Here is a 111446-nt window from a genome sequence, read left to right on the forward strand (position 1 = left end):
TCATCGGCCTCGGGACGCACCAGCAGCGTGCGGATGAACAGGTTGTGCCACGCCAGTTCGTTGATGACGCGCACGCGCACGCGGTGCTCGGGCTGCGAGCCGCCGTACAGGTCCTGCACGAACAGCGTGTCGCGTTCGCCCAGCGCGGCCAGGAAATCGGCCTTCAGCGCGGCGAAATGCGCGGGCGCCATCGCCTTGTTGGTCTTGCCCCACCACACGCTGTTCTCGGTCTCGGCATCGCGGACGATGAACTTGTCCTGCGCCGAACGGCCGGTGTGCTTGCCCGTGGCCACCACCAGCGGCCCTTCCTTGGCCAGCCGGCCCTCACCACGGCGAACCGCATGCTCGACCAGCGGCGCGGTCAGCAGGTTCCAGTGGATTTCGGCCTTCGTCCCAATGCCTTGCGCATCAAGATTGTGGCGCGGTGTACGCTCCGTCACCCATGCCTCCATGATCCCGCCCGCAGGCGGTCTGAGTGTCCTCGCCACATTTGGCGTCAGGATTCTTGCGATTCGCGATAGGCAGGGCGTCGAAAGGGGGTCAATCCGAGTTAACGTTGTCAGCGGGCGACCGGACGGCGCGATGCGTTCGTTTACGCGCTTTGCCCACAAATGCGCCCTGCCGCACCAAAGCGTTTCGCAGCCGATTGAGCGCGGCGCCCCTTTGGTCTAACCCCTTGAGCGTGATGCTTCGCAACCAAGGCCGGGCGGCATGACCGCCACCATCGCGCTGGTCGACGACGACCGGAACATCCTCACCTCCGTGTCGATCGCGCTGCAGGCCGAGGGGTTTCTGACCCGCGTCTATTCGGACGGCGAAAGCGCGCTCAAGGCGCTGATCGAGAACCCCGCCGACCTGGCCGTGCTCGACATCAAGATGCCGCGCATGGACGGGCTCGAGCTGCTGCGACGGCTGCGCGAGAAGAGCGGCATCCCCGTCATCTTCCTCACCTCCAAGGACGATGAGCTCGACGAGGCGCTCGGCCTCGCGATGGGTGCCGACGACTATATCGCCAAGCCGTTCAGCCAGCGGCTGCTGATCGCGCGCATCCGCGCCATCCTCCGGCGCACCGAAACCGCGCAGCCGAGCAGCGACGGCAGCGGCGAGGAAACCGCCGAGGTGCTCGTGCGCGGGCGGCTGACGATGGACCCCGCGCGCCACCGCGTGACGTGGAACGGCGCCAACGTCACGCTCACCGTCACCGAATTCCTGATCCTCGAAACGCTCGCCCAGCGCCCGGGGATCGTCAAGACGCGCAACCAGCTCATGGATGCCGCCTATCAGGACGACATCTATGTCGACGACCGGACGATCGACAGCCACATCAAGCGCGTCCGCCGCAAGTTCCGCCAGGTCGACCCCCAGTTCGACGCGATCGAAACGCTCTATGGCGCCGGATACCGTTTCTCGGACGAATGAGGAGCGCGGGCTGGCGCTGCGCTGGTCGAACCGCGTCAGCCTCACGCCGCGGATCCTTGCGGTCAACGTCTTCGCGCTGGCGCTGCTCGGCAGCGGCTTCTTCTACCTCGATTCGTATCGCAGCCGCATCGTCGACAGCCGCGTCGCCCAGGCGCGGCGCGAGGTGCGGCTGGTCGCCCAGGCGCTCGCCTCGGCGACGCCCGACCGGCGCCCGCTGCTCGTGCTCAGCCTCGCGCGCGATACCGGCAGCCGCATCCGCCTTTATGACGAACATGGCCGCATCGTCGTCGACAGCCGCGACCTCGGGCTGCGCAACGTCGTGCTGCGCGATCCCGACAAGGATCCGTGGAACCAGACCGCCGCACGCTTCCTCGACGCGATGATCGATCGCGTCGCGGGTGCCGACCGCGCGCCGCTCTATCGCGAGCGCGAGGCGGGGCTCGACTGGCCCGATGTCCGCGTCGCGCGCGAGGCGCACGGCACCGCCGCCACCGTCTGGCGCGCGCCCGACCGCACGCCGGTCATCACCGCCGCCGCCCCGATCACGCAGCTCGGCGTGGTGATGACGATGGTGAACGCGCGCGACATCACCCAGACGGTACGCTCCGAACGCTATCGGCTCAGCATCGTGCTGCTGATCGTCTCGGCCAGTTCGATCCTGCTTTCGCTGTTCCTCGCGCGCACGATCGTCCAGCCGCTGCGCCGGCTCGCCCATGCCGCGATCCGCGTCCGCCTCGGCCGCGATCGCGAGGTGGTCGTCCCCCGCCTCCCCGATCGCAGCGACGAGATCGGCCAGCTCGCCCGCGCGCTGTCCGACATGTCGATCGCGCTCCGCGCCCGCATCGACGCGACCGAGGGTTTTGCCGCCGACGTCACGCACGAGCTCAAGAACCCGCTCGCCTCGCTGCGTTCGGCGGTCGAGGGGCTCAGCAACGTCCGCGATCCCGATCTTCAGCGCCAGTTGCTCGAAATCGTCCGCGACGACGTCCACCGGCTCGACCGGCTGATCACCGACATCTCCGAGGCCTCGCGGCTCGATGCCCAGCTCAGCCGCGCGACGTTCGAGCCGATCGACGTCGACGCGATGCTCGAGGGGCTGCTCAACCAGCGCGCGGCGCGCGGCACCGAACGCGGCGTGCGCATCCTGTTCGATCACCGCGCCGACCCGCCGCATCGCGTGCTCGGCGAAGGCGCGCGGCTCGAACGCGTGTTCGAGAACCTCATCGACAACGCGCTCTCCTTCTCGCCCGAAAACGGTCGCATCCGCATCGGCTCGCACCGCGACGGCGCGATGCTCGTCGTATCGGTCGAGGACGAGGGGCCGGGCGTTCCCGACGAGGCGCGCACCGCGATCTTCCGCCGCTTCCATTCGGTGCGCCCGCAAAGCGAGGCGTTCGGCCAGCACAGCGGGCTCGGCCTCGCGATCGCCCGCACGATCGTCGAGGCGCATCAGGGCAGCATCGCGGTCGAGGATCGGCCCGGCGGCGTCGGCGGCGCGCGCTTCGTCGTCCGGCTCCCGCTCGTTCCCGATGCGCGCTGAACGTTACGCATCCGTACCCGCCCCGATGGCGGGGCTTGACGCGCGCGCGCCCATCCGAAAGGAACCGGCGCGCACGCGCTGCGGCGCCCGCGCCGGGCGGTGGCAGCGCAGCCGTATCAAGGGCTTTCGCAAATGACCGAACTCCGTTCGCCCAAGCGCATCCTGCTCGTCACCGGCATGTCGGGCGCGGGCAAGTCGACGGTGTTGCGCACGCTTGAGGATCTCGGCTGGGAGGTGGTCGACAATCTCCCGCTGCTGCTCCTCAACCGCCTGCTCGCGACCGAGCCGGGGCATGTCGAAAGCGACGATCAGCGCCCGCTGGCGATCGGCATCGGCGTCCAGACGCGCGGCTTCGACGCCGAACGCATCGTTCAGCGCATCAAGAAGCTCAACGAGGATGACGAGGTCGAGATCAGCACGCTCTTCCTCGAATGCTCGGGCGCCGAACTGCGCCGCCGCTATGCCGAAACGCGCCGCCGCCACCCGCTGGCGCTCGATCGCCCGGCGACCGACGGGATCGCGCGCGAACGCGAACTGCTCACGCCGCTGCGCCACTGGGCCAACCGGCTGATCGACACGACGCGGCTGTCGTCGAACGAGCTGGTGCAACAGGTGCGCGCCGCCTTTTCGGGCGAGCGGCTGGGGCGGACCGTGCTCACCATCGCCTCGTTCGGCTATTCGCGCGGCGTCCCGCGCGACGTCGACATCGTCCTCGACATGCGCTTCCTGCGCAATCCGCACTGGGTGCCCGAACTGCGCCCCGGGACGGGCCAGGACGCCGGCGTATCCGCCTATATCGAGGCCGATCCGGCCTATGACGAGGCGATGGAGCGGATCGAATCGCTGCTCCTGCTGCTCATCCCCCGCTATCAGGCAGAGGGGAAGTCCTATGTCACGATCGCGTTCGGCTGCACCGGGGGGCGCCACCGCTCCGTGCATGTTGCGGAGCGGGTCGCCCGCAGGTTGCGCGAAGCGGGTTTTTCGCCCACGGTGACGCACCGCGATATGCAGACTGCGCCACAGGACTCGCTGGAGGGGGCGCCGGTGACGAAATGAAGGGGCGGAGTTGGGAATGATCGGTCTGGTACTCGTGACGCACGGACGGCTCGCCGAGGAGTTCGTCGTCGCGATGGAACATGTGGTGGGCAAGCAGGAACGGATCGAACCGATCTGCATCGGCCCCGATGACGACATGGAGGGGCGCCGCGCCGACATCGCCGCCGCGATCCGCGCCGTCGACGAGGGCGAGGGCGTGATCGTGCTCAGCGACCTGTTCGGCGGCACGCCGTCGAACCTCGCCATCTCGCTGATGGAGGCGGGCCGGATCGAGGTGATCGCCGGCATCAACCTGCCGATGCTGATCCGCCTGGGCAGCGCGCGCAAGACGATGAAGGTCACCGAAGCGGTCGCCGCCGCGCGCGATGCGGGCCGCAAATACATCACCATCGCCTCCGAAGTGCTCGGCGAGGCCGCCGCGTGACGCGCGTCAGCCGGACGGTCACGATCGTCAACCGCCGGGGGCTTCACGCGCGCGCCAGCATGGCCTTCGTCACGCTCGCGAGCAGCCAGCCGGTCGAGCTCGTCGTCGAAAAGGACGGCGCGACCGCAACGGGAACCTCGATCCTCGATCTGATGATGCTCGGCGCTGCCAAGGGCGACGCGATCACGATCAGCGCCGAGGGCGACGGCGCCGATGCCGCGGTCGCCGCGCTGGTCGAACTGGTCGAATCGCGCTTCGGCGAGGATTGAGCGCCGCCGTCGCGCGCCGCGCCGCGCGACCCGTGCGATCTGCCCGCCCTGCCCATCCTGCCAGGTACTGACCGGCCCTGCCGACACGCGCCGTTGCTGGTCGATGCTGGTCGATCACCGTTGCCGCCGGCACGCGCGGCCGGACGTATGCGACCCGGCGCTTCCGCCGCGCGCCGCGTGCCGCTAAGGACGCGCGATGCCTCGCGAGATCACAGCCTTTTCGAATCCCCTCATCAAGCGCATCCGCAGCCTGCGCGACAAGAAGCACCGTCGTGCCGAGGGACTCTTCCTTGCCGAGGGGCTGCGCATCCTCACCGAAGCGCGCGAGGCGGGGCGGATTCCCGAATATCTCTTCTATTCGGGCGACAGCGCGCGCCATCCGCTCGTCGTCGCGCTCGTCGCCGCGACCGAGGCGGCCGGCGGCGAGGCGGTCGAGACCAATGCCGACATCCTCTCCAAGCTGTCGGGCAAGGACAATCCGGGCGCGGTCGTCGGCGTCTATCGCGAATTCGCGGTGCCGCTCGATTCGCTCGATCGCACCGCCGCGCCGATCTGGCTCGTCGCCGAACGGCTGCGCGATCCGGGCAATCTCGGCACGATCCTGCGCACCGGCGATGCCGTCGGCGCGGGCGGGCTGATCCTGATCGACGATTGCGTCGATCCCTTTTCGGTCGAGGCGGTACGCGCCAGCATGGGCGCGCTCTTCACCGTCCCCGTCGCCCGCACCAACTGGGCCGAATTCGCGACCTGGCTGCGCAGCGGCCCCGGCCAGCTCGTCGGCCTCAGCCTCGATACCGATCACGACTATCAGGCGCCGCGCTACGCCGCCCCGACCTTCCTGCTCACCGGCAACGAAGCGCAGGGGATGCCCGATTTCATGGCCGCGGCGTGCGACCTGCTCGTCAAGATCCCGATGCTCGGCAAGGCCGACAGCCTCAACGCCGCGGTCGCAACGGCGGTGATGGCCTATGAGGTGCTCAACCAGCAGCGCCGCGCGCGCTGACGCCGCACGCGCCGCGCCCCGCTCACCCGCCGAGCAGCCACCGGATCAGGTCGACCGCGCTCGTGAGGCTGATCGGCGCGAGCATCGCCAGCACGGCATCGAACAGCAGCACGCCGATCATCACGCGTTCGCGCCGCGTCGGCGGCGGGGTTCGCCGCGGCGCGGCGGGCGGCTCGCGGGGCGGCCAGACGCGGTTCTCGTCAAGAAACATCCAAGGCGCAGCCTCGCGCACGACGCCGCGTTCCTGCAACTGCCCCTTGGGCCGTGCCCGGCGGCTCGCCGGTTACTCGGCCGCGCGCGCGCCGCTGTCCTCGGCGGCCTCGCCCTCGCCGTCCACCGCGCCCGCGTCGGCGTCCGCAGCCGGTGCCTGTGCCTGTGCCTGTGCCGATGCCGGTGCGGGCAGTTCGGCGGTCGGCGCGCGCGCCACGACGTCGACGCTCTCGATCGCCTCCAGCGACGCGGTGCCCGTCTCGATGTTGAGCGCCTGGAACCGGCGCGCCGAAACCATCACGCGGCCCTCGAAGCTCGCGACGAACTTGTTGTAATTCTCGACCGCGCTGTTCAGCCCGCCGCCGACGCGCTTCAGGTGGCCCGCCGCCGTCGCCAGCCGTTCGTACATTTCCTTGCCCAGCTTGCCGACCTCGCGCGCGTCCTCGGTCAGCTTCTGCTGGCGCCACATCGCCGCGACCGTGCGGGCGAGCGGCAGGAACGCAGACGGCCCGGCGATGATCACGCGGTTGCGCGCCGCGCGTTCCCATAGCTCCATGTCGATCTCGAGCGCGCTCGACAGGAAATTGTCGCCCGGAATGTACATGATGACGAAGTCGGGCGCCTTTTCGAACTGCGCCCAATAGGCCTTGCGCGACAGCGCCTCGGCATGGTTGCGCACCGCGCGCGCGTGCGCCACCAGCGCGGTCTGGCGATCCTCGGCATTGGTCGCCTCGGCCGCCTGAAGATAGGCATCGAGCACGCACTTCACGTCGACGATCAGTTGCTGGTCGCCCGGCAACCGGATGATGAAGTCGGGGCGCAGCGCCCCGTCCTCGGTCGCCACCGAAACCTCGGCGGCAAAGTCGACATGCCCCGAAAGCCCCGCCAGCTCGATCAGGTTGCGGAACTGCTGCTCGCCCCAGCGGCCGCGCGTCTTGGGCGCCGCGCGCAGCGCGTTGACCAGCTTGGCGGTCTCGGTCCGCGTCTCGCCCAGCCCCGCCTTGACGTCGGCGATCGCCTCCTTCAGCGCGCCATAGCTGTCGGCCCGGTCGCGCTCGACGCGCTGCAGGCCCTCCTCATAGCGCTTGAGCGTCGATTCGACCGGCTGGAGCAGCGCCTTCAGCTTGGCCTCGTTCTTCTCGCCCGCCTGGTTGAACCGCGCCTCGGCGCGTTCGAGGAACGTCTTCTGCGTCTCGCCCAGCATCGTCTGCGCCAGCTCGCGGAAATGCCCCGCCATCACCTCGCGCGCATTCTTGAACTCGGTCAGCCGGTCCTCGAACGCGTCGGCCTTGGCGCGCAGTTCGGTGAGCTGGAGCCGCGCCACGTCGCGCTCGTCGCGCAGCACCGCGATCTGCTCGCGCAGCCCCGGCACCTCGCTCGCGCGTTCCTCGGCCAGCACCAGATCGCCGATCGCCGCCTTGAACTCGGCCTCGCGCCGGTCGCGCTCGTCCCGCAACTCGGCCGTCCGCCGCGACGCGAGCACCCAGCCGAGCGCCAGCCCGACGAGCAGGGCAACCACCACCGAAACGATAACAGCCAGTTCCAAAACGCGAACTCCCAAGAACGAAGGGCGAACCTATCCGCCCGGCCCATCGCGCACAAGGCGCAACCGCCGCGCGCGCCGCCCGTCCGGGCGGATGTCCACAGCAAAATCGCAGACTCCCGCCGCCCCCTGTCCCGGCGATCGGGGTTGCAGCCCGCGCCCGCGCCGATATGGGATCGGGGCACCATGCTGTCCGACATCGAAATCGCCCGCGCCGCGACGCTCCGCCCGATCCAGGCCATCGCCGATCAGCTCGACATCCCCGAAAGCGCGGTCGAGCCCTATGGCCGCTACAAGGCGAAGGTCGATCATCGCTGGCTCGGCGGCCATGCGCCCACGCGCGGGCGGCTGATCCTCGTCACCGCGATCAACCCCACCCCGGCGGGCGAGGGCAAGACGACCACCTCGGTGGGCCTCGCCGACGCGCTGCGCCGCACCGGGCGCCGCACCGTGCTGTGCCTGCGCGAGCCCTCGCTCGGCCCCTGTTTCGGGGTCAAGGGCGGCGCCGCGGGCGGCGGCCATGCCCAGCTCGTGCCGATGGAGGACATCAACCTCCACTTCACCGGCGATTTCCACGCGATCACCAGCGCGCACAACCTGCTCGCCGCGATGATCGACAACCATATCCACTGGGGCAACACGCTCGACATCGACGTCCGCCGCATCCGCTGGCGCCGCGTGCTCGACATGAACGATCGTGCGCTGCGCGGCATCGTCCAGTCGCTCGGCGGCCCCGCCAACGGCTATCCGCGCGAATCGGGCTTCGACATCACCGTCGCGTCCGAAGTCATGGCGATCCTCTGCCTCGCGCGCGATCTCGAGGATCTCGAACAGCGCCTCGGCCGCATCGTCGTCGCGCGCACGCGCGGCGGCGGCTTCGTCACCGCGCGCGACCTCAAGGCCGACGGCGCGATGGCGGTGCTGCTCAAGGACGCGATCAACCCCAATCTGGTCCAGACGCTCGAAGGCACACCCGCCTTCGTCCATGGCGGCCCCTTCGCCAACATCGCGCATGGCTGCAACTCGGTGATCGCGACGCGCGCCGGTCTCTCGCTCGGCGACTATGTCGTGACCGAGGCGGGGTTCGGCGCCGATCTCGGCGCGGAAAAGTTCTTCGACATCAAGTGCCGCCAGGCGGGCCTCGCGCCGTCGGCGGCGGTCGTCGTCGCCACCGTCCGCGCGCTCAAGATGAACGGCGGCGTCGCGCGCGCCGATCTGGCCGCGCCCGATGTCGATGCGGTGACGCGCGGCGGCGTCAACCTCGCGCGCCATCTCGAAAACATCGCGGCGTTCGGCGTCCCCGCGGTCGTCGCGATCAACCGCTTCCCGACCGACAGCGACGCCGAGCTCGACGCGATCCGCGCGATCGCCGCCGAACGCGGCGTCACCGCGATCGTGTGCACGCACTGGGCCGATGGCGGCGCGGGGGCGCTCGCGCTCGCCGAGCATGTCGCCGCGCTCGCCGACGCCCCGTCGCGCTTCGCCCCGCTCTATGCCGACGACCTGCCGCTCCTCGCCAAGATCGAGGCGGTGGCGACGCGCATCTACCGCGCCGCCGCGGTCCGCGCCGAACCGGCGGTCGTGGCCCAGCTCGAACGCTGGCAGGCGGCGGGCTTCGGCGACCTCCCGGTGTGCATGGCCAAGACGCAATACAGCTTCTCGACCGACCCCGCCGCGCTCGGTGCGCCCGAGGGGCACATCGTCCCCGTGCGCGAGGTCCGGCTGGCCGCGGGCGCGGGCTTCGTCGTGGCGATCTGCGGCGACATCATGACGATGCCCGGCCTCCCCCGCACCCCCGCCGCCGAGGCAATCCACATCGACGCGCAAGGCCACATCCAGGGCCTCTTCTAACCTCCATTCCTCCCCGACCCCGCCGGAGAGCGGAACCACCGACCACCGACCTGCGGCAGACCCGCACGCCGCCAACCGCGGAAACCCCCACCCCCATTCCTCCCCGGCCCCGCCGGGGAGGGGGACCGCCGGCCAACGGCCGGTGGTGGAGGGGCCGCGCCGCCAGGCGCGGAAAACGCCAAGAGCCGTCCCCCAATCCTCCCCGGCCCCGCCGGGGAGGGGGACCGCCGGCCAGCGGCCGGTGGTGGAGGGGCCGCGCCGCAAGGCGCGGAAAACGCCCGCATTCCTCCCGCCCCACCCGAGCGCGGAAACCCCCGACCCCCACCCGTGACGAATGCCCACACCGCCCGGCGCGCGAAACCCGCTCCCGTTCAGCCCGCCTCGCCCGCCCCCGCGCGAATCCGGTCGGCCTGGGGCAACCGGTCGAGGTCGAAACGCTTCCACCAGCCATGCGACACGATCGCGCGGCACAGGGCGCGCCAGAACGCCGTCTCGCCCGGGACCGGCCGCTGCTCGCCGTCGCGCGGCCATGTCCGGTCGAGCAGCGCCCGCGCCGCATCGGCATGCCCCGCGAGCATCAGTTCGCCGAGCGCCTGCACCGCCAGCGGCGTGCCCATCCGCGCCTCGGGCGGAAACAGGCGCCCGTCCGCATAGGCGTCGTCGCGCCACCGCGCGAACTCCTCGGCAAGGGCCAGTTCCCGGAACGCCCGTTCCTCCTGCCCCAGCCGCCGCGCCGTCAGCACCGCGCGATCGACGGCGAAGTCGCCGTCCACCCACCGCACCGGCAACGGGATCATCGTCACGCCGGCGTGCGGGGCGCCGTTGAAATACTCGATGTCGAAGAAGATCCGGATCGCGGGCGCACCATGGACATCGCGGACGGTCGCGGCGTCGATCCGCTCGCCGCGCAACGTGCGGACCGTCAACCGCGGGCCGAAGCGCACCGCGATCAGCGCACCGTCGCCGCCCGATCCCCCGTTGTCGCCCATCACCAGCACATCGGGCGCATGCCGCCCCGCATGGCCGTGCCACAGCATCTTCACCGACATGAAGCCGTCGCCCAGCCGCACGACGCGCCCGCCGTCATGCGCCTCCACCGCGCGGCACCATTCGTCGACGTCGCCGCCCGGCGGACAGGGCACGACCACGATCGACGCCGCCCCCCGCTGCCAGATCACCCCCAGCGGCTGCGGCCCCGCCCAGGCGGGCGTCGCGAGCCCCAGCCACCCCAGCACCAACGCACCCGCCAACGCCAACCGCATCAACCATCCCCTCGAATCGCCGCCGCCAGCTTAGCGTTGGAAAAGCGCCCGAATCATGGCCCACCCCCAATCCTCCCCGGCCCCGCCGGGGAGGGGGACCGCCGGCCAGCGGCCGGTGGTGGAGGGGCCGCGCCGCCAGGCGCGGAAAACGCCCCCCAGTCCTCCCGACCCTACCAGAGCGGGGAAACCACCGCCCCCCACCTGCAGCGGCCCCGCACGCCGCCAACCGCGGAAAACCCACCCCATTCCTCCCCGGCCCCGCCGGGGAGGGGGACCACCGGCCAGCGGCCGGTGGTGGAGGGGCCGCGCCGCAAGGCGCGGAAAACGCCCCCAGTCCTCCCGACCCCGCCGGAGAGCGGAACCACCGCCCCCACCTGCGGCCGACCCGCAAACCGCCAACCGCGAAAACGTCCGACGAAAAAGCGGCGCCGGAGCCCCTGCCCCGACGCCGCCCGTCAAAACCGTCTCGAACCCCGCGCCCCCGCCATGCCGTCGCCCCCGCCATGGGGGCCAACCGGCCGACGGCGCGGCCGCGCTCAGGCCGCCTTGCGCGCCTTGGCGAGCTTCTTCAGGATCATCTCGCGCTTCAGCCGCGACAGATGGTCGATGAACACGATGCCCTCCAGATGGTCCATCTCGTGCTGGATGCACGTCGCCAGCAGCCCCTCGAACAGTTCCTCGTGGCGCTCGCCCTTCTCGTCGAGCCAGCGCACGCGGCAGCGCGCGGGCCGCTCGACATCGGCGAACTGGTCGGGAACCGACAGGCAGCCCTCGTTATAGACCGACAGCTCGTCGGACGGGTCGAGGATCTCGGGATTGATGAACACGCGCGGCTGGCGGATCGGCTTGCCGTCCTCGTCTTCCTCTTCCTGCAGGTCCATCACGACGATCCGCTTCGCCACGCCCACCTGGATCGCGGCCAGCCCGATGCCGGGGGCGTCGTACATCGTGTCGAACATGTCGGCGATCAGCGCGCGCACCGAATCGTCCACCGTCTCGACGGGGGCGGAAACGGCGCGCAGCCGGGGATCGGGAACCTCTACGATCGGAAGAATTGCCATGCCCGGGGATCTAGGGTGCGGGTCGGCAAGGGTCAATGCAGGGCGGTGCCGGATCGCCGTGCGCGCGTCACGCCACCGGCCGCCGCGCGCGCAGCGCCTGCGCCAGCGTGCCCTCGTCGAGATAATCGAGCTCGCCGCCCACCGGCAGCCCGTGCGCAAGCTGGGTGATCCGCACCGGATAACGCTCCAGCCGCTCGGCCAGGTAATGCGCGGTCGTCTGCCCCTCCAGCGTCGCGTTCATCGCCAGCACCACCTCGTCGACCCCGCCGTCGGCGACGCGCGCGATCAGCGAATCGATGCGCAGATCCTCGGGCCGCACGCCCTCCAGCGCCGAAAGCCGCCCGCCCAGCACATGGAAGCGCCCCGGAAACAGCCGCGCGCGATCGAGCGCCCACAGGTCGGCGACTTCCTCGACGACGCACAGCGACCGGGGATCGCGACGCGGATCGGCGCAGATCGAACACGGATCCGACGTGTCGACATTGCCGCAGCGCGAACAGGTCGCCAGCCGCGCGCTCACCGCCTCCAGCGCCGTCAGCAGCGGCTCGAGCGCGGTCTCGCGCTTCTTGAGCAGGTGCAGCACCGCGCGGCGCGCCGAACGCGGGCCAAGGCCGGGCAAGCGGGAGAGCGCCTGGGTCAGCGCGTCGATTTCGGGCGATGCCATGCCGCACGACATAGGGGCTTGCGCCCGGCCCTGCCAAGCGGTTGAGGGGGAAGCATGCGGATCATCTTCATGGGCACCCCCGATTTCGCCGTCCCCGTGCTCGATGCGCTTGCCGGCGCGGGGCATTCGGTCATCGCGGCGTACAGCCAGCCGCCGCGCCGCGCCGGTCGCGGCAAGGCGCTCACCCCTTCGCCCGTCCATGCGCGGGCCGAGGCGCTCGGCATTCCCGTCCACACGCCGCTCACGCTGCGCGACGCCGATGCCCAGGCCGCCTTCGCCGCGCTCGACGCCGATGTCGCGGTGGTCGCGGCCTATGGCCTCATCCTGCCGCGCGCGGTGCTCGACGCGCCGCGGCTCGGCTGCCTCAACGTCCATGCCTCGCTGCTCCCGCGCTGGCGCGGCGCGGCGCCGATCCAGCGGGCGATCCTCGCTGGCGATGCGACCACCGGCGTCGGGATCATGCAGATGGAGGCCGGGCTCGATACCGGCCCCGTCCGGCTCGAGGGGCGCACGCCGGTCGACGGCAAGACCGCGGGCGAGCTCACCGCCGAGCTGAGCGCGCTCGGCGCGGCGCTGATGCTGCGCGTGCTCGCCGATCCCGACGGCCATCCGCCGGTCGCCCAGCCCGAGGCGGGCGTGACCTATGCGCCCAAGATCGACAAGGCCGAGGCGCGGCTCGACTTCACCGCCGATGCCCCCGCGGTCGAGCGTCAGGTGCGCGCGTTCAACCCCGCGCCCGGCGCCTTTTTCGAACTGGGGGGCGAACGCATCCGCGTCCATCGCGCGCAGGTCGTCGCCGATGCGGCGACCGGCGGCGCGGCGCCCGGCACCGTGCTCGACGACGCGCTGACGATCGCGTGCGGCGACGGCGCGCTGCGCCCGCTGCTCGTCCAGCGCGCGGGGCGTGCGGCGATGGAAACCGGGGCGCTGCTGCGCGGCTTTGCGGTGCCGGCGGGGACGCGGCTTTGACCCGCTTCGCGCTGACGGTCGAGTTCGACGGCCGCCCCTTCATGGGGTGGCAGCGTCAGGATCACGGGCCGAGCGTCCAGCAGGCGATCGAGACCGCGGCGCATGCGATCACCGGCGAGCACGCCGTGGTCCATGCCGCCGGGCGTACCGATGCCGGGGTCCATGCGCTCGGGATGCGCGCGCATCTCGACATCGCGCGCGACATCACGCCCTTCCGGCTGATGGAGGCGCTCAACGCGCGGCTGCGGCCGGCGCCGGTGGCGATCCTCGATTGCGTCGTGGTGCCCGACGACTGGCATGCGCGCTTCTCGTGCCTCGCACGGCACTACGAATACCGCATCGTCAACCGCCGCGCGCCGCTCACGCACGAGGCGGGGCTGGCGTGGCGCGTGCCGACGCCGCTCGATGTCGATGCGATGCGCGCGGGCGCGGCGCGGCTGGTCGGGCGGCACGACTTCACCACCTTCCGCTCGGCGCATTGCCAGGCCGACAGCCCGGTGCGGACGCTCGACCGGCTCGACGTCGATCGCGTCGGCGACCGCGTGCTCGTTCGCGCGTCGGCGCGGTCGTTCCTGCACCATCAGGTGCGCTCGATGGTCGGCTGCCTCGCGCTGGTCGGCCAGGGGCGCTGGTCGGTCGACGCGCTGGCCGCGGCGCTCGCCGCGCGCGACCGCCAGGCGCTCGGGCTCAACGCGCCGTCGGACGGGCTGTTCTTCGTGCGGGCAGATTATCCGGGCCGTCATGACGCGCCTGCGAACGACACGATTTCGCCGCCGAACGACGCCTGACGCGCGATTTTTGCGGGGTTTCGCCCGGTTCGGCGCCTCAACGGCGGAACTTGGCAGCCAATTCGACATGGGTGGACCAGCGGAACTGGCCCACCGGCTGCACCCATTCCAGCCCGTATCCGCCCTTGCACAGCGTCTCAGCATCGCGGGCGAAGGTGCTGGGATTGCACGAAACATAGGCGATGACGGGCACCTTGCTCGCCGCCAGTTCGCCCACCTGTTCGCGCGCGCCCGCCCGCGGCGGGTCAAGCACCACCGCGGCAAAGCGATCCAGCTCCGCCCGCGCCACCGGCCGCCGAAAAAGGTCGCGATGTTCGACAGTTACCGAACGCATCGCCCGCCCGGCCCCCGCCTTCAGCGCCAGGATCGGGTCGCGCGCGCCCTCCGCCGCATAAACCCGCGCCCGCGGCAACGCGAGACTGAACGTCCCCAGCCCGGCAAACAGGTCCGCCACCGTCGCCGCCTCGCCGATCGCCTCGCGCACCGCCGCCACCAGCGCGCCTTCGCCCTCGGGCGTCGCCTGCAGGAAACTCCCCGCCGGAAAGGGCACCGGCACGCCGCCCAGCGTCACCGTCACCGGCGCCGGCTCCCACCGCGCCGATGCGCCCAGCCCCTCGTCGAGCGAAAAGCGCGCCAGCTTGTGGCGATACGAAAAGGCCGTGATCGCTTCCGCCGCGGCAAGCCCCTCGGCCTCCAGCCCGTCGATCAGCACGTCGACGCCCTGATCGGTCATCGTCAGGTGGACGTTGACGCGCCGCTTGCCGGGAATCATCGCCGCGAGCAGCCCACGCAGCGGCGCCACCAGCGCGAACAGTTCGGGCGCGAGCACATGGCATTCGGCCAGGTCGACCAGCTGATGGCTCGACTGCTCGGCAAAGCCCAGCAGCACCTGCCGCCCGCGCCGTTCGGCGTGAAGCGCCGCGCGCCGCCGCGTGCGCGGGGGCGACAGGTGCGGCGCGCGGATCGGCGCATTCAGCCCCTGTGCCGCCAGCGCGGTCGTGATCCGGTCCTCCAGAAACCGGCTCCATGCCGCATCGTCGAGATGCTGGAGCTGGCATCCGCCGCACGTCGGGAAATGCCGGCACGGCGGCTCGCGATGGTGCGGCCCGGGCAGCACCTCGCCCGCGGCGGTCACATGGTCCCCCGGCGCGGCGAGCGCGACATGGCGCCCGTCGGCGGCAACCCCGTCGCCACGCGCGGCGACGCGGAGGATCTCAATCGGATTTACAGGCATTCGGCGATCGCTTCCGGAATCAGGTCGGCGAGCCTATCGGCGATGAACGCCGGTCCTGCAAGCGCGGCAGCGCGTGCGTGCAGCCACGCCGCCGCCTCGGCCGCCGCGAGCGGCTTCGCTCCGCGTGCCACCTGGGCCGCGACCAGCCCTGCGAGCACGTCGCCCGTCCCCGCGGTCGACAGCCAGGGCGAGGCCCCCGCCAGCATCCGCACCATCCCGCGCGGCGATGCGATCACCGTGTCCGCGCCCTTGTGGACGATCGTCGCGCTCGCATCGGCCGCCGCCGCCACGGTACGCGCGATCTTGCCGCCCTCACCCGGAAACAGCCGGTCGAACTCGCCCGAATGCGGCGTCAGCCACACCGGCGCCGCGCGTTCGCGCAGCAATCCGACACCGTCGGGCATCGCCGCCAGCAGGCTGATCGCATCGCCGTCGAGGATCAGCGGTCGCTCGCTGTGCAGCGCGATTTCCAGCCAGTTGCGCGCGCGCACATCGCGCCCCAGCCCCGGCCCCAGCAACAGCGCGTCGATCCGGTCCCAGCCGACAAATTCGGCAAGGTCGGCCGAGGTTTCGACCGTGCGCCGCACCAGCGCGTCCGGCCCGCCGCTATCCGGCGCCGCCCCCGCCAGCACGACATAGCCGGCGCCGCCCGCCATCGCCGCCCGCGCCGCCAGCCGCGCGGCGCCGGGCATCGCGCCCTCGATCACCGCCACCAGCCCGCGCGTATATTTGTGATCGAACGGCCCCGGCACGGCCAGCCGCGGCCGCGCGACGCTCCGCCAGCTGCTCTCGATCGGGATTCCGATATCGGCGAGCAGCACATGGCCGCATCGCTCGAGCCCCGCCTCGAGCAGATGCGCGGGCTTGAGCGCGCCCAGCGCCAGCGTCGCCGCGATCCCGCGCGGCACGCCCAGATCGGCGCCGCTGTCGGTCTCGATTCCCGACGGCAGGTCGATCGCCAGCGTAAAGCTCGCCTTCGCGACCAGGTCGGCGAACACCGCCGCCAGCCCGCGTTCGAGCGGGCGCGACAATCCGGTGCCGAACAGCCCGTCGACCAGCACCGGTCGCGGCCGCGCGGCATAGAGCGCGCTTGTCGGGCCGTCCCAGCGCGCATGCATCCGTTCCGCCGCGCCGGGGCCCGGCGGTCCTGACGCGACGACCGCGACGTCATGCCCCTGTGCCTTCAGCAGCCGCGCGGCGACATAGGCATCGCCGCCATTGTTGCCCGGCCCGGCGAGCACCAGGATCGGGCGCCCGGCGGCAAAGCGCGCGGTCTCGCGCGCCACTGCGGCGCCCGCGCGCTCCATCAGCTCGTCCTGCGACACGCCGGTTGCAAAGACTCGCGCCTCGGCGTCGCGCATCGCCTGCGCCGTCAGGACGGGGGCGCCCGCGGGGATCACCGCGCGGCTCCCGGCGCACGCACCGTCGCGGGCAGTTGATAACGATCGTCGCCCAGCGCAACCACGATCCGGTCCGATCCGATCGGGGTGACGACTGCGCGCTCGGCGCCGTCGGCAGCGACCACGCCGCGCCCGTCCTGCGTGACGAGCAACCGACGAAAGCCGCCGTCCGCGCGCCGCAGCGTCAGCACCAGCCCGGCGGGCGTCGTCGCCCGTTCGACGGTGCAGCTTTCGGCAAGGCGCGTCTCCCCCGCCCGCCCGCAGGCCACGCGCGCGGCATCGGCAGTCGCGGCGTCGCGATCGGGCGCCGCACCGCCGCAGCCGGCGAGCGCCAGCAGCGCCGGCAATCCCGCCCCGGCGATGGCGAGCACGATCCTCGCCCGCCGGGGCACCCATGCTTTTGCGTTTGAAAGCGACCGATCAGATATCGGCGTAGACATGACGTTCGGCGCGCGCTCCCGGATGGGTGACCGCGCCCTTATAGGCGGGGCCGACCGTCTGGGAATAGCGCCACAACGCCCCCGACTGGTGGTCGTTGGTCCGCGGCTGCCACCGCGCCCGCCGTTCGGCGAGCACCGTCTCGGGCACGTCGAGGTCGATCGTCCCCGCTTCAGCGTCGATCCGGATGATGTCGCCGTCCTCCACCAGCGCGATCGGACCGCCGTCGGCCGCTTCGGGGCCGACATGGCCGATGCAGAAGCCGCGCGTCGCCCCCGAAAAGCGCCCGTCGGTGATAAGCGCGACCTTCTCGCCCATGCCCAGCCCGTACAGCGCCGCGGTGGTCGACAGCATCTCGCGCATGCCGGGGCCGCCCTTCGGCCCTTCATAGCGGATGATGATGACCTCGCCCTCGTTGATCCGGCGATGCTCGACCGCCTCGAACGCGTCCTCCTCGCGATCGAACACGCGCGCCGGCCCCTCGAACTGCAGGCGCTTCATCCCCGCGACCTTCACGATCGCCCCCTCGGGCGCCAGCGTGCCGCGCAGGCCGACGACGCCGCCGGTCGGGGTGATCGGCGTCCGGACGTCATAGATGACCTTCTGGTCGGGGTTCCACGTCACCGCGTCGATATTCTCGCCCAGCGTCTTGCCCGTGACGGTCATGCAATTGCCGTCGAGCAGCCCGCCCGCGAGCATCGTCTTCATCAGCATGTAGACGCCGCCGGCGTCGTACATGTCCTTGGCGACATATTTCCCACCGGGCTTCAAGTCCGCCATGTAAGGCGTTGATTTGAAAGCCTCAGCCACGTCATGCAGGTCGAATTCGATCCCGGCTTCGTTCGCCATCGCAGGCAGGTGGAGCGCGGCGTTGGTCGATCCGCCCGTCGCCGCGACGACGCGCGCCGCGTTGACGAAGGCCTCGCGCGTGCAGATGTCGCGCGGACGGATGTTGCGCGCGATCAGCTCCATCACCTGCTCGCCCGCCGCGATCGCGATTTCCTCGCGCGAGCGATAGGGCGCGGGCACCATGTTCGAATTGGGGAGCGACAGGCCGATCGCCTCGCCCACGCACGCCATGGTGTTCGCGGTGAACTGGCCGCCGCATGCGCCGTGGCCGGGGCACGCGACCTTTTCGAGCGCGATCAGCTCGTGCAGCGGACAATTGCCTGCGGCGTGCTGGCCCACCGCCTCGAACACATCGACGACGGTGACGTCCTTGTCGTGGAACCGGCCGGGCAGGATCGATCCGCCATAGACGAAGATCGACGGCACGTTGAGCCGCAGCATCGCCATCATCATCCCGGGCAGCGACTTGTCGCAACCGGCAAAGCCGACGAGCGCATCATAGCAATGGCCGCGCACGCTCAGCTCGATCGAATCGGCGATCACCTCGCGGCTCACCAGCGACGCCTTCATTCCCTGATGGCCCATCGCGATGCCGTCGGTGACGGTGATGGTGTTGAAGCGCCGCGGCGTGCCGCCGCCCGCGATCACGCCGCCGCGCGCGGCGTCGGCCTGCGCATCGAGCGCGGTGTTGCAGGGGGCGCTGTCGTTGCCCGCGCTCGCCACCGCCACAAAGGGCTTGGCGATGTCCGCCTCGGACATGCCCATGGCATAGTAATAGCTGCGGTGCGGCGCGCGCTCGGGGCCGACCGAGACGTGGCGGCTCGGCAGGCGGCTCTTGTCAAAGCTGTTGGTCATGGCGCGAAAGCCTATGTCGCCAAACCGTCCCTTTGCGCAAGACTATTACTCAAAAAATCTGCCAGACGCGCCACGCGCTCGCCCCAGACGCCCGCGCCCGCGGCATCGGCGATGCCGTCGTTGCGGATCTCCAGCGACAGCGAGGCAATGCCGTTGCCCTCGGCATGGCGGTTGAGCGTCGCGTTGAGCACGCGCCCCGAATAGGGTTCGTTGTCGCCCGTCGCGATTCCCTCGGCCCGCAGCCAGTCGATCGCCGGCCGCGCCGCGCGCGAGTCGCGGTTATAGAGCACGCCCGCCTGCCAGGGCCGGTCGCTCCCGCCATGCTCCAGCCGCGGGGTGAAACTGTGCACCGCGACGATCAGCCGCGGTCGCCGGGTGCGGATGCACGCCGCGATCGCGCTATGATAGGGCGCGTAAAAGCGCGCGATCCGCGCCCAGCGGTCGGCCTCGGCATTGCCCGGAATATCATGGCCGTCGCTGCGATGCGGGATCAGTCCGCGATTGTCGGGCTCGCGGTTCAGGTCGATCACCAGCCGCGAGACGGTGGCGAGCAGCGCCGGCGCGCCCAGCCGGGCGGCGACCGCGCGCGTTACCGCGGCCGCGCCGATGTCGACCGCGATATGCCGGTCGAGCAGGTCGGGCGCGATCCCCAGATCGATATCGTCGGGAACCGCGTTCGACGCGTGATCGCACAACAGCAGGATGTCGTGCCGCGCGCCCTCAATCCGTTCGCACACCATGTCGCGGGCCTAGGCGGTCGCGCCCGGCGGGGCAAGCCGCGCGGGCGGCGCGCTCAATAGGCCGGGCGCCGCCGTTCGCGAAACGCGGTCAGTCCTTCCAGGAATTCGGAGCCGCCATAGGCTGCCTCGAAATCGGGATCGGTCGCCTCGCCGCGCAGCGTCCGCTTGAGCAGCCGTACCGATCCGGGCGCGTTGGCGGCAATCGTCGCCGCCACCGCCGCCGCGGTCTCGTCGGCCTTGGCGCTTGCCAGGTCGACCAGCCCGATCCGCTTGGCCTCGTCGGCCGAAATCCGGTCGCCGGTGAACAGCAGCAGCGACGCGACGCCGCGCCCCACCTGCGCCGCCAGCCGGGCGACATCGGCTTCGGGATAACCGATCCCCAGCCGCGCGGGCGTGATCGCGAACGCGGCATCCTTGCCCGCCACGCGGACATCGGCGGCCAGCGTCAGCGCCACCGCCGCGCCGAAACAGCCCCCGTCGACCACCGCGATCACCGGCATCGGCAGGTCGGCGATCCCGTCGATCGCCCGCCGCATCGCCAGCCGGAAGCGCGAGCGCAGCGCCACGTCGGCACGCAGCGTCTCGAACTCATGGACGTCGGCCCCGGCCGAGAAGATCCCCGGCACGCCCGATTTCAGGATCACCACCCGCGCCTCGGCCAGCCGGGGCAAGGCGTCGGCAAGCGCGTCCCATGCGGCGATCGGCATGGCATTGCGCGCCTGCGGACGGTTGAGCGAGACGGTCGCGACCGCGCCGTCGAAGGAAAGGTCGATCATGGTGTTTCCCTGTGCCGCAAGCCGCGCCGGCTGTCAGCCCCGTCGCGTCAGACCAGCTCGGTCGCGACGCTCCACCATCCCCGCGCCGCCATCTGCGTCGCCGCGTCGGCGCATCGGGCGGCATCGGCAAAGGTGGCGAAACAGGTCGCGCCCGATCCCGACATCCGCACCAGCCCGGCGCCGGGCAGCGCCGCCAGCGCGTCGAGCACGGTCCCGATCACCGGCGCGATCGCGCGCGCCGGCGGCTCCAGGTCGTTACGCCCCGCCGCGGCAATCGCGAGCAGGTCGCCCTCGCCCAGCGGCCCGCGGTCCTGCCCGTCCCATCGGCCGAACACCGCCGCGGTCGAAACCGCCACTCCCGGATTGACGAGCAGCACCGGCAATCCCGGCGCGCCCGCAATCGGCGTCAGTTGCTCGCCGCGCCCGCGCCCGATCGCGACGCGCTGGTAAAGACAGGCGGGCACGTCCGATCCCAGCGTGTCGGCGATCACGAACAGATCGGGCGCGTCGAGCGCAATCCCCGCCGCCCGCGCCAGCGCGCGCAGCGTCGCTGCCGCATCGGCCGATCCGCCGCCGATCCCCGACGCGACCGGCAGGCGCTTGTCGAGCGTGATCGCATGCGCCCCGCCGCCGAAGCGCGCGCGAAACGCCCGCGCCGCGCGCAGCACCAGATTGTCGTCGGCCGGGCCTGCCGCGTCCAGCGCCGCCGCAAACGGCCCCGTCACGATCAGCCGGTCGGCCTCGGCCGGCGCGATCGTGATCGAATCGCCGTGCGCGACAAAGGCAAACAGCGTCTCCAGCGCGTGAAAGCCGTCGGGGCGGCGGTGGCGGACGTGCAGCGCCAGGTTGATCTTGGCGCAGGCGGTTTCGCGGATCATCAATCGCTCCGAACGGGGACGTCGCCGGCCAGCTTGGCGTCGATCCGCGCCGCGGCGTCGGCATCGGCGGTCAGCGCGGCGGCGCGCCAGGCATAGCGCGCCTCGTATCGCCGCCCTTGCTGCCAGTAAACGTCGCCCAGATGCTCGTTGGCGCGCGCCGCCAGCGGGTCGTCCTGCACCGCCTGTTCGAGCAGCGGCAGCGCACGGCCCGCATCGCCCTGGCGGAAATAGGCCCAGGCGAGCGCATCGGCGATCTCGGCGTTGCGCGGTTCGAGCTTGCGTGCGCGTTCGAGCAGCGCCTGCGCCTCGGCCAGTTCGGTGCCGCGCTCGATAAGCGCATAGCCCAGATAGCCCATCGCCTCGGAAGCATCGGGCGCCAGCGTGATCGCGCGGCGCAGCTCGGTCGCCGCCGCCGGCCATTCGCCCAGCGCGTCGAGCGCCATCCCGCGCAGATAGTGCAGCCGCCAGGCATCGGGTCCGGCACCGCGGCTCAGCCCGCGCGCATAGGCGCTCGCCGCCTCGCCCAGCCGCCCGCGCTCGGCCAGCATCCGGCCATAGGCCTCGCTGTCGGTCGCGGTGCCGCCGCGCGACCGCGCCAGCGAATGCGCCAGCCGCAGCGCCGCGTCCTCGGCGCCGCCCTCGGCCAGCACGTCGACGCGCAGCGCCGCCGCCTCGCGCGCATAGGCCGAACGGTCGCGCACCGTATCGAGCGCGACCAGCGCATCGTCGAGCGCGCCTTCGTCGGCGAGCGTCCGCGCGAGCACCAGCCGCGCCCGGTCGTCGCCGTCGTCGAGCAGCAACGTCGCCCGCGCGAGCAGCATCACCAGCGGCGCCACCTTGTCGTCCGAAAGGTCGTCGGCCACCATCAGGAACAGTCGCGCCGCGCCGAACGCCGCGTCGTTGGGTGCCGGGGCATCGAGCCGGTCGCGCAGCGCGCGCGCCTCGGCATCGTCGCTCTTCGCCAGCAACGCCCGCGCCGCGCGCCGGTCGCCCCCGCGCGCCAGCACACGTGCCATGTCGATGCGCAGCGCCGCGCCGTCGCGCTGCATCTCGGCGGCGGCAAGCCCCAGCGCCGCCTCGCCCTGCCGCCCCGCCGCGGCGAGCAGCAGCACGCGCGTCCGCGCGCTGTAGCGCCGTGCCAGCCCGCTGCCCGGTCCATCGGCGTCGAGCACCGCCAGTGCGTCCTGCCCGCGGTCGCGGGCCAGCCAGGCGCGCAGCGAGGGCACCAGAAAGTCGAGCGGCCCCGTCCCCAGCCGGTCGATCGCCCGCTCGGCCCCCGCCGCGTCATGTTCGTGAAGCGCGATCGCCACCGCAAGCAACGCGCTGTCGGGGGGCGCCTCGCCCGCGCGCACCAGCACCGCCGCCGCGCGCCCGGCGAGCAGATAATCGCCCGCGGCGATCGCCTGGCGATAGGCGCGCCGCGCGACCGTCGTGTCGTCGGGCGCCGCCGCAAGGATCTGGCGATAGGCCTGCGTGGCCGCCGCCACCGCGCCGGCCTCCTCCGCCGCACGCGCGCGCACGAACAGCCCGGACAGGTCGGGAACGACCGGGCCGGGCACCGTTTCCGCCGCCGACGCACCCGCACCCGCCGCCGCGGGCGGGTCGCGCTCCTGCGCCGCGGCTGGCAGCGGCGCCGTCGCCAGCGCCGCCGCGATCAGCAGCTTACATGTTGGGATAATTGGGGCCGCCGCCACCTTCGGGCACCACCCAGTTGATGTTCTGCGTGGGGTCCTTGATGTCGCAGGTCTTGCAGTGAACGCAATTCTGCGCGTTGATCTGGAACCGCAGATCATCGCCTTCCCCCACGACCTCGTACACACCCGCCGGACAGTAGCGTTGCGCCGGCTCGGCGTACATCGGCAGATTGTACGAAAGGGGGATGTCCGGATCCTTGAGCGTCAGGTGGATCGGCTGGTCCTCCTCGTGGTTGGTGTTCGACAGGAACACCGAGGAAAGCCGGTCGAACGTCAGCACCCCGTCGGGCTTGGGATAGTCGATCGGCTTGCACTGGTCGGCGCGCAGCAGCGTCTCGTTGTCGGGGTGGTGCTTCATCGTGAACGGCCAGCGCAGGCCCAGATGCTCGCTCCACATCGCGACGCCGGAAAGCAGCGTGCCCCAGGTCAGGCCGAACTTCTTGACGAGCGGCACCACGTTGCGGACGCCGCGCAGTTCCTTCTCGACCCAGCTGTCGGCATAGGCCTCGGGATAGGCGTTCAGCTCGTCGCCCTCACGGCCCGCGGCGATCGCGGCAAAGGCCGCCTCGGCCGCCATCATACCGCTCTTCATCGCGGTGTGCGTGCCCTTGATCCGCGGCACGTTCAGGAAACCGGCGCTGTCGCCGATCACCGCGGCGCCCGGCGCCACCAGCTTGGGCACCGACTGCCAGCCGCCGTCGCTGATCGCGCGCGCGCCATAGGAGACGCGCTTGGCGCCCTTCAGGATCTTGGCGATCTCGGGGTGCGTCTTCCAGCGCTGCATTTCCTGGAACGGCGAGAGCCAGGGGTTCTTGTAGTCGAGCCACACGACGAAGCCCAGCGCCACCTGGCCGTCGGCCTGGTGATACAGGAATCCGCCGCCATTGGCCTCGCGCTCGTCGAGCGGCCAGCCCTGCGTATGGATCACGCGGCCCGGCACATGGTTGGCGGGGTCGATGTCCCACAATTCCTTGATGCCGATGCCATAGACCTGCGGCTGCGCGTCGCGGCACAGGTCGAACTGGCGCTGCAGCTGCTTGGTCAGATGGCCGCGCACGCCCTCCGAAAAGAAGGTGTACTTGGCGTGGAGTTCCAGCCCGGGCTGGTAATCGGGCTTGTGCGTGCCGTCGCGCGCGACGCCCATGTCGCCGGTCGCGACGCCCTTCACGCGGCCGTCGTCGTGATAGAGGATCTCCGCCGCGGCAAAGCCGGGGAAGATCTCGACGCCCAGCTCGCCGGCCTTCTCGGCCAGCCAGCGGCACAGATTGCCCAGGCTGCCGGTGTAACAGCCCTTGTTGTGCATATAGGGCGGCGTGACGAATTCGGGGAATTGCGCCTTGCCCTTGGCGTTGAGCACCCAATGGTGGTTCTCGGTCACCGGCGTGCGCGCGAGCGGGCAGCCGTCCTCGCGCCAGTTGGGCAGCAGCTCGTCGAGCGAGCGCGGATCGATCACCGCACCCGACAGGATGTGAGCGCCCACTTCCGAGCCCTTTTCGAGCACGCACACCGAAAGCTCGCTCCCCGCCTCGGCGGCAAGCTGCTTCAGCCGGATCGCGGCCGAAAGCCCGGCGGGCCCGGCGCCGACGATCACCACGTCATAGGGCATCGACTCCCGTTCGCTCATTCTACTATCCTCTGCGAGTCTCCGAGTGAGACGCCGCGTCGCTTGCTGTCGCACACGCGCAACGTCCTGTCCGTCTTGTCGATGGCGGCAGATTGACCAATCCGTCAACAGGGATTCAAAAATAGGGTATGGGGGCAGACGCGCATCAGGATTGGAAACGGGCGGTCGCCAGCGCGCTCGAATGGTGGCACGACGCGGGCGTCGACACCCTTGCCGATCCGATGCCGCGCGACTGGACCGCGCGGATCGCGCCGCCGCCCGTCGCGCTCGCGGCGGCGCCGGCACCGGCCGCCGCACCCGCGCGTGCCCCCCGCGCCGTAGCGGCGGCAAAGCCTGCCGCGGCCGAAACGCTGCCGTCGGCGCTCGAACCTTTCCTGGCGTGGCGGACGGGGCCGGCCGCGCCCGAAACCGGCTGGACGACGCCGCTCTGCGCGCCGGAGGGGCCGGTCGACGCGCCGCTCGTCGTGCTGACCGACATGCCCGAACCGGACGCGCCCGATTGCCTGCTCGGCGGCGCTGCGGGCCGGCTTTTCGAACGGATGCTCGCCGCGATCGGGCTTTCGCGCGAATCAGTCCATATCGTACCTTTCGCCTTTGCGCGGCCGTTCGGCGGCCAGGTTCCCGCCGACGCGGCCGATCGTCTGGCGGCGCTGGCCCGCCATCACCTCGGCCTGCTCCGCCCCGCGCACCTGCTAATGTTCGGTCATTCGGCCAGCCGTGCGCTCGCTGCGGCGGATGGCTGGCCGCCGGAAAATCGTTTACATTCCGTTAACGATTTTGGGACGAATACGTCGGTCGTCATTGGTTACCCGCCGCGGTTCCTGCTGGAACGGCCGCTCGCCAAGGCCGACGCGTGGAAGCAATTGCTGCTGTTGAGCCGGGGGATGGTTAAGTGAAGATCAGGCTTGGACTCGGGATTGCCCTTGGCTGCGGCCTTTTTTCCGCCGCGGCCCATGCAGCCGATACCGATGCGGCGCCCGCCGGCGGCACGGCGGCAGGCATCGCGGCCACCGCGACCACAGCCGTTGCGGCGGCGCCCGCCGCGGCGCGCGACGGTGACGGTATTCCCGATCAGCTCGACGGCGAACAGGACGCGGCCTATCGTCGCGTGTTCGCCGCGATCCGCGCCGGCCAGTGGAACGACGCGCAGCTCACGCTCGACGGCATGAAGCCGGGGCCGCTCCACGCCATCGCGCGCGCCGAACTGTTCACCGCCAAGGGGTCGCCGAAGGCCGAACTCGCGCCGCTGATGGCGCTGCTGAGCGAGGCGCCCGAGCTGCCGCAGGCCGAACAGCTCGCCCGCCTCGCCCGGCTGCGCGGCGCGACGGCGCTTCCGGTGCTGCCCCAGCCGCAGCGGCTCGTCTGGTTCGACGGCGCGCCGGTGCGCAAGCGCGCCCGCTCGATCCGCTCGGACCAGGCCGCGACCGAAATCGCGCTGGCGATCCAGCCCTTCGTCAAGGCCGATGACGGCGTCCAGGCCGAGGCGCTCGTCGAAAAATTCGCGCCCCAGCTCACGCCCGAGGCGCTGACCGAGTGGCAGCAGAAGGTCGCCTGGATCTATTATGTCGCCGGCGACAATGCCAATGCCCGCCGCATGGCCGCCAAGGCGAGCCAGGGCGAGGGCGACTGGGTGCCGCAGGCCGACTGGGTCGCGGGGCTCGCCGCGTGGCGCGAACAGGATTGCAACGCCGCCGGCGCCGCGTTCGAACGCGTCGCGACGCGCGCGGCCGACACCGAACTGCGCTCGGCCGGGCTCTACTGGGCCTCGCGCGCCGACATGGCGTGCGTCCATCCCGAACGCGTCGCAGGGCGGCTCAAGGCCGCGTCGCAATATGGCGAGACCTATTACGGCCTGCTCGCCAAGGCGGCGCTCGGCGTCGACGAACGCGGCGAACGCGGCGAACGCTTCGTCGCCGACGACTGGCGGCTGCTCGATCGGCGCCCGAATGTCCGCGTCGCCGCCGCGCTCGTCGAGATCGGCGAGACCCGGCTGGCGGACGAAGTGCTGCGCCATCAGGCCAAGTTCTGCACCCCGGCCGAACATGCCGCGCTGACGCGGCTCGCCGGGCGGCTCAACCTTCCCGCGACCCAGGTCTGGCTGTCGCACAACGGCCCGGCGGGCGCGCAGCCGCTGCTTCAGGCGCGCTACCCCTCGCCCAACTGGACCCCGGCGGGCGGCTGGCGCGTCGACAAGGCGCTCGTCTTTGCCCACACGCTCCAAGAATCGCGCTTCAACGCCGAAATCCGCAGCGCGGCGGGGGCGATGGGGCTGATGCAGGTCAAGACCGGCGCCGCGATCGACGTCGGCCGCCGGCACGGCGTCAACTATGCCGTCACCGATCTTACCAAGCCGTCGGTCAACATGGAGATCGGCCAGTCCTATCTCGAACAGTTGCGCGATCAGCCGTTCACCCAGGGCCTGCTTCCCAAGGTGATCGCCGCCTATAATGCCGGCCCCAGCCCGGTGCAGTCGTGGAACAGCATGACGCGCGACAACGGCGACCCGCTGCTCTACATCGAAAGCATCCCCTATTGGGAAACGCGCGGCTATGTGATGACCGTGCTGCGCAACTACTGGATGTACGAGCAGCAGGAGGGCCGCCGCTCGGTCAGCCGCGAGGCGCTCGCCCAGGGGCTGTGGCCGCGCTTCCCCGGCATGCCCGGTGAAAAGGCGATCCGCCTCAGCGCCCGCGCCAATCCCGACCAGGTCGCGCACAGCAACTGATCGTCCGGCCAACCGCGGCCATCGGTCGTCGGCCATCTGCCGCCGGACATCCGCCACCCGGCTGTCACGCTCCACAAACGCGCCCCGCACGCCCCTGCTTCGGCGCCACTCCTGCGCAGCCGCAAAGCGGGCGAGCAGGATCAATCGCATACAGGGCCGTAAACCCGCGCCGATCCCGGCAGGTCACGCCGAGCAACGGATCATCCGGCCCGCCACGGGCATCCGCGGTCGGACACGCGCGCTCCGCAAACCCGCCCCGCGACCACGCCCCGCCGCCGTTCCCGCACAGCGGGAAAGCGGGCGAATATCAATCGCGTCGCGGGCCGCACCCTCTTGCCGCCAGAGCAGGTCACGACAGCAAGGGATCGTTCGGCCCGCCGCGGGCATCCGCCGGCGGGCATCCGCCGTCAGACATCCACCGCCCGGCTGTCGCGCTCCGCAAACGCGCCCCCGCTCCCGCGCCGCTCCTGCGCCGCCGCAAAGCGGGCGAGCAGGATCGATCGCATCCCGGACCGTAAACCCACGCCGATCCCGCCAGGTCACGCCCAGCAACGGATCGTCCGGCCGCCACGGGCATCCGTCGCCGGGGATCCGCCGTCGAGCAGCCGCGCCCCGCAAACTCACTCCGCACGCCCACCGCTCCAGCGCCGTTCCCGCGCAGCGGCCAAGCGGGCGAACACGACCGATCGTATCCCGGGCCGTAAACCCGCGCCGATCCCGCTAGGTCACGCCCAGCAACGGATCGTCCGGCCCGCCACGGGCATCCGTCGCCGGACATCCGCGGTCGGACACGCGCGCTCCGCAAACCCGCCCCGCGCGACCACGCCCCGCTGCCGTTCCTGCACAGCGGCAAGGCAGGCGACCACGATCGATCGCGTCGCGGGCTGCACACCCAGGCTATCGCCCTGCGATACGCATGACCCGCCGCACCCGGCACGCACGGTCCCGCAACATGCGCAGTGAATAGCGCCGTCACACGCGCCGACCGCCGCGCAGCCCGGCCCCGGTGGACCGCTACCGTATCCTGCCCCCGCGCCGACGACCGCTCGCCCGCCCGCACGCCGCCGCGATGCCGCACCGCGCGCCCGGCGCGGAACGGCACGCCGACGCCCGTGCTCAGCTTACCTTCTTGCCGTCCTTGGGCTTCGGCAACTCCTTGTCGAAGAAGTTCGACAGCTCGTCGAGCGAGGCCGACCACCAGTCGATCGTGTCCTTGAACTGCGTCTGGTTCAGCCCGCCGATCGTGCCGATGTCATAGCCGAGCACCAGCGTCCCGTCATCGCGCAGCGCCGCCTGGAGGAAGCGGTGCGTCAGGTTCCACTTGTTCGCCAGCTTGAGGTCGATGCCCTTGTCCTTCTCGAACATCACCTGGAACTGCAGCGAATCGCAGTTCTTCTTTTCCTCGCAGCCATAGAAATAGACCGAGAAGTTGTACGTCGCCTCCTCGCTGCTGATCATCGGCTCGCCGATGCCGTCGACTTCCAGCTTGGGCTTGAGCCCGGCTTTCTCCATCGCCTTCAGCACGCTCTGCGGGTCGCTCGCGCAGACCATGTCCTTGCCGCAAGGCGCCTTGTCCTCGGCGTGCGCGGCCGGCACCAGCCACAGGGCGGCCAACGGAGCCGCGATCAGAAACGGGCGCATTCAATCCCCCTCATTCGAAAGCATTCACCTTAGCATCGCGCCGCGCCGCCACAATCGGGGTTCACCCGGGGGTGCCGGCGCTTTCGTCGACGAACACGCCCAGCACGTTGCCGGCGGGGTCGCGGAAATGGAACCGCCGCCCGCCCGGATAGGCAAAGATCGGCACCACCAGCTCGCCGCCCGCGTCGACCACCGCGGCAAGCGCCGCCTCGAGGTCGTCGACCTCGACGATCGGCAGGATCGCCCCGATCGGCGCATCACCCGACACATTGATCCCCAGATCGACATCGCCCGTCGTCGTCGCCGCATAATCCGGCCCGAAATCGGTGAACCCCCAGCCAAAGGCCCGCGCATAGAAGTCGCGGGAAGGCGCGGTCGCCGCGGCAGGGATCTCGACATAGCTCAAACGCGGCACCGGCATCCTCCTCCAATGTTCGCTCTATGTTCTACGATGTCGACGGGCCGGGCGCAAGGGGCGTGCTGTTCGATCCGCCTTTGTCTGCAAATGTCGTCAAGCTATCCACCGCACCAGCGGCGGCCCCAGCGTGAGGAAGCCGATCACCGCGGCGGCGATCGCGGCGATCAGCACAGCCCCCGCCGCCAGATCCTTTATCTTGCCGATGGAGGGATCAAACCCAGGACTGATATGATCGCAAAGCGCCTCGATCGCGGTGTTGACGGCTTCGGCCATCCAGACCAGCGCCATCGCGAATACAAGCCAGCGCCAATCGTTCAATGAAATGCGCAGGACCAGACCGGCGCCGATGACGATTGCCGATCCCACGAGGTGCAACCACGCATTGTGCTCTTTCTGCACAAGCCAGCGCAATCCGCGACCGGCATATACGAAGCTCTTCAGCCGCCCGCCTATACTGAAGCGCAGTTTCGCGTTCGGCCGATTGCGATGATCCGACATGGACGCGATGTCGCATTCGCCCCGACCGAAAGCAATGCCGGTCCCGTCAGTCCATGCTTCGTCGCCATCATGGCGCCAGGCTTCTTCAAAGGAGACCTTTACCAAGCATCCGCTTTGTTTTTAGGTAATAGCCATGATCTTCAAAAAGCGCCCACCGCGCTTCACAATCGAACGGCTGGAGGAGACCGGCGGACACTGCGCCTGTTGCGGCCGCGAAAGCCGTTCGGTGCTTCGACCAGTCGGTGCCCCCCTATCGCGGCTGCGATCAACCCCGCAACGGCTGTGTCGAATTGCAATCGATTGTCAGCGAATGCCTGTTCGACTGATAAGCCAACGCCGCAAGGCGATGCCGGCACATACGAAGAACAAGCCGCCGCTGCCTAGAATTGCCGAAACAAGCACTACTTCCCCCGCCGTAGCCGGGACGCCAGTATTCTTGTTCTGGATCGGAACGTCATAGACAAAATGAGCTATGGCGAAAGCACAAGCGAACACGGTGACGAGTGATCCCATACCTATCCACCAACGCGCGATCCTAAGACCTGTGCTGGGCTGATTAGCAAGTTCGCGAAAAAATCCTCGCGGAGTGACCGGCGGCGTCTTCATGAGACGCAAGCTATATGACCGAACCCAGGTCCGCCAGTAGGCGGGTGCGATTCCCGGGTTGTGCCATCGTTCCTTATATGTTCTACTCCGTTCATGCCCAAGATCGCAGGCCGAGGCGCCACGCAGAATGCAGCCAGCAGGCGCTTCAATCTGCCCGAGCGCGAAGCTGATGGCGATTGGCTTGACGAACAGCATCTGATTGACGGCGCCCTGCCCCGAGTGAGAACGAGCGTCACCGTGCTCAAGCCAAAAACGATCATCAGCTATAATAGGTCGCCCGACATAGGCTTCGATCGCAGTATAAATCCACTCGCCGGCTGTGAACATGGCTGCATCTATTGTTTCGCGCGGCCCAGCCATGCCTATCACGACCTGTCGCCGGGGCTCGATTTCGAAACGCGGCTGTTCGCGAAACCCGATGCGCCCGCGCTGCTGCGCGCCGCGCTCGGCCGGCGGGGCTATGTGTGCGCGCCGGTCGCGTTCGGCACCAACACCGATCCGTATCAGCCGATCGAGTCGACGTGGCGGGTGACGCGCGGTTGCCTCGAACTGCTCGCCGAATGCCGCCATCCGGTCGCGATCACCACCAAGTCCGATCGCATCCTGCGCGATCTCGACCTGCTGGCGCCGATGGCCGAACAGGGGCTCGCCGCGGTGATGATCTCGGTCACCACGCTCGATCCGGCCATCGCGCGCACGCTCGAGCCGCGCGCGCCGCATCCCGAAAAGCGCATTGCCGCGATCGCACGGCTGGCGGCGGCGGGGGTGCCCGTCTTCGCCTCGCTGGCGCCCGTCATCCCCGCGATCACCGATCACGAGATCGAGGCGATCGTCGCGCGCGTCGCCGCGGCGGGCGCGCTGGGCGCGATGTTCATTCCCGTCCGCCTGCCATGGGAGGTGGCGCCGCTGTTCCGCGCCTGGCTCGACGCGCATTTCCCCGATCGCGCGGCCAAGGTGATGGCGATCGTCCAGTCGCTGCGCGGCGGGCGTGACAACGATCCGGGCTTCCACACGCGGATGCGCGGTCAGGGGCCGTGGGCCGATCTGCTGCGCGTCCGCTTCCGCCGGGCGGTACGCGCGCACGGGATCGAGGGGCGCTTCCCGCCGCTGCGCACCGATCTGTTCCGCCCGCCCGCCGGCGCGCAGGGCGAGCTGTTCTGACGCCCGGTTGCGGGACATCGCCGCCTCGCCGCCGGGCCGCGCCGCGGTTGCCCGCCCCGCCGGGGTCGCTTATCGCTGACGCTTCCTTTTGCGATCGGGATGCCCATGCGTCATCTGCTCTTTGCCTTTTCCCTTCTGTTCTCGCCGGTTGCGCTGGCGCAGCAGCAGCCGCCCACGGCCGACGGTGCCGCGCTGCCCAGCGGCAAGCTTCCCGATCAGGCGCGCCCGATCGCCTATCGGCTCGATCTCACGATCGTGCCCGATCGCCCGCGCTTCAGCGGCCATGCCGAAATCGACATCGATCTGCGCCATGCCGCCAGCTCGATCTTCCTCCACGGCCGCAACCTCGCGATGCACAGCGCGACCGTCGCGGTCGGCGGGCGCAGCTATCGCGCGCGCTTCACCCAGCGGACGCAGCACGGCCTCGCCCAGCTCGATTTCGGCCGCGAGCTGCCCGCCGGACGGATGACGCTGCGCTTCGATTACGACGCCGCCTTCGGCACCGGCCCCTCGGGCCTCTATCGCGTCAATGTCGAGGACCGCTGGTACAGCTGGTCGCAGTTCGAATCGATCGACGCGCGCGCCGCCTTCCCGGCCTTTGACGAACCCGGCTACAAGACGCCGTTCACCGTCAGCGTCACGACGCGCGCCGGACTGTTCGCGACCAGCAACGCGCCCCAGGCGGGCACGCCCGAACGCAAGGGCAAGCTCGTCCGCTATCGCTTCGCGCCCACCGCGCCGCTGCCGACCTATCTCGTCGCGTTCGCGGTCGGCCCCTTTGCCACCGTCGCCACCACCGTGCCGCCGACGCCGCAGCGCGCGACGCCGCTCCCCGTGCGGATCGTCGGGACTCGGCCCAACGCCGCCAGCATGGCCTTTGCCCGCGACGAGACGGGCAAGATCGTCAGCCTGCTCGAACGCTATTTCGATCAGCCCTTCCCCTTCCCCAAGCTCGATCAGATCGGCTCGCCGATCATGCCCGGCGCGATGGAGAATGCCGGCGCCGACATCTATGGCGACGGCATCCTGTTCCTCGACGAAAAGGCCCCTGCCCGCCAGCAGGAGGCGTTCGGCATGGTCGTCGCGCACGAGCTGGCGCACCAGTGGTTCGGCGATCTCGTCACCCCGGTCTGGTGGGACGACATCTGGCTCAACGAAAGTTTCGCCAACTGGATGGGCTATCGCATCGGCAACGAATGGCGGCCGGGGCTCGAAATGAACGCCTCGGCGATCCGTGAGGCGCTCGCCGCGATGGACATCGACGCGCTCAGCGTCGGCCGCCCGATCCACGAACGGATCACGCGCGACGGCGATATCGACGCGGCGTTCGACCAGATCACCTATGGCAAGGGCGGCCAGGTCGTCGCGATGATCGCCGACTTCATGGGCGACACCGCCTTCCGCGACGGCGTGCGGCTGCACATGTCGCGCCACCGTTACGGCAACGCGTCGACCGACGATTTCTTCGGCGCGCTCGCCGATGCCGCGCACGATCCGCGCGTGCTCGCCGCGCTGCGCAGCTTCGTCGATCAGCAGGGGGTGCCGCTCGTCCGGTTGCGTCGTCAGGGCGGCACGCTCGTCGCGACGCAGCAGCCCTATGCCTATTTCGGCACCAACGCCGCCGCGCGCCAGTGGATCATCCCCTTCTGCGTCCGCCAGGCCGCGGCCAAGGCGTGCACGCTGATCGACAAGCCCGAAATGGCGATCCGCGCGCCCGCCGGCACCGGCGCGATGATCCCCAACGCCGAAGGCACCGGCTATTACCGCTTCGATCTCGACCCCGCCGACTGGCAGGCGCTGATCGCGGGCTTCGCGACGCTGCCGCAGGGCGAGGCGCTCGCCGTCACCGACAGCCTGTGGGCGTCGTTCTACGCCGGCCAGCCGCGGCTCGACGCGCTGTTCGCGCTCGCCCGCGCCAGCGCCGCGCACCCGGCGCAGCGCGTGCTGCTCGACAATGCGCACCGGCTCGAGGGGCTCCGGGCACGCGGGCTCGTCTCCGCCGCCGCCGATCCCGCCTTCCGCCGTCAGGTCGGCGCGATCTACGGCCCGCTGCTCGCGAAGCTCGGCTTCGATCCGGCGGCGGGCGCCTATGCCGGGGAGGATCACGAGCGCCGCGAACTGCGCAGCGAGCTGGTCGGGCTGCTCGTCCGTGCGGGCAACGACGCCGCGCTCCGCGGCAAGCTCGTCGCCGCGCTCGACGCCGCGCTCGCGGGCAAGGCCGATGCGCTCGACGACGCGTTCGGGTCGCTCGCGGTCGCCGCGGCGATCCAGGAGCGCGGCGCCGCGTTCGGCCAGTCGCTGATCGATCGTGCGCACCGCACCCCGGCGCTCGCCGCCGCGATCTACGAAGGCATCGCCCAGTCGGGCAATGCCGATCTCGCCCGCACGCTCGTCACGCAACCGGGCAAGGCGGGGCTCGACGACAATGCCTGGCTCGGGCTGGCCGAGGGGTTCGCGGCCGATCCGGCCACGCGCGATCTCGTCGCGCCGGCGCTCATCGCCAATTTCAGCAAGGTGCTCGCCTCGCCCGGCGGCATCTTCTCGGGCCATGGGCCGGAGATGTTCCGCGGCATGTGCACCGAAGCCGCCGCCGACGCGCTCACCGGCGAGCTTCGCCCGATGCTCGCCAAGCGCGGCAGCACGCTGTCGGTCGATCGCACGATCGAGACGATCCGCAACTGCGCCCGCTTCCGCGCCGCCAAGGCCGACACGGTCAGCGACGCGATCGCCCGCCTCGATTGACGCGGCCGGGACGGGCGGCGGCCGCGCGCCGTCGCCCGCCCGTCCGCCCGGCCCCGCGCCGCGTCAGGCCGCGGCCAGCCGGAAGTCCTTGTATTCGGCCCGGATCGCCGTTTTCAGCAGCTTGCCCGTCGCGCTGTGCGGCAGCGATTCGACGAACAGGATCGCATCGGGCAGCCACCATTTGGCGACATGCGCGGCCAGGTGCGCGCGAATCGCGGCCTCGTCGACGCTGCTGCCGGGCTTGCGCACCACCAGCAGGATCGGCCGCTCCTCCCAGCGCGGGTGATGCACGCCGATCGCCGCCGCCTCGGCGACGCCGGGACAGCCGACCGCGCAATTCTCCAGCTCGACCGAGCTGATCCATTCGCCGCCCGACTTGATGACGTCCTTCGCCCGGTCGGTGATCTGCATCGTGCCGTCGGGGTGGAGCACCGCGACGTCGCCGGTGTCGAACCAGCCCTCGGCATCGACGCACGGGCCGTTCGCATCGCGATAATATTGGCGGACGATCCACGGCCCGCGCACCTGCAACCGGCCCGAACTGGTGCCGTCGCGCGGCTGGACGCGCCCGGCATCGTCGACGATCCGCGCCTCGACACCGAACGGCACCTTGCCCTGCCGCGCGACGCGGTCGACCTTGGCGTCGAAATCGAGCGTGTCCCAGTCGGCAGAGGGCGCCCCGATCGTGCCGATCGGCGACGTCTCCGTCATGCCCCAGGCATGGTTGACGCGAATTCCCATCCGCATCAGCCGCTCGATCATCGCGCGCGGCGCCGCCGATCCGCCGATCGTCACGATCTTCAGGTGGCGCGGCGCCTCGCCGGTCGCGTCGATATGCTGGAACATGCCGAACCACACCGTCGGCACGCCCGCCGAATGCGTCACCTGCTCGCGGTTCATCAGCTCGCACAGCACCTTGGGCTCGTTGACCGCGCTGAACACCAGCTTCAGCCCCACCGCCGCGCTGGCATAGGGCATGCCCCAGCCGACGGCATGGAACATGGGCACGATCGGCAGCGCAACCGACTGGGTCGAAAGCTCCATCACCGCGGGCTGAAGCGCGGTCATCGCGTGGAGCACGGTCGAACGATGGCTATAGACGACGCCCTTTGGATTGCCCGTCGTCCCGCTGGTATAGCACAGCATGCACGGGTCGCGCTCGTCGCCCTCGACCCAGGCATAGTCGCCGTCCTCGGGCGCAATCAGCGCATCGAAGCTGTCCGCGCCGTCGCCGTCGAAGCAGAAACAGTGCGTCACGCTCGGCCACTGGTCGCGCAACCGCGCCACGATCGGCGCGAACGCCTTGTCGTAAAAGAGGACGCGGTCCTCGGCATGGTTGATGATGAAGCTGAGCTGGTCGTCGAACAGCCGCGGATTGACCGTGTGGATCAGCCCGCCCATCCCGATCGCGCCGTACCACGCGACCAGATGGCGGCCATGGTTCATCGCCAGCGTCGCGATCCGGTCGCCCGGCTTGCACCCCAGCTTCTCCAGCGCCTGCGCCAGCCGGCGGGCGTCGTGCGCCACCTCGCCCCAGTTGGTGCGCGTCTCGCTGCCGTCGGCCCATCGCGACACGATCTCGCGCGTCGGATAATCGCGCGCCGCATGTTCGATCAGTCGCGGAACGCGCAGCTCGTAATCCTGCATACCACCCAGCATCTGACACCCTCTCCTGCCCATGGGGCCGATGGGGTCGGAAATGCCGGGGCCGTGCGCGGCGCGGGGTCCGGTCGTTCCTAGCCCACCGCCACCGGACGATGTGCATCGGCGGTCTTCAATGCCGCCCAGCGGATACCTTGCAGGCTCTCGAGCCGCTCGGCAAGCTCGCCGTCCAGCCGGAAGTCCCGGCCCAGGATCAGCTCGGCCTCGCCATGGTCGAGCGCCGCGCGCACGCGCAGCTCGCCGCGCCCGCCGCGCTGGGGCCGCACGATGTCGGCCAGCATCGGCAGCACGCGCGCATCGTCGATCGCGACGTCGAGCACCAGCCGCGTCGATCCGGCCAGCGTCTCGAACGGCTGGACGCGCTTGATCGAAACGCGCGGCGTGTCCTCGCCGGGGCGCTTGTCGAGCTCGACGGTCAACAGCGCACAGCCGCCGCTGCGGGCGCAATCCTCCAGGTCGTTCGAAACATGCTCGTCGAAACAGGTGGCGAGCGTCTGGCCGCTCTGGTCCGAAATGCTCGCCATCATGTACCGCTTGCCGCGCGCCGAGGTGCGATAACGCGCATCCTCGATCAGCGCCGCGATCACCGATCCGACGCGCGCGCCCTCGGGGATCGGCACGTCGCTCAGGCTGGTGATCTCGCGCGCGGCATGGACGCGGGCGAGATGGGCATAGCGGTCGAGCGGGTGCGACGAGAAATAATAACCGAACGCATCCTTCTCCGCCGCGATCTTGTCCGAAAGTGACCAGTGCGCGTCCCTGGGCAGCGTGATCCCGCCCACCGCCGGTCCGGCATCGCCGAACAGCCCGCCCTGCCCGCTCGCGCGGCTGGCCTGCACGCTCTGCGCGATCCCCAGGATCGTCTCGGCGGCGGCGTGGACGCCCGCGCGGTTGGCGTCGATCGAATCGAACGCACCCGCCGCCGCCAGCGTTTCGAGCTGGCGCTTGTTGAGCAGCCGCGGGTCGATGCGGTTGGCGAAATCGTCGAGCGATGCGAACGGCCCGGCGGTGCTGCGCTCGGCGACGAGCAGCTCCATCGCATGTTCGCCCACGCCCTTCAGTGCGCCCAGCGCATAGCGCACCGCCAGCCCGTCGCCATGCACCTCGACGTTGAAATCGGCCAGGCTCGCATTGATGTCGGGGCCAAGCGCGGTGATCCCCAGCCGGCGCATGTCGTCGGCGAACACCGCCAGCTTGTCGGTCTGGTGGATGTCGAACGCCATCGACGCGGCAAAGAATTCGTGCGGGTAATGCGCCTTCAGCCACGCCGTCTGGTAGGCGAGCAGCGCATAGGCGGCGGCGTGCGACTTGTTGAAACCATATCCGGCGAACTTGTCGATCAAATCGAACAGCTCGTTGGCCTTGGCCGCCGGGATGTTGTTGTATTCGGCACAGCCCTTGACGAACGTCTCGCGCTGGGCGTCCATCTCGGCCTTGATTTTCTTGCCCATCGCGCGGCGCAGCATGTCTGCGCCGCCCAGCGAATAGCCGGCCAGGATCTGCGCGGCCTGCATCACCTGTTCCTGATAGACGAAGATCCCATAGGTCTCCTTCAGGATCGGCTCGAGCAGGTCGTGCGGATAGACGATCTCCTCGCGTCCCGCCTTGCGCGCGCCAAAGGTCGGGATGTTGTCCATCGGGCCGGGGCGGTACAGCGAGACGAGCGCGACGATGTCGCCGAAATTGGTCGGCCGCACCGCGGTCAGCGTGCGCCGCATGCCTTCGGATTCGAGCTGGAACACCCCGACCGTGTCGCCGCGCTGGAGCAGCGCATAGACTTCCTCGTCGTCCCACGGCACGCGGTCGAGCGCCACCTCGATCCCGCGATTGGCGAGCAGCGTCACCGCCTTCTTGAGCACCGACAGCGTCTTGAGGCCCAGAAAGTCGAACTTGACCAGCCCCGCGCCCTCGACATTCTTCATGTCGAACTGCGTCACCGGCATGTCCGATCGCGGATCGCGATACAGCGGCACCAGCTTGGCGAGCGGCCGGTCGCCGATCACCACGCCCGCCGCGTGGGTCGAACTGTGCCGCGGCAGCCCTTCGAGCCGCATCGACAGGTCGATCAGGTGCTTCACGTCCTCGTTGGCATTGTATTCGGCGACGAATTCGCTGACGCCGTTCAGCGTGCGCTCGAGCGTCCACGGATCGGTCGGATGGTTCGGGATCAGCTTGGCGAGCCGGTCGACCTGGCCATAGCTCATCTGCAGCACGCGGCCGACGTCCTTGATGACCGCGCGCGCCTTCATCGTTCCGAAGGTGATGATCTGCGCGACATGGTCGCGGCCGTATTTCTCCTGGACGTACCGGATCACCTCGCCGCGCCGCGTTTCGCAGAAGTCGATGTCGAAGTCGGGCATCGACACGCGTTCGGGGTTGAGGAAGCGTTCGAACAGCAGCCCCAGCTTCAGCGGGTCGAGGTCGGTGATCGTCAGCGCCCAGGCGACCGCCGAGCCCGCGCCCGATCCGCGCCCCGGCCCCACCGGAATGTCGTGCGCCTTCGCCCACTGGATGAAGTCGGCAACGATCAGGAAGTAGCCGGGGAACCCCATCTGGTTGATGATGTCGAGCTCGAACTGCAGCCGCTTGTGATAGGCTTCGATCTCGCCCGGATCGGTGATCCCGGCGTGCGCCAGCCGCTTTTCCAGCCCCGACCAGGCGCGCTCGCCCAGCATCCGCGCCTCGCCCTCGCGGTCGCCCGCCAGGCTCGGCAGGATCGGCTTGCGCTTGGGCGCCATCACCGCGCAGCGCTGCGCGACGACGATCGTGTTGTCGATCGCCTCGGGCAGGTCCTCGAACAGCGCGCGCATCGCCTCGGCCGATTTCATCCACGCGTCGGGCGAGCTGCGCGGGCGCTCGTCGCTCGCGATATAGCTCGAACTGGCGATGCACAGCATCGCGTCGTGCGCCGGGTGGAATGCCTCGTCGGCGTAACAGCACGGGTTGGTCGCCACCAGCGGCAGGTTGCGCGCATAGGCCAGATCGATCAGCGCGGCCTCGGCCGCGGTCTCGACCGGGTCGTTGCGCCGGCTCAGCTCGATATAGAGCCGCCCCGGAAACAGCGCCTCGAGCGCGTCGGCATAGGCCGCCGCCGCGGGCGCCTGTTCCTCGGCGAGCAGCCGGGCAAGCGCGCCCTCGCCGCCGCCGGTCAGCGCGATCAGCCCGTCGGTGCGCCCTTCCAGCGCCGCGAACGGGACGTGCGCGTCCTCCTCCACCGGCCGGTCGAGATGCGCCATCGACACCAGGTCGCACAGATTGTCGTAACCGCGCGCGTCCTGCGCCAGCAGCGCCAGCCAGTCGATCGGCGCGTTGCCGCCCTCGCCCCCGGGCCGCTTGACCGCCAGCAGCGTGCCGATGATCGGCTGGATGCCCGCCTTCTTCGCCGCGTCGGAATAGGTCATCGCGGCGTAAAGCCCGTTGCGGTCGACCACCGCCGCCGCCGGAAAGCCGCGCTCGCGCGCATATTTCGGGATCGACTTGGGCGAAATCGCCCCCTCGAGCATCGTGTACGAGGAAAAGACCCGAAGCGGTACGAACCCGGAATGCGCCATCGCCGGAAGCTAGGCGTCCCCCACCCGATTCGCCAGCCGCCCCGCGCCGCTATCAACAGCTTTCGGAACACCCTGTCCCTTGGGCCCTAGGGAAATCACCGCGCGGTCCACTTCCTTAGCGATCTTTCGCGGATCGGATGCAACCGGAATGGCCGACTCAGCAAGGTTAATGAGAATGTAACCTTAGTGAACCGTCACCAAAACGGTGGCCAGTTTGAGTAAAGCAGCGATGCACAGCCTCGTTCATGGCAGCGCCCTGTGCGCGGTCGACTTGCACGGCCATGTCGCCATTCCGCCGTTTCTCGCCGATTTGCTGGCCGAAGCCGACGCGGCCCTGCTCGTCGCGCGCCACGACGCCGATCCGTGCCTGATCGCCTATGCCCGCGACCATCTCGCGCAGATCGCCGAACGCAACGAGCGCCGCCGGCTCGCCGACGAACAGCGCGGCGCCGACGACCGTGCGCACCATGCCCGGATGCGCCACAGCTTCGGCCCGGTCGCGCCGCTCGAACGCGCCGGCCCGCGTTTCCGCATCCCCGACGTGCTGCGCCACCTCGGCCGCATCGACGCGCTCGCGCTGTTCGTCGGCACCGGCGACTCGTTCGAGATCTGGAACCCGCGCCTCGCGCTCGACAGCGACGACGCCGGTTTCCGCGAACTCGCCGCCTATCAGCTCCAGGCCTTCGGGCTCGCTCAGGGAGAAGCATGAAATGACGCTGCTCTGCACGCTCGTCGGGCACGATCCGGCGGCCGAACGCCACCGCAACCAGGGGCTCGAGTTCAGCCATTGCCACCATTGCCGGTGCGACCTGCTCCGCTTTGCCGAGGACGGCGCCTGGACCGAGGTGCCGCGCGGCTTCCACGTCGTCTGGCGCGAATTCGGGCGCGAGGCCGATGCGCGCGCGGTCGCGCTGCGCATGGCCGACCGCGCGCCGGTCCGCCGCGTGCCGCGTGCCGCGCCGCCGCCGCCGGCGCCGCGCCGTCGCCCGCGCGCGCTGACGGGGGTGGTCGGCACGCTCACCCGCCTCGGCCGGCTCGTCGCGGCGGAGGAGCCACCCGCGGATACCGGCGGCATCACGCCTGCCGGCCAATATGTCATCCGCCTGCCCGAAGGCCCGCCGCGCGGCTGAACCCCGCGCCGCCGCGCGCCCGCATCAGAGCAGCCGTTCGATGTCCGCGGCGATCGCCCTGGGGTGGGTCGTCGGGGCATAGCGGCCGACGACGCGGCCCGCGCGGTCGACAAGGAACTTGGTGAAGTTCCACTTGATCGCCTGCGTCCCCAACACCCCCGGCGCCGCGCGCTTCAGCCGCTCGAACAGCGGCGCCGCGCCCGCGCCGTTGACCTCGACCTTGGCGAACACCGGAAAGGTCACGTCATAGGTGAGCGAGCAGAAGCTGGCGATCTCGGCCGCATCGCCCGGCTCCTGCGCGCCGAACTGGTTGCACGGGAACGCCAGCACCACCAGCCCGCGCGGGCCATAGTCGCGATACAGCGCCTCCAGCTCGGCATATTGCGGCGTGAACCCGCATTTCGACGCGGTGTTGACGATCAGCATCACCTTGCCGCGATGTTCGGCCAGCGTCGTCTCGCGCCCGTCGGCCAGCCGCACGGGCAGGTCGGTGATCGCGGGCGCGTCCGGCCCGGCCGGGTCGCGCCCGGGAAGGTTCGTCTCGGTCATGGCACCGTCTCCGCTGCGGGCGCGCCGTCGCCGCCCGTTCCCTGATGCAACGCGGCGTCATGCAGCACCCCCTCATGCAGCACACCCTCGTGCAGCCGCACGATGCGATCCATCCGCCGCGCCAGCCGCTCGTTGTGCGTGGCGACCAGCGCCGCCGACCCCTCGTGCCGCACCAGCCGCACGAACTCGTCGAACACCCGGTCCGACGTCGCCTCGTCCAGATTGCCCGTCGGCTCGTCGGCAAGCACCAGCGCGGGCCGGTTGGCGAGCGCGCGCGCCACCGCGACGCGCTGCTGCTCGCCGCCCGAAAGCTGGTTGGGCCGGTGCTTCAGCCGGTGCCCCAGCCCCAGCCCCTCGAGCAGCGCCGCCGCGCGCGCCTCGGCCTCCGCGCGCGTCGCGCCGCGGATGAGCTGCGGCAGCACGACATTCTCGGTCGCGTCGAAATCGGGGAGCAGGTGGTGGAACTGATAGACAAAGCCCAGCCGTTCGCGCCGCACCGTCGTCCGCCGGTCCGACGAAAGCCGCCCCGCCTCCTCGCCCGCGATGCGCAGCACGCCCTCGAACCCGCCCTCAAGCAGCCCGACCGCCTGCAACAGCGTCGACTTGCCCGATCCCGACGGGCCGAGCAGCGCGACGATCTCGCCCGGCGCGATCGTCAGGTCGACGCCGCGCAGCACCTCGATCGTCGTGCCGCCCTGCGCAAAGCTGCGGCGCAGCCCGCGCGTCTCCAGAATCGGCTCACTCATAACGCAGCACCTCCACCGGATCGGTGCTCGCCGCGCGCCACGCGGGATAGAGCGTCGCGAGGAACGCGAACAGCAGCGCCATCGCGCAGATGCCGATCGTCTCGAACGGGTCGGTCCGCGCGGGCAGCTCGGTCAGGAACCGCATCTGCGGATCCCACACATTCTGCCCGGTGACGAGCCCGATGAACTGCACCACCCGGTCGCGATAGGTGATGAAGAAAAAGCTCAGCACGCCGCCCGCGATCACGCCCAGCCCGCCGATCGTCGTGCCCACGGTGACGAAGATGCGCATCAGCCCGCCGCGCGTCGCGCCCATCGTCCGCAACACCGCGATGTCGCGCGTCTTCGATCGCACCAGCATGATCAGCGACGACACGATGTTGAACGACGCGACGACCAGGATGATCGACAGCACCGTGAACGAAACCGTGCGGTCGATCGCCAGCGCCTCGAACAGCTCGCGGTTCATCGACCGCCAGTCGACGATCTGCGCCACATTGCCGTAACGCTGCTGCAACGGCGCCATGATCGTGCCGACGCGGTCGGGGTCGCGCGTCGTGATCTCCACCATGCTCGCCGAATCGCCGAGCAGCAGCAGCGTCTGCGCATCCTCGATCGGCATCACGACGAAGATCTTGTCGTAATCGTAAACGCCCACCTCGAACACCGCGGCGACGGTATAGCTCACCGATCGGAACATGCTGCCGAACGGCGTCGACGCGCCCGCCGGGTTGATGATCTGGATATGGCTTCCCACCGTCGCGCCCAGCGATTCGGCCAGCCGCGACCCGATCGCGATCTGCTGCTCGCCGGGGCGCAGGTTGTTGAGCGAGCCCAGGATCTCCTTGCCGCGCAGCGACGGGTTGTTGCGGATGTCCTCCACCCGCATCCCGCGCACCTGCGCGAACTCGACGCGCCCGTCCAGGCTGGCGAACAGCGGCTGCTCGACCAGCGGCTGCGCGCGCGTCACCCCCGGCGTGCGCGACGCCTGGGCGACGATCTGGCGCCAGTCGCGCAACTGGCCGTTATAGCCCTGGATGACGGCGTGGCCGTTCAGCCCGGTGATCTTGTCGAACAGCTCGCCGCGCATCCCGTTCATCACGCTCATCACGACGATGAGCGCGGCGACGCCCAGCATCACGGCGACCAGGCTGAACCCGGCGACGACGGCGATAAAGGCTTCGCTGCGCCCGGGCAGCAGATAGCGGCGGGCGATCATCCGCTCGTAACGCGACAATAGCATGCGGCTGACAGTGCCTCGATAATTCAGACGCGCGAAGCTCTAGGCGATGGCCATGGGCACGGCAATGGCGCGGGCGGCCGCGCCCGGCGGTTGTCGCGCTGTTGCGGAATCGACACAGCCGCCGTCAAATCGGTTACGAAGGGTTGCAAAGCCGGTGACAAAGCCCCGCCGATGCCATAGCAGAAACATATCGAAACGCAGGCAAAGGCCGTGGTTCGGGGAGGGCTTCGCCCCGCTGGTCGCAAGACGAGCGTGTGGGCGGGCCTGACAAAGGGGGCTGACGAGCATTCGTCACGCAGGCGCCCGGGCTGGAAACGGTCCGGGCGTTTGTCATTTCTGGCCCGTTCCTTTCGCAACAACTTGCGAATCGCGCGCACTGTTCTGTCGCGCGGCGCTCGTCCGGGCGGCGCGACTGGTTCCGTTCTCGGCCTTCTCTTCGCGCTGCGGTCGAAACGATCGTCGCAAACGAAGAAAGGGGGCGGTGCAGCGCCGCCCCCTTCCCCCCAACCTCCCCCGGCCAAGGCGAGAGGCTAGCCCGTCCGATCGCCGCGGCTCAAAAGGCGCGCGCGATCGTGAAGCCATAGGTGCGCGGATCGGCCGGCTGGCCGACGACCAGCCCGGTGTTGCCCGATTGCGTCGCCAGCACCTCGAACGTGTCGGTGTCGAACGCGTTGCGCACCCAGCCATACAGGTTCAGCCGCGTGTCGCTGCGAAAGCCGACGCGGAAATTGGCGAGCGAATAGCCCGCGATGTCGGTGTAGCGCGATCGCGACGGGTTCGACGAAAACCGGCTGCGCGCGGTGCCGTCGAACCCCAGATAGAGCTGGCCCGCCTGGCCGATCAGCGTCGCCGGCACGTTCCATTCAAAGCCATAGCTGCCCGCCCAGCGCGAGACGCCGGGCAGCCACTGGCCCGAAATGTCGCAGTTGCGCGGGCTCAGCCCGCCCGGCGTGCCGGGCGCGGCGGGTTGCTGCGTGCCGCTCACCGTCGTTCCGCCCGAAAGCTCGGGCGGGCACGGCGCGTCGACAAAGCGGACATAGCGCGCGTCGTTGAACGTGCCGTTGAGGTACAGGCTGAACCGCGCGAACGGCGTCGCCGAAAACTCCAGCTCGACCCCGCGCGACCGCACGCGGCCGGCATTGGCGAGATAGCCGCGCAGCACGCCGACCTGGCTGTTGGTCACGGTCGCCTGGTAATCGCCGATCTCGGTCCAGAAACCCGCAAGGTTGAGCACCGCGCGCTTGCCGAACAGCGTCGACTTGATGCCCAGTTCGAAATGGTCGACCTTCTCGGGCTTGACGCTCGCCGCGCCCAGGATCGGGTTGTTCTGCGCATCGAGCGGCAGCCCCGACAGGTTGATCCCGCCCGATTTGAACCCGCGCGCATAGGTGGCATAGCCGAGCACGCCGTCGCCCGCCTGATAGGCGAGCGTCAGGTCGCCCGACAGGTTCCACTGGCTGAACCGCGCGGCATAGTTTTGCGGCGCCAGCACGCCGCGCTGGTCGGCGTTGAGCGTCGTGCTGCCGGTGCCCGTCGTCACCGTCGCCAGATAATCGCCCTTCTTCCAGTCATAGTTGAGCCGCAGCCCGGGCTGGAGGCGCAGGCGGTCGGTGATCCGCCACGTCGCCTGGCCGAACAGCGCCGCGCTCGCATTCCTGAAATCGATGTCGTTGGTCGACGTCAGCCCGTCGAGCACCGCGGGATTGGCGGCGTTGGCGCTCGTCGGGTTGAGCAGCCACCGGCTCGCCGCCGGTCCCTGCTGCTGCACGCCCGAGGTGTGGATCGTCTGGTAAAAGCCGAACAGGCCGACGACATAGTCGAACCGGCGGTTGCCGGCCGAGGCATAGCGCAGCTCCTGCGTCCATTGGCGCTGGCGCGACGGGTTGTTCGACTTGGTCGTGATCGGCAGCCCGGTGAAGTCGCGGTCGTTCGACGGGTTCCAGTCCCAGAACCGCCATGCCGTGACCGAGGTGACGGTGCCGCCGCCGGTGTCGAGTTCGGCGCGCAGGCTCGCGCCGCCCAGCGACTGGCGCGCCTGCAACGGCGTGTCGAGGTCGGTCTTGCGGTCGAACGCGTCGGTGCTCGGCGGGGCATAGCTGAATGCCGCCGCCAGCGCGGCGAACTGGCGGTTGAGCGGGCGCTGCGTCGCGCCGATGCGGACATAGATCTGTGCGCAGCATTGCGGGTCCTGGTGGCCGTAATCGCCCGCCAGCGTCAGCCGCAGCGCGTCGCTCGCGCGATAGAGCAACTGGCCGCGCAGCCCCTGGTTGTCGCGCTCGTTGACCCAGTCGCCGGTGCGCACGTTCAGGATCGTGCCGCGCCGGTGCGACGCGGTCGCCGACAGCCGCACCGCGACCTTGTCGGCCAGCGGTCCCGAAACGCTCGCCTTGGCCTGGACCAGCGCGAAATTGCCCAGCGTCAGCTCGGCGCGCCCTTCGGGGGTAAAGCTCGGCGCCTGCGTCGTGACGTTGATCGCGCCGGCGGTCGTGTTCTTGCCGTACAGCGTGCCCTGCGGCCCGCGCAGCACCTCGACGCGCTCGACATCGACGAAGTCGAACGTCGCCGCCGCGATCCGGCTGTAATAGACCTGGTCGACATACAGGCCGACGCCTTGCTCGATCCCGTCGTTGGTCAGCCCGAACGGCGCGCCCAGCCCGCGGATGTTCGCTGCCGAGTTGCGCGGGTTGGTCGAATAGAACTGGACCGACGGCTGGACCTGCGCGATCTGGCCGATCGTCTGGACGCCGTTCTGCGCCAGCGTCGCGGCGGCGAGCACCGACACCGCGGCGGGAACGTCCTGCAACCGCTCCTCGCGACGGCGCGCGGTCACGACGATTGCGGGCGTCTGGTCGTCCTTCGGTTCGTCGCTGGTTTCGGGCGTTTCGTCGTCGGCGCGGATCGAGCCGAGGCGCCGCGTCATCGGCGTCTCCGCAACGGCACGATCTGCCGCCGCAACGACACGAATCGGCTGCGGATTGTCGGCATTTGCCCCCGATGTTCCCGACATCAGCGCGATTAGGATCGTCGTTGAAGCCATGTTGCCCTCGCCGGTCGCTGTGCGGCAAAACTCCACTGAAACCATGGACATTGGCGACAAAGCGAATCTTCGCGGCTTCAAACGCCAAGTTGTCGTGTTGGATCTGGGTGACCGGGGGACTTGAAAGCCGCAGCGGCGCTTCCAACATGGGCGATACCACGGCGCCGACCGGGTCGTGGGGCAAGGTGTCGCGCAGTTGCGGGCACTTGGGCTGCAACATTCATATTGCTCATTGGAGGATTTGAAGATGCGTCAGTTTGATTTCACCCCGTTCCGTCGTTCGACCATTGGCTTTGATCGCCTCTTCGACTTGCTCGAAGCCAGCGCGCGCCAGGCGAATGCGGAAAACTATCCCCCCTTCAACCTCGAACGTCTTGCCGAGGACCGCTATCGGATCACGCTCGCCGTCGCGGGCTTCCGTTCGGACGAAATCGACATCACCGCGCAGCAGAACCTGCTGCTGATCGCCGGCCGCAAGCGCGAGGAAAATGAAAATAATGCAGGGACTTACCTGCATCTTGGCATCGCCAATCGCAGCTTCGAGCGGCGCTTCGAGCTCGCCGATTTCGTGCGGGTCGAGGCAGCGAACCTCGCCGACGGCCTGCTGACGATCGAACTCGTCCGCGAAGTCCCCGAGGCGATGAAGCCCAGGAAGATCGCCGTCACCACCGGCGAAACCCCGGTCGCGATCGAACAGCGCCACGCCGCCTGATCGACCGCCGGAACGGAACCGCTGCACGCGGCGCCTTTCGCCCCCTTGGGGCGCCGCGCTCCCCGGGCGCTCGGACCTTCGGGTCCGGGCGCCCCTTTGATTTCAGTTGGTTAGCGCCGGGCCGGCAGGCCGATCAGCCAGGGACGCGGCCCGCCGGTCGGGTGCGGCTTGCCGTCGATCCGCTCGACGCGGAGGATGCGGACGGGGTTGAGGATCATCTGCCCGCGCATCGCGTCGCGCCCGCCGCCGGTCGGCAGCGCCAGGATCCGGCGCACCACGTCCATCCCCGCAATCACCTGTCCGAAGGCCGCATAGCCGCGCGATCCCGGCCGCGCGTCGAGCGTCGGGTTGTCGCCGACCATGATCGAGAAATTGCCCGTCGCCGAATCGGGATTGCTGCCATGCGCCATCGAAATCGTGCCGTCGCGGTGCCGCAGCCCGGTCCGGTCGGTCTGTTCGAGCGGCGGCGACGGCAGGATGCGCCGCGCATCGGTGCCGATCCCGCCCTGGACGAAGCCGAACCGTGCATCGCTCTTGCGCCGCGTCGCACGATAGAATTGCGTGTCGTCGAACCGCCCGTCATCGACATAGGCGAGGAAGTTGGCGGTCGTCTTGGGCGCGCGCCGGGCATCGAGCGCGACGACGATCGCGCCCTGCGACGTCACGATGCGCACGCGCACCATGCCGGGCAGCGGCCCGTTCCCAGGGCGCGCCGCCACGGCGTCGCCGGTCGGGACCAACCCCATGGCAATCAGGGACAATATCGCAAACAGGCGGGTGAAAAGGCGGGTCATCGCGCTCGCCTAACCGATGCTGCGTCGCAAGACGAGCCCCCGGGACCGGGGCCTCAGTCGCCCAGCGTGTCGAGCACGCGCGCGACCGCATCCATCGTGAACGGCTTCGACAGCACCGGCCGGTCGCGGAACGCCTCGGCGATCATGTCGCCCGCGCCGCCCGTCGCCAGCACGAACGGCACCCCGCTCGCCGCCAGACGTTCGGCGACCGGCCAGCTCTGCTCGCCGCCGCGCAGGTTGACGTCGAGGATCGCCGCATCGACCGGCCCGCGCTCGAGGCACTCCAGCGCGGTCGCCACCGAATCGGCGGTTCCCGCCACCTCACGGTCGAGCGCGTCGAGGAAATCCTCGAGCATCATCGCGATGAGGGGTTCGTCTTCGACGATCAGGATACGACGCACCGACATGGCATGCGTTATGCAGCAATTCGCGCGCGAACCAAGAGGCTATTTGGGCGAAAGCACCAATCTCGTCGCTTCGGCAAGTTGTTGTACCGAAAACGGCTTAGGCAGAAAGGCGACATTGTCGAGGTCGATCGACTTGCGCAGCTGTTCTTCGGCATAGCCCGACATGAACAGGATCGGCAGGTCGGGATAGCGCTCGCGCACGCGCCGCGCCATGCTCGGCCCGTCCATCGACGGCATCACCACGTCCGAAATCAGCAGGTCGGGCCGCTCGATCGTCTCCAGCATCTCCAGCGCGATTTCGCCGTTCTCGGCGGTGACGACGGTATAGCCCTGCCGCGTCAGCGCGCGCTCGGCGATGGCGCGCACCATGTCCTCGTCCTCGACGACCAGCACGGTGCCCGATCCCCACAGGTCGGTCGGCTTCTCGCGCGGGTTGACCGGCGCCTTGGCGACGGTCGCTTCGGGGGCGGCATGTACGGGCAGATAGATGGTGAACTGGGCGCCACCACCGCGCAGATTCTCGGCAAAGATGAAGCCGCCCGACTGCTTGATGATGCCATAGACGGTCGAAAGTCCCAGCCCGGTGCCCTTGCCGACCTCCTTGGTCGTGAAGAACGGCTCGAAGATCTTCGGCAGGATCTCGGGCGGAATCCCCGTGCCCGTGTCGGCGATGCGCAGCGCGGTATAGTCGCCGACCGGCAGCACGTCGTCGTCCATCTGGCGCACTTCGGACGCCGGCACCCCCAGCGTCTCGATCGTCAGCGTGCCGCCGCCATTGGGGTTCTTCGACAGCATCGCGTCGCGCGCGTTGACCGCCAGGTTGACGACCACCTGCTCGAGCTGCCCCGGATCGGCGCGCACCGGGCCCAGATTGCGGCCGTGCTTGACCTCCAGCTTGACGGTCTCGCCAAGCAGCCGCTTGAGCAGGTTGGAGACTTCCGAAATCACATCGGGCAGTTGCAGCACCTGCGGGCGCAGCGTCTGCTGGCGCGAAAAGGCGAGCAATTGCCGCGTCAGCGACGCCGCGCGGTTCGAATTGGCGCGGATCTGCTGGATGTCGTCATAATCGCTGTCGCCGGGCGAATGGCGCATCAGCATCAGGTCGCAATGCCCGATGATCGCGGTCAGGATGTTGTTGAAATCGTGCGCGACGCCACCGGCAAGCTGGCCCACCGCCTGCATCTTGGTCGCCTGGGCGACCTGGCGCTTCAGCTTGCCCTCCTCACCCGCGTCCTTGATGCTGATGAGCACCGCCGCATCGCCCAGCCCGCGCGCGCCGGCGATCGTCATTCCCACCGGCTCGTCGGGCAGCTCGGTCAGCCGCACGGTCATTTCCACCGATCGCGGCGCGCCGCCCGCGACGCGACGGATCGCGTCGGCAAGCGCGGCCTTGTCCTCGCGCACGACGAGATCGCCGGGATAGAGCGGCGGCGCCGCCGAATTGACGCGCGCGGCGCGGCAAAAGGCGTCGTTCATGTGCACGAACCGCCCGTCGCGATCGATCAGCGCCATGCTCGCGGGCAACAGCGCGATCAGCGAGTGGATATTGGCCGACGCGCTGGTGCCGATCGCCGGCACCGCCACCGCCGACGCCTCTTCGTCGAGCAGCGCGACGAGCATCGGCGCCTCGTCGCCGTCGAGGAACGGGATCTGCAGTACGCGGAGCGGGTTTCCCTCCAGCCCCTCGCGCTCGAAGCGCACCAGCCCCGCCGAATCGGTGATGAGGAAACGGGCAAAGTCGCGCCCCTCCACCGCGGCGTCGGGCGCGCCCATCGCGCGCAGCCGAAAGACGCGGTTGGCGCTGCGCACGCGCCCCTCGGGCGTCACCATCACCACCATCAGCCCGGCGCCGGCCAGCCGGTCGCCGGTCGCCCCCGCGATCAGCCCCTCGATCTGGGCGACAAGGTCGAGCGTCTGCACCCCGGCAAAGCGCCAGACGAGTGCATCCTCGCCGATCCGCTCGACGCGGACCGAGATCGCCGCCCCGCCGATCTGGATCGAATCGAACCGCGCCCGTCCGTCGCGCCATGCCCGGCGCGTCGCCAGTTCGAGCTCGCTGACGAGCGTGTCGGCGATCGGCAGCCCCGGCGGCGTCGGCCATCCGCCGAACAGCGCCTCATAGCGTGCATTGGCGCAGACCAGCCGCCCCGAACGATCGGTGACGGCCAGCGCATCGTCGGCGATCGCGGCAAGCGCGTGCGCGACCGACCAGTCGGTCTCGCGCTCCACCACCGTTTCCGCGCGCAACAGCCGCCGCGCCGCGACGATCACGCCCAGCGCCAGCAGCGCGGTCGCGACGAAACCGATCGCGATCGCCCGGTCGTTGAGCGTGAGCAGCACGATCGCGCTCGCCCCGATCCCCGCCAGGATCGCGGCAAGCGCAGGCAGCAGCATGCGGGTGGCCCCCGCTGGGCGGTCGGGCAAGGTCGCCATGGCGTTCACCGTTGTGCGGTCGCGCCGCGGGGGTCAAGCGGGGAGTGACGCCGCACCCCCCGCCCGTTTCGGCAGATCGCCGCCCGGCTTACCAGATCCGCACGCGATCGGCGGGCGCCAGATACAGCTTCGACGTCGGCGCCGGCGCGAAGGCACCGTACCAGGGGTCGAGGTTGCGCACGACCCAAGCGCGCTGTTCCGACGGCGAGTGCGGGTCGGTCAGCAGCCGCTGGCGCAGGTTCGCCTCGCGATAATTGCGGCGCCACACCTGCGCCCAGCCCAGGTAGAAGCGCTGGTCGGCGGTGGTGCCGTCGATCACCGGCGCTTCCTTGCCGCCCAGCGACGCCTTATACGCGTCATAGGCGACCGTCAGGCCCGCGAGGTCGGCAACATTCTCGCCCAGCGTCAGCGCACCCTTGACGTGCAGGCCCGGCAGCGGCTCGTACTTGTCATACTGCGCCACCAGCGCGTCGGTGCGCGCCTTGAACGACTTGACGTCGGCGGGCGTCCACCAGTCGGTCAGGCGACCTTCGGCGTTGTACTTGGCGCCCTGGTCGTCGAAGTGGTGGCTCAGCTCGTGGCCGATCACCGCGCCAATGCCGCCATAGTTCACCGCCGGATCGGCATTGGGATCAAAGAACGGCGGCTGCAGGATCGCGGCCGGGAAGACGATCTCGACCATGCCGAAATTGGCATAGGCGTTCACCGTCATCGGGGTCATCCCCCATTCCCAGCGACGCAACGGCGAGCCGAGCTTCGAGAAATTGTCCTCGAACTGCCAGTTGTTCGCGCGCAGATTGTTGCCGAACGCATCGCCCGCCACGATCGACAGGTTCGAATAGTCGTGCCAGCGGTCCGGATAGCCGATCTTGGGCGTGAACGCGGCCAGCTTCTGGTGCGCCTTCACCTTGGTCTCGGGCGCCATCCAGTCGAGCGCGTCGATGCGACGATCCATCGCCGCGATCACGTTCTTGACGAGCTGGTCGGCCGCCTTCTTGGTCGCGGGCGGGAAATACTGCGCGACATAGACCTTGCTGACGTCGTCGCTCAGCGCGCCGGTGGTGAAATCGACCGCGCGCTTCCAGCGCTCCTCCTGCTGCGGGGTGCCCGACAGCACGGTGCCGTAAAAGGCGAAGCGCTCCTTGTCGAAGCTCGACGGCAGCACGTCGGCAAAGTTGTCGAGCGTGCGCAGCAGCAACTGGTCCTTGATGACCCCCACCGGCGCCTGCTGCATCAGCTTGGCGATCCCGGCGACCGCGCTCGGCTGCGCGACGATGACATAGCTCGCCTTGGTCGCGCCCAGCGCCTTGAAATAGCCGGCGAAGTCAAAGCCCGGCGCCGCCTTGGCGAGCGCGGCGAGCGTCATCTTGTTGTACGTCTTGTTGGCGTCGCGGCTCTCGATCCGCGTCCAGTGGGCCTTGGCGATCTGCGTCTCGAACGCCACCAGCGCCTTGGCGCGCGCCGCGGCATTGGGCTCGCCCGCCAGCTCGAACATCTTGGCGACGTGGCGCTCATAGGCGGCGCGCGTCTCGGCCAGCTTGGCGTCGTTCGACAGATAGTAATCGCGATCGGGCATGCCGAGCCCGGCCTGCGACAGGTTCAGCGCGTAAACCTCGGGCTCCTTGTCGTCCTGCCCGACATAGACCGCGAAGGGCACCGACACGCCGTTGCGCGCCGCGTCGGCGAACAGGTCGGCAAGCGCCGCCTTGCTCGTCACCGCCTTGATCCGGTCGATCCACGCCTTGGCCGGCGCCAGTCCCTTGGCGTCGATCGCGGCCTGGTCGAGATAGGTCGAATAGGCGACGCCGATCTTCGAATTGGGATCGTCCTTCGCCGCGTCGAGGATACCGCGCGTCCGCTCGCGCGAACGGTCGTCGAGCACGGTGAACATGCCGTAATTCGACTTGTCGGCGGGGATCTGCGTCGTGCGCGCCCAGTTGCCGTTGGCATAGGCATAGAAATCGTCGCCCGGGGCGATCGTCTTGTCCATGCCCGCCGTGTCGAAGCCGAAGGTGCCGAGCTCGGGCTTGGGCGCGGGCTCGGGGGTCGGCGTCGGGGTCGCGACGGGGGCTTCGGCCGGCGCGGCGGGCGCGCTGCCCTGCTCATGGGCGCAGCCGGTCAGCAGCACCGGCGCGGCGAGGATGGTGGTGGCAAGCAACGAGAGACGCATATTCGCATGACCTCGGGGAATTGAGCGATGCGCCGTCTTACCCCACTGATACGCCGCGTCAATCGTCCTGCCGATGCTCCCGCACGTCCGGACGCACCGCGCCGCCCGCCGGCGCAGGAACCATGCCCGCCGTCAGCGCTGCAGTGGCGCGGCGTTCGGCCTGGCGACGGCGCCAGCGACGTGCGATCCAGATACGCCACGCCATCGCCGATCCGAAATAGCCGATCAGGCTCAGCACCAGCGTCAGCGTCAGCAACCCGGTCAGCAGCGCCGGGCCGCCCTGGTGATACAGCCATGCGCCCGTCGCCTGCGCCATTCCCGCCATGCCGGTCTGGGCCGCCTCGGCGGCATGGGCGGCGGGCGTGCCGAGCATCCGGCTGCCGATCCAATAGGCGGCAATCCATAGCGGCGGGGTGGTCAGCGGATTGGTGAAAAAGGTCGTCGCCGCCGCCGCCGGGATGTTCGCGCGGAACGGCAGCGCGAGCAGCGCCGAGGCCGGGATCTGCCCCATCGGCACCAGAATGCCCGTCACCATCCCCAATGCGACGCCGCGCGGCACCGATCGGCGGGTGAAGCGCCACAGCGCCGAATGCATCATCCGCTGCGCAAAGGGCCGCAGCCAGCGGTTCGACTCTAGCGAATCGCGCGTCGGCGCGACCTTGTGGAACCAGCGCGCGAACCGCCCGCGCGGCATCTCAGCCGCGGTCGCGCAGGAGGCGCGATTGCTCGCGCTTCCAGTCGCGTTCCTTGATCGTGTCGCGCTTGTCATGCGCCTTCTTGCCCTTTGCCAGCGCCAGTTCCACCTTGGCGCGGCCCTTCCCGTTAAAATAGATGGAAAGCGGCACCAGCGTCATGCCTTCGCGCGCAACGGCACCATGCAGCTTGTTGATCTCGCGCTCGTGGAGCAGCAGCTTGCGCGGCCGCTTGGGCTCGTGATTGAAGCGGTTGCCATGGCTGAATTCGGGGATGTTGGCGTTGACCAGCCACACCTGCCCGTCGCGCACCTCGGCATAGGCCTCGGCGATCGACCCCTCGCCGAAACGCAGCGACTTCACCTCGGTGCCGGTCAGCGCGATGCCGGCCTCATAGGTGGTCTCGATGAAGTAATCGAAGCGCGCGCGCCGGTTCTCGGCGACAGTCTTCAGCTTTTCGGAGGGAGGACGGGGACGTGCCATGGAACGGCGCATTTAGGCACGCCGGCCGCCAAAGGGAAGCGCCCGCGCGCGATCGGCTGCGCGAACGCGTCCCGCACGCCCGCCCTGCGGGGGGCAAGGCGGACGCAAAAGGGCCCGGCGATGCGAACACCGTCGGGCCCTCGTGCGATCGTGTCATCGGTCACGCGCCGGCCCCGCGGACGGGTCCGGCAGCGCGCGGTCGATCAGCGGAAACGACCGCCGAACGAGACGCCGATGATCCGCGGGTCGTTGAACACCGCAGCCATATAGTTCTCGATCACGCCCTTGAGGTTCTTCTCGTTGGTGATGTTGCGGGCAAACGCCGCAAGCTCCCACGCCCCGCCCGGCGCTTCATAGCCGACCTTCAGGCCGCCTTCGAAGTTGCCGTTCGAGGTGAACTCCTTGGTCTTGTAGAGCACGAAGCTCGTATAGCCCTGGAGGTTCCAGTCGGTCGAAACAAAGAACTTGCCGCCGTTCGAGACCGGCAGGTCGTAACGCGCCGCCAGGTTCAGGTTGTATTCGGGCGCGTTGGGCAGCGGGTTGCCGTCGATCTTGGCGAACACGCCCTTGCCCGCGATCGTCACCGTCGGGTTGTCGACGGTGCAAACCACCACGCCGTTGAGCGCACAGACCTGCGCCAGCGCGGCCTTGTCCTGGATCTCGGTATGGATCGCGCTGAAGCCGGCCGACAGCGCCAGGTTGCGCAGCGGGTGCAGCTCGAGCTCGGCTTCCATGCCATAGGCCTTGGCCTTGTCGGCGTTCAGCAGCACGCCGTTGCCGTTCTCGTCATTGGCGTTCAGCTGGATGTTGTCGACCGTATAGGCAAAGCCCGTCAGGTTGAAGCGGACGCGGTTGTTGAAGAACGCGCTCTTCAGGCCGCCTTCCCACGACAGGATCGTTTCCGAATCGGCGGTGGTGAAGTCGGAGCCGAACACCGCCGAACGGCCCTGGATCGTCGGACCGCGGAAGCCGCGCGCCACGCGGGCGTACAGGCTGACGTCGGGGTTCAGCTTGTACAGCGCGCTGACATCCCAGCTGACCTTGGTGTCGTCCAGCCGGACATAGCGACGGCCGGCATAGCTGACCTTCGGCGTCGTATAGTTGGTCGCGGGATCGGGAGCGTCGGCGGTCTTGAGCAGGCGGGTCTGCTTCTCGTCCTCGGTCACGCGCGCGCCGGCGGTGATCGTGAAGTTCGGCAGCACCTCATAGCTCGCCTGGCCGAACACCGCCCACGAGGTGTTGGCGTTGCGCAGACGCACCCAGTTGTACGGGTTGTTGCTCTGCGCGTTGCTCGGGCTGAACGGCGCGGTCAGGAAATAGCGGCGCTGGTAGAAGTCGGTGGTGTCGCGCGAATCGAAATAGAAGCCGCCGAACTGCCAGTTGAACTTGCCCGTGCCCGGGCTCGCCAGCCGCAGTTCCTGCGAGAACTGGTCGAGATTGCGGACATTGCCCTGCGACAGGCCATAGCCGTTGGGCGTGCCGTTGACCGGATAGAGCGTCGCCGCACCGCCGTCGGTGTCGCCGCGGCTGTAGCCCGAGGTCGATTCCCATGCCGAGATCGACGTCAGCACCGCACCGCCCAGGTCATAGGCGACGCGCAGCGACGTGCCATAGGTGTCATAGGCCTGCGGGTTGTTCTTGCCCTCGTCATAGAAGACGGTGTCGCGCGGCTCGGCATCGACGCTGTTCGAGCCCTTCTTGAGCGCGGCGCGATGGAAGATCGTCGAGCTGCCCGAATACCAGCGGCCATGGCCCGACAGGTCGATCGTCAGCCGGTCGGTCGGCGTCAGGCGAAGCTGGAGGCGCAGGTCGCGCTCGTCATAGCCGCCCATCGCGCGGGTGTGCCCGCCTTCGGTGCCGTCGAACGAGGTGCCGGTATAGGCGTTGGCGACCCAGTCGTTGCGATGCTGGTACAGCCCCGACACGCGGAACGACAGCAGGTCGTCGATGATCGCGCCGCCCATGCCCGCGTCGAGCGTGCGCGTGCCATAGGAGCCGATCGACGCCGACGCGCGGCCGTTGAAATCGTTGCTCGGACGGATCGTGTCGAACTTGATGATGCCGGCGGTGGTGTTGCGGCCGAACAGCGAACCCTGCGGCCCGCGCAGCACCTCGACCTTGTCGACGTCATAGACCGGGTTCGACTTCAGCACGACATGCTCGAGCACGACATCGTCCTGGATGATCGACACGGGCTGCGATGCGCCCAGGTAGAAGTCGATATTGCCCAGCCCGCGGATGTAATAGCGGGGGAAGATGCGCCCCGTGGTCGTCTCGGCGTACAGGCCGGGAACGCGGCCCGAAAGCGCCAGCGTGTCGTCGCCCGCCGCCTGGAACTCGCGCAGCTGGTCGCTCTTGATGACGCCGACCGAAACCGGCACGTCGACCAGCTTCTCCTCGCGGCGCTGCGCGGTGACGACGATTTCGCCAAGGCCTTCGTCCTGGGTCGATGCCGCCGGCGCATTGGTCTGCGCCTGCGCCGCGGTGCCGATCAGCCCTGCACTGATCGCCGCGCCCGCCAGAAGCGCACGCTTGGCCAGATTGAATTTCATGTTTTCCCCGCTTTACGGTTTTCGTTGCACATCAGGGGCGCGCGCAGTCGCCCCCGCCCGGCGGCGGAGGTGCTGCGACGTCGCGTCCGTGCGGGGCTCGAACCCCGCTGGCCGCGCCGCTAGGCCGCGATTGTGAACTTCGTGTGACCGTTGCGGCGGGGCGAGGCGACCAATTGTGGCAAAAGCCGCGCCATCGCCTGCCGATTGCGCACGCCCGGTTGCGCGCTGCACAATCGACGGCGATCCGGGTTCAGATCAGCCCCGCATGCGCCAGCGCGGCGTCGACCGCGGCGCGACTCGCCTCGTTCGCCGCCACCATCGGCAGGCGCAGCTCGGCCGGAAAGTCGGGCCGCACGCGCGACAGCGCATATTTCACCGGCCCCGGCGAGGCGTCGGTGAACATCGCGACATGGAGCGGATAGAGCCGGTCGTGCAGCGCCAGCGCGCGATCGAAATCGCGCACCGCCCAAGCCGCCTGGAAATCGGCGCACAGCCGCGGTGCGACATTGGCGCTCACCGAAACGCACCCCACCCCGCCCATCGCGTTGAACGCAAGCGCGGTCTCGTCGTTGCCCGAAAGCTGGATGAAGCCGGCGCCGCACCCCGCGCGCTGTTCGGAGACGCGGGCAAGCGCGCCCGTTGCATCCTTCACGCCGATGAAGACCTCGGGATAGGCCTTGACGATCCGTGCCATCGTCGCCGGCTGGATATCGGTCACCGTGCGGCCGGGGACGTTATAGAGCACCACCGGCAGCGGCGCCGCCTCGGCGATCGCCGCGAAATGGCGGAAAATGCCCTCCTGGTTCGGCCGGTTGTAATAGGGCGGCACCATCAGCACCGCATCGGCACCGGCATCGTGCGCGGCCTTGACGTTGTCGATCGCGACGCGGGTATCGTTCGATCCGGCACCCGCCAGCACGGGAACGCGCCCGCGCGCCTGATCGACGCAGATGCGCACGACCTCGAAATGCTCGTCCTTGGGCATCGTCGCGGCCTCGCCCGTCGTCCCGCAGGGGACGAGCGCGGCGGAGCCCTCCTCGATCTGCCATTCGACCAGCGCGCGAAACGCGTCCTCCGCGAACACGCCGTTACGGAACGGCGTCACCAGCGCCGGGATCGATCCGGAAAACATCGGCCGCAAAACTCTCTCTGTGCATCAATTCGGACTGGCAGATAGGGCGTCATTCCGTATCATGTCCAGCATGCTGCGACCCCTGGCGAAATCCGTGCTTCTCGCGACTTGCGCATCGGGCCTGTGCGCCTCGGCGCCGGCGACGCAGGCGCAGATGTCGCCCGCGACCCCCGGCACCGCCGCAGGCGGCCAGGGCGTGCCGATGGGCCCTGCCCAGCCGATCGTCCAGCCGCTCCCGCCTGCCCCGCCGCCGCTGACCGGAGCGGAAATGGCGCTTTCGGGCGTCGTCGCCGAATGGAAGCGGCTGCAACAGTCGGACAACTGGCCGTTTGCCGAATATGCCAACTTCCTGCTCGCGCATCCGGGCTGGCCCGGCGAGACCAGCCGTCGCGCGGCGGCGGAGACGGTGCTCGATTCGGGTACCTGGGCGCCCGCGCTCGTGCTGCGCTTCTTCGAACGCTTTCCGCCGCGCACCCCCGCCGGCCGCATCCGGCTGGCCGAGGCGCTGATGGCGTCGGGCGATACGCCGCGCGCCTATGCGCAGGTCCGCCTCGCCTGGCGCGCGGGGCTGCTGCGCGCGCGCGACGAATCGCGCATCCTCTCCGCCTTCCTCCCCGCGCTCACGCCCGCCGACCATGACGCGCGGATGGACCGGCTGTTGTGGCAGAATGCGCTGGCGGCGGCCGGGCGCCAGCTCGCGCTGGTCTCGCCCGATCGGCGGCCGATCTTCGACGCGCGCATCGCCTATCGCACGCGCGCCGCCGATGCCGATGCCCGCGGCAGCGCCGTGCTCGCGCTCGCTCGCGCCGATCCGGGCTTCATCGCCGATCGCGCCACCTGGCTGCGCAATACCGGCCAGAGCGCGGCGATGCGCGACTGGCTCGCCAACCGCCCCGCGCTCGAATCGGCGCCCGCCGATGCCGAGGCGTGGCTCGAAGTGCTGCTCGCGGGCGCGCGCGGCGCGATCGCCGACGGTCAATATGCGCTCGCCTGGCGCATCGCGTCGCGTGTCGACGATGTCTTTCCGGCGGGGACCGACATCACCGCGCAACCGCTCGGCGAGCGCGACGACTATACCACGCTCACCTGGACCGCGGGCACCGTCGCCTTCTACAATCTAGGCCGTCCCGGCGATGCGATCGGCATGTTCGACCGCTATTCGCACGGATCGAAGACGCCGCAAACGCAGTCCAAGGGGCTCTATTGGGCCGGTCGCGCGGCCGAAGCGGCGGGCAACAGCGCGCTCGCGCAGGATTATTACCGCCGCGCCGCGGGCTTTCCCGATCTCTATTATGGTCAGCTCGCGACCGAACGCCTTGGCCGTCCGCTCGCCGGCCCGCCCCAGCTCGGGACGGCAGGCACCGCCGCCGCGGCACGCGCCGCCTTCTTCGCGCGCGAGACGGTGCGCGCCGCACAGTTGCTCGGCAAGCTGGGCGATCGGCCGACGCAGAGCCTCTTCATCCGCCAGATCGCACAGGATGCCCAGACCGACAGCGACCATGCGCTCGCCGCCGAGCTTTCGCAGACGATCGGCCGCCCCGATCTGGGCGTGATGGTGGGGCGCAGCGCGCGCCAGAACGGCCTCTCCGACTATACGCTCGCGGGCTATCCCGCGGTGCACGTGCCCGAATCGCAGCGCGATTACTGGACGATCATCCATGCGATCGCGCGCCAGGAAAGCCAGTTCGATCGCACCGCGGTCAGCCACGCCGGCGCGCGCGGGCTGATGCAGCTGATGCCGGGCACGGCACGCGACACGGCGCTGCGGCTGGGGCTCAACTATGACGCGGGCTCGCTCACCGACGACACCGATTACAACATCCAGCTCGGCTCGACCTATTTCCAGCGGATGTTCGGCCTCTACGGCAGCTACCCGCTGGCGATCGCCGCCTATAATGCCGGGCCGGGCAACGTGAACAAATGGATCGCCGCCTTCGGCGACCCGCGCCTGCCCGGCGGCGACGTGCTGCGCTGGGTCGAACAGATCCCGTTCTTCGAGACCAAGAACTATGTCCAGCGCGTGCTCGAGAATGCGGTCGTCTACGACCTCATCAACCCCGATCGCGCGCGCAGCCGCGGGCCGGCCAATCTCAGCTGGTATCTGGGCAAGAACAATCCGGGCTAGGCAGGCGGGCGCGGGTGATGACGCCCGCGCCGGCGCCGCTATAGAGGGCGCATGGATCGTCCCAACTATATCACCCCGGCGGGCTATGCCGCGCTCAAGGCCGAATATGACCGGCTGTTCGCCGACGAGCGCCCGCAGCTCGTCGAGACGATCGCCTGGGCGGCGGGCAACGGCGACCGTTCGGAAAACGGCGACTATATCTATGGGCGCAAGCGGCTGCGCGAGATCGACCGGCGGCTGGGCTGGCTCGCCCGGCGGATGAAGGCGGCCAAGGTCGTCGACCCGGCGCGGCAGGAGGATCGCTCGCGCGTGTTCTTCGGCGCCACCGTGACCATCGCCGACGAGGATGACAATCAGCGCACACTCACGCTGGTGGGCGATGACGAGGCGGATGCCGCGACCGGCCGCGTCGGCTGGAACGCCCCGATCGCACGCGCGCTGCGCGGCGCCGGGCTCGGCGACCTGCGCCGCGTCCAGCTTCCCGGCGGCGAACGCGAATATGAAGTCGTCGCGATCGAATATCCCTGACAATATCGCCCGAAGGGTGCACAGGATGCGGCAGGCCGCATCGCGCCCGTCCGCGACGGACCGGCGCACATGCTAAAGCCGGGGCTGCCCCCCGGCGGGGCCGGTAAAGCGTGGAAAGAATGACAACCAAGCGAATTTTCGTCAGCGGCGCGGTTCAGGGCGTCGGCTATCGTGACTGGGTGGTGCGCACCGCGCAGCGCGGCGGGGTCACCGGATGGGTACGCAACCTGCGCGACGGGCGCGTCGAGATCCTCGCCGCCGGCAGCGACGACGCGATCGAGGCGCTGGTCGCCGCATGTCGCGAGGGACCGGCGCGCGCGCAGGTCGCCCAGGTCGAAACCGTCGCCGCCGACGACGAGAAGCAGCCCAAGGGCTTCACCAAACGCTTCACCGCCTGACTGCGGCGCCCTGCCCCCGGGTTCAGGGCTCGATCAGCGCGCCGCAATCGCCGCCGAGACGCTGGCCGAACATCGGGCTCTCGGTGCCGAGTTCGTCGGGCGGATTCTTGCCGATCAGGTAGCGCACGGTCCGCCCTTCGCCCCCGCCGGCTTCGACGTCGACTTGCCACGCCGCGCGACCGTCCACCTGGACGGTGCCGGCCACCTTGAGCGCGAACCGCCCCATTCCCTTGTCGTACTGAAAGAAGGGAACCGAGTAGGTGCGCCCTTCGGCCAAGGGGAGCGCGGCGAAAGTAAGGCCCCAGAGGTTGCCGTCCCACAGCTTGCCGGACGAGCGGAAGCGACTGGTTTCCTGTCCGGGGCGCGACACTTCGATGGCGTCGCCGTCATACCGGACGCGGACATGCTCGACGCCGTTGCGGCGACTGTCCATGCGGATCGGCGTCAAATCGGCGCGCCGAAGCACGAAATGGTCGCGCATGTCGAAGCGACCGTCGTCGACCCGCTGGTGGACGATCACGTCCCATACCGGCGCGTCGCCCTCCATTGCGGGACGAACCCGCTGCCACGTCTTGCCGATCGGCTTGCCGTTGCGCTCGATCGCGTAGCAGGCGCTGCCCGCACGGAGCTTCGAACCATCCGGCACCGCGACATCCGCGATCGCGGGGGCGCCCTGCAGGGCGAGCATCAGCATCAGGTTCAGCATCGGTTGCGCCTCCACGGGGGAATGCAGCCGTTCTATATGGGCAATACACCATCGGCAAGCCCGCGGCCGGACGTCAGCTTGCGCCCGGCCGCGATGCTTGCGGCGATCAGCGCGTCAGCTTCTTGTACGCCAGCGCGGTCGGACGATCGGCGGCGTCGCCCAGACGACGGCGCTTGTCCTCCTCATACGCTTCGAAATTGCCCTCGAACCATTCGACATGGCTGTTGCCTTCGAACGCGAGGATGTGCGTCGCAAGACGGTCGAGGAAGAAGCGGTCGTGGCTGATGACCACGGCGCAGCCCGCGAAGTTCTCGATCGCCTCTTCCAGCGCGCCCAGCGTTTCGACGTCGAGGTCGTTGGTCGGCTCGTCGAGCAGCAGCACGTTGCCGCCGCGCTTCAGCATCTTGGCGATGTTGACGCGGTTGCGCTCACCGCCCGACAGCTTGCCGACGTTCTTCTGCTGGTCCTGGCCCTTGAAGTTGAACGCGCCGACATAGGCACGCGTCGACATGTCGTGGCCGTTGACCTTCATGTAGTCGAGCCCGTCCGAGATTTCCTCCCAGACGTTCTTGCTGTCGTCGAGGTGATCGCGGCTCTGGTCGACATAGCCGAGACGCACGGTCGAACCGATCTCGATCTCGCCCGAATCGGGGGTTTCCTGGCCGGTGATGATCTTGAACAGCGTCGACTTGCCCGCGCCGTTCGGCCCGATCACGCCGACGATGCCGCCCGGCGGCAGCATGAACGAGAGGTTCTCGAACAGCAGCTTGTCGCCATAGGCCTTCGAGATGTTCTTGGCCTCGATCACCTTGCCGCCCAGGCGCTCGGGCACCTGGATGACGATCTGGGCCTTGCCCGGCGTGCGATTTTCCTGGCTGGCGACCAGTTCCTCGAACTTCTTGATACGGGCCTTCGACTTGGTCTGGCGGGCCTTGGCGCCCTGCCGGATCCACTCGAGCTCGTCCTTGATCGCCTTCTGGCGGCCGGTGGCCTCGCGGTCCTCCTGCTCGAGGCGCTTGGCCTTCTTTTCCAGATAGGTCGAGTAGTTACCCTCGTACGGGAAATACTTGCCGCGGTCGATCTCGAGGATCCAGCCGACGACATTGTCGAGGAAATAGCGGTCGTGGGTGATCATCAGCACCGCGCCCGCATATTCCTTCAGGTGGTTTTCCAGCCAGCGGACGCTCTCGGCGTCGAGGTGGTTGGTCGGCTCGTCGAGCAGCAGGATCGACGGCTTCTGGATCAGCAGCCGCGTGAGCGCGATGCGGCGCTTTTCACCGCCCGACAGGTTCTCGACCGACCAGTCCGACGGCGGGCAGCGCAGCGCTTCCATCGCGACTTCGAGCTGGTTGTCGAGCGTCCAGCCGTCGACCGCGTCGATCTTGGCCTGAAGGTCGCCCATCTCCTCCATCAGCGCGTCGAAATCGGTGTCGTCCTTGGGATCGCCCATCTCGGCCGAGATGGCGTTGAAGCGATCGACCATGTCGGCCACTTCGCGCGCGCCGTCCTTGACGTTCTCGAGCACGTTCTTGTTCGGGTCGAGCTGCGGCTCCTGCGGCAGATAGCCGACGGTGATGTTCTCGCCCGGCCAGGCCTCGCCCGAGAAATCCTTGTCGATGCCCGCCATGATCTTCATCAGCGTCGACTTGCCGGCGCCGTTCGGGCCGACGATGCCGATCTTGGCACCCTGATAGAATTGCAGGTTGATGTTGTTCAGCACCGGCTTGGGGGCGCCGGGGAAGGTCTTGGTCATGTCCTTCATGACGAAGGCGTATTGCGCGGCCACGGTGGCGGATCTCCGTTGCGAAATTCGGAATGCAGGAAGGTTGCCCGGCATGTAGCGATGCGGCCGCCGCTTGGCAACGCAGCCCGCCGGGGCCTGCCGCGCGCACCGGCCCGGATGTCCCACAACGGCGCGGCCGCGCGGTGGGCTCTCGCCGGCGGCCACGCCGCCCGTCGCGCAACGAAATGGCAATTTCACCGCCAAACCCATTGCAATCGTTTCGCCGACGGTTAGCATCCGCAGCATGAACAAGCGCCTCCTGCTCGCGGCCGCCGCCGCCGCCATCGCCCTCCCCCTCTCCTTCCCCGCTTTCGCCCAGACCGGCCATGATGCCGCCGCACTGCGCGATGCCGCGCTCAACGAAGACCGGATCGCCTGGGATGTCGTCGAAGGTCTCACGACCGAGGTGGGGCAGCGTCTCGCCGCGACCGAGGCAGAGGCGCGCGCGCGCGCCTGGGCCGTCAGGAAGCTGACCGCACTCGGCTTCAGCAACGTCCATATCGAAACCTACCGCATGCCGCTCTGGGTGCGGGGTGAGGAAAAGGCCGAGGTCGTCGGCGCGGCGTCGCAAAAGCTGGCGATCGCCGCGCTCGGCTATTCGGGGTCGACCGGCCCGCGCGGGGTCGAGGCCGAAATCGCCTATTTCCCCACCTTCGCCGATCTCGTCGCCGCCTCCGCCGACGCGGTGAAGGGCAAGATCGTCTATATCGGCAACGCGATGACCGCCACGCAGGACGGGTCGCATTACGGCTTCTACGGCGCCGCGCGGCGTGCGGGGCCCAGCATCGCGGCGACCAAGGGGGCGGCCGCGGTGCTGATCCGCTCGATCGGCACCGACCATCATCGCAACCCGCACACCGGCGTCACCGGCTGGGCCAAGGACCAGAAGCCGATCGCCGCCGCCGCGCTGTCCGGCCCCGATGCCGACCAGCTCGAACGCCTGCTCAAGCGCGGCAGCGTGCGCATCCGCATGCTCGTCACGCCCGAATTCAAGGGTGAGGCGGAATCGGGCAATGTCGTCGCCGAAGTCCCCGGCACCGATCCGTCGGCGGGGATCGTCCTGATCGGCGGCCATCTCGACAGCTGGGATCTCGGCACCGGCGCGATCGACGATGCCGCGGGCGTCGCGATCACCACCGCCGCGGCCAAGCGGATCATGGATGCCGGCCGGCCGCGCCGCACGATCCGCGTCGTCTGGTTCGGCGCCGAGGAAGTCGGCGCGTTCGGCGGCGATGCCTATCAAAAGGCGCATGCAGGCGACCGTCATGTCCTTGCCGCCGAATCCGATTTCGGCGCCGACCGGGTGTGGAAGTTCTCGACGACGCTGCCTGCGGGGGCCGAGGCGATCGGCGACCGGCTCGCGGCCGCGCTCGGCCCGATCGGCATCTCGCGCACGCGCGAACCGGCGCACGGCGGTGCCGATGTCGGCCCGACGATCCGCACCGGTGTCGCGGCGGTCGATCTCGCACAGGACGGGCTGCGCTATTTCGACTATCACCACACGCCCGACGACACGCTCGACAAGATCGACCCGGTGCAGCTTCGCCAGAATGTCGCCGCGTGGACGGCGATGCTCGCGGTCGTCGCGAACGCGCCCGAGGCGATCGGCCCGGTCAAGCCCGGCGGCGGCGAATGATGCGCTTCGGGGCGGCGGCGTCCGCGTCGCCCGCCCCGAATTGGGGCGGAAAAAAGGCAAATGTGCCATTGTGCGGCATTTTTGTGATTGACCTTCGTGTCAGTGGCGCTATTTCAGCAGCTTCGCACTGGCAACGGGCCGGGCGCGAAACCTTTTGAAGTTTCCATTGGGAGCAACCCGAATGAAGAAGATCCTCATTGTTGCTGCTGCTGCCGGCCTGATGTCGCTCGCGGCTTGCGGTGGTTCGCAGACGAACACCGTCGCCGAAAACGTCGCCGACAACGCCGAAGCCAATGCGGCGCTCTATGAGGCGGCTGCCGACAACGCGACCACCCCGGCTGCCGAAAACGCGCTCGAGAACGCTGCCGACGCGCAGCAGAACGTCGCCGACGCCGCGGAAGCGAACGCGCACTGATCGCCGCGCCGCGCGCCTCGGCGCGCGGCCTGACGACACGAATTGGGGCGTCCCGACCGGGGCGCCCTTTTTCGTATCCGGCCCAACCGTCCGGCGACGGTCAGGCGGCGCTCAGGCCGCGGCGTCGGTCGGCACGGGGGTCGGCACCGCCGCATCCGCCCCGTCCGCCGCACCCGCAGGCGGCGCCTTGCCGATCAGCGCGTCGGTAAAGCGGCGGCGCCACCACAGCACATCCTCGCGCGTGACATTCTCCATCATCGCCCGCCAGCGCCGCACCCGCTCCGCCCGCGGCATCCGCAGCGCCTGCAGGATCGCGTCGGACAGCTCCTCGGCGCTATAGGGATTGACGAGCACCGCCTCGCGCAGCTGCTCCGCCGCCCCCGCAAAGCGCGACAGGATCAGCACGCCCGGATCTTCGGGATCCTGCGCCGCGACATATTCCTTGGCGACCAGATTCATCCCGTCGCGCAACGGCGTCACCAGCCCGATCCGGCTCGCGCGATACACCCCCGCCAGCACGTCGCGCGGATAGCCCTGGTTGACGTATCGGATCGGCACCCAGTCGAGGTCGGCGTGCGCGCCGTTGATCCTGCCCGCCAGCCCCTCCAGCGTGTTGCGGATGCGCTGGTAGGTCTCGACCGACGCGCGCGACGGCGGCGCGATCTGGAGCAGGAACACTTCCTTGCGCGTCTCGGGATGCGCCAGCAGGAAGCGCTCATAGCCGAGGAAACGCTCCTCGAGCCCCTTCGAATAATCGAGCCGGTCGACGCCGACGATCATCGCCCGCCCGCCCGCGCTCGCCTGCATCGCGGCACAGCTCTGCCGCGCCGCGTCGCTGTCCGCCAGCGCCTGGAACTCGGCCGCGTCGATCCCGATCGGGCAGACGATCGCGCGCACGTCACGGCCGCGATAGCGGATCGTGCCGTCCTCGCCGGTCTCGGCGCCCATTTCCAGCCGCGCGAAGTCGATGAACGACTGGAGCCATTCCTCGGTGTGAAAACCGATCACGTCATAGGCGAACAGCGTCTCGACCAGCTCGCGCGCCTCGGGCAGCGTCGCGAGCAGCCGGCGCGGCGGCCAGGGCGTGTGCAGGAAAAAGCCGATGCGGTTGTCGCAACCGCGCCGGCGCAGCGCCTCGCCCAGCGGGATCATGTGGTAATCCTGCACCCAGATCGCGTCGTCGGCCTCGATCAGCGGCCGCACCGTGTCGGCAAAGCGATCGTTGACGCGCTGATATCCCCCGGCAAAGCCGCGCTCATATTCGGCCAGGTCGATGCGGTAATGGAACAGCGGCCACAGCGTCCGGTTGGCATAGCCGTTGTAATATTCGTCGATGTCCTGTTCCTCCAGGTCCACCGTCGCGGTCGTATAGCCCTCGCCGCGCTGCAGGTTGACCTGCCCGGTGAAGCTGTCGGTCTGCTCGCCCGACCATCCGAACCAGATGCCGCCGAATTCGCTCAATGCCGCGGCCAGCGCGACGGCAAGCCCGCCCTGTGCCCCCGAATGGGCGGCCTGGGGCTGGGCGACACGGTTCGAAATGACGATCAGACGGTTCAACGGATCGAACTCCATGGTTTGCTCAGCAGCACGGCGCAATTGATCATGCCCACCAGCGAATAGGTCTGGGGATAGTTGCCCCACAGCTCGCCCGTCGCCGGGTCGATATCCTCGGAAAGCAGCCCCGCGGCGGTGCGGCGCGTCAGCATCTCCTCGAACAGCGCGCGCGCATCCTCGCCGCGCCCGGTCGCGTGCAGCGCCTCGATCAGCCAGAAGGTACAGACGTTGAACGCCGTCTCGGGCAGCCCGAAATCGTCCTCGGTGGCATAGCGCAGCATGTGCGATCCGCGTCGCAACCCCGCCTCCACCGCCGCCAGCGTGCCGACGAAGCGCGGATCGTCGGGCGCCAGAAAGCGCAGGTCGAGCAGCTGGATCAGGCTGGCGTCGAGGTCGTCGCCGGCAAAGGTCGCCGAAAGCCGCTGCGTCGGCTCGCGCCATGCCGCGGTCTCGATGCGCTCGCGGATCGTCGCCGCGCGGTCGGCCCAGAAACGCTGCCGCGCGTCGAGGCCCAGCACCCCGGCCGCATTCGCCAGCCGGTCGCACGCCGCCCAGCACATCGCCGACGAATAGGTGTGGACGCTCTGCCGCGTGCGCAGCTCCCACAGTCCCGCATCGGGCTGGTCATGGTTGGCCCAGGCGCGCTCGCCCACGCGTTCCAGCGCCTCGAAATCCTCGATCGTCGCGCGACGGAACAGCCTTTCGTCAAAGAACGCCTGCACGTTCGAAAGGACGATCTGGCCATAGGCGTCGTGCTGGACCTGTTCATAGGCCTGGTTGCCGACGCGCACCGGCCCCATGCCGCGATATCCGGCCAGCGCGGGCGCCTGCCGTTCCTCCAGCCGCGCCTCGCCCAGCACGCCATAGAGCGGCTGGATATGCCCGCCGCGCGCCTGGTCGACGATGTTGCGGAGATAGCCGAGATAGCCCTCGAGCACGTCGAGCGCGCCCAGCCGGTTGAGCGCCTGCACGGTGTAATAGGCGTCGCGGATCCAGCAATAGCGATAGTCCCAGTTGCGCTGCGACCCCGCATGTTCGGGGATCGACGTCGTCAGCGCGGCGACGATCGCGCCCGTCTCCTCGTGCTGGCACAGCTTGAGCGTGATCGCCGCACGGATCACGACCGACTGCCATTCCAGCGGGATCGCCAGCCCGCGCACCCATTCCTGCCATTCGGCGGCGGTGTTGGCGAGCATCGCGCCCAGCGTCTCGGCCAGGTCGCCCGAAAAGCTTTCGTCGGGGCCGAGGAAGAAATGCAGCGGCCGCTCGACGCGGAAGCTGCGCTCCTCATGGACATAGCCGACCGGCGCATCGGTGGTCAGCCGCAACGTCATCGCATCGGTCTGGTAACGCAGATGGTTCGATCCGCCGATCCAGCGCGAACATTCGGCGCCCCAGCCGCAGGTCGGGCGCAACCGCACGCGAATGCGCGGGCTGCCCTGCACCGGCCGCACGATCCGGGCGAACGCGACGGGGCGATAGGTACGGCCCAGCCGGCGGAAATAGGGACAGAAATCGATGATCTCGATCGCGTTGCCCGCGGCATCGCTCGCACGCGTCACCAGGATCGGCGTATTGTGGCGATAGGATTGCTCGATCGCGGCGCCGTCCTCCAGTTCGATCGCCCAATAGCCGCCCTCGGGCGCCTCGCCGCCCAGCAACGCCGAGAACAGCGGGTCGCCGTCGACGCGCGGCACGCATCCCCACACGAACCGGCCCGCGCGGTCGATCAGCGCGCTCACCTGGCAATTGCCGATCGGCCACAGGTCGAGCCCGCTCATGCCGCCGCCGCCATCGCCGCGTTCAGCCAGGTGCGCGTCGCCGCCACCGATGCCAGCCGGTATCGCGCCGCGCTTGCCCGCGCCGGCCCCACCAGCACGCCGTAACCGCCCGCCGCCGCCGCCGCGACGAAGCCCGGCTCGTCGGTCAGGTCGTCGCCCAGGAACACCGGCCGCGTGCCCGCAAACGGCGCCTCGCCCGCCAGCGCCGCGATCGCCGCGCCCTTGTCGGCGCCCGTCGCGCGAACCTCGGCCATCATCTTGCCCGGCTGGAAATGCAGCCCGTGGCGCGCCGCCAGCCCGCGCGCCAGCGCCACTGCCTCGCCCTCGATCGCGGGGACCATGCGGTAATGCAGCGCCGCCCCCAGCGGCTTGTCCTCCAGCAGCACGCCGTCATGCGCCGCGGCAAAATCCACCATCGCCGCGCGCACCGCGTCGACCGCCGGCGGCCGCGCGGGCGCATCGATCCGCCCGCCGGGGCGGCGCAGTTCCAGCCCGTGACTGCCGACGATCACGAAATCGGCCGGCGCGCCGTTCGCGCCGAACAGCCGCGCGATCTCGTCCGCCGGGCGGCCGCTCACCACCGCCAGCCGCCCGTCCAGCCGCCGCGCCGCCGCCGCCATGAGCGCGCACAGCGCGGCGTCGACTGCGACGCGGTCGGGCCGGTCGGCCAGTTCCACCAGCGTGCCGTCGAAGTCCAGGAACAGGCTCGACGTCTCGATCTCCAGTTCGGGCGGGGCGCCGGGATGCTCGCCCGCGCCTGCGCCTGCCACGTCCAACAAATCGTTCCTCCGCGCATCGCTGCCACAAAAGTGCCGCGTCTTTGCCGATCTCTGGGTTCAGGGGCGGACTGCCCCCTGCTGCAAGTGCGAACGCGCGGGCCGGGGGATGGTTGCCCTTCGCGCGCAGGCCCGGCATGGCGTCGGCGGCGCCCGGATCGGGCGACAGGGCGGGTTTCGCCCGCGCCGACGGCCGCAATCCGCCCTTGATAAGGGTCAACGCCGTCCACAGCTTACGGGTCGAAGAGCGAAGGATAACGAATTGGAAAGGCAGATCATGGCGCTAGAGGCGCAGATCGATATCGGCGCCGGGGGCGCCGGCGGTGCCGCTGCGTCTCAGACGGGCGGCTGGGACGTCGCCCGGGGCGAAGACCGCGCGATGCTTCAGGCCGCCGCTGCGCTCCAGCGCGAACTCGGCAAGCCGCTCGCCCGCTTCTACTGGCCCGACTTCTTCCTGTCGGCGGGGCTCGGCTATGGCGCGCTCGCGCTCGCGATCGCCGGCGTCCATCCGCTCGTCACTGCGGCGGCGGTCGTCGTCGCGATCCTCGCGCTCTATCGCGCCGCGCTGTTCATCCACGAACTGACGCATCTGCGCAGCGGCGCGCTGCCGGGGTTCCGCATCGCGTGGAACCTCGTGCTCGGCATCCCGATGATGGTGCCGTCCTTCCTTTATGAAGGCGTCCACAACGTCCACCATCTGCGCACCAAATACGGCACGCCCGAGGATCCGGAATATCTCGCGCTCGCGCGGATGAGCCCGTGGTCGCTGCCGGTGTTCCTGCTCATCTCGGTCCTCGCGCCGGTGGCGCTGCTGCTGCGCTTCGGCGTGCTCGGGCCGCTTTCGTTCGTCATCCCGCCGCTGCGCCGTTTCGTGGTCGAAAGCTGCTCGGCGCTCGAAATCAACATGGAGTTCAAGCGTCCGGCGCCGACCGGCAGCTTCCGCCGCGACTGGCTGGTCCAGGAAGTCGCGACGAGCGTGTGGACGATCGGGCTGTTCGCGCTCACCGTCGCGGGCACGGTGCCGCTGCGCGCCTATCTCTTCTATCTCGGCACGCTGTCGGGCGTCGCGCTGCTCAACCAGGTACGCACGCTCGTCGCGCATGTGTGGGAGAGCGAGGGCGAGACGATGACGATCACCGCCCAGTATCTCGATTCGGTCAACGTGCCCCCGCCGGGCATCCTGCCGCTGCTGTGGGCGCCGGTGGGGCTGCGCTATCACGCGCTCCACCACCTGCTGCCGAACATGCCCTATCACGCGCTCGAAGAGGCGCATCGCCGCCTGTCGACGACGCTCGGCGCGCGCTCGGCCTATCACGGCGCCAATTATCGCGGCATCACCTGGCTGCTGATCCGCATGATCCGCGAACCCGCCCACCGCACCGGCTGATCCCCCTCGCCCAACAACGACCCGCCGCGCCGCCTCCCACCCCCGGGAGCGCGGCGCGGATCGTTTTCAGGGCAAACGCCGGCCCACACCGGGACGCGCCGCTCCATCCCACCCCGCTCGCCTCCGGCTCGCGCCGAAGCACCAGGCGCGCGGCAGCCGCCACAGCGGCGAAGGAACAGGCGTTTGACGGTCGGGTCATGATTGAGAGGCTGGAACACGAGGGGAAATGAGCGGCTTGCAGCCCCCCTCGATCCGCGCCATGCCGTAAACCGCGCGTAAACCGCGCCAAAGGCTATCCGGCTAAGTGCTTGGGAAAAATGGTCGGGGAGACAGGATTCGAACCTGCGACCCTCTGGTCCCAAACCAGATGCGCTACCAGACTGCGCTACTCCCCGACAACTCGGGCCCCTAGGCGCTCGCGGCGCCGGCGACAAGTCCTCGATGCTGGTGGGCCCGGCAGGAAAACGGCAAGCGGGCTTTTACAAACACTTAGCTTGTCCACCCTCCCCAACTTCTCCCCAAATTCCCTTTGGGGCCGGAGAATTTTGTCTAACCGGTTTGGGGGGCAGAGCAAGTGCGAATCGCGGGTCGCACGAAGCGGCCCGCTCCCGGTCCAGCTAGCTTGCGAATCGACGCCGGGAACAGCTCGCTGAACCGCTCGGCCTTCCACCGCTTTGCGGGTGTAGCTCAATGGTAGAGCAGAAGCTTCCCAAGCTGGCATGAAGCGAGGATTTCTGCGGCTTTCGCTGCAAAACACCGGCGAAAAGTTCCGTTTCCCTTCAAAAGCTTAGAAATCGACCGCAAAACACAAAGCTGCGTGACAGCTTGGACGATTTTCCCCTGCTTGCTGTTGAGATAACCTGTGTTACCACTTCGATCTTAAGGATTGGGGGGGACAGTGGCAGAATACACCTTTTTAGACGCAGTGCCCTTGAGCAAGATCTTCCTGCAACTGGATAACCCTCGCCACGAGCCGGTTAGGTCAGAGGCAGAGGCTATCGCGAAGCTCTGCGAAGATGAAGACGTTCTTCCCCTAGCACGCGATATCGTAAAACACGGGCTCAGCCCGCTTGAACGGTTCGCTATGGTTCCCATCGATGGGAAGCGGCGCGGCGGGAAAGGCGGTGGCACATACCTCGTAGCTGAGGGCAATCGACGGATTTGCGCGCTTAAGCTTCTGAACGATCCAGACCTCGCCCCGTCCGCTATTCGGAAGTCATTTGAGAAGCTGGCGGATGGGTGGAGCCCAATCTCAGCCGTACCTGCCGCGGCCTTCGCTTCTCTCGAAGACGTTCGCATTTGGCTCGATCGAGTACACAGCGGTCCACAAGGCGGTATCGGCCGGCGAAGCTGGAACCCCGAACAGAAGCAGCGCTTTTGGGGCGGCAACAAGAACCGCGTCGCTCAGATGCTGCTCGATTATGCTGAATCGCAGGGAATGCTCACCAGGGAGCAGAGAGAGGGGAAGCTCACTACCGCGCAGCGCTTCTTGTCCAATCCAATCTTTCGCGAAAACCTCGGGTTGGACACCAATAACGATGAAGAGCTTAACCGGACGCGTCCAAAGGCCGATTTCGACTCTCTAGTGAAACGGTTCGTCACCGATCTCGTGGACGGCAAAGCTGTGACCTCGCGTATGAACAAGGACAGTATTCAAGACTACGCGCGGGCCTTGAGTTCAACCGAGGGCGTCTCGAATGATCGCGTCCCCTCCGAGCCCCTCGCGGCAACCCAGCCAGTCAAGCGCTCGCCGAGCAAGAAGCCCAAGAAGCCGAAGCACGCTTTGACAATCGAGCACGACGGCGAAATCGCTGCAGCTCTTAAGGACTATGGAAACGGAAAGCTTCAGAGCCTCTATTATTCGATCACGTCGGTGACGCTGGAAGATCACACGCCGCTCGTTTGCATCGGTGCGTGGGCATTGTTCGAGTCCCTAACAGCCTGCGTCGGCCGAGCCGACAACACCAGCTTTTACGATTTCTTGAGTAGGCAGCGGATCAACAACGAGCTTGGAGTATCAGGGGACACCCGGGCGCTGAGAAGCGCGCTTCAACGAATCTCGGAATACGGCAATATCACCAAGCATCACCCAGTCGCGCTCACGCTGAACGGCGACCAGCTCAACAACGATATGATCGCGCTGAAGGACGTGCTGCTGAAATGCATCGAGAAGGCAATCGCAGGAAAATCGTAAGGTCTGGCCGAACATGAATGGGCTCGCTATGGAAGCACCTTCCATGGCGCGAACGGGTGGGCGAGCGATGACGAAAGCGGTTTCTCCGCTGCGATATCCGGGTGGCAAAGGGTGCCTGCTGGATCTCACGGCAGACATCCTGCGGCTCAATCGCTTGGACCGAGGACACTATGCCGAACCCTATGCGGGCGGCTGCGGCTTGGCATTGTCGCTGCTGTATGGCGGCTTCGTCGCTGAAATCCACATCAATGACCTCGACCCAGCCGTTCACGCCTTCTGGCATTGCGTATTGCATGAGACAGACGACTTCGTTCGAATGGTAGAAGCCGCTGCGCTGACGGTCCCAGAGTGGGAGAGGCAACGGGAGATTAACCGGCGGCAGGATGCAAGCGACCCCCTGACGTTGGGCTTTTCTACATTCTTCCTGAACCGAACAAACAGGTCGGGTATAATCAAGGGCGGCGGCGTCATAGGAGGGCTCGACCAGACCGGCAATTATAAGATGGATTGCCGCTTCAATTCAGATGACCTCGTGAGACGGATCAAGAGGGTGAAGCGCTACGCGGATCGGATTACTTTGACCAATTTGGACGCCATTCCTTTCATGGAACGCTGCAACGACCTACCTGACCGTTCTATGTTGTTCGTGGACCCCCCCTATTACAAGAAAGGCCCAGGCCTCTACAGCAGTCACTACCGGCCTGATGATCACGCAGCGGTCGCCGAGCAGGTTTTGAAGATCGCTAAGCCGTGGATTGTCACGTATGACGACACCCCGCAAATTCGCAGCCTGTACGCCTCGCGTCGTCAATTCTCGTTCGACGTGAATTATACCCTTCAGGAAAAGCGAGTGGGCACCGAGCTTCTGATCGCGTCCAAAGGATTGAAGCTCCCCGCTGCGACCCGCGCTCGCCGAGTGGGCGAGCAGCTGCACCACGCACTGTCCGAACGCGAGTGCCGCCGATACGACCGCGAGCAGCGCGAGCGAATGCAGAGGGACGCGCGCTAGGTCAGCGTTCGACGCGGCTCACTTCGGCCCACCAGGCCTGCCAGCCCCGGGCGATGACCCAGGCATCCGAGCATCGGTCGAGGTCGGCGCGAGCCACGACGGCGCCGTCAGCGGCCGCGTCAGCAGGGCGGGCGGCGTCGGCAGCGGCGGGCACTGCCGCTGTTCCGCCACGACGGGGATCGGCTGCGGTCGTGGCGATCCGCATCCGGCGAGCATAATCAGCGGTGCGAGCGCGCGCGTCGGCGAGCTGAGCTTCGAGCGCATTTCGATTCCTTTCGGCAATAGCCGCTTGTTCGGCATGGACGCGGGCAGCACGCTCGGCGTCGAGGCGGCGGGCAGTTTCAGTCGCGGCGCGGGTGGATGCCTCCTGGGCGATCCGGCGCGCCTCGGCATTTTCAGCGGTAAGCCGCCAGTGGCGGGCATCGCTGGCGGCAAGCGTCCAGCCCCCCGCCAGTACGGCGAGCAGCGCGGCGAGGGCGAGGCCGCGCCAATGGTCGCGCAGCCAGGCGACGGGGATCATCGGACCGCCCCGCGCAGGCACAGTGCCCGCTCGCGCTGCCGGCGGTCGGCGAGCGCCTTCAGCCGTTCTTTCCGACCGTTCCGCGTGAACTTGTCCCAGGCGAGAAACGCGTCGCATCCCTCGCGCACCTTCCCCGCCATGAACAGCCGGTTCGCGGTCGACCCGCAGAACCCCGGCGCGCCGATATTGTGCGCGAGCAGGATCGACGCGGCGAGCGGCCCGTCGTGCCGGCCATCGAACAACCCGGGCGAACAGGACCGGATCGCCGTCGCGGTTGCCACCAGTTCGGTTTCGAGCAGCCGGTCGCAATGCGCCGGGCTGAACGTCATGCCCATCCGCATGCCGCGCGTCAGCCCGTCGCACGCGGTCGCGACCCCCACGATATCCTTGTAGACGCGCAGATATTGCGGCCCGCTCAGATGCGTGATGCTCGCCTCGGTCGTGACCGGGTCAATCGCGACCTTGACGGTGCGCCCGCTCTCTTCGAGCGGGATCAGTGTGAGGACGAGGGCGGCGGCGCCCGCCCCGATGATGCTCGCAAGCGTTCGCCGCCGCGGCGCGCGATCAGGCTCAGCCACGGGGCGACCTCCACAGCCGGGCAACGATCGGCGCCGCCGTGATGACCACTGCCAGCCACACGGGCAGGGTCGCGCGCACCTCGGCGGGGAGCGCGGCATATATCTGCACTGCGAGGTCGGGCGACGCCGCCAGCGCGGACGCGATCCCGCCCGCCAGCACGGCCAGGCGCACCGACGCCCAGCGCCAGGCATGGCGCCAGCCGGAGACGAAATGCCGGTCGAAACAGGCGGTCAGCGCGCGCACGCGCCCGCCCGCCCAACTGCGCGCGCGGCGCAGCCAGTCGTTGATGGTCATCTGTGTCCTTTCGGGTTGTGCGGCTCAGCCGCGCCGGTCGTGATGATCGCGCCACGCCGGCTCGATCGCGACGAGGATCGCCGCGATCAGCACCATCGCGACGGCGAGGATGGTCATTTCTTCGCCGCCGATGGCTGCGGGGCAGGCTGGGACGCAATCACGTCCAGCTTGCCCTCGATGCGCGACAGACGCCGATCGAGGTCGGCCGAACCGTCGCTCTTGGTCTCAAGCTGGGCAACGCGCCGCTCGATTTCCGCGATCTTTCCGATCAGCTGCCCGCCGTACATCAACACGCCCATCAGCGCACAGATCGTGCTGATCGCCGGCAGCCACTCACGCCAGGGGACGGCGCGGCCCGTTGATTCAGCCATGCTGCACGTCGATCACCGGGCGCCCGTCGCGCACGGCCCACAATTTGCCCAGGCGGCGCATATAGCTGTCGAGCGTCATCTCGCTGGCGCGAACCAGCATGACGCCAATGCCGTCGAGATCCTGCACCGCGACGAGGTAGGCTGGCTGCCCGGCCGAGAGCGCGGCCTCGCACGCTGCCAGCACCTCGGCCGAGACGTTGACGGGGATCTGCCCGCAAAACGCGATCCGGTCGACGCGCTGCCGCGCCGCCTCGAGCTGCGCGTCCCACGCGGCGCGCGCAGCCTCATAGTCGGCAGTGGCGATCGCGTGTGCGTCCCGCGCCGCGACCCACTCGGCATGGGCAGCAGGATAGGCCGCGACCGCCTCGGCATGTGCCGCCTCGGCCGCCGCCACCGCCTCGGCACGGGCGGCGATTGCCTCTGCATGCGCCGCCAGTGCCGCCGGATCGTCGCTGGCGGGCGCCGGCGGCAGCGGCGGCGGCGGCGCGAGCGGTTTGGGCGGTTGCGGTTCGGCCGGCAGCGCGGGCGGCGCCTCGGGCCGCGCTGGGAGATGCGCCGCCCACGTGTCGCCGCCGACGATCGACGGCTCGGTCGATTTAACGACGTAGCTGTGGGCATCGGCCCAGCTGCGCGTCAGCTCGCCCGCACGGGTGACGCCGCACACATCGCCCGCCGCGATCGGCGCGCAATCGGCCGCCTTGACCATATACTCGCTATAGTCCGCGCCGTTTACGTTGATCGTCCCAGCGGCGTTGACCGACCGCCCCGTAGCGCTGTGCTTCTGAATCGAGGCCGCGGTGGCGGCACCGCTGGCTCCTGTCCCGGCGACGGCGAACACCGTGACGCAGTCAGTCGCGCCGGCCACTGCCAGGACCGCACTACCCTCGGCGACCGCCTTGGCGATCCGATGGCAGGTGCCGCTCGTCGTGCCGACGAGCATGTTGCCCCCCGCCGGCTGCACGAGCAGGTCATACGTGGTCGCGGTGCCGTCTACGCGCTGGCTCTGAATCCACGTCGATCCGCTCGTGCCGGTGACGCCAAACAGCAGCCCATATGCCTGAGCTGCGTTCGTCACGAAGAGCGACGCGGCCGCCGGCAGCTGCCCCGGTGTCGGCGCGACGACGCCATTGGCTGAGCGGTTCGCCGCAACAATCAGCTGCGGCACGCTGAATACGCCCTCGCCCGTCAGCCGAGCACCTTCGACGAGGCCGTAATTTGCCCGGTAGACCTCGAATGTGATGCCGCCCGCGTAGGGCGCCGTCGCCTCGACGCGATGGCTGATTCTGGCGATCACAGCACCGGCAGCAAGGCGCCCCGCGAACAGCGGCAACAGGTCGCCGATCCCGCCACCGACGGTCGTATTCACGGTGCCCGTGCCGACCGTGAGCCCGCTCCCGTCGAGCGTCGGCAGCGTCCCGCTGAACCGATACGCGACGCCGCCCCGCACGAGCAGGATCTGGTCGGTAGCCGCGATCGAGGACGTCGGCGGCAGCGCGGAAAACTCAGTGTCCGCCATCAATCAATCTCCCATTCGACCGCCGCGGCGGCCTGCATCTGTTCGAGGTTTTCGGCCGCCCGGATCTCCGATTTCGCGGCCTGCGCCTGCGCCTCGATGCGCTGCATCCGCACATCGGCCGCCGCGCGTGCCGCGGCGACACGCGCGACCTGTTCGGCGAGGGTGATCCCTAACTGCCCGGCCTCGGCCGACAGCCAGGGAAAGGTATCCCTGAGCTGCTCGGGCGACATCGTCGGCACCTGCGCGGCCGACATCGTGCTGTAGTTGTATGCCTCGGCTGCTTTGGCGCTGTAGACGTACTGGATCGGCTCGCCGGCCGAGAGCTGCGGTGCCAGGCGCGCGACGCGCTCCGCATCGACCTGGGCGAGCAGACGCGCGCGCCACGCGTCGAGCAGCGGGACGATCGCGCCCGCCTCCCAATCCCACGCCTCGACGCGAGGGTCGAACGGGCGCGGGATCTCGGCCGAGCGCTCGCCCGCCGGGTTGCCCATGGTGCCGGGCGCATCGGCGACCTGGTGCAGGCTGCCGTCCGCCAGCTCGATCAGCCACCAGCTCATGCGCCGATCGCCACGCTGCCGGGGCCGTCGCTGATCGTCAGCGTGGCGTTGGACGTCGTCTGCGAGATACATGCGACGAGGCGCACGTCATAGTTTCCGTCGGGCGGCGTGGCCGTCTGGTTGCAGGTGACGGCCCCCGGGTAGATCTCCCAGATGAGGTCGTCATCGCCGAAGATTGGCACCTCATAGTACGGCTTGCCCGGCCCGGTGTTGTTGGTGGTGTGCCGGATGTTGCCCGCATTCGTACCGCTCACCCCTGCGCCGAAATCGATCCATGTCGCGGTCCCGGACGGTGCGTATTGCCATTTCGCCAGCATGAACCGGGTGCCGCTCGCCCCAGCATCGAGGGTGAGATCATAGCTCGCGGAGAAATAGGCGCGGATCGTCTCTCCAGCCGCCTTGGCGAGATTGGCGATCTTGGCCACCTCAACATAGGTCGCCGCGCCTACCGATTTCCCCGCGAGGGAGAATGAGCCCGACTTGCCATAGGCACTCGACCCGGTGCCCCCGCCCGTGGGAGGCTGCGCGAGTTTCTTGGTCGCGGTGATGCGCCAGGTGCCGACGAGCACGTTGTTGTTGAAGATGCTCAGATCGGCCGCGCCCGATGCCGACCAGCCCGCCAGCAACGACACCTGTCCCTTGGTCGCCGATCCGGCAGTGTTGTCGACCACCATGTTGGCGGCGGTACAACCGCCAGTGAAGTTGCTCAGCGCATAGGTGGTGGTCGCTGCCGTAGTGATGCTCGCGCCCCCGCGCTTGACCGCGGGCGATACGAACCGCGGCAGCACGTTGGCAGCGATCGTGCCGGTATAGTCCGCCGGCACCTCGATCGACTGCTCGAGCGTGACGGTGACCTGGTTGGCCGCAGTCAGGTCGGCGCTGGCGTTGGTGAGCTGGACCCGCGCCAGATAATAGTCAGTGAACCGCTGCGCGAATGTCGCTGCGACGATCGGCGTGTCCTTCGTGGTGTCGCCGTAGCCCGGCGACAGACCGTCGAGATAGGCGGTCAACGACTGGTAGGCCGTCTGATAACTGGCGACCGCCAGCCCCTGCCCCTGCGCCTTGGCGAGCAGCTCGGGATACTCGGCGTCGATCGCGCGGCGCTGGCGGATGATATCGGGTTTTTCACCCGCGCTCAGCCATCCGTCGCTCTGAATGACGCCAATGCGCGAGAGCGCGTCCGAAATACCCGCCAGCGACTGGCCGATGCGATCATCGGCCGAAAGCACCCACGGACGCAGCGCGAGCGCGTTGCCGCCGAACGTGATGCGATTGCCGCCGACCGCCAACCGTCCGCTGCCGGCGGCGCGGCGGTAGAGCAGATTGCCGTTGCCAGTATCGAGCCACAGATCACCCTCGCCGCTCTCGTCCGCGGTCGGCGGCGTGGATCGGGCGATCACCCTCGCCTTGCCAGACGCGAGCGTCTTGGCCGCGTCGGCCAGCTGCCGCGCCTGGTCGCCGTTGTCCTGCGCGGCCTGCCGCAGCGCCTGCGCCAGCGTGTCGAGCGCCTGCCGCAGCCCCGACACCGCCGCGTTATAGGCAGTCCGGTCGACCGGACTGTCCTTGGTCGTGTCGTTCCACGCCGGGTTTAGGGCATCGCGCAAACCGGTCCAGGTCGCATATGCCGCCGCCGCCGAGGTGCGGGCCGCGACCACTCCGGCGTTGAGCCCGAACGGCGCCGCCTGCGCGGACAACAGCGCCCATTCGTTCTGGGCCTGCTGGGCGAACGGCATGAGCGCCACGATCTTTTCGTTGATCGTGATCTTGCCGTCGTCGGCGAGCGCGAGCGCCCGCCGCAGCGCCTCGTCGGCGGTTGCGAGCTGGAAATTGCCCGCCGCGACCGGGCCGAGGATCCGCCGCGCACCCAGCACGCCGCGCACGCGATAGCGGATGCTCACCTGATATTGCGTGCCGGGCGTGACGCTGGTGATCTCGCGCCGCGTGACGGTCGCCGGTTCGGTGCCGCCGGCCAGCCATCCTGCATCGTCGGCCAGCCCGTCGACGACCGGCCGATATTCGAACAGCACCGCATCGGCGCTGCTGTTGTCGGCGCCGCCGGTCAGGACGAGCGCGGGGATGGTCAGGCCGTTCGCCGCGATCTCCGTTCCCGCCAGCGCCCATGCCGTCGCCTCCGGTGCCGGAATCGCCGGGTCATAAAGAAACGAGGCGATCGGCGGCGGCGCCCCCGTCTCGCCCAGGGCCAACGCATGCTTGCCGTCGGTTTCGCCGCGGACGGTATAGGTGACGACCCCGGTCTGCGGATCGAGACCGACCCCAGTGATCTGCACCTTGATCGACAACCCCGGCTCGGGGGCGAACGTCAGGCAATCGCCGATGCGGTAGTTGAGCCACGCGGGCTTGAGCGGGATGTTACCCGGGCCCGCCTCGCGCGCGTCGCAGATGTCGTACTTGGCGAGCTGCGCCGCCTGGTTCACCCGCTGCACGAGTGTATAGGTGACCTCCTTCGTCCGCTCGCCGCCGTCGATTGCGACATATTCGGGCACCTGGACGAGCTGCGCCGGCACCACCTCCCAGTCATGCGCCTCCGACCGATACGACGGGATGATCCCGTTGATGCGCGACCGACGCGGCTGCGTCCCCGAAAACGAGATTTCGCCCGCGATATCGCCGGGGCCGATCGTGGCCAGGCTGACACGCGGCGCGCGGTTGATCGCGGTGATCACGCCGCCGATCAGCACCGGCACCGCGCCGCCCGCCTGCAGCATCGCCTTCAGCGAATTCCACGGCGTATCGGGTCGCGTATAAACCTGCCCGCCGATGCGCCATCCGCGCGCATCGTTGAGGTTCGCCCCCTCGACGAACGAGGCAACATCGACGCCGCGCACCGGGCCACCCGGCGCGGCGCTGCCCAGCCCGATCCCCGCCACGCGCTTGCCGTTCTGATAACGACCCATCGCCCAGGTCAGGGCATGGAGGTGCGGATCCTCGCTGTAGACATAGGTCGTTTCATCGAACGCGCGGCACGGCCCGTTGCCGCCCGGATAGGTACTGTCACGACGCGGATCATAGACGAGCACCCCCTGCACGATCCACGCCGGTTGCGGTTCGGACGTCAGCCCCTTGTCGCTCTTGGCATCGTAGACGAACGTGTTGATCGCCGCCGCCAACCCCGAAAGGCGATGCGCGGCCGTCCATCCGGGCGGATAGTCGATCGGCGGCGTCAGCGCGGCGGGCTCTGGGCACCGCCCCAGTTGCGTGCGCTCATAGGCCTGGTTGCGATAGTCGCCGAACATGATGGCCCCGGTTCCGCCATAATAGGCCGTCGTCTTGTTCAGGAACGATGTCTCGATCGTGTTGATCGGCCCCAGCGACAACACGGTGACGAACGTCTCGTACTTGTTCGATTTGCCGTGCCCACGGCGATAGACGATGTTCCCTGCGACGAGCGTTCGGCCCATGACGTACGGAATCCCGGCATAAGGGTCCGCCTTCCACTTCGTCTGCGATCCGCCCGTGCTCGGCCTGGGCGCGAGCGACTGGGCGATGTCCATCGCGCTGATCAGCAGCCCCCCGATCATGACCGCCTGCACGACGCCCGCCGACACGCCCAGCGCCGCACCGATCGTCATCGCGCCGCCGGCCAGCGCCGAGCCGAGCCCGGCCGCGCCCGCCGCCAGGCCGATACCCGTCGCGACGAGCGCAACCGCACCGACCACCAATGCCGCCGTCTTGATGACCTTCACGGTTCGACCCGCCACGCCGCGACGAACGCCACCGGCTGCAGCACCACCGCGCCCGGCACATCTTCGTGATAACCGAAGGCGCGGCCGTTCCCGAGCGCGATCGCGATCGCATCAAGCGGCCCCTCCGACGGAAGCGACAGCACGTCGCCGACGAGCGCCGCCGCAGGCGCGATGCGCGCGAAACGGGCATCCAGCGCATCGGACAGCGTCTCATAGCCAAGCCGCCGCAGCGCGCGCCGCGCGCCCAGCAGCGTCGACCAGCTGCCCGCCCGGTGCAGACCGACCAGGTGCCCCATGGCGCGCAGATGCGCGGCGAGCATCCGCCCACAGTCATATTTGCCCCAGGCGAACGGATGCCCGGAGAAAGCGTCCATGGTCGCCTGCGCCGCATCGCGGCGCACGAGCAACGGATGCGTTACGTCTTCTGCCATGTCGATGGTCCGATTGATGGATCGTTGGTTCGGATCGTCACTGCCGAGTTGTCGACCTTCTGCCCCCATGGGACATTGGCCTCGACGCCGGTGACGAATGCGAGGCCGAGCTCCCCCGGCCAAATATGCTGGTGGAAGGTGTCGCTGAGCCGCTTGCCCTCCTCCACCTGGAACAGCCGCTCGGCGATGCTCGTCGCGCGATATTCCAACCGGCGATCGTTCGCGCCCCATTTGACCGTCGGCACGTCGAGCTCGCCCGAGAACACGACATAGGGATCGGCGACCGGACGGCCCGTGCCGATATCGAGCACGCCGACCATGATGGTCACCGCCGCCCCCTGCACGGCAGGGTCAAGCAGCCGGGCGAGCGCGGCGGTCGCGCTGGGGATCAGGCCCAACGTCACCGTGGGCGCCTGGTCGCCGATCGCGCTCGACAGCCCCTTGATGCTGTCGAGCACCCCGTAGACCGGATCGCGACCGCTGAACTTCCGCGCCGCCGCGCCCGCGCCGATCATCACCTCGCCGGCGCCGTCGAGCAGCCGGATCGTATAATCGGGCAATGCGATCTCGACCGCGCCGAACAGGAGCGGTCGCTCGCCGCGGAGTGCCGCGGCAAGGGCTGGCGAAAGCTCGGCCATCTCACTCCTCTTCGGTGATCGTGATCGACCCGAAATCACAGAACGGCGAGGTCATCCGCGTCCACTTGACGCTGTTGCCGCTCAACGCCCCCTGGATCATCGGCCGTGCGAATTCGCAGCCGTCGCCGTCATCGACGATCACCCGGAGCATCGGCAGGATCGACAGCGACAGCCGACCGCTTGCATTCGCGACGGCCTGTTCGGCCGCGAAATGCAGATAGCGCCGTCCGTTGTGGACCAGGCTGAAAGCCTGCCCTACCGCCACCGTATAACCGGCCGTGAATCCGCGCAGCGCCAGCGTCGACCCCGACTGACCGCCGCCCTCTGCGACCGGCGCCCCCGGCATGCCGATCGCGAGCCCGTCCTGCCCGAACGGCAACAGCGCGCCATACAGCTTCGCGAGCCGCAGTTTTGCCGACCAGATGCGCCCGTTCGGCTCGGTCCGCATGCGCGGCAGCTCGAACTCGAGCGCGTGCCGCGTGCCCAGCCGCAGGATCGTCTGGGTCGGACCGCCGAGCGGGGGCGAGATCGCGCCGCCCCAGTCGAGCATGGTGGGGCTGTCCGTCCGTAGTGCCGGAGTGCCGGGCAACAGGATCGGGCCGGTGATCGCCATGCTTACGGGATCCTCTGATAACTGCGGTCGTCCAGTTCCTGCTGCGCGTGCGCCGAACCGGCCATCACGGCCAGCGCCGTCCCCTGCGCGATGCGCGCGTTGATCTGTTCGAGCAGCTGCTCGGTCACGACGGCGCCGCGCAGGTCGAATACCTGCGGCGCGCCACCGCCCGCGCCCGGCATCCGCAACTCGCCCAGCGTCGGCAGCCGCGGATAGGCGATCGCCGCGGGATCGGGCAGCCCGCCCGCGGCAAAGCCGGGGATCCGCCCCTCGTTGAGCGCCTGGATCAGCGGCCAATGACGCCGCGTCGCTTCGGCATTGACGATCGATTCGCCGTTCGACACGCGGATCAGGCCTCGGCCCGCGACGATCGCCAGGATGCTGTCCGACGTCCCCGTACCGGGGCCGCTGAGCAGGCCGCTTGCGCCGCGCGTGCCCCCGGCCGCGAAACCTGGAATGCCCCCGTCCGCGAAACCCGGGATCGGCGCCGGCGCACCCCCGGTCGAAAATGTCGGCATCCCGATGGCCGACAGGATCATCTTCTCGATCGCGATGCGCGCAAGATCGGCGATGATGCTGGTTGCCATCTTCTTGAAGGCGCCGGCCACAGTTTCGGTGCCGCTGATGATCCCCAGCAACCCGTCCTCCAGCGACTGCAACCCGTTCGCCTGAACCTGTTTCAGCGCCTCGTCGGTATCGCCGACCGCCGCGCGCAACCGCTCGCGATACTGATCCATCGGGTCGGCATATTGACGATTGATCTCGGCACGGCGCAGCCCATAGGCGCCGTTGATGTTCGCGCTTTCCGCGCGCGCATTCTCGACCTGCTGCGTCGTGCTCGTCGGGTCGTTGATCACGCGATCCTGCCGCGCGAGCGCGACGCGCGTCTGCTCGTCGAGGATCTGGCGGGCGATGTCGCGCCGATCGCGCTGGCTCGCCGCCGCAGCCAGCTGGAGATTGAGCATGTCGAGACGGCCGCCGGAGCGGACCTGCAACGCCTGCAACTGCTCGTCGAGCTGCGCCGAGATTTTGCGGCGGACGATCGCCTGCACGCGCAGTTCCGCATTCTGGTCGTAGATCGAGGCGAGCGCATCGGCCTGCGCCTGAGTCCACTTCTTGTCGGCGACGCCCTTCTGCGCCGCGGCCCGCTGCCGGTCGCGCTCGATATTGACCGCATCCATGTCGAGCTGGGCCGCCTCTGCGACGGTCAACACGCGGTCGCGCTCCAGTCGCGTTCGGTCCTCCAGCGCCCGCGCAAGCATGTTGCCATACTCCGCCTCGGCGTTGCGCCGCTTTTGTTCGGCGGCATCCTCCCGCCGCTCCACCGTTTCCTGCGATGGGCCGCGCTTACCCCATTCGACATGATAATGGCCGCGCTCGACGATCGCTTTGGTGAGCTTTATCCCCTCATCCTCGAACGCCTTGCGGATCGACGCGATCGAGATGCCCTTGCCCATTGCGATGTCGAGTGCGTTCGACCGCTCGTGGGCGCTGGTGCCTGGCTTCGCGACCGGGTTGTCGGCGGGCCGCCCCTCGGCGACCCACTGGTCATACAGCCGCTTCTGCTCTGCATAGGAGCGCGTGCCGCTCGTCACCCGCCCGCCGATTCCCTCGACGATCCGCCGCGCCTCGTCGACAGAGACATTGTCGCGCCCGAACTGCCGGTTCTGCGACTGGGCCGACTTCGCCTGTGCCTGCTTGCGCTGCTCGGCCTCGATCGCGTTCTGCTCCTGTGTCCGCAGCGCGGCGAGACGCTTGGCCAGATCGTCCCCCGTCTTGTGGTCGGCCAGCGCCTGCGCCGTTGCCTCGCGGCGCAGGCGTTCATAGCGCGCGCGGATCCGCTCCATCGGGTCGGCGAGCCGCTTCGACGCCTCGTCGGCAACCTGCGTCTGCGCCTTTTCGAGGTTCGAGTTCGCCGTATCGACCGCGGATTGCAGCGTAGAGAGCTGCTGCTCGAGCTGGAGCACGCGCTGCTGGCTGGCATCGGCGCCCAGCGCCGCCACGTCGCCGCGCGGCCCGGTCTGCTGCGATCGCTGCTTGTCGATCTCCAGCTTGGCACGCGCGTTGATCAGTTCCTGTTCGGTTTCCGCCTGCTTGGCCTTCGCCGCCGCCAGATTGGCCCGCGCCAGCTCATAGGCAGCGTCCGCCGCGTTCCGCGTCGACGCGATCGACTTGTCGAGCTGTTCCTGCTGTTCGCGGATGGCCTGGGTCAGCCCCTCCGTTGTACGTCGGAACAGCTCCTTCGCGCGGCGCGTATTCTCGGTCTCGACCGCGTCCTTTTTCAGCTTGTCGACTTCGTTCTCGATCGCATTCGCGGACTTGAGCAGTTCGGCGCCGAAAATGACGGTCGCCAGAGTCGCCGCGGTCATCAACTGGCCATAGGGACCGGAGAGGAATCCAAGGAAACCCTCGGTCTGATTGTTCATGAGCTGGATCGCCTGGACGATCTGCGATCCCTGCTGCGCGAAGATCATCATGACCGGCTGCGATGTCGCGAGCCCCGTCACCACGTCGTTGATGTTGAACGACAATTGCTGCATGCCCGCGCGGAAACGCCCGCTGACCTCGGTCGACTGCGACATGCGCGCGCCCGATGCGGCGAGTTCGCGCTCGACCTGTTCAAGCGCCAGAGCCTGCGCGCGCAACTGCTCGACGTTTTGCTCCTCAGCCACCACCGCCGCGGCCGCCGCCGTGGCATAGGCGCGCAGCGCAACGGCATTCTCCCCCTCGGACGTGGCGGCGCGCTGCGCGGCCGCGGCGACCATGCGTAACGATGCCGCGCGGTCCTCCGCCGCCCGGACCGCTTCGCGAGCCGCGCCGGTGTTGACGATCGCCAGCGCCGCCCCCTGATCGGGCGCGATCGTCATCTGCCGCGCCGTCTCCTGAATCGTCCGGAACGACGCCTGAAAATTGCGCTCCAGCAACTTCGCTGCGTCCTGCGTCCGCCCCGCCGCCATCGTCTCGAACGCCCGTTCGATCTCCTCGACCGTGGCGACGGCGCTGGTGCCCAGTTCATTGAGCACCGTGCGCCCGGCCTGCGACGCGGCGCGCAGGGGATCAATGTTCGCCGAGACCTGCAGAAACAGGTCGCGCCGCGTCGTCGCCGCCATCGTTGATCCTTATGTTCGCTTGTTGGCCTCGCGACGGGCCTCGACCATCGCCCAGAATTCGTGCGGGGTGGAGCGCCAGAACTGTTCTGCGCTCCACCCGAACGCGTCCTGGGCGACGCCCATCAACCGGCGGTAGCGGTCGCGCCCGTCCCCGCTGCCGCCTTCGGCTCCCCCGTGGCGGTTCGCCCGCCGGTGATCGCCTCGCCCAGCACGAGCATGATCGTGGCGAGCACACCCGCAACCCCGGTCTCATAGATCAGCTCACTGATCCGCTCGGCGCCGACGGCGCGCTGCAGCTCGGTCTCCGCACCTGCCCGGACATATTCGGCGACGATCACGCCCATCTGACGATAGGTGAGGTCACCCAGCGCCGCCCGGCGATACAGCGCAGTGAGCGAGACGCCCAGTTCGTCCTCGATCGCGACCGATGCCTCATGCGCCGGCCGCAGCAAATAGCGGACGCCGGCGAGCGTGATTTCATGCTCGCCGCGTGCCTCGTTCGCCTTCCGCCCCGCCCGGGGCGCGTTCGCGCGCGCCATCGGATCAGGCGCCCGCCGCGGCGGTCGACAGCAGGTTGTCGACGATCGGCGTATCGGCATTGGTCATGTCCGCCTGCCAGGTGGCGGTACCGATCGGATAGTCACCCTGATAGTTGCCGATCGACACAAGGCAATGGAATCGGATCGTGTCGCCGTGCTTGAGCTGGATCTCGACGGGCGCGGCGCCGTCGTGGCTCGCCGCTTCCAGCGCGGTCAGCCCCGCGTCGGGAAGCTTGGTGTTGCCCGAAATCGAGATCGAGATCTTCGCCTGCCCGTACTGCGATTTTCCACCGTCCTTGTCCGACGTGTCCTCCTCGGGACGAGACCGCTTGAAGGTGAATTTGGTTTCGCCGCCGACCTTTACGAAGGTCGCGCCGCCGCTCTTGATATACAGTCGGGTATCCGTACCCCGTTCGGTCGCCATTTTCTGTCTCCTGATCTAGCCGGCTCAGTCCGCCGGTTCCGCCAACAGTTCGAATGTCTGCAATCCGGCATAGGTCACGCCGTCCGACGCCGCGTCGCTGGCCACGCCGCTGAGGAGACGCGGCTTGCCGATAATGACCCCGTCGATCACGATGCCGCCGCTCGTCATCGCCACATGGACGCGGTGCATGATCGACAGCAGCCGCGCGCGCGATGGCCCGCGATAGACCGAGTGGACCTCGACCATGATCCGCGACAGCTGGACGTCGTCGCTCTCGGTCTGCTCCTCGATTTCACCGATCACCACGAACGGCGGCTGTGTGTTTTCGGGAACGTGCTGGAACACCTGGACCGCCCCGCCGACCACGGCGGCGAGCGCGGTGTCATCCTCGATCGGCAGCAGCCATCCAAAGGCCGCGTCCTGCGACGCCTGCATCAGGTCCATCGGTTCGGTCATCCGCCGGCCTCCGCCCGCGCGAGGGTCCGCGCCCAGAATTCGGCGAGACGAGGCTCGGCAAGCGCCGCCGCCTCGTCGTTGATGCGAATGAACACGCGCTCGTCGGCAGCCCGAACCCGCAACTTGTACGTTGCCGCGATCTGGGCGGCGCGCCTGCTGCGCGCGCCGCGCCGGCGACGCTTGACGATCACGGTCTGGGCGCGACGCCCGAATTCGATCACCCGGCCATACCACGGCCCGTTCTTTCCGCCGATCGCCAGCAGCCCGGCGCGCAGGCGAAGCGCCTCGATCAGATTCTGGTAGGTGATCGCCGCGCGCAGCGCGCCGGTATCCCGCGGGGCGCGCGCCACCTGCCGCGACACGATCTCACGGCCGAGCGCTCCGAAGATATCGCCCAGTTCATGCGCAGCCGCGACGGGCAGCGATTCGAACAGCGCATTTGCCTCGGCCAGCCCCTGCACGCGGCTCCGCTTGGTCGGCATCAGACCCTCCGCACGCTTTCAGTGTCGGCCAGGATGACGAGCCGCTGGCGGCGCCCCGTCGGGTCCGCAGCGCTCTTGATGTTGAGCATCGTTCCCCCCGGCAGTTCGACCTGCTGCGCGGACACGATTCCCGGGCGCCACCGCATCGTGATGCGATAGGACGTGATACCCTGGAGCGCGCGATCGAGCATCGCCTCGCGCCCGTCCAGGCCGATCACCTCGGCATAGCCATCCCACACCAGCTGCGGCGTCGTATCGTACCCGCCCTGGGCATTGCGCTGCTGTTCGAGCGACCAGATCTTGATCCGGTCGCGCAGCCGTCCGCTGGAGATCTCGGTCATGTTGTACCCCTAGAGCGCGATCAGGCGATGCGGATCGCACAGCATCCGGAACCCCAGCGGCACCTCTCCGACGGCGCCGTGCGTGACGACCGCCTCGGGATTGGCGAACAGGTGGGCCAGAAACATCTTGGCCGCGGTCAACAGCGTCGGCGGGCATTGCCCGGCGGGGAACCCCGCCGAGAACGCGATCGCAACGTCGCTGGCGCCGCCGGGCCAGTTGGATCCGGGCGCCGGCTCGACCCCGGCAGCCGTCACGCGCCACCCGCCATCGGGCAATGCCGCAGCCTCCCCGGACGCGTCGGCATACGCGATCGACTGCACCGCGATCGTCGGCTCCGGCCCGCGTCCGACGCGGATCGGCCCGACCGGGAATGTCGCCAGGCGCATCGTCGCCGCGCGTGGGCCGAGATACAGCCCCGTATATTGCTCCACGGCGTCGACGGCCGCGTCACGCAGCGCGTCGATCAGTTCGTCGAGATCATTGTCATTGACGATGCGCAGCCACGCCTTGCACGCCGCGCGCGACAACAGGGTCTCGCCATAGCCTGCCGGAACAGCCGATGGCGCGATCTGGAACAGCATGACGAGACCCTGCCGCGGGAGAGACGATCAGACCTGCGCCCGCTGGCGCTTCGCGAAGGCGACGGCCGCTGGATCCGGATCGGCCCAGCCGGCCGCGGCGGCCACCGCCGCTTCATCGGCCGACAGTTCGATAACCTGATCGACCTTGTAATCGAGGTGGTCGACGAGAACAGCAACCTCGACAAGAACAGCAACGTCAACGGGCGCAGGCGGCGGTTCTGCGACGGCGGCGGGCGGCGCAGTATCGGCCACCGATTTGATCACCAGGGCGGCCGGGTCCGCGCCATCCGGCGCGGGCGAAGTGCTGTTCTTTGCCATTTCGGTATCCTTCGCTTCAGATGCAGGGTGACGTGGCCGCGTCCATAGGGACGCGCGCTGCCGGCGGTCAGGTGGCGCTGTTTCGATAGGTTTTCACGGCGCCGCCCACGTCGACGAGGTTGCCGCCGGAGCGCATCCACGCGAGGAATCCGACCTGACCCTTTTTGGCATAGGCACTGTCGGTGAAGCGCTGGAGCACGATGTCCAGCACGTCGCGGATGACGTATTTCGAGAAGTCGCCGAACGCGATCGAGGTCGCGGATGCCGCCATCTGTGCCATGTGCTGGTTGATCGCGACCGGGTAGCCGAGGATCGAATCGACCGAACCCTTGCCGGCGACATCATAGGCCGGCAGGAAAATCGGGCGGCCCGCCGTGTCCTTGATCTTCTTGACGATCTTCATCGACTGGTCGTGCATCTGGAAACGGCAATTGCCCGTCTCGCGATAGGCCGGGTCCACGCTGTGTTCCAGATCGACGAGATCATCATAGGTCACGGTCGTCGTCTGCCCAGTGGCCGCGACCTTGCCGACAGGCGCAGCCGTGATGACACCCATGGGCTGATTAACCCCGGTGCCCACCGTGAAATGCCGATTGGTAACCCGGCCGAGGCGGGTCACCAGGCGCGACCGGACGAATGCCTCGATATCGACGGTGGAGTCCATCAGCAGCTCGATCGGCACCGTGACCACCTTCGAGCTGTACTTGTAAACCGGCAGCGGCAGCGTTCCGAACGATACGTCGGCATCGCTGGCGCTGGCGTTCTGATCGACGATCTCACCTTCTTCGGCGGTGCCGTCCGACGTCGGGAACGACATGGGGTTGCCGCTCGCGGTGCGGATCACTTCCGCGATCGCGCGCATGCCGCCATACGCCTTCAGCGCGTCGAGCACGGTCGTCGCGACTTCAGTGGCGACGGTGAACCCACCCTCGGCCCCGGTCGTGGTGGACATCGTGTTCTTCACCGCAGCGAGGTGGTTGGCCCACTCCTCGGCCGTGAGCCCCTTGTCGCCGTTGCGCAGCCATTTCGCGAACAGCGAAGATGCCGCCGAGCGCTGGTCGCGGCCGATGCGCTCGGCTGCGAGCAGCACCGATCCGTCGAGCGCGGCGCTGGCAGCGATCTCGTTCGCCTTCCGGTGCCGCTCGATCTTGCCGTCGATCTCCTCGATCTCGGCCAGGAGCTGGTCATAGACGGGCTGATCGCGTTCGCTGTTCCAGTCCTTCTTGTCGACCAAGTCCTTCATTTCGCGCGCCTTGGCCACGCGCTGCTCACGAAGCGCCTGAATGCTCATTTCAGTCTCCAAATGAAAAAGGCCGCCAGCGGCGGCCTGGTCTCTGACTGCGCGCGGCGCGCTCAGGCAGTGCGGTTGAGCAGGTCGACCGCCAGACGGCGGCGACGTGCTTCAATTTCGTTGTCTGTCGCCGTCTCGGTTCGAGCCTCGGGAACAGTCGGTTGATCGGCCGGGCCCGGCTCGGGCAGCGCGGGCGCGGCAGCATAGGCCGACAGATCCCAGCTGCGTGCCCGGTCGGCAGGCGCCGACGCCTCGGTCAGCACCTGGTCGACAAGGCCCAGCGCTGCCGCCTCGGCTGCCGTGAGCCAGGTCTCTGCAGCCATCAGCGCCGCCCAGTCGGTCGCGGCACCGGCATCTCCCGCCTTGGCCGCATAGCTCTCGGCGATCGTCCCATCGATCTTTTCGAGCAGCGTTGCGCCGGCGCGGAGATCGTCTGCGTTGCCGATAGCCAACGTCCACGCCTTGTGGATCATTACGAAGCTGCCGGGTGCGGCGATGACGCTTTTGCCGGCGATCGCGACATAGCTGGCAGCACTGGCGGCCAGGCCGTCGATGTGGACCGTCACCCCATCGGCATATTCGCGGATCGCCTGCGCCATTGCCCGACCGCCGAACACGTCGCCGCCTGGGCTGTCGATCCGAAGGCTGACCGGGCCGGTCATGCCCGCCAGCGCGCGCGCCAGCCCCTCGGCCGAGACGCCGCCCCACCACTGCGCATCTGCCTCCGACCCGGCAATGACGTCGTAAAGGTAGATCGTATTGCCGTCGGCGCGGATCGACGCGTTTTTGCGCCCATTGGCGCGATACAGGTTAAGCAGCCGGTTGCGCATTGGACGATGATCCTTGGTTCAGCGTGTCGCCGCCCTCGCGGCGCGGAAGGTTGATCAGCCGCCGCACCTCGTTCACGTCCATGAAGCCGGGTTCACCGGCGCGGCCGAGCGCGGCGCGGAAGGTATCGAACAGCGTTTTCAGGTCCGCGCGCTCCAGCTCGAACGTGTCGAATTCCGCCACTCGCCGCGCCGTCCGGAAGAACTTGCGGTTGATCTCGTTCTGGAATGCGTTGAGGTGGCTGCGCAGCACGTACCGGACGAACGCCGTGCCCATTTCCGCGACGCCCGATCCCCAGGACGTGGTCTTTTCGTTGTGGCCGATCATGAAGGGCGGCACGCCGTAGATGCGCGCCACTTCCTCAATCTGGAACTGGCGGGTCGCGATGCCCTCCAGATCCTTTTGCGGCAGCTGGATCGGCTGAATCTTCAGGCCACCGTGCAGCAGCATGGGCTTCGATCCCATGCCGCGCGCCGCGCTGTGCTTCTCCTCGATCTGCCCGCGGATGTTTTCCACCTGCTCGGTTTTCAACGTCGTATCCGTCTGCAGCGCGTAATCGGGCCGGGCATTGTTGGCGAAATACTGCGCCGAATAGGACTGCGCGGCCAACGCCACGGCACCCGTCATCTGCAATGCGTGGCGCAGCGGCGACAGCGAACGCGTGCCATCGAAGCCCAAGCCCGGCACATGCAACACGTCGTCCTGATCCAGCACCCGGACATCCTGCGGCCCGACGCCGGGTTCAGGATAGACGATATAGGCAAGCCGCGTTCCGTCCGTCCACGGGACCGGCGTCACTCGCTCCGGGTGCAGCGGCACCAGCCCTGCTACCGCCGCGCCCTTGCGCTTGATCTCGGCGAATCCGTCGCCGTGGAACAACCGCGAGAGCACCAGCCATTCCCACCCCGCCGAAGCCACCCACCGCGGACAGAATTCCTCGTTCAGCACCCACCAAAGCGGGTCGTCCTCGCGCATCGTCCGCTCGCCGTCGGACGTACGATCATAGAGGTGCATCGGCAGGGTCGAAATTGCACCCGCGATCAGCGAAACGCAGGCCCAGATCGCCGAAACCGTCAGCGCGCTGTTCGGCGTCACCACCGGCAGGTTGGCAATCGGCGGCTGCCCGGTGAACACCTCGAACATCTCCGAACCGCGCCGGATCGCCGGCAGCGGGATGTCGGCGGCGTTCTGCGGCGCAGCCGGTTCGGGCTGGTCGCCGCCTATCCAGCGCGCCAGCGATTGGCGCAGGCTCACAGGAACACCACCTCGGGCGTGCCGCCCGCCTCGGCCACCGGATTCGCCTCCAGCAGCTTGGTCGCGTTGAGTGCGGCAATGAACGGGTCGATCTTGGCCGCGCCCGCGACATTCTTCGTGATCATCACCGTCTGCCTGCCTTGCTCTTCCTTGGCGTTGCTCACGCACCACGCCATCATTCGCGAGCCCTGATGGGACGCGAGCCCGAACTTGAGTTTGCGCGCGAGGCCGACCACCGCCGACATCAGCCGAAATCCCTGCCCGACAGCGACGACCTGCGGGTCCACAAGACCGATATTGGCCAACGCGTCGACCAGGGCGCTGACGCCCTGCGGGTCGAGCCCCACCGCGCCCTTTTCGGGCATCAGCCCGCTCTCTTTGACCCGCTCGACGATCGCGACGATTTCGCGAATGTCCTGCGGCATCTCGAACGCATCCAGTCCGTCGCCCTGCGGCGGATCCTCCGCGCACAGCACCAGGTCACCGTCCGCCATGAAATCGCGGAGCGCCGAAGCGATCTGCTTCCGGCGATCGAGGACGTCAGGCCACGCCCAGGCCTTGCACCAGTAAAGCCATCGCCCGGCACCCCGCTCGCGCCCGGCGACGCACAGACCGTAGAGGTCATCAAGGCCCCCACCATCGATACCGACCACTGCCACTTCACACCGCTCGAGCAGCGTTTCGAGCGTGAGCGTGCGATCGGCCGCAGCCTCCCAATAGTCCGCGCCGCGCCATCGATCGCGGCGCAGGCGCAGCCCGATCTCGACGTTGAGATGCTTGGCCAGGAAGATCTGCACGCCCTCGCCGTCGCCACGCTGCTCCTTCAACAGCTCGGCAGCCAACCATTCGGCGCTCACCGATCGACCAAGGTTCGGGTTGGTGACGTAGAAGTTCGCCGGGTCCAGGTAGGCCTCGGCGTCGATCATCGCGCGCGGCCATTCGTACAGGACGGCCAGCGTCGTCGGATCCTCGATCACCCCGTCGCGAACGTCGCGCCAGTAATCGAGCTTCGCCTTGTAGATCCCGGCAGGAGGTTCGTCGCTATGCGTGGTGATGAACACCACGAAACCTTCTGGTCGCGAAACCAGCCCGCCCAACGCTTCGCGCAGCATGGCCGCCGACTTCGGCTGTTTGCCGAACAGCCACAGTTCCTCGATCAGTACGAAACCGGCCTTCTTGCCGCCCACGATGTCGCTATCGGCGGCAACCACTTTCAGCACCGCGCCCGTCACGCGATGCTTGATCTGGCGAAGATGGTCCTGAACGTGCAGCAGCTCCGAGAGCTGCGGGTTGGCCCGCACCATCGCAGCCGCCGGCGCGAAGCTGTTGAGCGCGATTTCCTTGGTCGGTGCCAGGATCAACAGCTCGGCATCGTAGCGCCAGTTTCGGATCAGCGCCGTGAGCATGATGCCGGCGGCGATCGTCGACTTCGAATTCTTCTTGCTGATCACCAGGCCGAATTCGCGGATCAGCCGCTTCAGCCTGCTGTGATCATAGGCGCCGAAGATGGCGCGAACGAAATCAAATACCCACTGGTCGCAGGCGTCGCCGAACGTCGGCTGACCCGGCACGTCGACCATGCGCAGCGACTTGAACACGGCCAGCGCCGCGTCAGCCTCCGCCGGAAACAGCGGCTCGAACGGGATCAGAGACCGCCGCTCGACGATGCGCGCTTCCCAATCGGGGCAGGCCGTCGACCAGCGCCGCTCCAGTTCACCCGTGGCGAGCGCCATGATGTCAGTTCAGCAGCTTCGGCGCTTCCGGGGCGGCGTACAGGCCATCGATTCCCGCTGCCGCCTGCATCTGCGCTTCCTTCTTGCCGACGGGCTTTTCCTTCTTCGGCTTGGCCGAAGTATGCGACGCCAAGGCATCGGAGCGGTCACGCACGCGCAGCCGTTCCATTTGTTTCAGAAGCTCTTTCTCAGCTGCAACCTTGCCAGCAGCGGCGGCGTCATTGAGCCGCGCCAGCTGCGCCATCTCCAGGCGAAGCCGGGCCGCCTGCCGTTTCGCGACTTCGGCAAAATAAACCTTGCGGAGCGTCGGCACGGAAACCCCGATAACGATTGCCGCGTCCTTGACGCTCAGGCCGCGCGCAAACGCCAACAGCACCTTGTTTGAATTTTCCAGCGACCAGCGATGCTCAGGCCGCCCACGCCCCTCCCGCGGCTCGACAACGGGGTCGCCAAACAGATCGACCACGAAATTCCGCTGTGCCACGAAAAAAATCTCCGAATGGCAGGGGCAGCGGTCTTCCGACCCCGGGCCGCCCGAACTTTTGACCGCCTCCCCCTTCGCCACCCCGCGCGTCAGTCCCAGCCCCGTGCACGGCGCGCCCGCGCCGCCGCGGTCTTCTCGTTGTGATGCGCCGTGCAGTACCAATCGAGCTCCGCCAGCGATGGCAGGTCGGCCCCGCCATCGCGCCGCTCATGACGATGATCGAGGATCAGCTTGCCGCCCGCACCGCAAACGCAGCAGAAGGCTGGCCCTGCCGCCCGCTTGAGGCGCCGTAACGCCCGCCACTCAACCGACTGGTAGAACCGATCAACGAGCTTGGGCATCGCCCGAACCTTCGGCTCAATCCCGCCAAGGCGCGCCGGCATCGATTTGAGCCGCGCCATCGAACACTCCACGAAAGCGACGGGCGGCAGTGGCGACACCACTACCGCCCGTCAGGAGGCAAGGAGAGGAAAGCCAGACGCCAACGCCAGCGCCAAGCCTAGAGAGAATTAGGCGATGCTGGCGCCGTAGACCGAACGGAATATTCGCATCACAGCCCGACCATAATCCATCTTCGCTTGACACCCTCCAGCCCGTGCAAATCCGCGCGCCGCGCCATGCACCCCGATTACGAGCGGCCGTAATTCACCCGCTTCGTGAGCGCCGCCATGATCTTTCGGTAACGATAGGACAGCGCGTCGGCCGTCCGCCACCGCGGTTGATCCTTCACCAGGCGCGACCACGGCACTCGCGACGCGCCCGCTGCCAATGCCTCGACTGCGCGCACCACCAACAGACGGTCGTCATCGTTGGTGATCAGCCGCAGCCATTCGAGCCGATCACGCATCCGCGCCAGCTCGTCACGGCTGGGAGGCACGCGCGGCATCGGCGCGGCATCATACGCCCCCCAGTCACCCGCTTCGTGACGACACAGATGCCACGGCCCGTCGCCGGCGAACGGCCACGCCCCGCGCACATAGGCCCGGCGATAGACGACCACCGCGTCCACCAGCTCATCCTGCACGTCGTCGAACGTCCGAAATCCAGCGCCGCTGATGCGCATCTTTGCCAGATTAGAGAAGTTTGCAGCCATTGAACCCTCTTTGATTTCTTGAACGGACAGACAGACGGATAGTGGATATCGCGCATGCATGTGGGCGCATATGGACGGCTTACAGCGCAAACAGTCTGTACTGTCCGTAGTGTCCGTAACTGGCGCTATTCTGCCACTTTGACGGACGGACAGTTTACAGACAGACAGACGGTTTCAACAGGCATTGCGCCGCTTCATCATCATTACTATGCCCGGTTGACGAAAGCGAGCCCGCCGCGCCTCCAGAAATCACGGACAGTGTGGGCCAACTGTCCGTGAACTGTCCGTTCCTCACAACGGGTCGGGATCGAAATCCGCATCGACATCGACCGGCGGAGCCGCTGGAGCCTGCGGTTCGGATGCAGCAGGCAAGATCTCGTCGCCGCGCCGCAGACGGGCACCGCGGCGCAACTTCTTGCCCTTGCTGTCCTTGCCGCACATGATGATCTGCAGGTCGCCCAGCGACCGCCCAAAGCGCGTGGAGTTCATCACCTCCGCATCGCTCAAGCCCTCGTCCTCGCACCACTGCTTGTACGATGCGTACAGGTCCGCCGACAGCTCACGCGCCATCGGATCGCTCAAATCGAGCCGCGCGTGGGCCCATTCGGAAAAAGGGTTGGCGCTGCGCCGATACTCCTCGATTGCGTCAACCACCTCGGGCGGCTGCTCCAACCCCTCGGTCAGATACCCGATCACGCCGTCGATGATCCAATTGAGGACCCCGGCCGCGCCGCCGGGATCATCGCGCAGGATCCGCTCGTGCATGCCCTTGACGATCGCGGTGCCCTTGAACTGGTGTCGCCACAGCATGATGATGATGCGCCGCCAGATGCCGTCGTCGTCTCCGCTGATACGCGGGCGCTTGTTGGCCTCCATCACCACCTTGCCGCGCGGCTCGAACTCGCTCTCTGCCCCGTAGAGCGGCCGATAGGGCACGGGCGAACCGCCGGTAAACTGCTTGACGCGCTCCTCAGCCAGCGCCTTGCCGCGCTTCGGCTCCTGGATCGAAATCAGCCGCGTGTCGCCGACGAATCGGACCAGCTCCGGGGTTGCGCCCCCCGCATCGGTGTCGGGGCCGTCGAGGAACGTCTGCACCTTGCCCGACACCGCATAGCTGCCCATCACGATGCGCAGCGCGTTCATGGCGGTCGATTTGCCGTCTCCGCCTTTGCCCTGCAAAATGACGAAGATCTGCTCGACGTTCAGGCCGGTCGCACAATAGCCGATCAGCTTCTGGAAAAACCACCTGACCGCCGGATCGGGCAGCACCGTCTCCATGTGCCTGATCCACATGGCATTCACCGCGCCCGGCTCCCAGTCGGCCGCGCACTGGCGCGTCAGCAGATCCTCCGGATCATGCAGGGCCGCATGGACCTCCCACCCCCGATCGCCCTTTTTGAACCGCAACGTGCGGTTCCGCGTGTTGAGGGCCAGCGGGTCGGAATCGAACTCTTCTTCCCTCCGGTTGAGGACGTCCAGATTGGCCGCCTGTTCGAGCATGGCCTTGGTGCGCGAGCTGTCGCCCGACTTTGTCGCATGCTTTGACAGGGCCTCGATGCGCGCCTCGATGAAGTCCTCGGTCATCCCGTCTGGCAGCGGGCGTTGCTCCAATCGTTGCTGCAGCGCCTCCATCTCGGCGCGCATGCCGCGGGCAACATCCATCGCCTTCAGCCGCGCGAGCCGCTCACCGTCTTCGCGCGACCAATGGCCGCTATCATAGGCGAGCCAACCCCAACTGCGCACATAGATCAGCTTGCCGCCGGCATGAGCGACGAGCCGATCGGCATTGCCCTGATCGTTCAACTCCTTCCATGCCAACGCCCACGGATCCACGACCTCAACAATAAATCCGGCCTTAGCCATGGCGTTTTCCCTTTCCATCGATGTCGACGGCGCGCGCCAGCATCAGCGCGGTATTCACGCGCTTGCGGCGGGCCGATTGTTTTTGCTGCTGCCGATCGTCGCCGGCGAATTTCGCGAACAGCGCACGGTCGCGCTCCGTCGCCATGCTGGTCGCCGCCTGGCGCTGCTCGACCGTCCCGCGATACAGGCCGAACGTCGCCTCTCCCGCGCGCATCGCGGCCTCGCCGTGTTTGGCCACCTTTTCGAACCACCGGACGACCAGCGCGAGCTGCTTGACGTCGAACCCCTCGCCCTTGGCAACCTGGCGACGATCGCGCTCCTGCCCGCGGAGCATCGCGATCTCGGCGCGCAGGTCGAGCAGGAAAATGACGTGCTCTACCAAGGCCGCGGCGGATGCCGCATCCTCCAGCGCGACGATCTCCGCCGTCAGCAGGTCGAGCGCCAGCGCCGCCGCGTCTGGGCGCAGTGCGCGGATCGCCTCGGCGGCGTCATCCGCAGACAGATCGAGCGCCGCTTCATAGGTCGCCAACAGTTCATCCGCCTCGGCGCGGTGGTGCGGCTCCATGTCGAGCCGCGCGATAAGTCGGCCGATCGTCCGCGGATCATAGCCGTCCGCCTTGGCCTCCGCGTAGACGTCGCGAATGTCCGCATTCAGCGCGGCCCGTTCGTCGCGCAGCCTGCGGATCCGGTCGACGTACAGGCGCAGCCGGTTCGCGCTCATCTCACCCTCACCATATCGTTGAAATCCATGCCCAGCGGCGGGCGCTCTGCCCGGACTGTCGCTGCCCCGGCACGCCGCCAATGCTGCACGGCCGCGGCGGCGCAGATCTGCGCGCGCGCCATGCCGTCGATATCGCCGCGCTCCCAGCGGGCCCCACGGCGAACCTGAATCTTCTGATCCCGCAGCGGCGCCATGTCAGCGTCGACCAGCACGACCGCCTCGGCCGCATTCTCGACCAGGAACGGCCGCCGTTCGAAATCGGCGCGGACGTTCCAGAGCGGCCACACACCTGCAGGGCGGACGATGCCGCCCTGCAGGTTGTCGAGACTCAGCGCGGCCGCTGCCGCGCCGCCCCAGTCATTCGCCTCAACCCAGCTCCAGACGGTCTCGATTCCCTCGCCGACTGCGATCCGCGCGCGCACCGCCTCATGCGGCCCGCCGTTCAGCCACACGGCCCCCCGCTGCAGCCCGCCCCACATCTTGCGTCCGATTTTGCCGGCGCCGTCCTGCCGCAAATAGGTCGCATGCACCCCGATCGGCGTTCCGTCGCTCCCGACGATCAACCCCAGCATCGCGGGGGCACGCCGGCGCGCGTCGCCCGGCACCGCGCCCGCCCGCCACGGCACGACCGGCGCGCGCGGATGGAACCGCAAAGCAGTCAGCATCCGAAAGCCGCGCACCCCGACCAGCGCGATGCCGCGCGACAGCAAATAGCGCTCAACCAGCGTTCCCGGCGCCGGCCCCGACGTCGCCCACATCCAGCGCGCCACGTCGATCGACGGCACCATTTCAATATCGTCGCGACGGGCGACACTCTCGCGCTGCGCGACCTGGGCGCCGTCCTGCACCGCGCCTTCGCTCAGGCGCCGGACCGCCTCCGCGAAATCGACGCCGTCCGTCTCCATGACCCAGGCGAACAGATCGCCATGAGCGCCACAGCCATAGCAATGATAGGTGCCGCTCTCGTCGCGAACCTCGAAGCTTGGGGTCTTTTCCTTGTGGAACGGGCACAGACCTTTGAACCCCCGCGACGTCCGCCGCAACTTCACCCGCTTGCCGACGAGCGCCGACAGCCGATGCCGCCGCCGAATCGGATCGAGGTCGACGCGATTGTTGTTGGTTGCAGACACGCAATCCCCCCAGAAAAACACGGGCTTGAAAGGTCAGTTGCTGGCGGGGCAGCGACTGGATCAGCCCGCGGGCGGCACCCCGCCGCCCCGCAATCGACACCACGGCGATCGGCACGCGGCCGCGGCGGCGCCCGTCACGCGCGCCTCGCACTGGTCGCACCAGCGCCGCGCCGCGCGATCGACCTCGGCGACCGTGCGATGGTTCAGATACGGGTATCGCCCCGTTGCCGCCCGCGCCGTCATGCCGCCACCCGCGCCGCCTGAAACTTACCGACCTCATTGCCCCATGCGGTCCAGCCAGGGCGCGCCGATCGCGCGAACAGCTCCAGATACGGCCCGGCGACCAGCTGCTCGATCCGCTCGCGCGCTGCTTCCGGCTTGCGGCTATGTTCGCGGCGCGGCTCAAGGATGACCTGCCGCACACCCTTCGACAGCCGGCGCGGCCTGCCCCGGGTGAACAGCCAACACGGCTCGACCTGCTTCCGCGTCCAATAGCCGAACCCCATGCGCGGCTCGGGCAGGTCGCCGGTGAACAGGTCCGCTTGGTCGGCCTCGATCAGGCGCTGCTTGACCCAGTAGAATGCATCGGTCTTGAACCGGAAACCCCATGCCGCAGCGAGTTCGATGCTGTCCGCCAGGTGAGACCCCACCACCCACATGAACAGCGCACAGTCGCGCGCCGCCAGATCGCCGACGGGCAAGGCTGCCATTTCCGACAACCCCATGGTGCGGTAATGGTCCTCGGCACAGCGGTGCGGCGTCATGTTCTCGCCGCCATAGGTCTCGAATGCCCATGGCGGATCTGCCAGAATGCAGCGGAACCCGCCCGGTGGCGCGACGACGTCCATCAGATGCGCATCGGCATGAGGACCATGCCGAAATCGGCATTGCCGTCGTCGCTCATCCGGATCGGGCAGGAGCTGGGATCACGCTCCGTCCATTCCGATCCCATCGTAACCGTTTCGCCGGTGCAGTTGGCCAGGCACGCCAGCAGATAGTTGCCGTTTACCCCGACCTCGGAATTGTCTGGCAGGCCGGCGCTCGCCGTGATCGGCACCGCAATGCGGACGCGCTCGCGTTCGGTCGATCGCACGGCCCAATCGGCCGAGACCGAGCACTCGAGCGTTTCCCCGCGCCGCGCCAGCGTCACGCCGGGCGCTCGCCCGCTGCCCGCTGCGACGCAGGCGTGCGCCGCCCGCCGCAACGGCCCGACCGGCACCGTCATATGCCACGACGCGGACGCAGGGATCACGCGGCGATAATCGGGGAACGTGCCGTCGATCGTCTTGCCGGAATAGGTGACGGCCATTTCGCCGACCTTGCCCGCGAACGCGACCCGCGGCATCCCTTGCGGCGCCGGCGCGGTGCCTTCGGCCCGGGCGGGGGCGTTCGCGACCTGCTGGCGCCCGACAGCGAACGCGACCTCGTCGCATTTGGCGAATTTGGTCACGATCCGGCAGATGATGTCGCGCGGGACGATGATGCCGCGCCGCGCGAACACGCCATCTCGCGCGATTTCCGCGCCGGGGATTTTGATATCGGCCCAGAACATCCGATGCCCGTCGGTCGCCACGGCGCGCAGGGTCCACGCGTCGATCATGTGGAAATGGATGCCGTTCAGATAATAGCGCGTTTCCTCGGTCGACATCGCCAGTGCCACACGCGCAATCGCCGCGATCTCGGCGGCACCGAACACGCACTCGAACTCAACCTCGGCGAACTGGCGCAGCTCCTGGTCGGGGAAATCCTCCACCGGCTGCCCCTGCGCGTCCATCGACAGCGGCCCCGCCTCGATCCGCATCGCCCGGTCGCCTGCATTGCCCGGCATGATCCGCACGGCCCCGGCGCCGGCGTGCGCCAGCGATTTGCCGAGCCGCGCCGGCGACGGCAGCATGAACGGGGCGGCGGGCTGGCCATCATAGGGAATGCGGACCTCGCACCCGACGTCCAGATCCGTACACGCAATCGACAACGCACCGTTGGCATGCACGCGCGCCTGCCCCAGCACCGGGATCACCGAATAGCGCGTCAATTCGCTGGCCAGGCGCAGCGCCCGACAAAAACGCTTGTTCTCGACTTCGATCATTTCCGCTCTCCTCCACTTACCATCGCCGCGGCACGCGCGGCTCGCGGCAGGGCGCGCACAGGCCGTTCACGACCCGTGGACTGGAATCGCCGCAATTTTCACATGTGCCCGGCCGCCCCGGGTCGAATGGCGCGCGGCGGGCGGCCTGGATCGCCCGGGCGACGTGCTCGCGCTCGATCTCGGCCGCCATGTCGACCGTGTCCGCCATCACAGCAGCCCCCGCGGTGTCGACCGCCCCGTCTGCGGGTCGGTCGCTACCCGGCGCTCGCCCGGCTGGCGCGGCGGGCGAACAAGCACCAGGCCGGCACGGATCGCCTTGCGCAGCCGGTACGAGGCAGCATTCGCGCCCGACAGACTGCAACGCTCCGCCAACTCCAGATCGGTCGGACAGACCTCGCCCGCATTGGCAGCGCGCAGCAGTTCGGCTGCGACGCGTTGCATCAGCCGATCCGGCTCCGGACGCGGCGGCTGCGCAACGGGCTCGCTCGCCCGCCGCTCGGCGATCCATTCGACGCCGCTTTCACCGCGCCGCGTCAGCAGCGCGATCAGTTTGCCGGCGGCCAGCTCACGCGCAAGGGCCCACGCGGCCGAGGTCCGCGGCGGCACCACGCCCTGGGCGTAAACCATCCGGTCGCCCGGCGCCGCGCGGGCGACCCAGTCGCTCAGCGCACGCGCCTCGACCGCCATCGCCAGCGGCGCCATTCTGAATTGCACGCTCGCCCCCGCCATGGCTCAGGCCGCGATTCCGCGGGGCTGCTCAAACCACCAGCGCAGCGCCGGGCGGCGCCAGTCACGGCGATCGATCACGCCGCGGCTCCACAGCTGGATTTCCGCCGCAAGCACGGAGCCCGGCACGATCTCCCCCGTGATCAGCCGATCGAACAGCATGGCGTTGCCGCCCGCCGCCCGCGCAAATGCAGCCAGTGCATCTGCAGGACTCGCCGCCCTCCCGACGATCCACGCCAGCTTGTGCGCGCCCAGATTGGGCACACTCGCGACCAGGTGCAGCTTGCTCAATTTTCCCTCCCGTTGGACCGGCGCGCGCCGTCGCGATCGGTTTCGGCGATGCGCTGGAGCAGCACGCGCATGGTGGCGCTCTTGATTTCGAGATCGTGGAGCTGTTCGAGGATCGACACCGCCTCCATGGCGTCGACCTGCCCGTCATTGCTGAGAGCGCGCCGCACCTCGGCCGCGACGTCGCCCAGCTCCGCCGTCATCTCCGTGAGCGACAGCGTGACCCCTTCGGGATCCTGCGGCCCCGTGGGCAGCTGGACATACACGCCGCCGAGAAGCCGAGCGTAAGCGCTCAGGATCGCCGGATGACCGGCCTTCCCGAACCCGATACTGTCGATGATAACAGCATCGCGAATCGAGATGCTGTCGACATGCTCGGGAGAGCAGCAGCGCGATAGCTGCGAGGTGGATTTTCCGGTCTCGCGGGAACAGTCTTCCAGCCCCCCGCCCAGTTGGACGGCCAGCTTCGTCGCTCGGGCCAGGCGCTGCTCTTCGGCGCTGAGGTTTCGTTCAGCCATGCTTTACCTCGGGGGAAAATCCGGCATCGTTTCCCGGTGACGTTGCGGGGGCGGCACGATTATTCCGGCGGCCATGCACACCCCTGCCCCCAGAAACCTGCACCGACACGCGCAATTCACATTGCGGCTCGGCACAGGCGATCACGTCGGGATGCCACCCGCCGCTGCCGCAGCGCGTGCAGTAACCGGGGATCACTGGCCCACCTGCGCGTATGAGCGCATGAAATCGGCGATTCGGTTCGCAGTACACAGCCGCACCGACCGGCCAGAGCGCAGTCCCTCGATCAGGCTGGCGTCGCCCGCGGCGAGCCGCCCGAACGTCGACGGGCGCATCTGGTGGCGCCCGCAAAACTGCTCGATCGCATCCAGGAACTGGGTGTCGTTGGGAAGATCCGTCAGCATGGTAGTTGCCCTAGTCGGATTTATCCGATGGCGCAAGTAGTCGGATCGGAAATATCTCACGCTGAAAATGTCGGCGCGATGTGTGAGATATCCGACATGAACCCAACACGACCCCACATGGAGACGCTGCGTGGACGGGCGCTCTATGATGCATTGATGCAGCTGCGGCCGGACAACCTCTCGGAGTATGAGTGGGCGGCCAAGGCAGGCGTGAACCGCGGATTTTTCAATGACCTGAAGATGAAGGACATACGACCGCGCACCGATACGCTGGCGAAGGTACTGAGCGTGATCGGCGCGCGCGGCGAGGATATTCCCGGCGGTGGGTTGTCGGTCGCACCGCCACCCGCCCCCAATGCGCGCGTGTTCCTGATGGAGGGCGCGTCGGCAGATCGGATGCACGAGGACATCCCTGTCTACGGCACAGCGCTGGGCGCCGACGAAATCGTTGATGGCACCGCGATCGAGCAGACCACACTAAATCGAGCGGAAGTGGTTACCTATTTCAAACGCCCGGTCGTGCTTAACGGCCGCTCCGACTGCTATGGACTGTACGTCGTTGGCTCGTCGATGAGCCCCCGATACGAGGAGGGCGAGGTGCTGTTCGTCGAGCGGCGGCGAGCGCCGCGGATCGGCGACGATGTCGTCGTCTATCTCCGCCCACAGCACGACGGCGACGACGGCGCCTCGGCCGATGCAGTGCTGGTCAAGCGGCTCGTACGCCGGACCGCGAGCTATATCGAGTTGCAGCAGTTCAACCCTGCCATTGATTTTCAACTGCCGACGGACCGCGTCCTTCGCATCGACCGCGTCATCCCCTGGGCCGAGCTGGTCTCTTGATCAGTCCGCAGCGGGGATGACCGCCCCGCACGTCCGCCGCACACGTTCGATCGCAGCCGCCGCCCCACGCACCGGGATCACCGCCACAACCTCAAGGCCGTCGGCATCATAGGCGCGGACGCGCAACACTGACGCGCCGGCAGCCTGGCGCGCGAACGGCCCGACATCCGCATTGTCGGACAATCCCGAGTCGCCCGCATAACTCAGCTGCGTCAGGTTCGACTCCCCGGAGTCGAAGCGATATTCGAAATCGCGCCGACCGCTGCGCGGGCCGGAGCCGCCGAGATAGCGGTCTCCGATAAACTGGAAATAGAGGCTGTCGGCCCCGCGCGCGTCACACTTGACAGCGATCGCGCCGCCGCGACCATGCGCAAACACGCGGGCATAGACCTGATCCGTCATCGGATCGCGCGTCTCCGAATAGATCCAGTCGCCGATGACGATCGGGGCACCCGCCAGCGCCGCACCTAGCACCAATCCGATCACCATCGCCACGCACCCTCGCCCGCGCCACGCCGAGGCTAAAGCCGCCGCCGCGATAATCGCAACGTGAGATATTTCCGACTGTCGGATTGACGATAGGATTTATCCGACGCATAACGCGCCCCGCAACAACGGAGGCACCCATGGCCGCACGACTGCACCGCGCCCCAACACGCTTGGTTGACGCGCGCACCCTGCACATCACTGCCGATCGCCGCAGCCCGTTCGCCGTCGCCGGACGGCGCACCCGCCCGGCCCCCGGCGTCGACGACGACGCCGCCCGCGCACTGCTGTTTCTCTCGGGCCTCGCGCTGGGCACCGTTCTCACCCTGATCGCGATCGTGGCGGCACGATGCTGAGCCGCCCGCGAACCCCGCCCGTCTGCAAGCGCCGCGGCTGCACCGCCCCGCGCGAACGCTGGCAACTCGTCTGCGCCGAGTGCTGGGATCAGGTGCCCGCCGTCCTGCGCAACAGCTTCAGCAAGGCGCGCCGCCTGGGGCTCACGCGCCACGCGAAACGCACCGGCGAACACATCCTAAAATCGCTCGGCACACGCCCCGCAACTGACGCGAACGGACCGGCCGCGAAGGCCGCGCGCGCCTATGCCAGTATCGCCAGGATTCTCGGCGAGCGGGAAGAGATGGAAGCGGCCGAATGAGCCGCCAGCACGACCGCGACCGCATCCGCATCGCCGTCCGCCTCGCGTGGATCGCGCTGGCCCTCGCGTGGGCCGCCCGCGCCATCCTCACGCGCCCGCCCGCCTGACGGAAAGGCCCCAGCGGCCACCGGCTCAACCCACTTCGAACGGAGCTACCATCATGGACATCTCGGAAGAGATCTCAGCTGAACTTGCGCGGGCGACTGCGAAGTTTCCCACTTGGCCGACCGACCCGTTCCATGCGCTTGCCGTCGTCGGTGAAGAGTACGGCGAACTCCAAAAGGCGGTGCTCCAACACGTTTACGAGCCGCACAAGCAGGTCACGCTCTCCGACATTCGGGAAGAGGCGATCCAGACTGCCGCCATGGCCGCCCGCTGGGCAATAAGCCTTGACGCCTACCGATACGCGCGTGGCGAACAGCACAGCCAAGCCACGCCAGCCCAGTCGCTCACGCCGAAAATGCGTCGGCTTGTCATTGCCGCCCGCCGCGCCGCGCAAGACATCGACGGCACAGACCCCGCCGAACGGAGCCTGCTCGCCGAACTCGACCAGGCAGCGGAGGCGTTCGCCACAGACGTGCCGTGGGACAACGAACCCGATCAGCCGACCGTCATCGGCCTCGATCTAGGAGCCGACGACGCCATGTCCATCGTCGCCCTGATCGACGGACGCGGGCTGCTTCAGGAAATCTGCGTCCTGCCGAACGGCGCAACCGCCGCCGACATCGAACGCGCCGTCGCAGACCTGCGCAGAGGGGCAGACGCATGAGCGTGATCGGAAAGCCAAGCGCGGTCTATCGGAACCGGATGCAGCGCTACGCCGACGACGTATGGCTGATCTGGTCGAACAAGTGGGGCTGTTGGTATCGGGACAACTGCACCGGCTACACGTCTGACGTGGCGCGAGCTGGCCTGTACGATCGCGAGACAGCCGCCCGGCACTATGTCGACGGTCCGAAGGCCCACCGGGACACAGAGCCGTTCCCGCTTTCGTCGGTGCGCGCGGCGCTGCTTCGACGCCGCGCAGAGATCGCGAATACCGCCGCCGAGCAGATTGCCCGGATTGACGCGGCTCTTTCCGAAAGGCTGGCAGCATGACCGGCCTGATCGTCGACAATTTCGCCGGCGGCGGCGGCGCCTCGACAGGGATCGAGGCGGCGCTTGGCCGCGCCGTCGACATCGCCATCAACCACGACGACGAGGCGATCCGGATGCACGAGGTCAACCACCCCGGCACCCGTCACATCCGGAACAATATCTGGCAGATCGATCCGCGCGAGGTGACGGGCGGGCAGCACGTCGGGCTCGCCTGGTTCTCGCCCGACTGCAAGCACTTCAGCAAGGCGAAGGGGGGCAAGCCGCGCGAGAAGTCCATCCGCGATCTGGCATGGGTTGTCGTGTTGTGGGCAAAGCGGGTGCGTCCCGACGTGATCCTGCTCGAAAACGTCGAGGAGTTCCGGACCTGGGGGCCGCTCGACGACGAGGGCCGGCCGATCAAGGAACGCGCGGGCGAGACGTTCGAGAAGTGGTGCCGCGAGCTGCGCCGTCACGGCTACAAGCTGCAATTCCGCGAGCTGCGCGCGTGCGACTATGGCGCGCCGACCATCCGAAAGCGGTTCTTCATGGTTGCCCGCTGCGACGGTCGGCCGATCGTGTGGCCCGCGCCGACGCACGGCAAGCCCGGCTCGCCAGAGGTGCTGAGCGGCAAGCGGCTGCCCTGGCGCACCGCAGCGGAGATCATCGACTGGTCGATCCCGTGCCCGTCGATTTTCGACCGCAAGAAGCCGCTGGCGGAGAAGACCCTGCGCCGGATCGCGCACGGGATCATGAAATTCGTGGTCAACAACCCGGCGCCGTTTATCGTCGGCACCGCGTTCAAGAGTACGCGCGCCAGCCGCGTCTTCGACACCGACGAACCGTTGCGCACCGTGACTGCTCAGCCCGAATATGCCGTCGTCGAGGCTGCGCTCGCGCCGTTCGCCAGCTATGCCCAGCAGGGCGGCGCCAGCCGGTCGCTCGAGGATCCGCTGCACACGATCACCGCGTCGGACGGCGACCACAACACCATATGCGCCGCGCACCTGGTGCATGTGGGCAACGGCGAGCGCAAGGGACAGGCACCGCGCGCGATGGACATCGGGAAGCCGTTGGGGACCGTCGTGGCCAGCGGGATTAAGCACCACGCCGTTGCCGCGCTGCTTCAAAAGTTCGCGCAGAATGGTCAGGGCTGCGACCCGGCCGAGCCGCTTCATACCGTGATGGCAGGCGCGCCGCGGCATGCCGTCGTCTGCGCGCACATCGAGCAGGCGAACGGCGGCCCGAACAACGATCGCCTCGCCGGTCGTGGGGCCGACCAGCCGCTGTCGACGGCCACCGCCTCGGGCAGCCAGCAGCGCATCGTCACCTCCAACCTGGTGAAGCTGCGCGGCACCTGCGCGCATGGCCAGCCCACCGACGAGCCGCTGCACACGATCAGCGCCGGCGGCACCCACATGGCCGAGGTGCGGGCGTTCCTCCTGAAATATTACGGGACTGGTCAGGGCTGCGACCCGGCCGAGCCGCTGCACACGGTCACCACCAAGGATCGCTATGGTGTGGTGACGGTGACGATCGGCGGCGAGGAATACGCCATCGTCGACATCGGCATGCGGATGCTGAGCCCGCGCGAGCTGTTCGCGGCGCAGGGCTTCCCGGCCGACTACATCATCGACCGCGATGCTGCCGGTCGCCCGATCACCAAGACGGCCCAGGTCGCCAAGTGCGGCAATAGCGTGTGCCCTCCGATCGCGGAGGCGCTCGTGCGCGCACAGTTCCCGGAGGTGGCGACCGCAGGCGTCGGCGGGAGGCAGGCCGCATGAGCGCATACCATCGGGGCGACTGGCCCGGCCTGGCTCAGTTTTCGACGCGCCTGCTCGGCGATCGCCGGGCAGCGTTTGGTGACGGCGACCCGCGCGTCCGCGTGATGGGCGCCATCGCCGAAGTATGGCGGCGGGTCCGCGATCGTGAGGATCTGCCCGGCGCCGACGAACAGGACTCGCTCGGCGCCTACTGGGCCGAAATGCGCTGCGACCTCGAAACCGTCGTCGAACGGTCGCGCCAGCGCGCCGCCGCAGCGCCCAGCCCGCACGCCGCCTACACCGCCGCCCGCGCAGAGGCCCTACTCCATTACCACCGCCCACCCGAGGGGCGCACGACGGGCTCACCCCTGATCGTCCTCTGCCATCACATCAACCAGGCGCACCGCGCCGCCGGCCGCATGGAATGGGCCGAATACATGATCCACCGCCACCGCCTGGGACTGGATAACCGATGAAAGCCGAAGACATTCTTCGCGTTCTGGCTGAGACTTGCGACAGATCGATGATCTGGGCGAGCGAGCTTTCCCTGTCTAGCGGTGCCCGTCGATGCGACTTCTGGACTCTCGCACCATGCCAGTCAAAGGGCTACGCGGCGACAGCTTACGAGATCAAAGTGTCGCGGGCCGATTATCGCAGGGACACCCCCGGAAAGCAGCGGGAAGCACGGCTGTTCAGCGACCGTTTCTATTACGCTACGCCGCCGGGGCTGGTGACACCGGACGAGGTTCCGGATTGGGCCGGCCTGGTGGAAATCTTCCCTGACGCGGAGCGCTATGCCAGGAAGAAGATCGTCGTGCAGGCACCCCTGCGGGACAAGGACGCGCCGAGCTGGGAACTTGTCGTTTCGTTGCTCCGCTGCAGCGGGACCATCGAGCGCGATAGCGACGTGATCCGCGAGCAGCGCAACGCCTACCGTCGCATGCTCACCACCGCTGCCGAGCGGCTGAAGGAAGCCGGGAAGTCGCCGTGGGAATTCGGCATTCACCTATGACCGCCCCCGCCCGCTTCACCAAGACGGACATCAAGCGCGCCCTGTCCGGCGCGCGCGAGGCCGGTTTTGCGCGTGTGCGAGTCGGCATTGACGTGAACGGCAATATGGTGATCGATGCCAGCGACGATCCTATGATGATCGTGGACCAGGCCCCGAACCCACTGGATAGGCTGCTCAAGGCGCGATGAAGACGCGGTACAAGAACGTTACCGTTGCACCCGATCGCCACGGCAAGCTGCGCGCGCGCTTCCGGAAGACCGGCTTTGCCCCGGTGTACATGAAGACGCTGCCGGATCAGCCCGGATTCGAAGCAGAATACAAGGCGCTCCTGGCCGGCGCTCCCGCGCAGATGGAAGCGCGCCACGCGCCCGGCAGCGTGCACGATCTCTGCACCCGCTACTATCGCTCAGCCGACTTCGCGGCGAAGGGCACCCAAGACACCCGCGCCCGTCGGCGCTGGATCATCGAGAGCTTCCGGAGCGAGTTCGGCAACGATCGCGTAACCGACTTCCGGTTCGAGCATATCGAAGCGATCCTGATGGCCCGCACCGAGAAGAAGAAGCTGGAAAACGGCCGCACCATCGGCGGCCAGGTCGCGGCCGTGAAGCTGCGCAAGGAGCTGCTGCGGCTGTTCGCCTACGCGAAGAAGCTGGAATGGATCGACAACAATCCGGTCGCGGATGCGGAGAAGGTCGGCAAGGAAAGACTCGAGGGGTTCTATACCTGGACCGAGGAAGACATCGCCGCGTACCAGAAGCACCACAAGCTCGGCACCAAGGCCCGGCTCGCGCTCGAAATCATCCTATGGACCGGCCAGCGCCGCGGCGACGCACGCTTGTTCGGCCCGAAGCATATCGTCAATGGGCGGATCAACTACCGCGCTGGCAAGACTGGCGCCGATCTGTGGATGCCGGTCGCGACGGATCTGCGCCGCGCGATCGACGCCATGCCAAGCGTCGGCATCGCCACCTATCTGGTGACCGAGTTCGGCAAGCCTTTCACGAAGGACGGATTCGGCAACAAGATGCGCGAATGGTGCGACGAAGCCGGTCTGCCGAAGTGCACCGCCCATGGCCTGCGCAAGGCGATCGCCCGCCGCATGGCCGAAAGCCGCCTCACCGACGAAGAAATGATGTCGGTGGGTGGCTGGCGCAGCTCCAGCCAGGTGCGAACCTATACCGAGGCAGCCAACCAGCAGGTGCTCGCCGAGGGCGCGATTCACCAGATCGACGGGCGGTATTCTGTCAAAGAGTGACCGCCAATTTGGCTAACCCTCGCCATTGGGTTAGACAAAAACTCCGCAAATAACGTGAAATTACAACGCGTTATGCGAAATGCTGGTGGGCCCGGCAGGACTCGAACCCGCAACCTAGCCGTTATGAGCGGCCAGCTCTAACCATTGAGCTACAGGCCCCCAGCGCCCCTGCCCTAGCGGACTAGACCCCTTCGCCGCAAGCGGGTGCGGGCGTGCGCGCCGCTGCCGCCGCGTCGATCAGCGCGTCGAGCCCGATCGGGCGCGCGCCGATCGCCGCCAGCGTGTCGAGCATCCGGTCCCACCAGCCGTGGAACGCGCGCAGATCGGCGGCGTCGCGGACATAGGGGGTGTGCCCCGGCTCGACCGAGGGCGAATGGAAGCTGAAGTTGAGCAGCGCGACGCCCTCGCCCGTCGCGACGCGCACCGCCTCGATCGCGTCGGCGATCGGCATGTCCTCGGGCGTCAGCGCGACGCGCGAAACCAGCCCCAGCCGCGCCGCGACGCCGCGCAGGTGCGGCACGCGGCCGAGCGCGCGGTACAGCCGCG

At 68.5% G+C, this 111446-nt stretch carries 111 protein-coding genes and 2 tRNA genes (2 of these 113 cut by a window edge); 34 read left to right on the plus strand and 79 right to left on the minus strand.

The features are described from left to right. Positions 1-452, minus strand: partial view of a phosphoenolpyruvate carboxykinase gene (locus ACT3CF_RS10625; protein ID WP_478422547.1) — the start only. The gene continues 1168 nt to the left of window position 1, outside the view; only the first 452 of its 1620 coding nucleotides appear in the window; it begins with the start codon at positions 450-452; the stop codon falls past the left edge of the window. A gap of 259 nt (positions 453-711) precedes the next feature. On the opposite strand from ACT3CF_RS10625, the gene ACT3CF_RS10630 reads away from it, so the two are divergent. The 6 genes from ACT3CF_RS10630 (at position 712) to ACT3CF_RS10655 (ending at position 5711) form a co-directional block, all read left to right on the plus strand. Then, positions 712-1419, plus strand: a complete 708-nt coding sequence (locus ACT3CF_RS10630) for a response regulator transcription factor (RefSeq protein WP_478422548.1) — start codon at positions 712-714, stop codon at positions 1417-1419. Beyond that, positions 1388-2959 (plus strand): sensor histidine kinase, encoded by a 1572-nt coding sequence (locus ACT3CF_RS10635; protein ID WP_478422549.1) that lies wholly within the window; start codon positions 1388-1390, stop codon positions 2957-2959. The genes ACT3CF_RS10630 and ACT3CF_RS10635 overlap by 32 nt, the downstream gene beginning before the upstream one ends. A 132-nt stretch (positions 2960-3091) precedes the next feature. After that, positions 3092-4015: an RNase adapter RapZ gene (rapZ, locus tag ACT3CF_RS10640; RefSeq protein WP_478422550.1), complete on the plus strand. Its 924-nt coding sequence runs from the start codon at positions 3092-3094 to the stop codon at positions 4013-4015. A 16-nt stretch (positions 4016-4031) separates the two neighbouring features. Then, entirely contained in the window at positions 4032-4439 is a 408-nt protein-coding gene (locus tag ACT3CF_RS10645) for a PTS sugar transporter subunit IIA (protein WP_478422551.1), read from the plus strand. Continuing rightward, on the plus strand, positions 4436-4708 hold the full coding sequence (locus ACT3CF_RS10650; protein WP_478422552.1) for an HPr family phosphocarrier protein: 273 nt from the start codon (positions 4436-4438) through the stop codon (positions 4706-4708). Before ACT3CF_RS10645 ends, ACT3CF_RS10650 begins: the two co-directional genes overlap by 4 nt. Before the next feature lie 196 nt (positions 4709-4904). Then, entirely contained in the window at positions 4905-5711 is an 807-nt protein-coding gene (locus ACT3CF_RS10655) for a TrmH family RNA methyltransferase (protein ID WP_478422554.1), read from the plus strand. 22 nt (positions 5712-5733) lie between these two features. Here ACT3CF_RS10655 and ACT3CF_RS10660 read toward each other — a convergent pair whose 3' ends face one another. Continuing rightward, positions 5734-5922, minus strand: coding sequence for a hypothetical protein (locus tag ACT3CF_RS10660; protein WP_478422555.1), 189 nt, complete (start codon positions 5920-5922; stop codon positions 5734-5736). 72 nt (positions 5923-5994) lie between these two features. Continuing rightward, positions 5995-7467 carry a DNA recombination protein RmuC gene (locus ACT3CF_RS10665; RefSeq protein ID WP_478422557.1) on the minus strand — a complete coding sequence of 491 codons (1473 nt, stop codon included), beginning with the start codon at positions 7465-7467 and terminating at the stop codon, positions 5995-5997. A 183-nt stretch (positions 7468-7650) separates the two neighbouring features. Here ACT3CF_RS10665 and ACT3CF_RS10670 point away from each other — a divergent pair, with 183 nt between their 5' ends. Then, positions 7651-9315 carry a formate--tetrahydrofolate ligase gene (locus ACT3CF_RS10670; RefSeq protein ID WP_478422558.1) on the plus strand — a complete coding sequence of 555 codons (1665 nt, stop codon included), beginning with the start codon at positions 7651-7653 and terminating at the stop codon, positions 9313-9315. Positions 9316-9686: 371 nt separating this feature from the next. Here the strand turns inward: ACT3CF_RS10670 and ACT3CF_RS10675 are convergent, their stop codons facing one another. The 3 genes from ACT3CF_RS10675 to recR form a co-directional block, all read right to left on the minus strand. Continuing rightward, positions 9687-10577: a hypothetical protein gene (locus ACT3CF_RS10675; protein ID WP_478422559.1), complete on the minus strand. Its 891-nt coding sequence runs from the start codon at positions 10575-10577 to the stop codon at positions 9687-9689. A gap of 536 nt (positions 10578-11113) precedes the next feature. After that, complete coding sequence (gene def, locus ACT3CF_RS10680; protein ID WP_478422561.1) at positions 11114-11638, minus strand: peptide deformylase; 525 nt, start codon at positions 11636-11638, stop codon at positions 11114-11116. Between the two features lie 67 nt (positions 11639-11705). Continuing rightward, positions 11706-12302 (minus strand): recombination mediator RecR, encoded by a 597-nt coding sequence (gene recR / locus ACT3CF_RS10685; RefSeq protein ID WP_478422562.1) that lies wholly within the window; start codon positions 12300-12302, stop codon positions 11706-11708. A gap of 54 nt (positions 12303-12356) precedes the next feature. Here recR and fmt point away from each other — a divergent pair, with 54 nt between their 5' ends. Both fmt and truA read left to right on the plus strand, forming a co-directional pair. Further along, positions 12357-13271, plus strand: coding sequence for a methionyl-tRNA formyltransferase (gene fmt / locus ACT3CF_RS10690; protein WP_478422564.1), 915 nt, complete (start codon positions 12357-12359; stop codon positions 13269-13271). Beyond that, positions 13268-14059 (plus strand): tRNA pseudouridine(38-40) synthase TruA, encoded by a 792-nt coding sequence (gene truA / locus ACT3CF_RS10695; RefSeq protein ID WP_478422566.1) that lies wholly within the window; start codon positions 13268-13270, stop codon positions 14057-14059. The genes fmt and truA overlap by 4 nt, the downstream gene beginning before the upstream one ends. A 37-nt stretch (positions 14060-14096) precedes the next feature. On the opposite strand, the gene ACT3CF_RS10700 is transcribed toward truA, so the two are convergent. The 10 genes from ACT3CF_RS10700 to ACT3CF_RS10745 form a co-directional block, all read right to left on the minus strand. Beyond that, entirely contained in the window at positions 14097-15293 is a 1197-nt protein-coding gene (locus tag ACT3CF_RS10700) for a class I SAM-dependent RNA methyltransferase (RefSeq protein ID WP_478422568.1), read from the minus strand. Then, positions 15284-16693: an NAD(P)H-hydrate dehydratase gene (locus ACT3CF_RS10705; RefSeq protein WP_478422569.1), complete on the minus strand. Its 1410-nt coding sequence runs from the start codon at positions 16691-16693 to the stop codon at positions 15284-15286. The genes ACT3CF_RS10700 and ACT3CF_RS10705 overlap by 10 nt, the downstream gene beginning before the upstream one ends. After that, positions 16690-17064: a hypothetical protein gene (locus ACT3CF_RS10710; RefSeq protein ID WP_478422571.1), complete on the minus strand. Its 375-nt coding sequence runs from the start codon at positions 17062-17064 to the stop codon at positions 16690-16692. The genes ACT3CF_RS10705 and ACT3CF_RS10710 overlap by 4 nt, the downstream gene beginning before the upstream one ends. Before the next feature lie 49 nt (positions 17065-17113). Then, positions 17114-18835 (minus strand): dihydroxy-acid dehydratase, encoded by a 1722-nt coding sequence (ilvD, locus tag ACT3CF_RS10715; RefSeq protein ID WP_478422573.1) that lies wholly within the window; start codon positions 18833-18835, stop codon positions 17114-17116. 11 nt (positions 18836-18846) lie between these two features. Then, entirely contained in the window at positions 18847-19575 is a 729-nt protein-coding gene (locus tag ACT3CF_RS10720) for an N-formylglutamate amidohydrolase (protein ID WP_478422574.1), read from the minus strand. Positions 19576-19628: 53 nt separating this feature from the next. Then, positions 19629-20351, minus strand: coding sequence for an enoyl-CoA hydratase/isomerase family protein (locus ACT3CF_RS10725; protein WP_478422575.1), 723 nt, complete (start codon positions 20349-20351; stop codon positions 19629-19631). 47 nt (positions 20352-20398) lie between these two features. Then, entirely contained in the window at positions 20399-21229 is an 831-nt protein-coding gene (locus ACT3CF_RS10730) for a 4-(cytidine 5'-diphospho)-2-C-methyl-D-erythritol kinase (RefSeq protein WP_478422577.1), read from the minus strand. Continuing rightward, the gene (locus tag ACT3CF_RS10735) at positions 21229-22923 is read right to left on the minus strand and encodes a tetratricopeptide repeat protein (protein ID WP_478422579.1); all 1695 of its coding nucleotides are present in this window, start codon (positions 22921-22923) and stop codon (positions 21229-21231) included. Before ACT3CF_RS10735 ends, ACT3CF_RS10730 begins: the two co-directional genes overlap by 1 nt. Next, positions 22892-24547 carry an electron transfer flavoprotein-ubiquinone oxidoreductase gene (locus ACT3CF_RS10740; protein WP_478422581.1) on the minus strand — a complete coding sequence of 552 codons (1656 nt, stop codon included), beginning with the start codon at positions 24545-24547 and terminating at the stop codon, positions 22892-22894. Before ACT3CF_RS10740 ends, ACT3CF_RS10735 begins: the two co-directional genes overlap by 32 nt. A 145-nt stretch (positions 24548-24692) precedes the next feature. Further along, entirely contained in the window at positions 24693-25025 is a 333-nt protein-coding gene (locus tag ACT3CF_RS10745) for a hypothetical protein (RefSeq protein ID WP_478422583.1), read from the minus strand. Here ACT3CF_RS10745 and ACT3CF_RS10750 point away from each other — a divergent pair. Beyond that, a complete protein-coding gene (locus ACT3CF_RS10750) occupies positions 25012-25443 on the plus strand; it encodes a uracil-DNA glycosylase family protein (protein ID WP_478422584.1) in 432 nt (143 codons plus the stop codon). The genes ACT3CF_RS10745 and ACT3CF_RS10750 overlap by 14 nt on opposite strands. Positions 25444-25547: 104 nt before the next feature. Next, positions 25548-27272, plus strand: coding sequence for a lytic transglycosylase domain-containing protein (locus ACT3CF_RS10755; RefSeq protein ID WP_478422828.1), 1725 nt, complete (start codon positions 25548-25550; stop codon positions 27270-27272). A 1116-nt stretch (positions 27273-28388) separates the two neighbouring features. On the opposite strand, the gene ACT3CF_RS10760 is transcribed toward ACT3CF_RS10755, so the two are convergent. From ACT3CF_RS10760 to ACT3CF_RS10775, 4 genes are all read right to left on the minus strand, one after another. Then, positions 28389-28913 (minus strand): YbjN domain-containing protein, encoded by a 525-nt coding sequence (locus tag ACT3CF_RS10760; protein WP_478422586.1) that lies wholly within the window; start codon positions 28911-28913, stop codon positions 28389-28391. Positions 28914-28974: 61 nt separating this feature from the next. Continuing rightward, positions 28975-29328 carry a VOC family protein gene (locus ACT3CF_RS10765; RefSeq protein ID WP_478422588.1) on the minus strand — a complete coding sequence of 118 codons (354 nt, stop codon included), beginning with the start codon at positions 29326-29328 and terminating at the stop codon, positions 28975-28977. A gap of 96 nt (positions 29329-29424) precedes the next feature. After that, complete coding sequence (locus tag ACT3CF_RS10770; protein ID WP_478422590.1) at positions 29425-29934, minus strand: diacylglycerol kinase family protein; 510 nt, start codon at positions 29932-29934, stop codon at positions 29425-29427. A 198-nt stretch (positions 29935-30132) separates the two neighbouring features. Continuing rightward, positions 30133-30630, minus strand: a complete 498-nt coding sequence (locus ACT3CF_RS10775; protein WP_478422838.1) for a hypothetical protein — start codon at positions 30628-30630, stop codon at positions 30133-30135. On the opposite strand from ACT3CF_RS10775, the gene ACT3CF_RS10780 reads away from it, so the two are divergent. Together ACT3CF_RS10780 and ACT3CF_RS10785 are read left to right on the plus strand one after the other, a co-directional pair. Next, positions 30529-31596, plus strand: coding sequence for a PA0069 family radical SAM protein (locus tag ACT3CF_RS10780; RefSeq protein WP_478422591.1), 1068 nt, complete (start codon positions 30529-30531; stop codon positions 31594-31596). The genes ACT3CF_RS10775 and ACT3CF_RS10780 overlap by 102 nt on opposite strands. A gap of 105 nt (positions 31597-31701) precedes the next feature. Beyond that, a complete protein-coding gene (locus ACT3CF_RS10785; RefSeq protein ID WP_478422593.1) occupies positions 31702-34338 on the plus strand; it encodes a M1 family metallopeptidase in 2637 nt (878 codons plus the stop codon). Between the two features lie 63 nt (positions 34339-34401). On the opposite strand, the gene ACT3CF_RS10790 is transcribed toward ACT3CF_RS10785, so the two are convergent. Next, positions 34402-35997: a long-chain fatty acid--CoA ligase gene (locus ACT3CF_RS10790; RefSeq protein ID WP_478422595.1), complete on the minus strand. Its 1596-nt coding sequence runs from the start codon at positions 35995-35997 to the stop codon at positions 34402-34404. Positions 35998-36074: 77 nt separating this feature from the next. After that, on the minus strand, positions 36075-39551 hold the full coding sequence (dnaE, locus tag ACT3CF_RS10795; RefSeq protein WP_478422597.1) for a DNA polymerase III subunit alpha: 3477 nt from the start codon (positions 39549-39551) through the stop codon (positions 36075-36077). 229 nt (positions 39552-39780) lie between these two features. Between dnaE and ACT3CF_RS10800 the strand changes: the two genes are divergently transcribed. Further along, a complete protein-coding gene (locus ACT3CF_RS10800; protein WP_478422599.1) occupies positions 39781-40260 on the plus strand; it encodes a hypothetical protein in 480 nt (159 codons plus the stop codon). A 1-nt stretch (position 40261) separates the two neighbouring features. Next, entirely contained in the window at positions 40262-40681 is a 420-nt protein-coding gene (locus ACT3CF_RS10805) for a hypothetical protein (RefSeq protein ID WP_478422600.1), read from the plus strand. Positions 40682-40705: 24 nt separating this feature from the next. On the opposite strand, the gene ACT3CF_RS10810 is transcribed toward ACT3CF_RS10805, so the two are convergent. From ACT3CF_RS10810 to ACT3CF_RS10825, 4 genes are all read right to left on the minus strand, one after another. Continuing rightward, positions 40706-41230 carry a glutathione peroxidase gene (locus ACT3CF_RS10810; protein ID WP_478422602.1) on the minus strand — a complete coding sequence of 175 codons (525 nt, stop codon included), beginning with the start codon at positions 41228-41230 and terminating at the stop codon, positions 40706-40708. Beyond that, entirely contained in the window at positions 41227-41976 is a 750-nt protein-coding gene (locus tag ACT3CF_RS10815) for an ABC transporter ATP-binding protein (protein WP_478422604.1), read from the minus strand. The genes ACT3CF_RS10810 and ACT3CF_RS10815 overlap by 4 nt, the downstream gene beginning before the upstream one ends. Next, positions 41969-43219 (minus strand): lipoprotein-releasing ABC transporter permease subunit, encoded by a 1251-nt coding sequence (locus tag ACT3CF_RS10820; protein ID WP_478422606.1) that lies wholly within the window; start codon positions 43217-43219, stop codon positions 41969-41971. Before ACT3CF_RS10820 ends, ACT3CF_RS10815 begins: the two co-directional genes overlap by 8 nt. 553 nt (positions 43220-43772) lie before the next feature. After that, positions 43773-46256 carry a TonB-dependent receptor gene (locus ACT3CF_RS10825; protein WP_478422608.1) on the minus strand — a complete coding sequence of 828 codons (2484 nt, stop codon included), beginning with the start codon at positions 46254-46256 and terminating at the stop codon, positions 43773-43775. Positions 46257-46503: 247 nt separating this feature from the next. Between ACT3CF_RS10825 and ACT3CF_RS10830 the strand changes: the two genes are divergently transcribed. Beyond that, entirely contained in the window at positions 46504-46968 is a 465-nt protein-coding gene (locus ACT3CF_RS10830; RefSeq protein ID WP_478422830.1) for an Hsp20 family protein, read from the plus strand. Positions 46969-47078: 110 nt separating this feature from the next. Here ACT3CF_RS10830 and ACT3CF_RS10835 read toward each other — a convergent pair whose 3' ends face one another. From ACT3CF_RS10835 to dapA, 8 genes are all read right to left on the minus strand, one after another. After that, positions 47079-47762, minus strand: a complete 684-nt coding sequence (locus ACT3CF_RS10835) for a peptidylprolyl isomerase (RefSeq protein ID WP_478422609.1) — start codon at positions 47760-47762, stop codon at positions 47079-47081. A gap of 53 nt (positions 47763-47815) precedes the next feature. Beyond that, the gene (locus ACT3CF_RS10840; RefSeq protein ID WP_478422611.1) at positions 47816-48169 is read right to left on the minus strand and encodes a response regulator; all 354 of its coding nucleotides are present in this window, start codon (positions 48167-48169) and stop codon (positions 47816-47818) included. 39 nt (positions 48170-48208) lie between these two features. Then, positions 48209-50602: a hybrid sensor histidine kinase/response regulator gene (locus ACT3CF_RS10845; protein WP_478422612.1), complete on the minus strand. Its 2394-nt coding sequence runs from the start codon at positions 50600-50602 to the stop codon at positions 48209-48211. A gap of 88 nt (positions 50603-50690) precedes the next feature. Then, entirely contained in the window at positions 50691-52772 is a 2082-nt protein-coding gene (locus ACT3CF_RS10850; RefSeq protein WP_478422614.1) for a M13 family metallopeptidase, read from the minus strand. A 58-nt stretch (positions 52773-52830) separates the two neighbouring features. After that, a complete protein-coding gene (locus tag ACT3CF_RS10855; protein WP_478422615.1) occupies positions 52831-53466 on the minus strand; it encodes a DUF2062 domain-containing protein in 636 nt (211 codons plus the stop codon). Between the two features lies 1 nt (position 53467). Continuing rightward, a complete protein-coding gene (gene smpB / locus ACT3CF_RS10860; protein WP_478422617.1) occupies positions 53468-53947 on the minus strand; it encodes an SsrA-binding protein SmpB in 480 nt (159 codons plus the stop codon). Positions 53948-54150: 203 nt separating this feature from the next. Further along, a complete protein-coding gene (locus ACT3CF_RS10865) occupies positions 54151-56499 on the minus strand; it encodes a TonB-dependent receptor (protein ID WP_478422619.1) in 2349 nt (782 codons plus the stop codon). A gap of 250 nt (positions 56500-56749) precedes the next feature. Further along, a complete protein-coding gene (gene dapA / locus ACT3CF_RS10870; protein ID WP_478422621.1) occupies positions 56750-57631 on the minus strand; it encodes a 4-hydroxy-tetrahydrodipicolinate synthase in 882 nt (293 codons plus the stop codon). 70 nt (positions 57632-57701) lie between these two features. Here dapA and ACT3CF_RS10875 point away from each other — a divergent pair, with 70 nt between their 5' ends. The 3 genes from ACT3CF_RS10875 to ACT3CF_RS10885 all read left to right on the plus strand — a co-directional run bounded on the left by ACT3CF_RS10875 (position 57702) and on the right by ACT3CF_RS10885 (position 60682). Next, complete coding sequence (locus tag ACT3CF_RS10875) at positions 57702-59756, plus strand: lytic transglycosylase domain-containing protein (RefSeq protein ID WP_478422623.1); 2055 nt, start codon at positions 57702-57704, stop codon at positions 59754-59756. 51 nt (positions 59757-59807) lie between these two features. Next, positions 59808-60284, plus strand: a complete 477-nt coding sequence (greB, locus tag ACT3CF_RS10880; RefSeq protein ID WP_478422625.1) for a transcription elongation factor GreB — start codon at positions 59808-59810, stop codon at positions 60282-60284. Between the two features lie 119 nt (positions 60285-60403). After that, a complete protein-coding gene (locus ACT3CF_RS10885; RefSeq protein ID WP_478422627.1) occupies positions 60404-60682 on the plus strand; it encodes an acylphosphatase in 279 nt (92 codons plus the stop codon). Positions 60683-60704: 22 nt separating this feature from the next. On the opposite strand, the gene ACT3CF_RS10890 is transcribed toward ACT3CF_RS10885, so the two are convergent. Together ACT3CF_RS10890 and ettA are read right to left on the minus strand one after the other, a co-directional pair. After that, positions 60705-61388, minus strand: coding sequence for a DUF3108 domain-containing protein (locus ACT3CF_RS10890; RefSeq protein ID WP_478422628.1), 684 nt, complete (start codon positions 61386-61388; stop codon positions 60705-60707). A gap of 106 nt (positions 61389-61494) precedes the next feature. After that, positions 61495-63174 (minus strand): energy-dependent translational throttle protein EttA, encoded by a 1680-nt coding sequence (ettA, locus tag ACT3CF_RS10895; RefSeq protein WP_478422630.1) that lies wholly within the window; start codon positions 63172-63174, stop codon positions 61495-61497. Positions 63175-63415: 241 nt separating this feature from the next. Between ettA and ACT3CF_RS10900 the strand changes: the two genes are divergently transcribed. Together ACT3CF_RS10900 and ACT3CF_RS10905 are read left to right on the plus strand one after the other, a co-directional pair. Beyond that, positions 63416-64807, plus strand: coding sequence for a M20/M25/M40 family metallo-hydrolase (locus ACT3CF_RS10900; RefSeq protein WP_478422632.1), 1392 nt, complete (start codon positions 63416-63418; stop codon positions 64805-64807). 181 nt (positions 64808-64988) lie between these two features. Next, on the plus strand, positions 64989-65222 hold the full coding sequence (locus ACT3CF_RS10905; RefSeq protein ID WP_478422633.1) for a hypothetical protein: 234 nt from the start codon (positions 64989-64991) through the stop codon (positions 65220-65222). Between the two features lie 111 nt (positions 65223-65333). Here the strand turns inward: ACT3CF_RS10905 and ACT3CF_RS10910 are convergent, their stop codons facing one another. Genes ACT3CF_RS10910 through otsB form a run of 3 tightly spaced genes read right to left on the minus strand, consistent with a single transcriptional unit; the run spans position 65334 to position 69327 of the window. Continuing rightward, a complete protein-coding gene (locus ACT3CF_RS10910) occupies positions 65334-66779 on the minus strand; it encodes an alpha,alpha-trehalose-phosphate synthase (UDP-forming) (RefSeq protein ID WP_478422635.1) in 1446 nt (481 codons plus the stop codon). After that, a complete protein-coding gene (locus ACT3CF_RS10915) occupies positions 66776-68557 on the minus strand; it encodes a glycoside hydrolase family 15 protein (RefSeq protein WP_478422636.1) in 1782 nt (593 codons plus the stop codon). Before ACT3CF_RS10915 ends, ACT3CF_RS10910 begins: the two co-directional genes overlap by 4 nt. Beyond that, positions 68554-69327 carry a trehalose-phosphatase gene (gene otsB / locus ACT3CF_RS10920; protein WP_478422832.1) on the minus strand — a complete coding sequence of 258 codons (774 nt, stop codon included), beginning with the start codon at positions 69325-69327 and terminating at the stop codon, positions 68554-68556. The genes ACT3CF_RS10915 and otsB overlap by 4 nt, the downstream gene beginning before the upstream one ends. Before the next feature lie 268 nt (positions 69328-69595). Between otsB and ACT3CF_RS10925 the strand changes: the two genes are divergently transcribed. Further along, positions 69596-70720 (plus strand): fatty acid desaturase family protein, encoded by a 1125-nt coding sequence (locus ACT3CF_RS10925; RefSeq protein ID WP_478422638.1) that lies wholly within the window; start codon positions 69596-69598, stop codon positions 70718-70720. 318 nt (positions 70721-71038) lie between these two features. Here ACT3CF_RS10925 and ACT3CF_RS10930 read toward each other — a convergent pair. Continuing rightward, a tRNA-Pro gene (locus ACT3CF_RS10930) sits at positions 71039-71115 on the minus strand. Positions 71116-71618: 503 nt separating this feature from the next. Between ACT3CF_RS10930 and ACT3CF_RS10935 the strand changes: the two genes are divergently transcribed. Then, positions 71619-72914, plus strand: a complete 1296-nt coding sequence (locus tag ACT3CF_RS10935; RefSeq protein WP_478422640.1) for a hypothetical protein — start codon at positions 71619-71621, stop codon at positions 72912-72914. A 43-nt stretch (positions 72915-72957) separates the two neighbouring features. Then, positions 72958-73923 (plus strand): DNA adenine methylase, encoded by a 966-nt coding sequence (locus tag ACT3CF_RS10940; protein ID WP_478422642.1) that lies wholly within the window; start codon positions 72958-72960, stop codon positions 73921-73923. 1 nt (position 73924) lies between these two features. On the opposite strand, the gene ACT3CF_RS10945 is transcribed toward ACT3CF_RS10940, so the two are convergent. The 36 genes from ACT3CF_RS10945 to ACT3CF_RS11120 form a co-directional block, all read right to left on the minus strand. Then, entirely contained in the window at positions 73925-74443 is a 519-nt protein-coding gene (locus tag ACT3CF_RS10945; protein WP_478422644.1) for a hypothetical protein, read from the minus strand. Next, positions 74440-75021 (minus strand): glycoside hydrolase family protein, encoded by a 582-nt coding sequence (locus ACT3CF_RS10950; protein ID WP_478422645.1) that lies wholly within the window; start codon positions 75019-75021, stop codon positions 74440-74442. Before ACT3CF_RS10950 ends, ACT3CF_RS10945 begins: the two co-directional genes overlap by 4 nt. Beyond that, on the minus strand, positions 75014-75316 hold the full coding sequence (locus ACT3CF_RS10955; protein ID WP_478422646.1) for a DUF7940 domain-containing protein: 303 nt from the start codon (positions 75314-75316) through the stop codon (positions 75014-75016). Before ACT3CF_RS10955 ends, ACT3CF_RS10950 begins: the two co-directional genes overlap by 8 nt. A 113-nt stretch (positions 75317-75429) precedes the next feature. Then, positions 75430-75687, minus strand: coding sequence for a hypothetical protein (locus ACT3CF_RS10960; protein ID WP_478422648.1), 258 nt, complete (start codon positions 75685-75687; stop codon positions 75430-75432). Further along, a complete protein-coding gene (locus ACT3CF_RS10965) occupies positions 75680-77203 on the minus strand; it encodes a hypothetical protein (protein WP_478422649.1) in 1524 nt (507 codons plus the stop codon). Before ACT3CF_RS10965 ends, ACT3CF_RS10960 begins: the two co-directional genes overlap by 8 nt. Beyond that, on the minus strand, positions 77203-77760 hold the full coding sequence (locus ACT3CF_RS10970) for a hypothetical protein (RefSeq protein ID WP_478422651.1): 558 nt from the start codon (positions 77758-77760) through the stop codon (positions 77203-77205). Before ACT3CF_RS10970 ends, ACT3CF_RS10965 begins: the two co-directional genes overlap by 1 nt. Then, entirely contained in the window at positions 77757-81464 is a 3708-nt protein-coding gene (locus ACT3CF_RS10975; RefSeq protein ID WP_478422653.1) for a phage tail protein, read from the minus strand. Before ACT3CF_RS10975 ends, ACT3CF_RS10970 begins: the two co-directional genes overlap by 4 nt. Continuing rightward, on the minus strand, positions 81461-81895 hold the full coding sequence (locus tag ACT3CF_RS10980) for a DUF6950 family protein (protein ID WP_478422654.1): 435 nt from the start codon (positions 81893-81895) through the stop codon (positions 81461-81463). Before ACT3CF_RS10980 ends, ACT3CF_RS10975 begins: the two co-directional genes overlap by 4 nt. Next, a complete protein-coding gene (locus tag ACT3CF_RS10985; RefSeq protein WP_478422656.1) occupies positions 81880-82533 on the minus strand; it encodes a hypothetical protein in 654 nt (217 codons plus the stop codon). The genes ACT3CF_RS10980 and ACT3CF_RS10985 overlap by 16 nt, the downstream gene beginning before the upstream one ends. Before the next feature lies 1 nt (position 82534). After that, on the minus strand, positions 82535-83146 hold the full coding sequence (locus tag ACT3CF_RS10990) for a hypothetical protein (protein WP_478422657.1): 612 nt from the start codon (positions 83144-83146) through the stop codon (positions 82535-82537). Positions 83147-83148: 2 nt separating this feature from the next. Beyond that, positions 83149-86256, minus strand: a complete 3108-nt coding sequence (locus tag ACT3CF_RS10995) for a hypothetical protein (RefSeq protein WP_478422659.1) — start codon at positions 86254-86256, stop codon at positions 83149-83151. Between the two features lie 9 nt (positions 86257-86265). Further along, positions 86266-86379, minus strand: coding sequence for a phage tail assembly chaperone (locus tag ACT3CF_RS11000; RefSeq protein ID WP_478422661.1), 114 nt, complete (start codon positions 86377-86379; stop codon positions 86266-86268). Then, entirely contained in the window at positions 86379-86795 is a 417-nt protein-coding gene (locus ACT3CF_RS11005; RefSeq protein ID WP_478422663.1) for a GTA-gp10 family protein, read from the minus strand. The genes ACT3CF_RS11000 and ACT3CF_RS11005 overlap by 1 nt, the downstream gene beginning before the upstream one ends. Before the next feature lie 4 nt (positions 86796-86799). Next, positions 86800-87219 (minus strand): phage tail tube protein, encoded by a 420-nt coding sequence (locus ACT3CF_RS11010; protein WP_478422665.1) that lies wholly within the window; start codon positions 87217-87219, stop codon positions 86800-86802. 24 nt (positions 87220-87243) lie between these two features. Beyond that, positions 87244-87675, minus strand: a complete 432-nt coding sequence (gene gp17 / locus ACT3CF_RS11015) for a tail completion protein gp17 (RefSeq protein ID WP_478422667.1) — start codon at positions 87673-87675, stop codon at positions 87244-87246. Next, positions 87672-88157, minus strand: coding sequence for a hypothetical protein (locus ACT3CF_RS11020; protein ID WP_478422669.1), 486 nt, complete (start codon positions 88155-88157; stop codon positions 87672-87674). Before ACT3CF_RS11020 ends, gp17 begins: the two co-directional genes overlap by 4 nt. Then, positions 88157-88498 (minus strand): head-tail adaptor protein, encoded by a 342-nt coding sequence (locus ACT3CF_RS11025; RefSeq protein WP_478422671.1) that lies wholly within the window; start codon positions 88496-88498, stop codon positions 88157-88159. The genes ACT3CF_RS11020 and ACT3CF_RS11025 overlap by 1 nt, the downstream gene beginning before the upstream one ends. A 9-nt stretch (positions 88499-88507) precedes the next feature. After that, positions 88508-89080, minus strand: a complete 573-nt coding sequence (locus ACT3CF_RS11030) for a head-tail connector protein (protein ID WP_478422673.1) — start codon at positions 89078-89080, stop codon at positions 88508-88510. 27 nt (positions 89081-89107) lie between these two features. Further along, positions 89108-89398, minus strand: coding sequence for a hypothetical protein (locus tag ACT3CF_RS11035; protein WP_478422674.1), 291 nt, complete (start codon positions 89396-89398; stop codon positions 89108-89110). Positions 89399-89465: 67 nt separating this feature from the next. Further along, positions 89466-90689, minus strand: a complete 1224-nt coding sequence (locus ACT3CF_RS11040) for a phage major capsid protein (protein WP_478422676.1) — start codon at positions 90687-90689, stop codon at positions 89466-89468. 62 nt (positions 90690-90751) lie between these two features. Further along, a complete protein-coding gene (locus ACT3CF_RS11045; protein WP_478422677.1) occupies positions 90752-91519 on the minus strand; it encodes a head maturation protease, ClpP-related in 768 nt (255 codons plus the stop codon). Continuing rightward, positions 91500-92771 carry a phage portal protein gene (locus ACT3CF_RS11050; RefSeq protein ID WP_478422679.1) on the minus strand — a complete coding sequence of 424 codons (1272 nt, stop codon included), beginning with the start codon at positions 92769-92771 and terminating at the stop codon, positions 91500-91502. Before ACT3CF_RS11050 ends, ACT3CF_RS11045 begins: the two co-directional genes overlap by 20 nt. After that, positions 92768-94504, minus strand: a complete 1737-nt coding sequence (locus ACT3CF_RS11055; protein WP_478422681.1) for a terminase large subunit — start codon at positions 94502-94504, stop codon at positions 92768-92770. Before ACT3CF_RS11055 ends, ACT3CF_RS11050 begins: the two co-directional genes overlap by 4 nt. A 4-nt stretch (positions 94505-94508) precedes the next feature. After that, a complete protein-coding gene (locus ACT3CF_RS11060) occupies positions 94509-94970 on the minus strand; it encodes a hypothetical protein (protein WP_478422683.1) in 462 nt (153 codons plus the stop codon). A gap of 107 nt (positions 94971-95077) precedes the next feature. Continuing rightward, positions 95078-95389 (minus strand): hypothetical protein, encoded by a 312-nt coding sequence (locus ACT3CF_RS11065; RefSeq protein ID WP_478422684.1) that lies wholly within the window; start codon positions 95387-95389, stop codon positions 95078-95080. A gap of 227 nt (positions 95390-95616) precedes the next feature. Next, positions 95617-96081 (minus strand): hypothetical protein, encoded by a 465-nt coding sequence (locus ACT3CF_RS11070; protein ID WP_478422686.1) that lies wholly within the window; start codon positions 96079-96081, stop codon positions 95617-95619. A gap of 291 nt (positions 96082-96372) precedes the next feature. Further along, a complete protein-coding gene (locus ACT3CF_RS11075; protein WP_478422688.1) occupies positions 96373-97944 on the minus strand; it encodes a DNA primase family protein in 1572 nt (523 codons plus the stop codon). After that, positions 97937-98665 carry a DUF2312 domain-containing protein gene (locus tag ACT3CF_RS11080; RefSeq protein WP_478422690.1) on the minus strand — a complete coding sequence of 243 codons (729 nt, stop codon included), beginning with the start codon at positions 98663-98665 and terminating at the stop codon, positions 97937-97939. The genes ACT3CF_RS11075 and ACT3CF_RS11080 overlap by 8 nt, the downstream gene beginning before the upstream one ends. Then, positions 98662-99816: a CHC2 zinc finger domain-containing protein gene (locus ACT3CF_RS11085; RefSeq protein WP_478422692.1), complete on the minus strand. Its 1155-nt coding sequence runs from the start codon at positions 99814-99816 to the stop codon at positions 98662-98664. The genes ACT3CF_RS11080 and ACT3CF_RS11085 overlap by 4 nt, the downstream gene beginning before the upstream one ends. Positions 99817-100034: 218 nt before the next feature. Further along, on the minus strand, positions 100035-100643 hold the full coding sequence (locus ACT3CF_RS11090; protein WP_478422694.1) for an MT-A70 family methyltransferase: 609 nt from the start codon (positions 100641-100643) through the stop codon (positions 100035-100037). Then, positions 100643-101881 (minus strand): DNA polymerase III subunit beta family protein, encoded by a 1239-nt coding sequence (locus ACT3CF_RS11095; RefSeq protein WP_478422696.1) that lies wholly within the window; start codon positions 101879-101881, stop codon positions 100643-100645. The genes ACT3CF_RS11090 and ACT3CF_RS11095 overlap by 1 nt, the downstream gene beginning before the upstream one ends. Before the next feature lie 16 nt (positions 101882-101897). After that, on the minus strand, positions 101898-102089 hold the full coding sequence (locus ACT3CF_RS11100; protein ID WP_478422698.1) for a conjugal transfer protein TraR: 192 nt from the start codon (positions 102087-102089) through the stop codon (positions 101898-101900). Next, positions 102089-102583 (minus strand): hypothetical protein, encoded by a 495-nt coding sequence (locus tag ACT3CF_RS11105; protein ID WP_478422700.1) that lies wholly within the window; start codon positions 102581-102583, stop codon positions 102089-102091. Before ACT3CF_RS11105 ends, ACT3CF_RS11100 begins: the two co-directional genes overlap by 1 nt. Before the next feature lie 30 nt (positions 102584-102613). Next, on the minus strand, positions 102614-102898 hold the full coding sequence (locus ACT3CF_RS11110; protein WP_478422702.1) for a hypothetical protein: 285 nt from the start codon (positions 102896-102898) through the stop codon (positions 102614-102616). Next, the gene (locus ACT3CF_RS11115) at positions 102895-103413 is read right to left on the minus strand and encodes a phage regulatory CII family protein (protein ID WP_478422704.1); all 519 of its coding nucleotides are present in this window, start codon (positions 103411-103413) and stop codon (positions 102895-102897) included. Before ACT3CF_RS11115 ends, ACT3CF_RS11110 begins: the two co-directional genes overlap by 4 nt. 192 nt (positions 103414-103605) lie before the next feature. Next, positions 103606-103815: a hypothetical protein gene (locus tag ACT3CF_RS11120; RefSeq protein ID WP_478422705.1), complete on the minus strand. Its 210-nt coding sequence runs from the start codon at positions 103813-103815 to the stop codon at positions 103606-103608. A gap of 117 nt (positions 103816-103932) precedes the next feature. On the opposite strand from ACT3CF_RS11120, the gene ACT3CF_RS11125 reads away from it, so the two are divergent. Beyond that, complete coding sequence (locus ACT3CF_RS11125) at positions 103933-104655, plus strand: S24 family peptidase (protein ID WP_478422707.1); 723 nt, start codon at positions 103933-103935, stop codon at positions 104653-104655. Here the strand turns inward: ACT3CF_RS11125 and ACT3CF_RS11130 are convergent, their stop codons facing one another. Further along, a complete protein-coding gene (locus ACT3CF_RS11130) occupies positions 104656-105144 on the minus strand; it encodes a hypothetical protein (RefSeq protein WP_478422709.1) in 489 nt (162 codons plus the stop codon). Positions 105145-105281: 137 nt separating this feature from the next. Here ACT3CF_RS11130 and ACT3CF_RS11135 point away from each other — a divergent pair, with 137 nt between their 5' ends. The 9 genes from ACT3CF_RS11135 (at position 105282) to ACT3CF_RS11175 (ending at position 110900) form a co-directional block, all read left to right on the plus strand. Beyond that, positions 105282-105497 (plus strand): hypothetical protein, encoded by a 216-nt coding sequence (locus ACT3CF_RS11135; RefSeq protein WP_478422711.1) that lies wholly within the window; start codon positions 105282-105284, stop codon positions 105495-105497. Beyond that, positions 105491-105796, plus strand: coding sequence for a hypothetical protein (locus ACT3CF_RS11140; protein WP_478422713.1), 306 nt, complete (start codon positions 105491-105493; stop codon positions 105794-105796). Before ACT3CF_RS11135 ends, ACT3CF_RS11140 begins: the two co-directional genes overlap by 7 nt. A gap of 160 nt (positions 105797-105956) precedes the next feature. Continuing rightward, positions 105957-106565 carry a nucleoside triphosphate pyrophosphohydrolase family protein gene (locus ACT3CF_RS11145; protein WP_478422715.1) on the plus strand — a complete coding sequence of 203 codons (609 nt, stop codon included), beginning with the start codon at positions 105957-105959 and terminating at the stop codon, positions 106563-106565. Beyond that, the gene (locus ACT3CF_RS11150) at positions 106562-106894 is read left to right on the plus strand and encodes a hypothetical protein (protein WP_478422717.1); all 333 of its coding nucleotides are present in this window, start codon (positions 106562-106564) and stop codon (positions 106892-106894) included. Before ACT3CF_RS11145 ends, ACT3CF_RS11150 begins: the two co-directional genes overlap by 4 nt. Beyond that, positions 106891-108654 (plus strand): DNA cytosine methyltransferase, encoded by a 1764-nt coding sequence (locus ACT3CF_RS11155; protein ID WP_478422718.1) that lies wholly within the window; start codon positions 106891-106893, stop codon positions 108652-108654. Before ACT3CF_RS11150 ends, ACT3CF_RS11155 begins: the two co-directional genes overlap by 4 nt. After that, a complete protein-coding gene (locus ACT3CF_RS11160) occupies positions 108651-109109 on the plus strand; it encodes a hypothetical protein (protein ID WP_478422720.1) in 459 nt (152 codons plus the stop codon). Before ACT3CF_RS11155 ends, ACT3CF_RS11160 begins: the two co-directional genes overlap by 4 nt. Continuing rightward, positions 109106-109645 carry an MmcB family DNA repair protein gene (locus ACT3CF_RS11165; protein WP_478422721.1) on the plus strand — a complete coding sequence of 180 codons (540 nt, stop codon included), beginning with the start codon at positions 109106-109108 and terminating at the stop codon, positions 109643-109645. Before ACT3CF_RS11160 ends, ACT3CF_RS11165 begins: the two co-directional genes overlap by 4 nt. Then, positions 109642-109833 (plus strand): hypothetical protein, encoded by a 192-nt coding sequence (locus ACT3CF_RS11170; RefSeq protein ID WP_478422723.1) that lies wholly within the window; start codon positions 109642-109644, stop codon positions 109831-109833. Before ACT3CF_RS11165 ends, ACT3CF_RS11170 begins: the two co-directional genes overlap by 4 nt. After that, the gene (locus ACT3CF_RS11175) at positions 109830-110900 is read left to right on the plus strand and encodes a tyrosine-type recombinase/integrase (protein ID WP_478422725.1); all 1071 of its coding nucleotides are present in this window, start codon (positions 109830-109832) and stop codon (positions 110898-110900) included. The genes ACT3CF_RS11170 and ACT3CF_RS11175 overlap by 4 nt, the downstream gene beginning before the upstream one ends. Positions 110901-110983: 83 nt before the next feature. On the opposite strand, the gene ACT3CF_RS11180 is transcribed toward ACT3CF_RS11175, so the two are convergent. Both ACT3CF_RS11180 and ACT3CF_RS11185 read right to left on the minus strand, forming a co-directional pair. Further along, positions 110984-111059, minus strand: a tRNA-Ile gene (locus ACT3CF_RS11180). Between the two features lie 22 nt (positions 111060-111081). Continuing rightward, positions 111082-111446, minus strand: the 3' end of a protein-coding gene (locus ACT3CF_RS11185) for a polysaccharide deacetylase family protein (RefSeq protein ID WP_478422727.1). It continues 769 nt past the right edge of the window; the window shows 365 of its 1134 coding nt (coding positions 770-1134); its start codon lies off the right edge, out of view; the stop codon is at positions 111082-111084.

Source organism: Sphingomonas chlorellae, from assembly GCF_056485145.1.

Bases quoted from the DNA above. Each gene is read 5' to 3' on its own strand.
- ACT3CF_RS11135 (WP_478422711.1), top strand. From the start codon at position 105,282: ATGGCCGCACGACTGCACCGCGCCCCAACACGCTTGGTTGACGCGCGC.
- ACT3CF_RS10825 (WP_478422608.1), bottom strand. From the start codon at position 46,256: ATGGCTTCAACGACGATCCTAATCGCGCTGATGTCGGGAACATCGGGG.
- greB (WP_478422625.1), top strand. From the start codon at position 59,808: ATGGATCGTCCCAACTATATCACCCCGGCGGGCTATGCCGCGCTCAAG.
- ACT3CF_RS10670 (WP_478422558.1), top strand. From the start codon at position 7,651: ATGCTGTCCGACATCGAAATCGCCCGCGCCGCGACGCTCCGCCCGATC.
- ACT3CF_RS11115 (WP_478422704.1), bottom strand. From the start codon at position 103,413: ATGGCTGAACGAAACCTCAGCGCCGAAGAGCAGCGCCTGGCCCGAGCG.
- ACT3CF_RS10820 (WP_478422606.1), bottom strand. From the start codon at position 43,219: ATGCTATTGTCGCGTTACGAGCGGATGATCGCCCGCCGCTATCTGCTG.
- ACT3CF_RS10960 (WP_478422648.1), bottom strand. From the start codon at position 75,687: ATGGCTGAATCAACGGGCCGCGCCGTCCCCTGGCGTGAGTGGCTGCCG.
- ACT3CF_RS10785 (WP_478422593.1), top strand. From the start codon at position 31,702: ATGCGTCATCTGCTCTTTGCCTTTTCCCTTCTGTTCTCGCCGGTTGCG.
- ACT3CF_RS11090 (WP_478422694.1), bottom strand. From the start codon at position 100,643: ATGGACGTCGTCGCGCCACCGGGCGGGTTCCGCTGCATTCTGGCAGAT.
- ACT3CF_RS11070 (WP_478422686.1), bottom strand. From the start codon at position 96,081: ATGGCTGCAAACTTCTCTAATCTGGCAAAGATGCGCATCAGCGGCGCT.
- ACT3CF_RS11010 (WP_478422665.1), bottom strand. From the start codon at position 87,219: ATGGCGACCGAACGGGGTACGGATACCCGACTGTATATCAAGAGCGGC.
- ACT3CF_RS10830 (WP_478422830.1), top strand. From the start codon at position 46,504: ATGCGTCAGTTTGATTTCACCCCGTTCCGTCGTTCGACCATTGGCTTT.
- ACT3CF_RS10760 (WP_478422586.1), bottom strand. From the start codon at position 28,913: ATGCGCCCGTTTCTGATCGCGGCTCCGTTGGCCGCCCTGTGGCTGGTG.
- ACT3CF_RS10980 (WP_478422654.1), bottom strand. From the start codon at position 81,895: ATGGCAGAAGACGTAACGCATCCGTTGCTCGTGCGCCGCGATGCGGCG.
- ACT3CF_RS10645 (WP_478422551.1), top strand. From the start codon at position 4,032: ATGATCGGTCTGGTACTCGTGACGCACGGACGGCTCGCCGAGGAGTTC.
- ACT3CF_RS11055 (WP_478422681.1), bottom strand. From the start codon at position 94,504: ATGGCGCTCGCCACGGGTGAACTGGAGCGGCGCTGGTCGACGGCCTGC.
- ACT3CF_RS10875 (WP_478422623.1), top strand. From the start codon at position 57,702: ATGCTGCGACCCCTGGCGAAATCCGTGCTTCTCGCGACTTGCGCATCG.
- ACT3CF_RS11120 (WP_478422705.1), bottom strand. From the start codon at position 103,815: ATGCTGACGGATCTTCCCAACGACACCCAGTTCCTGGATGCGATCGAG.
- ACT3CF_RS10630 (WP_478422548.1), top strand. From the start codon at position 712: ATGACCGCCACCATCGCGCTGGTCGACGACGACCGGAACATCCTCACC.
- ACT3CF_RS10865 (WP_478422619.1), bottom strand. From the start codon at position 56,499: ATGAAATTCAATCTGGCCAAGCGTGCGCTTCTGGCGGGCGCGGCGATC.
- ACT3CF_RS11025 (WP_478422671.1), bottom strand. From the start codon at position 88,498: ATGACCGAGATCTCCAGCGGACGGCTGCGCGACCGGATCAAGATCTGG.
- ACT3CF_RS11045 (WP_478422677.1), bottom strand. From the start codon at position 91,519: ATGCGCAACCGGCTGCTTAACCTGTATCGCGCCAATGGGCGCAAAAAC.
- ACT3CF_RS11130 (WP_478422709.1), bottom strand. From the start codon at position 105,144: ATGGTGATCGGATTGGTGCTAGGTGCGGCGCTGGCGGGTGCCCCGATC.
- ACT3CF_RS10995 (WP_478422659.1), bottom strand. From the start codon at position 86,256: ATGGCGGCGACGACGCGGCGCGACCTGTTTCTGCAGGTCTCGGCGAAC.
- ACT3CF_RS10730 (WP_478422577.1), bottom strand. From the start codon at position 21,229: ATGATCCGCGAAACCGCCTGCGCCAAGATCAACCTGGCGCTGCACGTC.
- dapA (WP_478422621.1), bottom strand. From the start codon at position 57,631: ATGTTTTCCGGATCGATCCCGGCGCTGGTGACGCCGTTCCGTAACGGC.
- ACT3CF_RS11075 (WP_478422688.1), bottom strand. From the start codon at position 97,944: ATGGCTAAGGCCGGATTTATTGTTGAGGTCGTGGATCCGTGGGCGTTG.
- ACT3CF_RS10955 (WP_478422646.1), bottom strand. From the start codon at position 75,316: ATGACCATCAACGACTGGCTGCGCCGCGCGCGCAGTTGGGCGGGCGGG.
- ACT3CF_RS10810 (WP_478422602.1), bottom strand. From the start codon at position 41,230: ATGACCGAGACGAACCTTCCCGGGCGCGACCCGGCCGGGCCGGACGCG.
- ACT3CF_RS11065 (WP_478422684.1), bottom strand. From the start codon at position 95,389: ATGGCGCGGCTCAAATCGATGCCGGCGCGCCTTGGCGGGATTGAGCCG.
- ACT3CF_RS10740 (WP_478422581.1), bottom strand. From the start codon at position 24,547: ATGAGCGAACGGGAGTCGATGCCCTATGACGTGGTGATCGTCGGCGCC.
- ACT3CF_RS11095 (WP_478422696.1), bottom strand. From the start codon at position 101,881: ATGATCGAAGTCGAGAACAAGCGTTTTTGTCGGGCGCTGCGCCTGGCC.
- ACT3CF_RS10815 (WP_478422604.1), bottom strand. From the start codon at position 41,976: ATGAGTGAGCCGATTCTGGAGACGCGCGGGCTGCGCCGCAGCTTTGCG.
- ACT3CF_RS11000 (WP_478422661.1), bottom strand. From the start codon at position 86,379: ATGGGCGTCGCCCAGGACGCGTTCGGGTGGAGCGCAGAACAGTTCTGG.
- rapZ (WP_478422550.1), top strand. From the start codon at position 3,092: ATGACCGAACTCCGTTCGCCCAAGCGCATCCTGCTCGTCACCGGCATG.
- ACT3CF_RS10845 (WP_478422612.1), bottom strand. From the start codon at position 50,602: ATGGCGACCTTGCCCGACCGCCCAGCGGGGGCCACCCGCATGCTGCTG.
- ACT3CF_RS10805 (WP_478422600.1), top strand. From the start codon at position 40,262: ATGACGCTGCTCTGCACGCTCGTCGGGCACGATCCGGCGGCCGAACGC.
- ACT3CF_RS10890 (WP_478422628.1), bottom strand. From the start codon at position 61,388: ATGCTGAACCTGATGCTGATGCTCGCCCTGCAGGGCGCCCCCGCGATC.
- ACT3CF_RS10885 (WP_478422627.1), top strand. From the start codon at position 60,404: ATGACAACCAAGCGAATTTTCGTCAGCGGCGCGGTTCAGGGCGTCGGC.
- recR (WP_478422562.1), bottom strand. From the start codon at position 12,302: ATGGCATCGCCCGAAATCGACGCGCTGACCCAGGCGCTCTCCCGCTTG.
- ACT3CF_RS10635 (WP_478422549.1), top strand. From the start codon at position 1,388: ATGGCGCCGGATACCGTTTCTCGGACGAATGAGGAGCGCGGGCTGGCG.
- ACT3CF_RS11175 (WP_478422725.1), top strand. From the start codon at position 109,830: ATGAAGACGCGGTACAAGAACGTTACCGTTGCACCCGATCGCCACGGC.
- ACT3CF_RS10700 (WP_478422568.1), bottom strand. From the start codon at position 15,293: ATGCCTGTAAATCCGATTGAGATCCTCCGCGTCGCCGCGCGTGGCGAC.
- ACT3CF_RS10775 (WP_478422838.1), bottom strand. From the start codon at position 30,630: ATGCTGTTCGTCAAGCCAATCGCCATCAGCTTCGCGCTCGGGCAGATT.
- ACT3CF_RS11105 (WP_478422700.1), bottom strand. From the start codon at position 102,583: ATGGCGCCGCTGGCGATGGCGGTCGAGGCGCGTGCGCTGAGCGACTGG.
- ACT3CF_RS10660 (WP_478422555.1), bottom strand. From the start codon at position 5,922: ATGTTTCTTGACGAGAACCGCGTCTGGCCGCCCCGCGAGCCGCCCGCC.
- ACT3CF_RS10970 (WP_478422651.1), bottom strand. From the start codon at position 77,760: ATGAGCTGGTGGCTGATCGAGCTGGCGGACGGCAGCCTGCACCAGGTC.
- ACT3CF_RS11155 (WP_478422718.1), top strand. From the start codon at position 106,891: ATGACCGGCCTGATCGTCGACAATTTCGCCGGCGGCGGCGGCGCCTCG.
- ACT3CF_RS11040 (WP_478422676.1), bottom strand. From the start codon at position 90,689: ATGAGCATTCAGGCGCTTCGTGAGCAGCGCGTGGCCAAGGCGCGCGAA.
- ACT3CF_RS10655 (WP_478422554.1), top strand. From the start codon at position 4,905: ATGCCTCGCGAGATCACAGCCTTTTCGAATCCCCTCATCAAGCGCATC.
- ACT3CF_RS11100 (WP_478422698.1), bottom strand. From the start codon at position 102,089: ATGGCGGACACGGTCGACATGGCGGCCGAGATCGAGCGCGAGCACGTC.
- ACT3CF_RS10915 (WP_478422636.1), bottom strand. From the start codon at position 68,557: ATGAGCGGGCTCGACCTGTGGCCGATCGGCAATTGCCAGGTGAGCGCG.
- ACT3CF_RS10790 (WP_478422595.1), bottom strand. From the start codon at position 35,997: ATGCTGGGTGGTATGCAGGATTACGAGCTGCGCGTTCCGCGACTGATC.
- fmt (WP_478422564.1), top strand. From the start codon at position 12,357: ATGCGGATCATCTTCATGGGCACCCCCGATTTCGCCGTCCCCGTGCTC.
- ACT3CF_RS11160 (WP_478422720.1), top strand. From the start codon at position 108,651: ATGAGCGCATACCATCGGGGCGACTGGCCCGGCCTGGCTCAGTTTTCG.
- ACT3CF_RS10855 (WP_478422615.1), bottom strand. From the start codon at position 53,466: ATGCCGCGCGGGCGGTTCGCGCGCTGGTTCCACAAGGTCGCGCCGACG.
- smpB (WP_478422617.1), bottom strand. From the start codon at position 53,947: ATGGCACGTCCCCGTCCTCCCTCCGAAAAGCTGAAGACTGTCGCCGAG.
- ACT3CF_RS10725 (WP_478422575.1), bottom strand. From the start codon at position 20,351: ATGATCGACCTTTCCTTCGACGGCGCGGTCGCGACCGTCTCGCTCAAC.
- ACT3CF_RS10965 (WP_478422649.1), bottom strand. From the start codon at position 77,203: ATGGCGGACACTGAGTTTTCCGCGCTGCCGCCGACGTCCTCGATCGCG.
- ACT3CF_RS11140 (WP_478422713.1), top strand. From the start codon at position 105,491: ATGCTGAGCCGCCCGCGAACCCCGCCCGTCTGCAAGCGCCGCGGCTGC.
- ACT3CF_RS11145 (WP_478422715.1), top strand. From the start codon at position 105,957: ATGGACATCTCGGAAGAGATCTCAGCTGAACTTGCGCGGGCGACTGCG.
- ACT3CF_RS10745 (WP_478422583.1), bottom strand. From the start codon at position 25,025: ATGTCGGTCAGCACGACGAGCGGCGCGTCGACCGGCCCCTCCGGCGCG.
- ACT3CF_RS10900 (WP_478422632.1), top strand. From the start codon at position 63,416: ATGAACAAGCGCCTCCTGCTCGCGGCCGCCGCCGCCGCCATCGCCCTC.
- ACT3CF_RS11035 (WP_478422674.1), bottom strand. From the start codon at position 89,398: ATGGCAAAGAACAGCACTTCGCCCGCGCCGGATGGCGCGGACCCGGCC.
- ACT3CF_RS10675 (WP_478422559.1), bottom strand. From the start codon at position 10,577: ATGCGGTTGGCGTTGGCGGGTGCGTTGGTGCTGGGGTGGCTGGGGCTC.
- ACT3CF_RS10780 (WP_478422591.1), top strand. From the start codon at position 30,529: ATGCCCAAGATCGCAGGCCGAGGCGCCACGCAGAATGCAGCCAGCAGG.
- gp17 (WP_478422667.1), bottom strand. From the start codon at position 87,675: ATGACCGAACCGATGGACCTGATGCAGGCGTCGCAGGACGCGGCCTTT.
- ACT3CF_RS10940 (WP_478422642.1), top strand. From the start codon at position 72,958: ATGGCGCGAACGGGTGGGCGAGCGATGACGAAAGCGGTTTCTCCGCTG.
- ACT3CF_RS11150 (WP_478422717.1), top strand. From the start codon at position 106,562: ATGAGCGTGATCGGAAAGCCAAGCGCGGTCTATCGGAACCGGATGCAG.
- ACT3CF_RS10840 (WP_478422611.1), bottom strand. From the start codon at position 48,169: ATGTCGGTGCGTCGTATCCTGATCGTCGAAGACGAACCCCTCATCGCG.
- ilvD (WP_478422573.1), bottom strand. From the start codon at position 18,835: ATGACCAACAGCTTTGACAAGAGCCGCCTGCCGAGCCGCCACGTCTCG.
- ACT3CF_RS11080 (WP_478422690.1), bottom strand. From the start codon at position 98,665: ATGAGCGCGAACCGGCTGCGCCTGTACGTCGACCGGATCCGCAGGCTG.
- ACT3CF_RS11165 (WP_478422721.1), top strand. From the start codon at position 109,106: ATGAAAGCCGAAGACATTCTTCGCGTTCTGGCTGAGACTTGCGACAGA.
- ACT3CF_RS11020 (WP_478422669.1), bottom strand. From the start codon at position 88,157: ATGCCGACCAAGCGGAGCCGCGTGCAGGGGCTGGCCGAGGCAAATGCG.
- ACT3CF_RS10905 (WP_478422633.1), top strand. From the start codon at position 64,989: ATGAAGAAGATCCTCATTGTTGCTGCTGCTGCCGGCCTGATGTCGCTC.
- ACT3CF_RS11005 (WP_478422663.1), bottom strand. From the start codon at position 86,795: ATGGCGCGCGCGAACGCGCCCCGGGCGGGGCGGAAGGCGAACGAGGCA.
- ACT3CF_RS10985 (WP_478422656.1), bottom strand. From the start codon at position 82,533: ATGGCCGAGCTTTCGCCAGCCCTTGCCGCGGCACTCCGCGGCGAGCGA.
- ACT3CF_RS10800 (WP_478422599.1), top strand. From the start codon at position 39,781: ATGCACAGCCTCGTTCATGGCAGCGCCCTGTGCGCGGTCGACTTGCAC.
- ACT3CF_RS10835 (WP_478422609.1), bottom strand. From the start codon at position 47,762: ATGACCCGCCTTTTCACCCGCCTGTTTGCGATATTGTCCCTGATTGCC.
- def (WP_478422561.1), bottom strand. From the start codon at position 11,638: ATGGCAATTCTTCCGATCGTAGAGGTTCCCGATCCCCGGCTGCGCGCC.
- ACT3CF_RS11030 (WP_478422673.1), bottom strand. From the start codon at position 89,080: ATGCTGTTCCAGATCGCGCCATCGGCTGTTCCGGCAGGCTATGGCGAG.
- ACT3CF_RS10720 (WP_478422574.1), bottom strand. From the start codon at position 19,575: ATGGTGTGCGAACGGATTGAGGGCGCGCGGCACGACATCCTGCTGTTG.
- ACT3CF_RS10990 (WP_478422657.1), bottom strand. From the start codon at position 83,146: ATGGCGATCACCGGCCCGATCCTGTTGCCCGGCACTCCGGCACTACGG.
- dnaE (WP_478422597.1), bottom strand. From the start codon at position 39,551: ATGGCGCATTCCGGGTTCGTACCGCTTCGGGTCTTTTCCTCGTACACG.
- ACT3CF_RS10850 (WP_478422614.1), bottom strand. From the start codon at position 52,772: ATGCGTCTCTCGTTGCTTGCCACCACCATCCTCGCCGCGCCGGTGCTG.
- ACT3CF_RS10945 (WP_478422644.1), bottom strand. From the start codon at position 74,443: ATGATCCCCGTCGCCTGGCTGCGCGACCATTGGCGCGGCCTCGCCCTC.
- ACT3CF_RS11170 (WP_478422723.1), top strand. From the start codon at position 109,642: ATGACCGCCCCCGCCCGCTTCACCAAGACGGACATCAAGCGCGCCCTG.
- ACT3CF_RS11125 (WP_478422707.1), top strand. From the start codon at position 103,933: ATGGAGACGCTGCGTGGACGGGCGCTCTATGATGCATTGATGCAGCTG.